This is a genomic window from Rhodoferax sp. P2_H8_2, assembly GCF_056403235.1.
The window spans coordinates 1-115343 of the sequence record NZ_JBFUFW010000005.1; the positions used below are offsets into that span (position 1 = coordinate 1).

A 115343-nucleotide genomic window follows, 5' to 3' on the forward strand; every position below is an offset into this window, starting at 1 on the left:
CCCCACTCCGGCGAGAAGTGAGGCAGTTTTTACACGCTCCAGAATACCAAGGGCTCGTGGAGTGAGGGGGTATGCGCAGGGCCGATTTTGTGTGGCCTTAGGCACACCATGAGGCTCTGTGCATACCCCCTTGCTCCGCGCATCCACCAAGGTAGTTCAGCGTCAATAATGTCCCATGCCTGAAAGCGCCATGACGCAACCAGATACGCAGACCCCTATGCGGTTCGCGCTGTTGCCTTGGGTTTTGTTGGGCTGGGTTGTGGGTACGGCTGTGCAACTGCAGCAAGCGCAACTCTGGAGTGGTTGGGTTTATATGGCTTTTGGGCTGCTGGCACTAGCAGGATGTGCAGCAGCCGCTCGCAAAAGAATAGCAAGTGCAGCGTGGCTTGCTGTGCTGGCGGCGGGTGTTCTGGCATTTGCCTGCACCGGCGGGCGTGCTCTGTGGTTTCTGGAAAGTGCACACGACCCGGCGCTGGAAGGGCGGGATGTGCTGGTCCAGGGCGTGGTCCGCGGCCTGCCGCAGCGCAACGAGTCGGGCTTGCGGTTTCGGCTGGATGTGGAGACGGCGGAGCTGGAAGGGCGGCAGTTGGTTTTGCCTTCGCGTATCGATGCCGCTTGGTATGGCGACCCGGGTGTCTTGCCTCCGGCCACCGTGCGTGCGGGAGAGCGCTGGCGCATGACGCTGCGACTCAAGGCGCCGCATGGTGCGCGAAACCCGAATGGCTTTGATTACGAGCTGTGGCTGTGGGAACAGGGCGTGCAGGCCACCGGCTATGTGCGCACCAGTGCACGCGACGTGCAACCGCAGCGGTTGGCGCAAACGGCTTGGCACCCCGTGGACTGGGCGCGTCAGCAACTGCGAGACCGTATCGTCACTACTGTGGAGCCGCGCCAATTTGCGGGACTGATCGCTGCGTTGGTTGTGGGCGACCAGAACGCGATTGACCGGGTGGACTGGGATGTGTTTCGCGCCACAGGGGTCGCTCATCTCGTCAGCATCTCCGGGTTGCACATCACGATGTTCGCCTGGGGCGCGGCGTGGGTGGTCGGCTGGTTGTGGCGCCGCTCCGGGCGTCTGTGTCTGCTGTTGTCCGCACCCAGCGCGGCCATGGCGGGCGGCGTCTTGCTGGCCACAGCCTATGCGGTGTTTTGCGGCTGGGGCGTGCCCGCGCAACGCACCTGCCTGATGCTGGCGACCGTGGCGCTGTTGCGCCTCTCGGGCCTGCGCTGGCCGTGGCCGCTGGTGTGGATGCTGGCCTGTGCGGTCGTGGTTGCTGTTGATCCTTGGGCCTTGTTGCAGGCAGGCTTCTGGCTCAGCTTCGTCGCAGTCGGTGTTTTGTTTGCTACAGATTCAGGAGCTGCTCACGCACATTCCACGGGCGTTAGAGGCCGATTTGTCAGTGTATTTCGTGAACAATGGGTCGTCACTATTGCTTTAGCGCCTTTGACGCTGCTGCTGTTCGGGCAAGTCTCTTTAGTCGGTCTGATCGCCAACGCGATAGCTATTCCCTGGGTCACGCTGGTGATCACGCCGCTGTCCATGCTGGGTGCGCTGGTGCCTGCGCTTTGGGATGTGGCGGGCTGGGCGATTGCGCTGTGGATGCAGGTGTTGCAGTGGCTGGCCGCCTTGCCCTGGGCCACGGTATCGCTGGCAACGCCGCCCTTGCTGATTGCTATCGCTGGCGTCGCGGGTGGGCTTTTGCTGGTGGTGCCCGCGCCGTGGCATCTGCGAGGGCTGGGCCTGCCGCTGGTGTTGCCGGTACTGCTGTGGCAGGCGCCGCTGCCGCCCGAGGGGCAATTCGAATTGCTGGCGGCCGATGTGGGGCAGGGCAATGCGGTGTTGGTGCGCACGGCGAACCATGCGCTCTTGTACGACACCGGGCCGCGCTACAGCCAGGACAGCGACGCGGGGCACCGCGTGCTGCTGCCTCTGCTGCAGTCCCTGCATACGCGGCTGGACCGCGTGGTACTGAGCCACCGCGATATCGACCATGCGGGCGGCGCGGCAGCGGTGCTGGGCATGCAGACGCAGGCGGATTTTTTCAGCTCGGTGGAAGTCGACCATCCGCTGCGAGCGCTGCGCCCCATCACGCGTTGCGAGGCAGGGCAGCGCTGGACTTGGGACGGCGTGGACTTTGAAATCCTGCATCCCCAGCCGCAAGACTATGCGACACAGGCCAAGCCCAACGCGCTGTCCTGCGTGCTGCGCATCTCCTCCGGCGCACAGACCGCCTTGTTGGTGGGGGACATTGAACAGCCACAGGAAGCAGCGTTGGTGAACAGCGGAACAGCTTTGAAGGCTCAAGTGCTTTTGGTCCCCCACCATGGCAGCAAGACCAGCAGCAGCCCCGCATTCCTGGACGCCGTACAGCCGCAATGGGCGCTAGTGCAATCCGGCTATCGCAACCGCTTTGGGCACCCTGCAGCGCCGGTTCTGCAGCGCTACCAGGAGCGCCAGATTGCGGTTCTGGACTCGCCCCATTGTGGTGCCATGACTTGGCGATCATGGCAAGCCGAACGGGTGGAATGCCAGCGTTCGCAGGCTTTGCGTTACTGGCACCATCATGTGCCATAGTGGTGCACCTACTAATTCGGCGTGAAATGGACTGGGTGGTCCGAAGCTTGCTTGGTGAAGTGTGTGGAGAGGATAGATATGCCCCAATTCGATGAGATGTACACGCAACTGCCGTATGCCTTTTTTTCCAAAGGCGAGCAGATACGTGACCACTACAAGATTTACGACGCATGGCTTGCGCGCCAACCCGGCGACATGATGGCCAAGCGGCGCGAAGAAGCGGAGATGATCTTCCGCCGTGTGGGCATTACGTTCGCGGTCTACGGCGAGAAAGACGAAGACGGCGCGGGCACCGAGCGCCTGATCCCGTTTGACCTGATCCCCCGCATCATCCCGGCGCATGAATGGGCCACGATGGAAAAAGGCCTGGTGCAACGCGTCACTGCGCTGAACCGTTTCATCCACGACATCTACCACGACCAGGAAATCCTGAAGGCTGGCGTCGTGCCGCGCGAGCAGATCGAGAACAACGCGCAGTACCGCCCCGAGATGGTCGGTGTCGATGTGCCGAACAACATCTATTCGCAAATCTCGGGCATCGACATCGTGCGCGCCCGCGACGCCAATGGCGACGGCCAGTACTACGTTTTGGAAGACAACCTGCGTGTGCCCAGCGGGGTTTCCTACATGCTGGAAGACCGCAAGATGATGATGCGGCTGTTTCCGGATTTGTTCAGCATGCACCGCGTGGCGCCCATCGCGCATTATCCCGACCTGTTGCTGGAAACCCTGCGTGCCAGCAGCCCGGCGACGACGGCCGAACCGACGGTGGTGGTGCTCACGCCCGGTATGTACAACAGCGCGTACTTTGAACACGCGTTTCTCGCGCAGCAAATGGGCATTGAGCTGGTCGAAGGGCAAGACCTGTTCGTCAAGGACAACTTTGTGTACATGCGCACGACGCGTGGCCCCAAGCGTGTTGATGTGATCTATCGCCGTGTCGACGATGACTTCCTCGACCCCACCGTGTTCCGCCCCACATCCACGCTGGGCTGCGCCGGTTTGCTGGAGGCCTACAAGGCGGGCCATGTGACCATCTGCAATGCGGTGGGCACCGGCATTGCGGACGACAAGTCCATTTATCCGTATGTGCCCAAGATGATCGAGTTCTATCTGGGTGAGAAGCCAATCCTGAACAACGTGCCGACCTACATGTGCCGCAACAAGGATGAGTTGGCCTACACGCTGGCGAACTTGAAAGACTTGGTGGTCAAGGAAGTGCACGGCGCCGGTGGCTACGGCATGCTGGTGGGGCCGGCCTCCACCAAGGAGGAGATTGAAGACTTCCGCAAGGCACTGATCGCCAACCCGAGTGGTTACATCGCACAGCCCACGCTGAGTCTGTCCAGCTGCCCTACCTTTGTCGAAAGCGGCATCGCGCCACGCCATATCGATTTGCGGCCCTATGTTTTATCGGGCAAGACAGTTCAGATGGTGCCCGGCGGCCTGACGCGTGTGGCGTTGAAAGAAGGCTCTTTGGTCGTCAATTCGTCACAAGGCGGTGGTACCAAGGACACCTGGATTCTGGAAGATGCGCCAGCGACGGCGCAAACCCAGACGCAGTCCCAATCGCAGTCTGTTTGAGAGGCCCACTATGTTGTCAAGAACTGCTGACCATCTCTTCTGGATGTCCCGCTACACCGAGCGGGCGGAGAACACCGCCCGCATGTTGGACGTGAACTACCAGACCACGTTGCTGCCACAGTCCGAGGCGGTCGGCAAAGTAGGCTGGCAGGGGCTGTTGTCCATCAGCGAATTGCTGTCGTCTTACGAAAAAAAGCATGGCGCAATTGAGGCGCGCGAGGTAATGGACTTCATGGTCAAGGACGAGAGCAATCCGTCCTCCATCGTGTCCTGCCTGAACGCTGCGCGTGAAAACGCGCGTGCGGTGCGCGGCACACTGACCACTGAAGTCTGGGAGACGCAAAACCAGACCTGGCTGGAGGTCAAACGCATGATCAAGACCGGCGAGTTTGAGGCCGACCCCGCACAGTTTTTCGAATGGGTGAAATTCCGCTCGCATTTGTCGCGTGGCGTGACTGTGGGCACGATGCTGATGGACGAGGCGCTGCACTTCATGCGCCTGGGCACTTTTCTGGAACGGGCCGACAACACGGCGCGTCTGGTGGATGTGAAGTTCCACGCGGTAGAGAGCGACTTCTTTGGCGTTGCCAACGAGAAAGACCAAGAGTACGACTTCTACCACTGGAGCGCGATCCTGCGCAGCGTGTCGGGCTTTGAGATTTACCGCAAGGTGTACCGTGACGTGATCAAGCCCGAGCGCGTGGCCGACCTGTTGATCCTGCGCCCCGATATGCCGCGCAGCCTGCATGCCAGCCTGAACGAAGTGGTTAACAACCTGGCGCTGGTGGCCAGCGATCCGGACAGCGAAACCCTGCGCCGCGCGGGCAAGCTGCGGGCCGAAATGAAATACGGTCGCATTGACGAAATCCTTGCCACAGGACTGCATGCCTACTTGGTGCAGTTCCTGGATCGCGTTAACGATCTGGGTGGTCGAATCAGCCGGGAGTTTTTGGTCGCGTCTGCTTAGTAAGTCACTTGAGCGTGCCTCATTTGCCCATCCATTACTGAGTTGCAAAACTACTAGCCGCTGCGCGCGTTTTCTGGATAATGGCTTCTCAACCAGGAGCGCGCATGCAAGTGGCAGAGATTGACCGTGAGTTGGAGCTTGCAAGAACGCAAGGCCCGGTTCGCGACATCATCATTCCGCCATGCCCTGAGCTCTTGGAGGCCTTGCAGGTTGAAGTGCGCAAGGGTGATCCTGATCCAAGTGTTATCGCCCGCATTGCCAACGCCGACGTCGCGATGGCCGCTGCGCTCTTGCGTATTGCCAACAGCCCGCTCTATTCCCGTTCGCGCCCAGCCTCTACGGTCGGGGAGGCGGTGTCAATGTTGGGCGTTGGTCAGACCGTTGGAATCCTCACCGGCTTTTTGACACGCAACGCGATCCCGATCAACTCGCTGTTGATTGAACACTTCTGGGAAACCTCGACGCGCCGCGCATTGGCGATGGGCTATATCGCGCGCCAGTTATACGGCGTGAACCCCGACGTTGCCCACACCTGCGGCCTGTTTTGCCATGTGGGCATTCCCATCATGTTGCAGGGCGTCAAAGGCTACGCAGGCACGCTGGTAGAAGCCATGGCGCGCCAGGACCGCACCTTCACCGAGACCGAAAATATCGCGCACCGTACTTCCCATTCAGTGGTGGGTGCCATCGTCGCCAAGACCTGGCACTTGCCGCCCATCGTTGTGATTGCGGTGCGGTTGCACCATGATTTGACGGTGTTGCGCGATGAGAAGATACCGGTCGAAGCCCGCACGTTGGTGGCGATGACGCTGGTGGCGGACCATCTGGTCGCCAAACACGAAGGCGTGGAGGACAACAAGGAATGGACCAACTACGGCGTCGAAGGTCTGCGTTATCTGAATGTGGATGAGGTGGAAATCGAGGCCTGGCTGGACGCATTGCATCCGGGGTTTGATGCGGTGGCTGCGGGCAGTTTTTAGTTCTCTTTTTAATTACCCGGCGATCGTGTAGTTGGTTACCGCGGCGAATGCCCGCCTGTTTATCTCGCCGGTGTGGGAAATGTCGGGAGCCGATTTGTGTGGCCTTAGGCACACCATGAGGCCCCCGGCATTTCCCACACCGGTAGGCCAACACATTCCGTCCAACTACAAATTATTTACGGACGCACCAGCAAAGCGTCCAAGCCCAGAGCACGGATCTTCACAACAGCAGCTTCGGCATCTGCCTGCGTGCTAAACGGCCCCACGCGTACCCGTATCAGCTTGCCTTTGGTAGGGCTGCGAATCTCTTCGGTGTAGACAGGAAGACTGGCTTCCTTGAGCTTTGCCACGGCGTTGTTGGCATTGGCTTCTTGCGCGAACAATCCCACGTTGACCAGATGCTTGCTGTCTGCTTTAGCGGCACTGCCGGCAGCCTGCGGTTTGGCTGCTGCTGGGGGTGTTGCCGATTTGCCGGCAACTGCTACCAGGGGTTTGGCTGCGACAGGCGCCATGACAGCCGGGGGCTCCGAGCGGTAGACCTTGCCGGCTTCCTGGGGGCTGGAAACGGCGGGCTGTGCTGGCACAGCAGGGCGCGCTGGCGCGGGTACTTTGCGAGGTGGCTCTGCCTGGACGACGCCGATCGCGACCCTGCCAGCCGGTGCGCTGGCGGCCTTGGCGGGCGCGCTGGCAGGTGCAGCGGCTTTTGCGGCCGGGACGCCGGCAGAAGAGGCCGCGGACTTGGGGGCGGAAGCTGCGGCCTTCGGTCCCGATGCGGTAATGGCGGCGGGCTTGGCTGCCGATGCGGGGTTTGCCGGGGCGCTGGCAGCAATGGCCGGCGCTGAATTGGGAGCAGGCGCAGACACTTGCGCAGAAGCTGGCGAACTTGCGGCCACTGCTGGCGGGTTGGCGGGTGCTGAAGCGGCAGGTGCAACTGCGACTGCAGATGCCGCCGGTGTTGGCGGCGCGGCGCGCGTGCCCAGCGGGTCCATCGTGGACAGGCTGCTCATCGTGTCTTTGGGCAAACTGCCAGCGGCCGGAAAGTTCAAATACGCGCCTATGACAGCCCCCAAAAACAACAGGTTGGCCACAGCCAGCGCGATCAGGCGGTTGCGCGAGGGCGCTTGGCGCGCGAGCATGGTGCAGGCTTCGGGCAGCGTGGTGTTGGCGGCCAGCGCGCGGGCCATGCGTTTGCGGCAGTCGGCATGCAGCAGTGCGTTGGCAAACAAGCCGGGCACGATGAACATCACGGCCAGGTACGCCACCAGCAGGGCCATCTCCACGGGCTCGGAAAAACGGAACACCAGGCGGCCAATGCCGAAGATCAGCAGGGCCAGTCCAACGCCCGCGCCTGCATAGGCGAGCGCCGCGCCCCACAACTTGCGAAAGGCCAGCCAGTTCAGCGTGGCCAGGCTTGCGGCCCAGTTCCAGCTGATGCCGCCGCGGTCCGCCGCTTCAAAGCGGTTGAAGACGGGCAGATAAAAAGAGGTGCCGATGGGGCCGATCGCAGCACGGTACAGCGAGGTCGTCGAACTCTCCTCCGAACGGTCCAGTTCGGTGGCGTTGCTTACGGGGTTGCGCAAGGCATCCAGCGTGGGTTCTAACGTAGGTTCGCGCAGTGGGGGTGTAGCCATGGCTTATTTTGGCATGGCCGAAGCGGCTGGCATAGCCTGCAACGTGGCCTGTGGCATGGCTTGCGTGATGGCCTGGCCCAGTTCGATGACGGCCAGTGCGTAGTAACTGCTCCAGTTGTAGCGGGTGACGGCGAAAAAGTTTTCGGTGCCGATCACGTAGACCGGCTCGCGCCCGCCATCCTGTAATTCCACCAGCGCCAGCGGCCCAATGTGTTGTAGCGCCTGCGCATCCAGCAGCACACCCTTGGCAACCATGTCGGCGGCGCTGAAGGTGGGGCGGATATCCGGTGCCAGCAGCGTGGCCTTGTCGAGCGTCGCGGCATCGAACTGCGCTGGGTAGTGCGTGGGCATGCCGGGCTTCCACTGGAAAGCCTTGAAGTAGTTGGCCACTGAGCCGATCACATCGGTAGGACTGTGAAACAGATCAGTATGGCCATCGCCATCAAAGTCCACTGCATATTTGTCCCAGCTCGAGGGCATGAACTGCGGCAAGCCCATCGCGCCAGCGTAGCTACCGCGCAGCGCCATGGGGTCAGTGCCCGTGCGTTGCGTTAACGCAAGGAAGGCTTCCAGCTCAGACAGGAACAGCGCGGTGCGTTCCTTGGCCCGTGGATGTTCTTTGGGGAAATCGAACGCAAGCGTGCACAGCGCGTCCATCACGCGGTAGTTGCCGGTGTGCTGGCCGTAGAGTGTCTCGACGCCAACGATGCCTACGATGATGGCCGCAGGTACGCCGGTTTGCTCCTCGGCACGGGCGAGCGCATCTGCGTTGGCTTGCCAGAAGCGCACACCGGCCTGAATGCGGATCGGTTCCACGAAGCGGTCGTGGTAGGCGGTCCAGTTTTTGGGCGTGCCCACGGGTGGCGGCAATACGGCCTTGGCGATGCCGGGCATGTAATGCGCCTGACCAATGCGGGAGCGCACCCACGCGGTATCGAGCCCGCGGCGCTGCGCTATCGCGTCGGCCTGTTCCATCACGTCAGGGCGGCTGCGGTACAGCGGGCCCGTACTGACTTTCGGCGCAGTCTTGGCATGGTGTGCCGCTTTGCCCTTTTGCTTGTGAGATTTGGAATCAGAAGCGGCTGAAACGCCCGCAGAATGTGCGTAAGCAGCTATAAAAAAGAGAGCAATTGTGAGATGGCGAAAGGTCACGTGTCGGGATGTCGGCTAGGGTTTTGTTCGGGCTGGCCAGCTCAGTTGGCGAAATGCTTGTTGCAGCGAGCGCAGTGTAGCCTTCGTGGCAGGACCAGAGTTGGGGCTGTAACGCCAGGCTTCGAGTTGCAGCAGCCATTGTCGAATGGGTGCCCAGCGCAGCGCTTCTTCGACAGAGTCTGCGGGCAGGGCCGACGCCATTTGGCGCGGTGGCGTGGTCGCGGGGAGTTCAATGCCGGCTTTGCCCAGCTTGCGCTGTGCTGCATGGAGCAGCCGCAGCCACGGATCCTGCCGGTGCCGCTCCAGTTGGGTCCAGATCGCTCCGACCGTACCGGCCAGTACGATCAAAGCGCTGAGCACGTATCCAAGATCTTCCCAGCTCGGTGATTCGAAGCCAATGTTGCGCAGCAAATCCAGCTGTTTGGACTGCGAGTAGTTCAGCACCCACTGGTTCCAGCGGTTGTTCATCGCCTCCCATGTGGCGCGCAGGTTTACCGCGAAGCGCGGGTTTACCGCGACCAGCGCCTGCTGGAACACGTTCACCGGCGCAGCGAGCGGCTGGAAGCTGCCAGTACGCCCCGGCGCTACCGCCGACGTTGGGTCTACGCGTACCCAGCCTCGTTGCGGCATCCACACTTCGGTCCACGCATGGGCATCACTTTGGCGCACGGTCCAGTAACCATCGACGTTGTTGACATCGCCGCCTTGGTAGCCCGTAACCACCCGCGCCGGGATGTCCATCGCGCGCATCAGCAGCACGAAGGCGGAGGCGATGTGCTCGCAAAAACCCTCCTTGCGGTCAAACCAGAATTCGTCGGCGGTATGTGTGCCATACACACCGGGCTCCAGCGTGTAGCGGTAGCCCTCGGAGGACAGGCGTTGCATCACCGCATCAACCAGGGCCTGTGTATCGGCGCGGTTGTTGCGGGGATCATTGCGAATTTCTGCGGCCAGCGCGCGCGTGCGCGGGTTGAAGCCGTCCGGCAATGCCAGGTAGTCCTGCAAACCGGTCGTGCGTTGGCGCGGGCCATGCTGGAACTGGCTGTAGCTTTGCGCGCTGTAGCGCACCAGGTCGGCAATCGGGCGGTCGGCACTCCAGTGAAGATCGGTGCTCATCTCCGGCGTGTAGCCAAACAGTTTGGGCGCATCAGGCGTCGCGTCCAGCACCAGGATCCACGGGCGCTGGTTGGCTTCCAGCGTGACCTGGTATTTGACCGGCTCGCCACTGACTGCGAGTTCGGCCCCAAGCTGTGCCCTGGAAGGCAGGAACGAGCGCAAGGGTTTCCATTCGCGGCCGTCGAAGCTGGACAGCACCGGTCCGCGGAAATACATCGAGGACTGCGGCGGCGGCCTGCCCTCGAAGCGGATGCGCATCGCCACGCTGTCATCCAGCGCCAAGCTGGCGATGGTGCCGACCTTCATGGTGCTGGACAGGCCGCTGCGGCCGCTCATCGCATCGCCGGGAATGCCCCACAGCGGCGCAACGCGCGGAAACAAAACGAACAGCACTGCCATGATGGGTGCGCCTAGCAAGGCCATCCACGATGCCGTCTTGGCGGCCTGTAATAGCGGTGGGCGGCCCACCGGCATGTGGCTGTTGACCAGTGCGGTCAGCAGGCCCAGCAGCGCGATCAGCATACTGGCGGCAGTGAGCAGGCTTTGCGAGAAGAAGAAGTTGGACAGCAGCGTAAAAAAGCCAAGAAAGAAAATCACAAACGCGTCGCGCCGGGCCCGCATCTCCAGCGTCTTCAACGCCAGCAGCACGACAATGAAGGTGACGCCCGCATCGCGGCCAAGGATCGTCTTGTGCGTAAATAATGTGGCGCCTATCGCCAGCGCCAGCAGCCCCATCAACCACCAACGCGAGGGCAGCGCTGCGCCCAGTAGCGCTATGCGCCCACGCCACACCAGGATCAGCGCAGTCATCGCGGTGCACCACAGCGGCAGGTTGGCGGTTTGCGGCGCCACCGTCCACGCGATCACGACCAGCAAAAACAGCGTGTCGCGCGCCTCTCGGGGCAGGTGTTTCAGACGATCAAACATGGTCAAAATAGCGCCAACGCCTGTAGGCACTGGCGTTTGTGAACTTCGTCGCTATTCGGCGTAATGTCCCTGCCACCCAGCCGCAAGCCATATTGCAGGCCCATCTTGTCGGCCAGTAGCACCCACGCGCACAGGCGGGACAGACGTGCTTCCAAATTCGCATTGGCGGCGCCCGGCAGGCCCGTTTGATGCAGGTCCAGCCACAGCTCATATTGCTGCACCTGGCTGGCGTCGCGGCTGACGAGTTCATCTGCCTTGGCGGCTTTTTTCCAGACCACCAGCTTGAGCGGATCACCGCGCCGGTAGGCGCGCACGCCGTCGTACTCGCCGGTGTGGTGGATCCGGCTGCTTGCGGCGCCGCCACTGCGCGGCTCACCTGGAGGCAGTGGCGGCGGGTGGGCCTCGGGTAGGGGGTAGACCAACACCTGTGCCGCCGGGCGCCAGACGGTCCAGACCCGGAAGGTACCTAACGGAAAACGCGTCTCGGCCGTCAACGTGGGCAGCGGGTGTAAGCCACGCCGCTCAGGTGTGAAGCTGACGTGCACTTTGGTCGTGCCCTGCGCCGGTACATCGGTCCAGCTCCAGTGTTCCGTGCCAAGCTGTGCCAGGCCGATGCCATAGTGCGTGGTCTTCCGTTTACTTGTCAGATTGATGGTGATGGGTACGTTGGCACCGGCAAATTGCGGGTCAGGCGCTACCAGATTCATCGTGATTCCGCGCAGCGTGCCGTGGCAGACGTGCATGCCAACGATGGCACTGCCCGCCAGCAAAAAGGTCAGCAGATAACCCAGGTTGAGCTGGTAGTTGATGCTGGCGATCAGCAGCACCAGCAACGTGATGGCCAGCATGAAACCGGCGCGGGTCGGCAGGATGTAGACGTTGTGCTGTGTCAGCGTCGTGCTGTCCTTGGGCTTGAGCCGGCTCATCCAGAAGCGCTGAAAGCGCGCCCTGACGTAGCCCAGTGGATGAAGCACCGGGTTAGGCAATGTGGCCCCCACGCTTGTCACTGCGTGTACTGCGCTGCCCCCCGAGGGGACCTTCGCGCCTTGGGGCGGCCCGGCGGCGCTCATCATTGCACTTGAACCTTGTTCATGGCAGCGGAACAGCCTGCACCATCGCGCGCACCTGCTCTTCGGGCCCGCGGCCGGATTCGCCGACCGGCACCATTCGGTGCGCAATCGTCTGCGGCAGTACCGCCTGCACATCGTCGGGCGCCACATAGTCGCGCCCACTGAGCAGCGCCTGTGCCTTGGCCGCGCGCACGACGGCGATACCGGCCCGTGGGGACAGGCCCTGCAAAAACCACTGACCTGAGCGCGTTGCGGCGATCAGGTCTTGCACATAGTCCAGCAAAGGACCGGCTGCGTGCACGGCCAATACCTTGGCTTGCAATTGCTCCAGTTCACCGGGCGCCAACAGGCTGGGCAGGTTGTCGACTAGGCCGCGCCGGTCTGCACCCATCAGCAGTTCACGCTCGGCAGCGCGGTCCGGGTAGCCCAGCGAGATGCGCATCAGGAAACGGTCGAGCTGCGACTCGGGCAGCGCGTAGGTGCCAACCTGGTCCAGCGGGTTCTGCGTGGCGATCACGAAAAAAGGCGAGGGGAGCGGGCGGGTTTCACCTTCGACCGAGACCTGCTTTTCCTCCATGGCTTCGAGCAGGGCGCTTTGCGTCTTGGGGCTGGCGCGGTTGATTTCATCGGCCAACAACACCTGCGCGAAGATGGGGCCGGGGTGGAACACAAAGGCCTCTTTGCCACGCTCATAGATGGATACACCGGACAGGTCGCTGGGCATCAGATCGGAAGTGAACTGCACCCGCGAGAACTGCAAACCGAAGGTGCGCGCCAGTGCGTGTGCCAGCGTGGTCTTGCCGACTCCCGGGACGTCGTCAATCAGCAGGTGACCACCAGCCAGCAGGCAGGCTACACAATCCTGGATTTGTGCCGATTTGCCGACAATCACCGTGTTAAGCTGATCCAGAAGAGACTTGAGTTTGAGTTGTGCATCCATGGCTGAGACGTTACCCGAAAAATCTGAAACCTGAACGCCGTAGTGAACAAGACCGGATACTTTTCGCACCCCGACTGCCGCAAACACGAGATGGGCTCTGGCCATCCGGAGTGCCCGGAGCGGTTGGACGCCATTGAAGATCGCTTGCTGGCAAGCGGTGTGGGCGATGCGCTGGACCGCCGCGAGGCACCTACGGCATCGATTGCCGACCTGGAGCTGGCCCATGGACGCATGCATGTGGCATCACTGCGGGGCCTGACCGACGGGCTGCGCGAAGATATTTCTGCCGGTGGCCCGAAGTACGCACAGATTGACCCCGACACTTCGCTAAATGTCCATACGTGGGATGCCGCCTTGCGCGCGGCTGGCGCGGCCATTGCGGCCACCGACGCGGTGATGGCTGGGGAAATCGAAAACGCGTTTTGCTCTGTGCGCCCGCCAGGCCACCATGCCTGCCACGACAAGGCCATGGGTTTTTGCTTTTTCAACAATGTGGCGATTGCCGCGCGCCATGCGCTGGAGCGACATGGTTTGAAGCGCGTCGCCATTGTGGATTTTGATGTGCACCACGGCAACGGTACAGAAGACATCGTCGCGGGTGACCAGCGCATCCTGATGGTGAGCTTTTTTCAGCACCCGTTCTATCCGGACGGTGGCTCCACATCACACGCCAGCAACCTGGTCAATCTGCCGGTGCCAGCTTACACACGCGGAGATGTCGTGCGTGCGCTGGTGCAAGAGCATTGGCTGCCGCGGCTGGAAGCGTTCAAGCCGGAGATGATCTTCATCAGTGCTGGTTTCGACGCGCACCGCGAAGATGATTTGGGCCAGATGGGGCTGGTCGAGCAGGACTACAGCTGGATGACTGAACAGATTAGAGACGTTGCGCGCAGGCATGCCAAGGGCAGGGTGGTGTCCGCTCTGGAAGGTGGGTACAACCTGGATGCGCTGGCGCGCAGTGTGGAAGCCCATATCCGGGCATTGGCGGACTTGTGATGACATTGATACCCAAACCTGCGGCACCTTTGCCGATTGATGATTTCGACGGCTGGCTGGCCGCATTTACGCAGACCTCCGCGCTCCTTGAGCTGCTGATGCTGGCCGTGTGTGTGGTGATTGCGTGGGGCCTGGTCGCCGGGTTACGGCGCAGCCTGCCGACGCAGCCCCCTCGCTCGATCTGGTTTGGCCGCAACATGGTTGACGGCGTGCTGTTTCCGTTGGTACTGCTGTGTCTGGGGTACGGCGCGCGTGCGATTGCAGCCAACTACATGCCCATTGCATTTTTCAGGATTGCAATACCGGTATTGGTCTCGCTGGTGGTGATTCGCGTCGGTGTCAAGGTGTTGCAGGCCGCGTTCGCAGAGGCCCGTTGGGTGCGTCTGCTGGAACACACCATCTCCTGGGCGGCCTGGGGGGGCGTGGTGTTGTGGGTCAGTGGCTTGTTGCCGGTGGTCCTGAACGAACTCGATCAGATCACCTGGAAGGTGGGCACAAGCACCATCTCCGTACGCAGCATGATTGAAGGCGCGCTGACGGCGGGCGCGGTGATGATCTTCACCCTGTGGGTCTCGGCAGGCATTGAGTCGCGCCTGCTGCGCACCGCGACGGGTAGCGAGCTGTCGCTGCGTAAAGCGGTCAGCAATGCCACCCGCGCTGCGCTGATGTTCCTCGGCCTGATCCTGGCGCTGTCGGCGGTGGGCATTGACCTGACGGCTTTAAGCGTACTGGGCGGCGCCATTGGCGTGGGCATTGGTTTTGGCTTGCAAAAGCTCGCGGCCAACTATGTATCGGGATTTGTGATCCTGGCCGAGCGCAGCCTGCGTATCGGCGATACGGTACGGGTCGACGGCTTCGAGGGCGTGATCACGCAAATCAATGCGCGCTACACCGTCGTGCGCTCGCTGGGTGGACGTGAGTCCATCGTGCCCAACGAGATGCTGATCACCAACCGGGTGGAAAACCTGTCGCTGCAGGACTCCATGGTCAACCACAACACGGCGGTCTCGGTGTCGTATGACGCTGACGTGGCGCTGGTGCAGCAACTGCTGCGCGATGCAGCGCTGGCCCAGGAGCGCGTGCTGCGCGAGCCATCGCCGTCGGCCCAACTGTCGTCCTTCGGTGCCGACGGGCTAGAGTTCACGCTGAACTACTGGATCAAGGATCCTGAGGGCGGGCAGGGCAATTTGCGCTCGGAGGTCAATATTGCGATCTTGGCCGCGCTGCGCGCCAACGGTATTGATATTCCGTACCCGCAGCGGGTAGTTCACATGAAAACTTCAGGTGCAACGCCTGTGGCGGACCAGACATAGGCAGGCGCGCAATAGGGAAAAGGAGGCTGGCTTGGAAAAGCCAATGAGAATTGTTATCATTGAGATCTGGATAACAAGGACCCTCCATGAAACGCCACCTGTTCCTCGCCTCTTTGATCGCTTCCCTTTCGCTGGCCACCGGCCTGGCCCAGGCCCAAACCGATGAAATCGTTCTGACCATCAAGAACCACACCTTCAGCCCCAGGGAAATCAAGATCCCAGCCGGCAAAAAGGTCAAGCTGATCGTTGTGAACGAAGACCCAACACCGGCAGAGTTCGAAAGCAAGTCACTGGGTCGCGAAAAAATCATTCCTGGCAAGGCCAAGACTTCGGTCAATGTTGGGCCGCTGAAGCCCGGACGCTATGACTTCTTTGAAGAATTCCATGAAAACGAGCCAGGCGCCAAGGGCGTCATCATCGTTGAATAAACCCAGCCGCTGAACGAGACCATCACCCTATGTTTGCAGCAGCCATTGTTGTTTTTCGCGAGTCGCTGGAAGCGGCGCTCATCATCGGCATCATGGCCGCAGCCACGCGTGGGATTCCCATGCGCAACCGCTGGATTGCGGCGGGCGTCATCGCCGGCGTGCTCGGTGCCGGACTGGTTGCCGCCAGTATGGAAGCTCTGTCAGAAATGGCCAGCGGCATGGGCCAGGAGCTGTTCAACGCAGGCATCCTCGCAGTAGCGGTCGGCATGCTGGCCTGGCACAACATCTGGATGGCCTCGCATGGCCGCGAGATGGCCAACCAGGCCAAGAGTACGGCCAAGGCTATCCACGACGGTGTGGCCACGCATTCGGTGATCTTTGTCGTCGTGGGGCTGGCGGTGCTGCGTGAAGGCGCAGAAACAGTGTTGTTCCTGTATGGCTTGGCCACCAGCAGTGCGGATGGCTGGAACGCCACCCTGATGGGCGGATCGGCCGGTTTGCTGGGTGGGGCGGTAGTCGGTGGTCTGCTGTACGCCGGCCTGCTTCGCATTCCGCTGAAATGGTTCTTCTCGTTCACCAGCGCGCTGGTGCTGTTGCTGACGGCGGGCATGGCCTCGCAAGCAGCGCGCTTTTTGATGCAGGCCGATGTGCTGCCTGCACTGGGTGCGCCGGTGTGGGACACCTCGGGTGTGCTGGACCAGAACTCTGCGGCGGGAACGCTGTTGCACGGAATGATCGGCTATGACGCGCAACCCGCAGGCATACAGCTGGTGTTTTATGTCACCGCGTTGGTACTGACCCTGGCCGGAATGTACTGGGCATCGCCCAAAAAGCAACAGCCGCACAAGGCTTGAGACAAGCCCCAACGTAAAAAAGGCCCTGATAGGGCCTTTTTTTCATTCCGCCTCATGGCGGGGCGAGAACACCAATTACTTGGTGTGGCGCTTGCCAGGGTTCTTCTTGCTGCGGGTGGCGACGCCACGCTCCAGGCTGATGCGCTGGCCGCGGCCACCGGTGGCCAAGTAGAAGCCGTTTGGCGGCACGGGACGGGGAGAGGCCTTGCGGTCTGCTTCGGTAACGATCTTGTTGCCCATTTGAGTTTTCCTGAAAGATTGGAGAATTGACCCGTTATTTTAAACGATGGCCGAAAGCCCTATTTATCGGGCCAATAACACCAGCATCCAGACCATCAGTGCGAGCTGCACGCTCCAGAAGCTGGCCCGCACAAAAACATTCAGTTTGCCCACTCCAGACAGATGCGCCAGGACCTGGCCGACACGGGCGTACAGCACCCATACCGCGAAGGGTGCCAGCAGTTCCAGCTTTTGCAGCACTGCCGCGGCGAGCACGATAGTGGCAAATACGGGCAGGTTTTCCACGCAATTGGCGTGTGCGTCCTCCAGGCGCTTGACCAGCGACGCGTCATCGGTGGGCTTGTTGCCGCGGGGCCAGTGGTTGATGGGCGTCCCACGCAGGAAGCGGTAGCCGCGGTAGAGAAAAACGCCTGCGACCAGCAAAAGGGTCAAGGTAACAAATCCCAGCAAGGCCTGGATGGCGGTCATGGTGTCTCCTTCGTTTTATGAATAGAGAAAAGCATACACGTCCGCCGCTATAATCTTAAAAAAGCACGATCGTTCTATTTTCTGCAAACCATGGCGCAAGTCGCCGATTTGCAGGCTCCGTGAGAGCGGCAACATAGAATGACCGGCTTACGTGCACGTCAAGTCACGAGATCGATTTATTACTCTATTGGAGCGACAGCATGAAAGTCCTGGTACCCGTCAAACGCGTGGTGGACTACAACGTCAAAGTCCGAGTCAAGTCGGATGGCACCGGTGTAGATATCGCCAACGTCAAAATGAGCATGAACCCCTTTGACGAGATCGCCATCGAAGAAGCCGTGCGCCTGAAGGAAAAAGGAGTGGTCACCGAGGTGATCGCCGTCTCCTGCGGAGTGGCCCAGTGCCAGGAAACCCTGCGTACCGCAATGGCCATCGGCGCCGACCGCGCGATCCTGGTCGAGACCACCGAAGAACTGCAGCCGCTGGCCGTCGCCAAGCTGCTTAAGGCGCTGTTCGACAAGGAACAGCCCGGCCTGGTGATCCTGGGCAAGCAAGCGATTGACGACGACTGTAACCAGACCGGCCAGATGCTGGCCGCATTGACCGATCTGCCGCAAGCTACGTTCGCCTCCAAGGTGGAAGTCGCTGACGGCAAAGCCAACGTGACCCGTGAAGTGGACGGCGGCCTGGAAACTTTGTCGGTGACATTGCCCGCCATCATCACGACCGATCTGCGGCTGAACGAGCCACGCTATGTGACCTTGCCCAACATCATGAAGGCCAAGAAGAAGCAGCTCGACATCTTCAAGCCCGAAGACCTCGGCATCGATGTTGCTCCGCGCATCAAGACCCTCAAGGTGTCTGAACCTCCAAAACGCAGCGCCGGTATCAAGGTGCCCGATGTGGCCACGCTGGTCGCCAAACTCAAGACCGAAGCGAAGGTGATCTAAATGACCGCACTGGTAATTGCCGAACACGACAACGCATCCATCAAGGGTGCCACCCTCAACACTGTGACCGCCGCTGCACAAGCCGGTGGTGATGTGCACGTGCTGGTCGCTGGCCACAACGCGGGCGCCGCTGCCGCCGCTGCCGCGCAAATCGCCGGTGTGTCCAAGGTCATCCACATTGACGAAGCAGGCCTGGCCCATGGCCTGGCAGAGAACGTGGCCGCCCAAGTGCTGGCCATCGCTTCCAACTACAGCCACCTGGTTTTCCCCGCCACCGCTTCCGGCAAGAACATCGCTCCGCGCGTGGCTGCCAAGCTGGATGTGGGCCAGCTGTCTGATGTGACCAAGGTCATCAGCGCCGACACATTTGAGCGCCCGATTTACGCGGGCAACGCGATTGCTACTGTGCAAAGCGCCTGCGCCACCAAGGTGCTGACCGTGCGTACGACTGGCTTTGACCCGGCTGCTGCCACTGGCGGCTCTGCTGCTATTGAAACTGCTGCGGCCGTGGCTGCCAACACCAAGGTGAGCTTCGTTGGCTCCGAGATCGCCAAGAACGATCGTCCCGAATTGACCGCTGCCAAGATCATCGTGTCCGGTGGCCGTGCATTGGGTTCCAGCGAGAAGTTCATGGAAGTCATGTCCCCGCTGGCCGACAAGCTGGGTGCGGCCCTGGGCGCATCGCGCGCTGCGGTGGACGCGGGCTACGCGCCCAACGACTGGCAAGTGGGCCAGACCGGCAAGATCGTCGCGCCCCAGTTGTATGTCGCTTGCGGTATCAGCGGCGCGATCCAGCATTTGGCCGGTATGAAGGACAGCAAGGTCATTGTGGCGATCAACAAGGACGAAGAAGCACCGATCTTCTCGGTGGCCGATTACGGCCTGGTGGCTGACCTGTTCGTGGCAGTGCCCGAACTGATCGCGGCTCTCTAAGCCGCCATCGACAAGGGGCACCCGTGGGTGCCCTTTTTTTTGCACTTTCTGGAGTTACTTATGAGTTACGTCGCCCCCGTCAAAGACATGCTGTTCAACATCGAGCACCTGGCCAACATTGCAGAAATCGCCAAGATCCCTGGTTTTGAAGATGCAGGTCTGGATACTGCGCAAGCGGTGCTGGAAGAAGCGGCCAAGTTCAACGAAGGCGTGCTCGATCCTTTGAACCGCGAAGGCGACATCAATCCCTCCAGTTGGAAAGATGGCGTGGTGACGGCGACCAAGGGTTTCAAGGAAGCCTTCAAGCAGTTCGCAGAAGGCGGCTGGCAAGGGCTGCAACACCCGGTCGACTTTGGCGGCCAGGGTTTGCCCAAGACCATAGGCGCGGCCTGTGGCGAGATGCAGAACTCGGCCAACATGAGCTTCGCGCTGTGCCCCTTGCTCTCTGACGGCGCGATTGAAGCGCTGCTGACGGCAGGCTCTGACGAACTCAAAGCCACGTACCTGGAAAACCTGGTCAGCGGCAAGTGGACCGGCACGATGAACCTGACTGAGCCGCAGGCCGGCAGTGACTTGGCCGCCGTGCGCAGCCGCGCAGAGCCGCAGCCTGATGGCACCTACAAGGTGTTTGGCACCAAGATCTTCATCACCTGGGGTGAGCACGATATGGCCGAGAACATCGTCCATCTGGTGCTGGCCCGCGTCACTGGCGCGCCTGAGGGCGTCAAGGGCATCAGCCTGTTTGTCGTGCCCAAGTTCATGGTGAACAAGGACGGATCACTTGGCGCGCGCAACGACGTGCACTGCGTTTCCATCGAACACAAGATGGGCATCAAGGCCAGCCCGACGGCCGTGCTGCAGTACGGCGACCACGGTGGCGCTGTTGGTTACATCGTCGGCCAGGAAAACCGCGGCCTGGAGTACATGTTCATCATGATGAACGCAGCACGCTACGGCGTGGGCGTGCAGGGCATTGCGATTGCCGAACGCGCCTACCAAAAGGCCGTGACCTTTTCGCGCGAGCGCGTGCAGAGTCGCCCGGTCGATGGCTCCATGTCGCAGGCTGCGCCCATCATTCACCATCCCGATGTGCGCCGCATGCTGATGACCATGCGCGCCTATGTCGAAGGCTGCCGCGCGCTGTCTAGCGTCGCTGCATCCGCGTACGACGCTGCACACAACCACCCGGACGCGCAGGTGCGCAAAGACAACCAGACGTTCTACGAATTCATGGTTCCTTTGGTCAAGGGCTTTAGCACAGAGATGAGCCTGGAAGTCACCTCGCTGGCAGTGCAGGTGCACGGCGGTATGGGCTTTATCGAAGAAACCGGCGTGGCGCAGTATTACCGCGACGCCAAGATTCTGACGATCTACGAAGGCACGACGGCCATTCAAGCGAACGACCTGGTGGGCCGCAAGACCTCGCGTGACGGTGGCGCTACTGGCAAAGCTTTGGCGGCACAAATCGAAGCCACGGAAGCGGAGTTGACCAAGAACGGCAGCGCCGACGCGTTGGCGATGGCGAAGCGCCTGAAGGCCGCACGCGAAGCGTTTGTCGACGTGGTGAACTTCGTCGCTGGCAATACGAAGGCCAGCCCGAACGCCGTGTTTGCAGGCAGCGTGCCGTACTTGATGTTGGCGGGCAATGTGATGGCAGGCTGGCAGATGGCGCGCTCGCTGTTGGTGGCGCAGGAGCAATTGGCCGCTGGCAATGACGCAGCGTTCATGCAGGCGAAGATCACGACTGCGCGCTTCTACGCAGACCACATCCTGAGCAAAGCCGCTGGCATTCGCGACAGCATTGTGGATGGCGCAGACAGCGTGACGGCGATGGCGCTGGAGTCGTTCTGATCTCCCGCCTCTCTCCAGTTCGCTATTGAATTCGTAGCTGCTTACGCACATTCTGCGGGCGCTACAGGCCTTTTTATTAAAAATTTTCCTCTCAGGAGACCGCATGTCCAGACTCCCCGGTGCACTCGCCCATCTGCCCTTCCCTGTGATCGGTTCGCCGCTGTTCATCATCAGCAACCCCAAGCTTGTGATCGCGCAGTGCATCGCTGGTGTGGTCGGCTCCATGCCGGCGCTCAACGCGCGCCCAGCCGAGCAACTGGAAGAGTGGTTGATTGAAATCACCGAGACCCTGGCCGCATACAACAAAGCCAACCCCGACAAGCCCGCCGCGCCGTTTGCGATCAACCAGATCGTGCACAAGAGCAATGACCGGCTGGAACACGACATGGCCATGTGCGTGAAGTACAAGGTGCCAATCATCATTACCAGCTTGGGCGCGCGCGAAGAGATCAATGCCGCAGCCCACAGCTACGGTGGCGTGGTGCTGCACGACGTCATCAACAACAAGCACGCGCACAAGGCGATAGAAAAGGGCGCCGACGGCCTGATCGCAGTGGCTGCAGGCGCCGGTGGTCATGCGGGTACCAAGAGCCCATTTGCGCTAATCCAGGAAATCCGCCAGTGGTTTGATGGCCCCATCGCTTTGAGCGGTGCCATTTCCACCGGTGACGCAGTGTTGTCGGCCTTGGCAATGGGCGCCGACTTCGCCTACATCGGCTCCGCCTTCATCGCCACCGAAGAAGCGCGCGCTGTGGACGGCTACAAGCAGGCGATTGTGGACAGCGACTCCGACGAGATTGTCTACAGCAACCTGTTCACTGGCGTCCACGGCAACTACCTGGCCCCCAGCATCCGCGCCGCGGGCCTGGACCCGGCAGCCCTGCCCGAGAGCGACCCCAGCAAGATGAACTTCGGCGGCAGCTCCGCCAAGGCCTGGAAAGAAATCTGGGGCTGCGGCCAAGGCATCGGTGCGATCACCAAGGTGCAGCCGACGGCAGACTATGTGGCGCAGTTGAAGCGCGAATACGCGGCGGCAAGGGCGCGCTTGCAATTGGCGTAGTCCTCCGTTGGAGAGTGTGGCCAGCCACAACACGTCGGGCTGCGTGATCAGACTTGTCCTCCTGTTGGTTTTTCTGCCTCTCATTGCGTCATGCACAGAGGAGGTGCCGGAAGCACGTCCGCCTGCGGATGTCGGATTGCTGGCAACGGATATCCACCTCTCGGTCGCGCAACACACTTTGGTTTTTCCATTCATTGCGCTGGACGACTACGCCTCCCGCAGGCAGTCGTTTTCCCTGGATCGAAAACGCGACACAGAAAACGCGCAGGTCGCGTTGAATCAGTTGCTGCAAGATTCGGCGGACCCTGAAAAGCCATTGGTGCAGGAGAGTATCTCTGTAGCTATACGGACGTACGGCTGGAATGACGGAAGTGCGGGCCAACGACAGCTTTGCCCCCTGCTAACCCGCGAGTGGGCGCGATCTGTATGCGACAACCCTTGGGCCGCTATCCAGCAAGCGTTTCCTAGCAATCGATTGCGGCTGGTGGACCTGAGCCGCTTGCGGGTCGATGATCCGCGCAGCCCTGCCAATTGCCGCGACGATGGCACACCACGCCAACCCTTGCCGACAAGAGCAGGCGAGGCGGTGATGGTCTGTACCGCGATGGTCTTTGGGGGCCGCGACGATCAGTACCACAGCGCCGTCGTCAAGATCGACGGGGATCTCGGTGCCTTGTGGACGGTCTGGCGATATGGGCAAAACGAGGAGACCGCCGAAGCGATGACTGAGCGCGAAGGAAAGGCGATCGTTGCTTTTGTGCGCTACGCGCTGGGAGCGCGCGAGAATTTTGCACAACTCCATGCGGACGTGTGTCGGCTACGTCGGCCGGGCTCTTCTGACCATCCGCACGGTGCAGACTGTGGGCGCGCTGCGCATTCTTCCCAGTCCAATCAATCACTGAAATGATGGTTATGAAAACGCTTCAATGATCCCGTGTCCGCCAATGCGGAAAAAACGGATCCCGTAAAGCCAAGTTTTCTCGGGGCTCAGGCTATATTGCAAGCAGTGAATGTGTTCACGAACCTGATTCATCAGGAAGCCCGTGTGCTGCGGTGCATTGCGCTCCAATCTGCAAGCCATCTTCAGGAGGATTTCATGCCCAGCTTCTCTCAGCAAGCTGTAAGACTCAGCGTGCTCGCAGCCCTGGGGTACGCCATCGTGATGTTGCTCATGGTCGTTGTAGCAGGGGCGCTCACGCCCGGTTACAGCCATATATCCCAGTTCATCAGCGAATTGGGTGCGCGCGGTTCGCCACAGGAGTGGTGGGTTCGCCTGGCCGGGTTCCTGCCCTCGGGCATTCTGCTGCTGGCCTTCTGCTGGTTTGCCTATGCCGCGCTCCCGCGATCTTCTGCCACCGCATGGGGTCTGGTCGGCCTTGCCGTGTATGCGGCCGGTTACCTCGTCGCCGTCGCGTTTCCCTGCGACCTCGGTTGCCGTCCGGATACGCCCAGTATTTCACAGCGCATCCACAACGCCGGTGGAATGCTCGGCTACCTTCTTGCGCCAGCATTCCTGCTGGCACTCGCGCGGGAAGCCCGCACATGGCCCGGCGCCGGTCGCTTGCCCGCAGTCGGGTATACGGCCGCGGGGCTCGCCCTGGTCGGCCTGCTCACTCTCTCGCCGGCTTCAGCTGCCGCCGGTCTGAGCCAACGCTTGCTGGAGTTTGCGGTACTCGCTTGGGTGGTGTGCTGCGGCAAGTACCTGGCCACGCAGGGTGCGCGTGGGCCCGTTAATGCCAACATTTGACCTGACCAAAAGCACCTTATGACCATGCTTACGCTGATGAATCCCAATGCCTTCGCTGCTTATCGCGAGGCACTGGCCAGGGCTTACGCTGACGACAACGTCGCATCAGGGCGCTGGCCGGAGGAGGGCGCGCTTCAGCGCTCGTACCAAGACTTGGATGAATCCCTCCCCCAAGGACTCGCCACGCCAGATCACTATGTCTATGAAATTAGAGACGACACCTCGGGAGCTGTCGTTGGAGTTATCTGGTTTGCTGTCGTGGTCAAGAACGGGCTCAAGTCCGCATTCGTCTACGACATCGAGATCAAAGCAGAATTTCGGCGGCAAGGCCATGCGCGTGCGGCGTTCATCGCGTTAGAGCCGCTGGTCAGGAAACTCGGGCTGTCGAGCATAGGGCTCCATGTCTTTGGGCACAATCCTGGCGCACAAGCCCTGTACAACTCTCTGGGGTACGGAGTAACCGGCGTCAACATGCGCAAGTCGCTCGACAACGCCTGAACCTTTCACTGAGAGGGGCAGGCATCCATTGAAAGAAAGGCACGACATGACACGAGTTCGCGTTGAGAGCTTCACCATCTCGCTCGATGGATACGCAGCGGGTCCGAATCAAGACTTCAGCAATCCGCTTGACATCGGCGGGACGGATCTGCACCAGTGGTTACTCCCGACACACACGTTCCAGCGAACCTTGTTCGGGAACGATGGTGGTACGAGCGGGGTGGACGATGACTTCGCCGCGCGGGGCTTCCAGAATGTCGGCGCCTGGATTCTCGGCAGAAACATGTTCAGCCCCGATCGTGGGCCTTGGCCCGACATGAATTGGAAGGGCTGGTGGGGGGAGAACCCGCCGTACCACGTTCCCACTTTCATCCTGACGCACCACGCGCGGGAGCCCATTGAGATGGAAGGCGGAACGACATTCCACTTCGTCACCGGCGGGATTCACGAGGCGCTGCAGCGGGCTCGCGACGCGGCCCAGGGCAAGGACGTGCGCATCGGCGGTGGGGCCTACACGATTCAGCAATACCTTCGCGCAGGCCTGATCGATGAGATGCACTTCGCCATCTCGCCGGTCCTGCTTGGCTCTGGTGAGCGGCTGTTCGAGGGGGTTGATGTGCGCGCTCTGGGATACGAATGCGTGCAGTCCGTAGCATCCGAGAAGGCCACCCATGTCGTTCTTCGGCGCCAAGGGAGCTGAACCACTATGTACTCTACGACACTACCTCTGAGAACTGCGCGCCAGACAGCGTTGGCCTTGGCCCTCCTGCTCGCTTCTTCGCTGGCGAGCGCGGATCGGTTTGCAAAGATCGTCGAAGAAGGCGGTGAGCCAACGACCACTGCGGGCGGCTATCTCGTCAACCAGAAACGGGTTGCGGTGCAAAAGGAACTGGCGCAGCGGCCGCCAACGGCCGATGAGCTTGGCGTGAAGCTTCCTCCGGGGGCCAAGCTGCAACTGGAGCAAACCGCACGGCAGATTGCCCAGTACCACCCCGTGTGGCGTATCTATGATTACCGCGTTGAGATGCCACGCGCAGACTTCATCGCGTTCTTTGAGAAGCAGGGTTTGACCTTCGACAAATCGGCCAACAACCTCAAGTTCGGAAATGCGGGCGAAGACTTTGTTGATGGACTCTTCGGGGACTCTATCAAGAGTTTCCGAATCTGGCGTAAACCGCAATAAACCGCAGCGCGCCGCACAGTGACGACAATCCCGACCAACAAGCTGCACTACGCACTGCTATCGCCCGTCCTGCTCGTCGCAGTCTGCGCGCTGATGCAAGTGCTTGCAGGGCAGGTGATTGGCGTATGGGCGTGGGTGCCGACCATGCTGTGCTTCTGGTTCATGATCGCCTGGCTGCTGCGCAAGTTTTCCGGACTTGCCGCCGCGCTGGACAGATTCCGGCCCGCCACTGGCGCGTTCTTCTGGTCTGCGCTTGCGGTGCTTGCTGGGCTTCTTTCACTGCATGGTTTTCTAAACCATTGGACCTTACTGACCAGCCCGACGCTGATCATCGCCTGGCTGGCGTTTGCGTTGATCAACCCCTGGTTTGAGGAGTCGTATTGGCGTGGCCTGCTGATGGACGCCAGCGCATCTTGGGGCACGCTGGCCAGCCTGCTCTATTCATCCGTCTGGTTTGCCGCGAGCCATCCGCTGATTTGGGGAATCCATTCTGTGCCCCTGCGCAAGATAGAGGCGGTTGGCGCTCTGTTTTTCGTAGGGCTGATCTGGGGGCTGGCCTACCAACGCACGCGCAGTTTGCGCTGGTGCGTTGCGGGGCATTTGCTGGCGAATCTGTTTGGCCTGGCGGCCCTGGTGCTTCTCAATCTGTATGACCCCACGGTCCGCTAGTTAAGAAACCTGCTTCCCCACTTGGAAACGCTGCTGATTCCAGGAAAATAGGGCTGGGATGCCCGTAGAACGTGCGTAAGCAGCTATAAAAATAGTAGCGACCGACTTACACCGCGAGTTCGATGTCGACTTCGTTGCTGCCGCCCAGCAGCTTGTCGATGGCGCGCGACACAATAGGTGCCTGATCCAGCCCGCGCAGTGTGCCCAGGCGCAGCATGTTGGCGACTTCGCGCTCTGATCGGACAAAGGCTTCAAAGCCATCACGGTTGGTGAACAGAAAACGGGTGCGCATAGGGCTGACCCAACTGAGCTTGCAGCGGTATTGCACGCCACCGGACTCCGAGAATTCAAACCAGGTTCCGCGCGCCAGTTCATGGGCCGCGTCGTCGTAGCCATCGATCTGCCCCGCAAGCTTGTTGGCAATACGCTGGTCCAGCGCCTGCATGGCTTCTGCGCTGGCCGTGTCTTCGAGTGCAGCAGCCTTGGAGTCCTGTGGTTCGGCTTGGGCCTTCATGCGGATCGCCAGCATGTGCGTGCCGATGAGGCGGCGTGTGAAGACAGCGCGGTCGTTGCCATCCCATTTGATCTCGTCCAGGCCACTGTTGAGCGTGCGGATCAGATCCGGCAACACCGCTACCAGTTGGCGCCGGTCATCCGAGCTGGTCTTGGGCTGCGTGCTCCAGATCAGACGGTCCATGGTTTCCACCGCGGCGGTCCAGCCTTCCGGCTTGGCGTCGTGCTCCAGCCAGGCGTTGGCCACGACTTCGCGCCACTGGGCGGTCAAAAACGGTGCGAGAAATGGTGCCAGCTTGTGTTCGGTCGAATGCACCTTGATGCGCTCATGGACGATGTCATCCGCATGGGCGCGCGCTGCGGCGAGTGCCTCCTGGTCGCGTTCCTTCTCGGCGACCGGCTCCACATTCTTGTCTGCCTGCTGTTCCGACTCGAACAGGAATTCGGTGAACTCCAGCAGCAGGTCTGAAAACAGCGCCAGGTCTTCTTCAAACTCGTTGAGCACGCGTTGTACGGTGCGCTCAATGCGGACGTATAGCGGATCGTTCTCGCCCTTCTCGGGTACCCAGCCGACCGAAGCGGACGCCAGCGTATCCACCAGCTTGCGCGCTGGGTGGTCGCCGGACTGGAAGAAGTCGCGGTCCATCATGGCCGCTTTGAGCACCGGGATTTGCAGGCGCCCGATGACCACTTTCATTTGCGGGGGGATGGAACGGTCAGAGAACACGAAGTCAAACACTTCGGCCAGCGCGTCGACGGTCCCGCGGTCCAGCTCGGGCGCGCTCTTGATCGCATCCTGCTCGCGCATATGGCGCAGCACGTTGTGCTCGGTCGGGTCCCGGCCTTCGACGTAGTGGTAATGCGGTGCGTCCTGACCATCTGACTGCATGTTGTGCAGATAGGCCATCAGCTGCGGATCGGCGGGAGCTTGTGGCGCCTCGTACAGCGCGGCCTGCATGCCATCGCCCTGGTCTGCCGAGGCGTCGCCACTGCCTCCTGCGCCTTCGCCTCCACGGCTTTGCTGTCCTATGCCCAACTTCTGTAAAAACGCGCGTGCCTGGGACGCAATGCTGCGGCCCATGGGCGCTATCGAGGCCCAGGCGGACGAAGTACCGCCTTGTTCCTGCCCCTGGGAGGGGTGCCCGCCTGATCTGCCGCCCTGTGGAGAGCCCGAACCTTGTGCAGGCCCTTGCCCTCCACCGGTTCCCGCGCCATTTCCTGCTGCAGGTCCGTCGCCGTCAGCCGATAGACCGGCAAAGCCGGAGGCTGCGCCATTCGGCGTCTTCTTGATGCGCAAGGTGTTGTCTACCTGCACACCGGCCTGGTCAAGCATGCTGATCAGGTCGGCATACAACGGCTTGAGGTCTATGGTTTGTTCGGGCACCAGGGTTTGCACCAGATCTTCGGTTGCCTGGTCATCAAACTTGCCGTCATCCCATGCGTTCATGATCGCCTTCAGGAAGACGATAGGGCGAAACGGATTGATCGATAGCGAACTGGAGTGCACACCCAGCAGCGCCGCCAGCCGTTGCGACAGGGGCGTGAGGCTGGGTTCGTACACGGTATTGAACGGCATCGCCACACGGTCGAGCAGCAGGATGCGGTGCACTTCATCCACATCGATCAGGCTCAGCGACATGCCATCGAGTTCGTCCAGACTGGCGGGCCGCGTATGGGTTTCCGGCGCCATGGCAGCCATGGTCGCAGAGATCTCCTCGTCCATGCACTTCTGCAGGGCTTTTGCGAAGCAGGCCAGGAACGGGCCGACCTGGCGATCCAACAGAATGGCAGCAGAACGCAGGTTCTGGCCTTGCGCGAGCGTGACTTTGCTATCGGCTACATCCAACAGATGCTCACGCACGCGCTTGACCATCGCAGTCGCGTTGTCGCCGAAATAGCGGTTGGTTTTTGCGACCATGGCCTGAATCAGGCGCTGGGTGAGAGCGCCTGAATGGCGGCTACTGGCCGCAGAGGTCATGGGTGATGGTTCGTACATGAATGGCGAATACAGCGGGGCGCAGTTGGGGGCACATGCAAATCGTGCATTCTTGCGAGACGAGAAATGTCAATGATCGCATAGCTCCCCTCTGCATTTGAGACAAAAAAGTCACATCCCGCCGTGAAATTGGTAACCGTGTCACAGAATCTCACAAATTGTTACCAGTTCCCGCCGGGTAGTGCTCCTTTGATGAATCGGGTACCCAAGGTCTGTACTTGTGCATGGCTGTGGCGAACAGGTCGGAAGCTTCAAATGCGGCGAGCCACATTTGAAGATGGCGCCACGGTTGGGCTGCAAACCATGTGGAGTCCGTGTGTGCGAATTGCCGCACAAACGGCGCAATCGCTGCATCGGCCATACCGAAAGACGCGCCGTGCAAAAACGGCTGGTGGCTGAGCGTTGTGTCCAGTTGCATCAGAAACGCAGCGGCTTGATCGCGGCTTTCCGGGCCATCAACCAGTTGGTAGCGGTTGGGGTATTTGTAACGGTCCAGGTGGCGTTTGAACGGCCCATCACATTCGGCAATACGGTCTATCGTGTTGTCGCTACCCGATAGCCAACCGTGAGGATCATGGCGTTGCAGTGCCCAGCGCATGATGTCTAGGCTTTCGTCAATGACGGTGCCATCCGGCAATGCCAGCACTGGCACTGTTGCTTTGGCGGAGGCGTGCAGCAGTGCGGCAGGTTTGTCGCGCAGCACCACCTCCCGAAGTTCGCAAACCTGATCGCTAACCGCTATGGCCAGCCGTGCTCGCATCGCATACGGGCAACGCCGAAACGAATAGAGGATGGGCAATGGCGCGGGAGGAGCCGACACGGGCTTCAGGTCTTGGCGGGTTTGGGCAACACCGCACCGATGTGTGTCTGGCGGCGCGCTTTGGCCAATTCCCACTGGCGCTGCCGTTCGCGAGCGCTGTTCTTTTGCGTCTCTGACGTGGTGGCGTGGCAGCGCGGGCAACTGACGCCTGCTTCAAACAGTGGTGATTCGGTGGCACCGTCTTCCAGGGGCTGGCGGCAGGCGCGGCACAGGCCGTGAGCGCCTGGCACCAGGCCGTGCCCGACCGACACGCGCTCATCAAACACAAAGCACTCGCCTTGCCACAGACTTTGTTCCCGGGGCACGGTCTCCAAGTATTTCAGAATGCCGCCTTCCAGGTGATAGACCTCGTCAAAGCCCAGCGTGCGCATATACGCAGTAGATTTTTCGCAACGAATACCGCCAGTGCAAAACATCGCGACCTTGGGTTTCTTCTGCGGTTCGGCACCTGCGTTCAGCGGCTCGTACTGCGCTACCCACTGGGGCAATTCGGAAAAACTCTTGATGTGTGGATCGACCGCGTTCTTGAACGTGCCAATTTCTACCTCGTAATCATTGCGCGTGTCGACCACCACCACATCCGGATCGCTGATCAGCGCGTTCCAGTCTTGCGGTTTCACATACGTGCCAGCCATATGCGTCGGGCTGATGCCATCGACTTGCATCGTGACAATTTCCTTTTTGAGTCGCACCTTCATCCGATAGAAGGGCGCCTTGTCGGACCAGGATTCCTTGTGCTGCAGATCGGCAAACAATGGGTCAGCGCGCAAGTACGCCAGCACTGCATGGATGCCCTCGGCCGGTCCCGCAATGGTGCTGTTGATGCCCTCGCGGGCCAACAGGATCAGGCCCTTGACGTTGTGTTGCTCGCAAAAGGCGAGTAGCGCTGGCTTGCGTGTTTCGTAGTCAGGGAGGTCGACGAATTTGTAAAAAGCAGCAGTCAGAAAGCGGGGCGTGGGCATACCCCTATTTTGCCTCCCCAGCCGCCGGTCTGAGGCGGGAGTTTTGCGCTTACTTAACGTCGCAATTGCCGCTGACCGAATTGATCCAGGACTTCAACAGTTGCACTCCCTCTTTGTCGATCAGGTTACGCCCCAACCGCGGCATCATTGCCTGGCCGGTGGTGGCTTCCATGCGCGTGACCAACAGGGATTGATCGGGTTTGCCGGGAACGATGTCAAACGTCAGGTTGTTGCCACCCGAACCTGCAGCGACGTGCTGCTTGCAGACACCCAAATGGCTGCCCGTAGCTTCCAGCGTCAGGAAAAGGCCCGACTGGCGGGCATCTCCCAGTTTGTTGTGGCAATGGGCGCAGTTGATGTCGACATAGGCCCGTGACCGCTCTTCAACAGTGCCAGCCTTGGGATCGGAGTAGGCCACCATGCGTGGGATCGTTGCGGGATCTGTGGGCAGCCCCTCCCAATGGGCGAGCTGCCCCAGCTTGGTGAGCTGGTTCATCTTTCCGCTGGTGTAGCCGTAGTCCATGTTCATATGCCGCGCCTTGGGGCCAATCGGCTCGATGCCAGACTGACCCACGGTGGCGTTCACCGCATGGCAGTTCTGGCACTGCCGCGCATTGGGCACGTCGTAGTTGAACGCGGAAACCTGGCCAGTCGCTGCATCGCGCAGGCTGCCTTTGACCGTCAGTCCAATGCGGCGCAGGCTGGCCGCAGTTTGCTCGGCATTCCACACATAGGTGTTGGCCAGCCAGTTGCCATCGGCCTCACGCTGCAGGATGCGGGTCTCGACCATCTGGTACTTCTGCAGGTCGATGGATTCACCAGCATTGATCGCACTCGTCTTAAGCCAGCCGCCCGCGTTCTGCGGGTCGCGGGCGTAATAAAAGGTCTTGCTGATGATGGTGCCGACTGGAAAGTCCAGCACGCCATCGGCCTTGTAGCCCACTTTGGAACCAGCGGGCAACGTGACCGTGCGGAACTTGAGCGCGTAGTCGCTGAACAGCGTGGAAGTCAGGCTATAGACCATGCTGTTGCCATGCACGGTCAGTGTCTTTCCGTCGCTTTTGACTACGCCATAGCTATCCAGTTGGTCGGGCAGCGCAGCGTTTGCACCCCCTGCCACCATGCCCAACACCAGCAGACAACGTGGCATCCAAGTTCGCACCATAGACATCAGGAGCCTTTGACAGCAGTGACCGCGGGCAGGGCTGGCAACGTGCAATCCTGGTCAGCCGGAACTGCGTTGTACGCACGTGGCTTCCAGACGCGGAACAGGGCTTTCCACAGGCCTGCGTTTTCCAGATCCAGATTGGCAAAGGCGATGTTGGGGTTCTCCATCGTGTTGTTCTTGATGCACAACTTCAGTTCTGCGATGTCCTTGATCTTGCCGGCCTTGATGCCGTCATGCAGCACCTGGGGCATGGGTTCCAGCTTCACGCCAGCCCAGCCTGCGCCGTCCTTGATTTCGGCCAGCATGCCGGAGGGTTTGCTGCCGGAGTTGCGCATCACGTTGTCGTGGATGTAGGTGTTGCGCGCTTGGGCTTCGTAGTTCGGGTCTTTGATCGGGCGCTCGGACGCGTAGAAGCTGGTCACGATCACGCTGGCGGTTTGGTTGTTCTCAATCGTGTTGTTGAAAATTTCCACATCGCGATTCGCAAGAATCATGATGCCGGTGCCGGCTGGCACCATGCCCACGATGTTGCCCTTGGGCGCGAAGTTGGCGGTGTTGTTGTCATGCACCTTGTTGCGGAAAATGCGTGTGCCCTTGCCGTTCTGGATCACCGGGAGGTCAGGCATCGAGAACACCAGAATGCCACCGGTGTTGCCATACGCTTCGTTGTCGTACACGTCAGCGCGCAGGCAGTTTTCGATTTCGATACCGGCCACGTTCTCGGTAATGCGGTTGTTGCGCAGCACCACGTCTTCGGTCTGGCCCACATACAAACCAGAGTCGGAAGCGCCGCGGATGTAAGAGTGCTCAACCAGGATGCGTTTGCAGGCCACCGGGTACACGCCGTAGCCGCCATTGGTTTCTTTCACCGGGCCAGTCCAGTCGACCGACAGGCGGCGGATCACCAGGTCTTCGCAGTTCTGCACCTTCAGGCCGTCGGCCTTGGAGTCGAGGATCGCGAAGTCCTCAAACGTCAGGCCTTTGCCGGTGGCATCAATGCCGTTGCCGGTGTTTTGTCCCTTGAAGGACAGCACGGTCTTGCCCATGCCGGCACCGCGCACGGTCACGTTGTTGGCAGAGATCGATAAGGTTTGCGTAAATTCAAACCGGCCTTCGGGCAGCTTGATCACACTGCCATCTTTCGCATCGATGAACTGCTCCATGATGGTTTCGGTGGGCGAGAGCGCTTGGGCGCCAAAGGCGGCCAGCATCAGGGCAGCGCCTGCGAGATACGCGAAACGGGGCATGGATGTCTCCGGTGTAGTTATGGTGAAAAAATTATAGGATCAATAATTTGTCTTTAAAGGACATGTGCCCGCGTAAAAAATGCCGCCGGGTCCTGTCAGACCGGGCGGCATCGTGGGGCAGGGCAGTCGCGATTAGCTGAAGAAACTCTTCAAGCGATCTGTCCAGGAGTCACCCGAAGGCGAATGCTTGCTGCCGCCCTTTTTGAAGGACTCATCGAGTTCCTTGAGCAGCTTGCGCTGGTGTTCACTGAGCTTGACCGGCGTTTCCACCGCAATGTGGCAGTACAGATCGCCGGGATAGCTTGCGCGCACGCCCTTGATGCCCTTGCCGCGCAGGCGGAACTGCTTGCCGGTTTGCGTGCCTTCAGGGATATCAATCGCCGCTTTGCCTGCCAGCGTGGGTACATCGATCTCGCCACCCAATGCAGCCGTCACCATGCTGATCGGCACCGAGCAATGCAAGTCATCGCCATCGCGCTCGAAGATGTCGTGCTTCTTCAGGCGAATCTCGATGTACAGGTCGCCCGGAGGGCCGCCATTGGTGCCGGGTTCGCCATTGCCCGCGCTGCGAATGCGCATACCGCCGTCGATACCCGCTGGGATTTTGACTTCCAGGGTTTTCTGGCGTTTGATCTTGCCTTGGCCTTGGCAGGCCACGCAGGGCTCGGGAATGACTTTGCCTGCGCCACGGCAGGTGGGGCAGGTTTGCTGCACGCTGAAGAAGCCCTGGCGCATTTGCACGGTGCCATTGCCATTGCAGGTGCCGCAGGTCTTGACCTGGGTACCGGGCTTTGCGCCCGTGCCTTTGCAGGTGTCGCAGTTGTCCCAGCTCGGAATGCGGATCTGCGCATCCTTGCCTTTGGCGGCTTCTTCCAGCGTCACTTCCATCGCGTAGCTGAGGTCCGAGCCGCGGTAGACCTGACGGCCACCCGCGCCGGCACGGCCACCACGTTGCTGGCCGAACATGTCGCCAAAAATATCGCCAAAGGCTTCTGCGAAACCGCCAAAGCCTTCTGCACCGGGGCCGCCGCCACGATTCGGGTCGACGCCGGCGTGGCCGTACTGGTCGTAGGCGCCACGCTTTTGGGCGTCCGACAGCATCTCGTAGGCCTCTTTGGCCTCTTTGAATTTCTCTTCGGCCACCTTGGATGTATCCCCCTGATTGCGGTCAGGGTGGTGCTTCATCGCCAGCTTGCGATAGGCCTTCTTGATGTCTTCTTCCGAGGCGTTTTTGGGGACGCCCAGAATTTCGTAATAGTCTCGTTTGGCCATGTTTTATCTGCGCCTACTTGCAACCCATATATCAACACAAAAGCCGCGTTGAGCCACCAGAGTGTTCAACGCGGCGACTGGGCATGAATGCCGCAGGGCTTAGCCCTTCTTGACTTCCTTGACTTCAGCGTCGACGACATTGTCGTCATCGGCGGGCTTGGAGGACGACTGTGCGTGCGATGCATGTTCCGCGCCAGCATCGCCAGCAGGTGCGCCTTCCGCAGCCTGCTTGGCCTGCATGTCGGCATACATCTTTTCGCCCAGCTTCTGGCTGGCCGTCATCAATGCTTCGTTCTTGGCCTTGATGGTGTCCTTGTCGTCGCTCTTCAATGCGTCTTCCAGGTCCTTGATCGCAGCTTCGATTTTTTCCTTCTCGCCGGCTTCGAGCTTGTCACCGTATTCGGACAGACTCTTCTTGACGCTGTGCACATTGGCATCGGCTTCATTCTTGGCCTGCACCAGTTCCAGCTTCTTCTTGTCGTCCGCAGCGTTCAGCTCTGCGTCCTTGACCATCTGCTGGATTTCGGCTTCGGACAAACCGGAGTTGGCCTTGATCGTGATCTTGTTTTCCTTGCCAGTGCCCTTGTCCTTGGCGCCTACGTGCAAGATGCCGTTGGCGTCTATGTCAAACGACACTTCGATTTGCGGTGTGCCGCGGGCTGCCGGTGGAATGCCTTCGAGGTTGAACTCGCCCAGCATCTTGTTGACGGCCGCGATTTCGCGTTCGCCCTGGAACACCTTGATGGTCACCGCAGGCTGATTGTCGTCAGCTGTCGAGAAAGTTTGTGCAAACTTGGTCGGGATCGTGGTGTTCTTGGTGATCATCTTGGTCATCACACCGCCCAGGGTTTCAATACCCAGCGACAGAGGTGTCACGTCCAGCAGCAGCACGTCCTTGCGGTCACCGGACAACACCTGGCCTTGAATGGCGGCGCCCACAGCGACGGCTTCATCGGGGTTCACGTCCTTGCGCGGCTCTTTGCCAAACAGTTCCTTGACCTTCTCTTGCACCTTGGGCATGCGGGTCATACCGCCGACCAAAATCACGTCATGGATGTCGGCAACGTTGACGCCAGCGTCCTTGATGGCCATGCGGCAAGGCGCAATCGTGCGCTCGATCAGTTCCTCGACCAGGCTTTCCAGCTTGGCGCGGGTCAGCTTGATATTCAGGTGCTTGGGGCCGGAAGCATCGGCTGTCACGTAGGGCAGGTTGATGTCGGTCTGCGCGCTGGAAGACAGTTCGATCTTGGCCTTTTCAGCCGCTTCCTTCAGGCGTTGCAGTGCCAGCACGTCCTTGCCCAGATCCACGCCTTGTTCTTTCTTGAACTCGGTGATGATGAAGTCAATGATCTTCTGGTCGAAGTCTTCGCCGCCCAGGAAGGTGTCGCCGTTGGTGGACAGCACTTCGAATTGCTTTTCGCCATCGACGTCAGCGATTTCGATGATGGACACGTCAAACGTACCGCCACCCAAGTCGTACACGGCGATCTTGCGGTCGCCCTTTTCGTTCTTGTCCATACCGAAAGCCAGTGCGGCTGCGGTGGGCTCGTTGATGATGCGCTTGACATCCAAGCCGGCGATACGGCCTGCGTCCTTGGTGGCTTGGCGCTGTGCGTCGTTGAAGTACGCAGGCACGGTAATCACCGCTTCGGTGACGGCTTCGCCGAGGTAGTCTTCGGCCGTCTTCTTCATCTTGCGCAGAATGTCAGCGCTGACCTGTTGTGGCGCCATGCGGTTGCCGCGCACTTCCACCCATGCGTCGCCGTTGTCGGCGGCGGCAATGGTGTAAGGCATCAGGTCGATGTCCTTCTGCACTTCCTTCTCGGAGAACTTGCGGCCGATCAGGCGCTTCACCGCGTACAGCGTGTTCTTGGGGTTGGTCACCGACTGGCGCTTGGCGGATGCGCCAACCAGCACTTCGCCGTCTTCCTGGTACGCAATGATGGAGGGCGTAGTGCGAGCGCCTTCCGAGTTCTCGATCACTTTGGGCACATTGCCTTCCATGATGGCCACGCAACTGTTGGTGGTGCCCAAGTCAATGCCGATGATTCTTCCCATGGTGTACTCCTGCTTAATCGGTTGGAGACAGAGCTAAAGGTCTGTCCCGTAAAGTTGTTGAAAATCAGATGTGGATAACGTGTGGGCTGTTTCGTCTGTTTCAAGACCCCAAAATCAAAATGGGTTCTTGCCAGCCCCGCTGCAAAGCTTTTGGCCCCTTACTTGGGCGCCGATACGGTGACCAGGGCGGGCCGCAAGATGCGGTCGGCGATGGAATAACCCTTTTGCAGCACGCTGACCACGGTATTCGCTTCGTGTTCAGACGGCACCACGCTGATGGCCTGGTGCTGGTGCGGGTCAAATTTCGTGCCGGCGGCCGGGTTGATGGCCAACACCTTGTTGCGCTCCAGCGCGGCGACCAACTGGCGCAGCGTGGCCTGAGCGCCTTCGCGGATCTGCTCAGGCGTAGCGTCCTTGATGATCAGTCCCGCTTCCAGGCTGTCAGCCACGGGCAGCAAGCTTTCCGCAAAACCTTCCACGGCGAATTTACGGGCCTTGGAGATTTCGTCCTCAGCGCGACGGCGGGCGTTTTCAGCCTCAGCCTTGGCGCGCAGGAACTGGTCCGCCAGGTCGGCGCTTTTGGCTTGCAGATTGGCCAACTCGGCCTTCGCTTCGGACAGCGGGTCAAACGTAGGGTCGCTATGGGCGGCCATGTCTTCCGTGCTTTGGTAGTTGGCCGCAGATGCGGTGCCAGGGATGGTGGGGTTCTGTTCAGACATGGGAAAGGTTCGGGTTACAGATACTGCTACCCGATATGGGGATATTTTCGGGAAATTTCAAGGGCCAGGGCGTAGCCCCGCATCAGCCGGCAGTGCCCAGCAGCTCAACGTCAAATTTGAGGGTCGCGTTAGGCGGAATCACACCGCCCGCGCCGCGCGCGCCGTAGCCCAAGGCCGCGGGGATGATCAGGGTGCGGGCACCGCCGACCTTCATGCCAGCCACGCCTTCGTCCCAGCCACGGATCACCATGCCAGCACCCAGGCTGAACACGAACGGGTCGTTGCGGTCCTTGCTGGAGTCGAACTTGGCGCCTTGCACGCCATCGTTGTACAGCCAGCCGGTGTAATGCACGGTGACCGATTGGCCTTTGGTGGCTTCCGGGCCTTCTCCGACGGTGGTGTCTTCAAACTGCAGTCCGCTGGCAGTAGTGGGCATGGCAAATCCTTGGAATGTAAAAAAGCAGGTAAGCAGGCGCTGTGCTGGGGGCACAGGCTTGGCGTCAATGGAGGCGGAATTATGCCGCAGTCAACGAATGTCCCCCAAGGGCCCGATTCGTCACGAGGCGTTACCGGTAGCAAACAAAAAAAGACAGGCCATGCCTGTCTTTTCTTTTGGACCAAGCCGGTAGTTGCTGGATCAGCGGGATTTCTTGGCCAGGCCAGTGGACCACTTGTTGGCAAATGCCTGCAGTTCGCCCATGCGTTTGAGCAAATCTGCGCCTGCAGCAGTCAGGGCGTAGCCATCGCCACCATGGGTCAACAAGTTCGCTTCGCGCAATTCCTTGATGCGGGTATTGAGGGTGTTGGGGGTGATGGTGCCCACGCTGTCCTGCAACAGGCGGAAGGTCTGCGCATGGCCGTCGCGCAGTGCCCATAGCACCCGCATGGCGTAACGTGATTCCAGTAAACCCAGCAATTGGCCAATAGCAGCCGTTTCCTTAGAACTCATTAATTATCCTCTCCACAATACCGCGATGACCAATTTGGTTGAAGCGAAACTATATCGTAGATTCCGGACTGCTACAAGTTTCATAGCTATACGCATTTACCCGGGGTTGGCCGCCACTTGTCAGTGCACAGCAGTGGTGCTAAGGTAGCCGCATTGCGCCCCAAAACCAGAGTCTGGAGAGTTTCATGGTGTTTAATTTCGAGCAAGTTCACAACTACTACGAACGACTCGTTTTTGAAGATGTGGCCCGTTTGGCGAGCGCTCACCCGACTTTCACGTCCGATATGCTGGCTGACGTGGCCTGCGTAGCACTGAACCGACTGCCCGTGCGCTATGTGCGCCACGACGTGGATCTGATGTTTTACCTGACCGAGGGCGAGCGCCACACCATTGAGCAGTCGATGGAGGAGACCCTGACTTTCGCCTTCAACTTCGTCGGCAGCCGCGCTGCCAAGACTGCCGCCTAGAAAGTCGCCAGTAACTTGCTGCGCAACTCGTCCGAGTTGGTCGGCAGCACCCCGGTCCAGGCTTCAAACGCCAGCCGGGCCTGATTGATCAACATTCCCAGACCGTTCACCGTTGCGTTACCGCGTTGCGCCGCTGCCGTCAGCAAAGGCGTTTGTAGAGGCGCATAAACAATGTCGGCGACCAGGGCGCTGGCTGGCAAATATTGCAGTGAGAGATCCAGTGGCGGCTGACCCTGCATGCCCTGGTTGGTCGTGTTGACCAGCAGGCCGCACTCGAACAGTGCGTCGCCGCGCTCATCCCACGCTACCGCGCGCACCGCGTCGCCGAACTCGTGCTGCAGAGCCAGCGCAGTGTCCCAAGTCCGATTGCAGACCCTGATCTCGGTGGCGCCATGGTGCAACAGCCCGGTGATCACCGCACGTGCGGCGCCACCGGCGCCAATCACAACGGCCGAGGCGTGGTCGGCGCGCCAGTCCGGCTGCGCATCTTGCAGACTTTGCATGAAGCCTTCGGCGTCTGTGTTGTGTCCGGTCAGGCTGCCGTCCTTTTCTACTACTACGGTGTTCACGGCTCCGATGCGCTGGGCCAGTGGCTCCACCCGGTCTACCAGCGACAGCGCAGCGATCTTGTGCGGAATGGTCAGGTTGCAACCGGCAAAGCCCAGCGCAGGCAAACCGCGCAATGCCGCTGCGAGGTGTTCAGGCTGCACAGGCAGCAAGACATAGTCGCCGCGCAGGCCATGCTCGGCAAACCAGTGTTTGTGAATCACGGGCGAACGCGAGTGGGTAACGGGCCAGCCCATGACGCCCGCCAGTGTGTAGATGTGTTCTGTGCTCATGTGCGATCTAGGTCCAAGGAGCACATGCTATCAAAAAAATAGCTGCTCACGCCCGTTGTGCGGGCGTGAGCAGCCAGTTTTTACAATCGATTACAGCGTGTCGGTGAAGCTGCGCAGCTTGTCCGAACGGCTTGGGTGCTTGAGCTTGCGCAGCGCCTTGGCTTCTATCTGGCGAATACGCTCACGGGTCACGTCAAACTGCTTGCCCACTTCTTCCAAGGTGTGGTCGGAGGTCATCTCGATACCGAAGCGCATGCGCAGCACCTTGGCTTCGCGTGGCGTCAGGCTGTCCAGGATGTCCTTGACCACATCGCGCAGGCCAGCCTGCATCGCAGCTTCCATAGGCGCAGTGTTGGCGCTGTCTTCGATGAAGTCGCCCAGGTGGCTGTCGTCATCGTCACCGATCGGCGTTTCCATGGAGATCGGCTCTTTGGCGATCTTCATGATCTTGCGGATCTTGTCCTCAGGAATTTCCATCTTCGCAGCCAACACGGACGCATCTGGCTCGAAACCGAACTCCTGCAAATGCTGGCGGCTGATACGGTTCATCTTGTTGATGGTTTCGATCATGTGCACCGGAATACGGATGGTGCGCGCCTGGTCCGCAATGGAGCGGGTGATGGCCTGGCGAATCCACCAGGTGGCGTAGGTCGAGAACTTGTAGCCGCGGCGGTATTCAAACTTGTCCACGGCCTTCATCAAACCGATGTTGCCTTCCTGGATCAGATCCAGGAACTGCAGACCGCGGTTGGTGTACTTCTTGGCGATGGAGATCACCAGGCGCAAGTTGGCCTCGATCATTTCCTTCTTGGCCGCGCGCGACGAGTACTCGCCTTCGTTCATGCGCTTGTTGATGTCCTTCAACTGGTCCAGTGGCACAACGACTTTGGCTTGCAAGTCCATCAGCTTTTGCTGCAGGTCCTGCACCGGTGGCACATTGCGCGCCATGATCGTGCTCCACGGCTTGCCGGCAGCGGCCTGCTTCTCGATCCACTTCAGGTTCAGCAGATTGGAGGCAATCTTGTTGCCGTTCTTGTCGCGGCCGCTGAAGTCAGCGATGAAGTGTTCTTGCGGGTAGCCGCATTTGTCCACAATGATGCGGCGAAGCTCGCGCTCTTTCTTGCGAACATCGTCGACCTGCGCGCGCACCATGTCGCACAGCTTTTCAATCGCCTTGGCGGTGAAACGGATCGACATCAGCTCTTCGCTCAGCGCGTGTTGCGCCTTGACGTAATGCGGCGTGCCGTAGCCTTCCTTGTCGTAGATCTTGTGGACCTTTTCGAAGAGCTCGCGCATCTTGTCGAAGCGTTCCAGCGCCTGCTTCTTCAGCTCTTCAAGCTTCTTGGTCAGCGCCTTGGAGCCGCCCTTGCCGTCGTCATCGTCGGCTTCGTCGAACTCGTCAAAGTCTTCTTCGGCCACATAGTCGTCGGCCTCGTTGGGGTTGGAGAAGCCGTCCACGATGGTGGTGATAACGACTTTGCCTTCGCGGATGTCTTCGCCCAGGCGCAGGATTTCGGCAATCGTGGCAGGGGATGCGGAGATCGCTTCCATCATCGCCATCAGGCCGCCTTCGATGCGCTTGGCAATTTCAATTTCGCCTTCGCGGGTCAGCAGTTCAACCGTGCCCATTTCGCGCATGTACATGCGAACCGGGTCGGTTGTGCGGCCGAATTCGCTGTCCACCGTCGACAAAGCCGCTTCGGCTTCTTCTTCAGCTTCTTCGACCGTGGCGGAGGTGGATACGTTGTTGTTCAGCAGCAGGGTTTCTGCGTCTGGGGTCTGCTCGTAAACGGCGACGCCCATGTCGTTCAACATGGAGATCACGACTTCCAGCGTTTCGGCATCAACCAGCTTGTCGGGCAAGTGATCGGAGATTTCGCCGTGCGTCAGGTAGCCGCGGGTCTTTCCCAGTGTGATCAGGGCCTTGAGGCGTGCGCGGCGCTTGGCCATGTCTTCTTCAGACAGCACGGTCTCGTCCAGACCAAATTCCTTCATCAAGGCGCGTTCTTTCGCCTTGCTGATCTTCATCCGCAGGGGTTTGACTTTTTCCCCGGTCGTGGCAACCGGCTCACCAACCAAGTCAGCTTCAATGTCCGACATGTCCATGTCGTCCGAAGAGCTTTCCGCGCCGGCCTTGGGCTTGCGGCCGCGCTTGGCGCCGGTCGTGGCCTTGGGCGGTGCGCTGGATTCAGCGGCAGCGGCCTTGGGAGGGCGACCCGGTTTCTTCTTGGCAATTGCTTCCACGGGCGCTGGGGCCACTTTTGCAGCAGGCTTGGCAACGGGTTTTGCAGCCGCTTTGGCGACGGCTTTAGGTTCTACTTTGGCTTTGGATGCGGGCACTGCGGGGGCTTTCTTGGGCGTCGTTTTTTGCGTCGTTTTAGGCGCAGACTTGACTGACTTGGCGGACTTTTGAGCTGGCATGCAAAAACCTCAGGACATCAATGACAACGGGACTGAACAGGCACCAGCTCAGCGTTGTGGCAACGCGGCACTGGAGTGGAAAGAGGGAACTCAATGACGAGTGAACCCCGGTTGGCAAGATGGGAGGGCGAACATTTGGAGTGCAGTCCTTGCGGTAAGGTGGCCGGTCGTGATCAGTGTCATCGTTTGGCCTGGCCCGGAGGTGCTGCTGTCGCTCTTGCCGAATCAACCTTGGATTATACCGTCGATTTGGGATTTTTCCAGTTGGCGGGTCAGTTGCAGGCGCCGGTCTTTGAGTTCCTGGTAGCGCTGCAAGGCGCTCGGATCAGCCTTGGATGCCTCAATCGCCTCGGTTTCCTGCTCCTTGATCCGCTCCACCAGCAGGCGGTTCAGCAGGTCGCGCAGCTCCAGCGCGGTCTCATCCGGATGCGCGCCGGTCGTGCCGTGTTCGGCCATCAGCCGCATCGCCAGATCTTCCACGGGCAGCCCGGCCAGGGCCTGGCGCAAGCCCTCCCAAGGCATCGCCCCATATTCGTGCAACTGGCTCTCCAGCCAGGAAAACAGCTCACCGTGCGGCGCGGGTAGTTCGCACAGCATTGCGTGCTCTTCGCTGGAGAGCGATTCCCACAGGCCAGGTTGTCCCAGCATGAGCCGTGTCACATGGTCCGCGCGGCTGGCGGGCATCGCGCGGCCGAAGGTCCGGCTGCGGACTGGCGGCTTTTGCCCTTGCGTCGCGGGATGGCGCTTCCAGGCATTGCTACTGGGGGCGGCACTTTGCGCTGGCGCCCACATCGCAGAGAGAGCCCCCGCGTCCAGTTGCGCTAGCTTCGCCAGTTCCGCCAACAGTTGCAGCTTCAGGGCACCCTCGGGTAACTGAAGCCACAGCGGCTTGGCGTTGCTTGCCATATGGGCGCGGCCCTCGGCGGTATTCAGGTCGCAGCCTTCGCGCGCCGCTTCAATCAGAAAGCGGGACAGCGGCGTGGCCTCCGAGACATAGCGGGCAAAGGCTTCCTTGCCGTGCTCGCGGATAAAGCTGTCCGGGTCATGCTCAGAAGGCAGAAACAGGAACTTGATGCTGCGCACATCGGTCGCATAGGGCAGGGCGCCGTCCAGCGCCTTGCGCGCAGCGCGACGGCCAGCACCGTCGCCGTCAAAGCTGAACACCACTGCGTCGGTAAAGCGAAACAGCTTTTGCACGTGATCCGGCGTGCAGGCCGTACCCAGCGTAGCCACCGCATTGGGAAAGCCCAATTGCGCCAGCGCCACCACGTCCATATAGCCCTCGGTCACCAGCGCGTAACCCATGTCGCGCAGCGAAGAGCGCGCCTCGAACAAGCCATACAGCTCGCGGCCCTTGCTGAACACTGGCGTTTCTGGCGAATTCAAATACTTGGGCTTTTCGTCGCCCAGCACGCGGCCACCAAAGCCGATGCACTCGCCTTTGATATTGCGGATCGGGAACATCACGCGGTCGCGGAAGCGGTCGTAGCGTTTTTCGTCGCTGCTGCCTTCTTCGGTGTTCGAGATCACTAGTCCGCTTTCCACCAAGAGTGGATCGTCGTACTGCGGGAACACGCTGGCCAGCGAGCGCCAGCCTTCGGGCGCGTAGCCCAGGCCAAACTGCTTTGCCACTTCGCCCGAGAGACCGCGGCCCTTCAGGTAGTCAATCGCTTTGGGCGAATCCTTCAGTTGTTTGCGGTAGGCCTCGCCTGCTTTTTCCAGCACGTCGGTCAGCGTGTTCTGCTTTTGGCGCTGGGCCAGCGCACGGGCGCGGTCCTCGGGGGAACCTTCCTCTTCCGGCACCACCATGCCGTACTGGCCTGCCAAGTCCTTTACCGCTTCGATGAAGGTCATGCCCGCGTGGTCCATCAAAAAACTGATCGCGTTGCCGTTTTTGCCGCAGCCAAAGCAGTGGTAAAACTGTTTGGCCGGGCTCACTGAAAACGAGGGCGACTTCTCCCCGTGGAACGGACACAGGCCCATGAAATTCGCGCCCCCCTTTTTCAGTTGCACATAGCGGCCCACGATGTCGACGACATCGGCGCGCGCGATCAGCTCCTGAATAAAGGTTTGGGGGATGGCCATAGGAGAATTGTAGGAAGTCCAGAGGTGCTATTGATTTGGTAGCTGCTCACGCACGTTCTACGGGCGCTGGAGGCCAATTCGATGCCTAATCGCCCAGTACCACGCCTTCGCGCCGTGGATCGGCCGCACCGCCGATGCGACCGTCAGAAAGACGCTCCAGCACATGCAGTCCACTGGTCAGTTCATATTCCTGCACCTTGTGGCCGCGGCGGTTCAGCGTGTCTATCGTGTCTTTTCCAAAGCGGCCGGCTTCTAGAAACGTCGGGCCATTGAGGCTGCCAAAACTGGGCAGGTTCACAGCCTCCTGCAAAGGCAGCTGCCAGTGCAGGCGCGCATAAAGCGTCTTGGCAACAAAGTGCGCAATCAGCGGGCCGCCGGGGCTGCCCAGCGCCATCACCGGTTTGCCCGCACCGTCAAACACCAGCGTGGGCGCCATCGTGGAGCGCGGGCGCTTGCCTGGCTGTATGCGGTTGGCGACAGGCTTGCCGTCTGCGCCCTTGGGCAGCATGCTGAAGTCGGTCAACTGGCTGTTCAACAGAAAGCCACCCGTGAGGCCCAAGCCCCGGTTCACCAGAATGCGCGCGCCCCAGGCGTCTTCAACGCTGGTGGTCAACGCCAGCACGTTGCCGTAGCGGTCCATCACCGACAGATGCGACGTGCCGGACTCTGGCTGGTCTGGCATGGGCGCGTAGGCCAATACCTCCTTGCCCGGCGTTCCCGCTTGTGCGGTGCCCATGCTGATGCCATCGGGCTTTGTATCGATGAGTCGTGCACGGCTGCGCAGATAACCTGGTTCCCACAAAGACTCCCACGCGCCTGCAGGTGGTTGCACAAAGTCCGGATCGGCCACGTACTGTGCGCGGTCCGCGAATGCGAGCCGCGCGGTCTCGGTATAGAGATGCAGCCATTGGGCCGAAGGCAATCCGCCTTCGGGCGGAAGACCTACGGCTGGCGTGTTGTCCAGCAAGCCAAGCATTTGCGCCAGTGCAATCTGCCCTGAACTCGGCGCGCCCATGCCGCAGATGCGCAAGGTCTTCGCTGCAACGGAATGCGCAAAGCAGGATGGCTCTCGCACCTTGGCCTGGTAGCCGCGCAGGTCGTCCATCGATAGGCTGCCGGGGTTAGTGTGGCCTTGCACCTTGCGCACCATGGCTTGTGCCAATACGCCGGTCATCATTGCGTCCGGCCCTTGCTTGGCGATCAACTGCAGCATGGCCGCAAGCTCTGGGTTGCGCAGCCGATAGCCCGCAGCGCGGGGCTGGCCCTTGTCATCGTAAAAGTAAGCAGCAGCATCTGCGTCATTGCGCAGTTGTGTTTCGCCACTCAGCAATTTCGCCATGCGCGGGCTCACGGCAAACCCGTCGCGCGCCAGCGCAATCGCGGGCCCGAACAAATCGGCCCAGGGCAAGCGCCCATGCTGCTGGTGTGCCAGATGGAGCATGCGCAGCACCCCGGGCACGCCGACCGAGCGCCCGCCCACCACGGCCATTACCCGCGATACCGGTTTGCCTTGCGCGTCCAGAAACAAATCTTCTTTGGCGCCTGCAGGTGCCGTTTCGCGTCCGTCAAAGGCCTGCGTGGTTTTGCCATCAAAGTGCAACAGGAATGCGCCACCGCCCAGCCCGCTGGATTGCGGCTCCACTAGCGTCAGCACCATTTGCGCGGCAATCGCCGCGTCTATCGCGCTGCCACCACGCGCCAGCATCTGCTTGCCCGCATCAGCGGCCAACGGATTGGCTGCCGCGATGGCATACGTCTTATGCGCTGCGCCCGCCTTTGCATTCCAGCCGCTGCTGCCTTCAGGCTGCACCAGTGGCGCTTGCGCCCACGCGGTGCCTATGGCAGCAGCGAGCGCGAAACAGCAAATTGATTTCACTTCTGTTTGGGCACGCGGCCCAGCAAATAAAACTCGGGGTTGGGCATCATGCTGGTCACATTCGCCATACGGTTCGAGAGGCCGAAGAACGCGGTGATGCCGGCAATGTCCCAGATGTCTTCGTCGTCAAAGCCGTGTGCATGCAGCACGTCAAAGTCGGCGTCTTCCACGGTGGCGCTGTGCAGGCACACCTTCATCGCAAAGTCCAGCATCGCGCGTTGGCGCGGTGTGATATCGGCCTTGCGGTAGTTCACCGCCACCTGGTCAGCCACCAGGGGCTTCTTCTCGTAGATGCGCAAGATCGCACCATGCGCCACCACGCAGTAAAGGCAGTTGTTGGCCGCGCTGGTGGTCGTGATGATCATCTCGCGCTCGCCCTTGGTCAGACTACTCTCGGCGCGCAGCATCAGCGCATCGTGGTACGCGAAGAACGCGCGCCACTCGGCCGGGCGGCGTGCGAAGGCCAGAAACACATTGGGCACAAAGCCAGACTTTTCCTGCACCTCCAATATCTTGGCGCGAATGTCTTCGGGCAGCGTGTTGAGGTCGGGCAAGGGATAGCGTGTCGTTGCGTTTGTCATGGTGTTTGTTGTCTTGTGTACTGGTGACATCGTAAGGCCGCATTAGGTTTGGCCTTGGGTATTGGCTTTGCCTATAGATTTCATTAATAAAACTATCTTGATCGATAGAGGCTGAAAATCTACACTGGCCCGGTCAGTCCAAGTAGTAACCACTCAAGGAGAGAGACCCATGTCAAGCGAAGCCAAATGCCCGTTCCACCATGCAGCCGGTGGCGGCACCACAAACAAAGACTGGTGGCCGAACCAGTTGCGCGTCGATCTGTTGAACCAACACGGCAATAAATCCAACCCCTTGGGCGAAAAATTCAACTACGCTGAAGAATTCAAGAAGCTCGACTACGCTGCATTGAAGGCCGACCTCGTCAAACTGATGACCGACTCGCAAGACTGGTGGCCCGCTGACTTCGGACACTATGGCCCGCAGATGGTCCGTATGGCCTGGCACAGCGCCGGCACCTACCGCACGCTCGATGGTCGCGGCGGCGGCGGGCGCGGGCAGCAGCGCTTTGCGCCGCTAAATTCCTGGCCTGACAACGTCAACATCGACAAATCGCGCCGCCTGCTGTGGCCCATCAAGCAGAAATATGGCCAGAAGATTTCCTGGGCCGATCTGTTCATCCTGGCTGGCAACGTGGCGCTGGAATCCATGGGCTTTCGCACCTTCGGCTTTGCCGGTGGCCGTGAAGACGTGTGGGAACCCGACATGGATGTGAGCTGGGGCACGGAAACACAATGGCTGGCCGCCGACAAGCGCTTCAGCGGTGCCAACGGCGCTGCATTTGATCGCAACAAGGGCGAGGGCGAGCTGGACAAAACCCTGGGCGCCACCCACATGGGCCTGATCTACGTCAACCCCGAAGGACCCAACGCTAGCGGCGACTACATGGCCGCGGCCAAAGACATCCGCGCCACCTTCTACCGCATGGCGATGGACGACGAAGAAATCGTCGCGCTGATCGCCGGCGGCCACACCTTCGGCAAGGCCCACGGCGCCGCGCCTGAATCGCACAAGGGCGCGGAACCGGAAGGCGCCGACATCGCAGCACAAGGCTTGGGCTGGAACAGCAGCTTTGGCCAAGGCCACGGCAAAGACACGGTATCGAGCGGCCTGGAAGTCACCTGGACCACAACCCCCGCGCAATGGGGCAACAACTTCTTCGAGAACCTGTTCAAGTTCGAGTGGGAGCTGACCCATTCGCCCGCTGGCGCCAAGCAGTGGGTGGCCAAGAATGGGCCGGACATCATCCCCGACGCGCACATCCCCGGCAAGTTCAACAAGCCGACCATGTTGACCACCGACCTGACGCTGCGCTTCGATCCCGAGTTCGGCAAGATCTCCAAGAAGTTCCACGACGACCCGCAATCCTTCGCCGAAGCCTTTGCCCGCGCCTGGTTCAAGCTGACCCACCGCGACATGGGCCCCAAGGCCCGCTACCTTGGCCCCGAAGTGCCGAAGGAAGAATTGATCTGGCAAGACCCGTTGCCTGCGGCCACGCTCAATCCAAGCGCTGCCGACATTGCGGACCTGAAAGCCAAGATCGCTGCATCGGGCCTGTCAGTGAGCGAATTGGTCTCCGTGGCCTGGGCCTCGGCCTCCACTTTCCGTGGCGGCGACAAGCGCGGCGGTGCCAATGGCGCGCGCCTGGCGCTGGCGCCTCAAAAAGATTGGGACGTCAACAAGATCGCCGTCAAGGCGCTGGCCAAGTTGCAAGAGATCCAGAAGGCATCCGGCAAAGCGTCGCTGGCCGACGTGATCGTGTTGGCTGGCAGCGTGGGCGTAGAGCAGGCGGCCAAGGCGGCGGGCGTTGCGGTCGAAGTACCGTTCGCAGCAGGCCGCGTGGACGCTACGCAAGCGCAGACCGATGTCGAATCTTTTGCAGCACTCGAACCTGTGGCCGACGGTTTCCGCAACTACAAGAAGGGCCCCATTGGCGCAGCGACCGAAGCGCTGTTGCTCGACCGCGCCCAGTTGTTGACGCTGACCGCGCCCGAGCTGACCGCATTGGTCGGCGGCCTGCGCGTGTTGGGTGCGAATGCCGACGGCGGCAAGCACGGTGTGTTCACCGACAAGGTCGGCGTACTCAGCAATGTGTTCTTCGTCAACCTGCTCGACATGGGCACGGTGTGGAAGGCTGTCGATGGCACAGGCGAAGTGTTCGAAGGCCGCGATCGCAAGTCCGGCGCGGTGAAGTACACCGGCACCCGCGCCGATCTGGTCTTCGGCTCCAACTCGGTGCTGCGGGCGTATGCGGAGGTGTATGCCAGCGCAGACGGCCAGCAGAAGTTCGTCGCGGACTTCGTGGCAGCGTGGACCAAGGTGATGAACCTGGACCGTTTTGATATCTAGGACGTAACGCTATGCTCGGGGTCTTCCTTTTGGAGACCCCGACATGGATTCGCAATACCAGGCCGGCATGGCCACCCGTAAGCAAGTGATGGGCGAAGAGTTTGTTGCAGCCGCACAAGCCAACACAACACCCTTCACCCAGCCGATTCAAGACCATATCAACCGCGCCGCCTGGGGCGACACCTGGCAGCGCCCGGGACTGGACCTCAAGACCCGTAGCCTGATCACCGTAGCCATGCTCACGGCACTGGGCAAACAAAATGAACTGAAGGGCCACGTGCGCGGCGCGCTGAACAATGGCGCAACGGCGGTGGAGATTCAGGAAGTGTTGTTACACGCGGCCATCTATTGCGGCGTGCCTGCGTCAGTGGAGGCGTTTCGGACGGCGAATGAGGTGGTGGGCGAGAAGGTTTAGGTCGGCTTCAGGCTGATAGCGGTCTTGAGCCTCTCTCCAAAGCGGTCGTGAATGCTGCCACTCAAGTCTCTTTGAAGATAAAGCATGGCCTCATGTTGCAGGCTTATAAAAGTCGAGCGTCAACTTGTATCCTGGCTCGTACCTTGCACGTAGGAATTCGCTATAGATTCTTCGACGTACGGGCTCGTTGTCCCTGACCAATAGTAGCCAATACGCCTTTATCGCCGTAGTCGATCGGGAGTCAGCCGTGGCGATCAGCGTAACGTTCTGCCAAAACTCCGCACCGCCGCGAAGTCGAACATATTTGGCCATGTTCCAGAACTCCCAACGCACACGCTTGCCGAGGTAGCTTATCGCGACGGATTCAAGGCGTTGTTTCTCACTCGCGGATAGGACGATCTGCTTGAAGCGGTTCCAAATTATCTGCTTGTGATATCCAGATCGGAAGGCAAATGGGTCTGCCTCTAGAAAGGCAATCGCCGATTCGGCATCTGGACTTTCGCCCTTCGTAAAGTCTAGCCAAGCCTTGCTACCGCCAGGAAAGAAGAGTTCATCAAACTGACTGTGAAAATCGGCGCAGGCTGCCTGCCACTCGGCCTTATGAGCTGCGGAAGTTGCTCGATATTTAACGGTCTCGTTAATCCGATCATTCAGCGCTCGCATTCTTTCGGCGTTGGCAGTGATTTGAGTGACTAAATCACTCATGAGGTCTGAAGAACAATAGATGGAACTGTCATCAAAATCAAATCAGTCGAAGAATGACGCTCGGGGTCTGCTTCCGCTGCAAAGCAGCTGGCCGATTTTAAGAGCCCGGAGTGCATAGCTGTCCGCTTTATAAAGACACTTCAATGCTTCGTGTATCGTCGGCCGGAGGACCATAGCGAAGAGTCGCGACCACATTTCGGATGGACGTTGCTTTTACGAGCGCGGTCTTTATCGCACTAAACAGTGCATCCGCGTCTGGGCCATACATGTACAACAAACCATCACTTCCATCGGATGCAATCTCATTTCCGTCAAATTCGCCGACGCCTGCAGCCACAATCGCATTTTCCAATTCGTCTTCGAGCGCAAAAAGCGCGGAAAGATCTGTACTCCCATAGTCGAAACGTACGATAACTGCATGCTCTGACATTGCTATATCCATTTCTATGTGTTGCCTAACCCGGGGCAATATTTCATGGGTGTTGAATCGGCGAGGTTAAAAAACTGTGCGGCTTCGTCGCAAGTCTGCTTTCGCTGCACAGCTGTCTAACCAGGCGGTGCCGAAAACACAACTTTGTAGACACGATCATTCTTGAAATATAGCGTGAAGAATATTTCCAGTTCGCACGCACACTTCGAATCAAATCTCCAGCTATTGGCATTACTACCGTCGACGACAGGTGAGCCGAGATTCGCTCGCACTTCAGCTTTAGTGGAGCCAAGATGAAGCGCATGCCAATTGCCAAAGCCTTGCTTCGGATTGAACCACTTTGATTTAGCTGCTTTCTCTTCGTGCGCGCCAACAAGGACGCCTTCTTCAATCGTTAACTCGCCGATCACGTCGTCCGTAAAACTTAATGTGTGCAGGGTGGCGGTTCTCTTCAAATCGACAAAGTATCTCCCGCCAGTATCGCCTTCGTCCTTCCGGAATATGCCCGTGCCTAGCAAGCGCTTCACTTCTGAGTCGGTGGTGACCCCGAGAGTGATTCCGGCGAGATTCAATGGCCAGCATACGGGCGATAAGGGAACGTCCTCGGCAGAAACCGTACTTGCCAGAAGCAACAAGAACAACGTGCGAAGTATCTTGGTCATGAATATGTGATGCTTTATGAGCATTTTGATATCAGAGCAATTCCAGCCCATATGCAATTCAATCGGAAACTCCGAAATAGGGTAGGCCTGAACAAGTCTGCTTTCGCTGCAATCCGGAATTGCTTAAACAATGGATATTGCGTCGATTTTCATTCGACGCCAGAAGTCGGCAACTGCAAGACATTTTGGTGCTCTCGCCAACGCCATACGGAATAGAAGACGAGTGCGCCTACCAATCCATGAAGTGAAGAAAACAATAGGTTTTCACCATAGCTAAGCCATGCATAGTTAGTTGGAATTCCATTTACATAAGTCTCAACATACTTACCATGCCAACTCTGACCGGCAGAAAAACCATTGAGTTGGCTTGGCCAAAAAAATGCAAACGGTAAGGCACCGATCAAAAAACCAGCAATTCCAAGTGAAGTCCAACTCTCTCGATGAAGTCTGCGAAGTAACAGGAAAGTAGGAATGCCAAGAATTAGCACGACTGCGCCAGCAACGGCCATCACGGCGAGCAGAAAAAACCCCAGTCCATAGAACTGCTGTGGCGAATCAATGAAGTCGACAGCCAAGCGCGCGATGAACACAACAGGCTGCACCGCCACTGCAGCCAAAGCTGCAATCCAGATGTTCATTGTTTGTGGCTCTTTTGGGGCATCCATATTCTCAAATCAATATCAACTTTAGATTATTGGAAGCGAAATAGCGGGTCTCTGGGGATGTCCGCTTCCGCTGCAACGCAGACTTGCTGAAAAAAAGAGTCGCTTAATTCCAGACCCAAGTTAACAAGGGCTTTTGCGCCAAAACATCCACCAAAACTGTTGATTGCACGTTCTTTGCCTGTTGGATATTGTGTCCACTTCGTTCCGAAAATCCACTCCAGCGTCTTCCTGGGCTTTTGAGTTGGCGTCGCTGGTTGCCTTTGAAAGAAAGCGCGTGAAGTTTTCTTGTGCAGATGCCAACGCACGACCTGATGGACTCTGTTGGAATCTGATGATGGCATCTAGATCTTCTTCGGTGATGTTCTTGTCATACCACTCGATGTAGACTTTTTTCGTTCGCTCTACTCCGACGCCGGAGCACGACTTTTCAGCGAATCGACGAAAAGCCGCTTGAACCTGCGGCCAATCTGCAGACTTTGGAGTCATGCCTTTGTAGTCGCCGCTCTTTGCTACTACCTTTTCCGGCGCATAGTAAGCGTCAAGCGTGCTATCGATGCACTCCGCAATTCCTGACTCAATGATTCGATCAAATTTCAGGGATGCAAGCATTTGCTCGATCTTCTGCTGTTTTGACAGGGCCGTATTTGCCGCCGACACGATTCCAACGCAAGAGAGCAAAACTACAAACAAGATACTGCGAATTGTTGTTGTCATTGAGGATGTGCGGGTGAGCAGATTTCTTGCGAATGGGCGAATTCTCGATCTAACGGACTATCTTGAATATCCCCCATTTGGGGGATATTGCTTGATGTCGGCTTCCGCCGCGAAGCAGAACGGCAAGATTACTTTCCGGCAAGGCGAACCTCTGAAAACCGCATGGCCATTGCATTGCCTTGCACCTCAAGCGCGCCGCTGTTTTCCATTGCAATGATGCGAATGGGCATGTAGACATATGGCAGGTGAGGAAACTTTGCGTCAAATTCTTTCAACGAAGTTCCTACGACCATAGCCACCTTGCGCCAATGATCAGTACAGCTTTGCAAAATAAGTGCATCCACGGCGGCAGCGTCAGCGGGTGTTGCTCTCCGAATCTGAGCTAGCTCCTCCGGGGTCGGGTCGTCTTCGTTCTCGTCGTCTTCCGCTTCAGTTGGGTCTAGATGATCGGACATGATTTTCGTGATTGGTGGAGAGCATCAGTTTAGGTCTGCTATCGCTGCATAGCGGCATCTGAGTTTGACAACTGCTCATGCCTGTATAGCTTCTTCCAATTTCTGTGTTTGCCCTTCGGCCGGCTCGCGGTAGTGATACCAGCTCTCATGCGGCGAGAGCTTGCCACAAGGAAGGCATTGCGTGTCGCGCCAATGGTAAGTGCAGCCGGGGCAGACGCCGCGGGTCCAGAACGTATTCCAAATAGTTCCGCAACTTGGCATGCATTCCCAACGGTCTTCGGCACTCGGGCGCCATTTGCATTTCGGGCAATAGATTTCAGCTTCGTTCTTCACAGCTTTGCGCTTGGGTTGACTGCTCGTTGGTCTATCTGATCTTTGTAGATCAGAATTTTGATCGAACAGGCACTCTGCGACCATCCCCCATTTGGGGGATATTGGCACCTGTCTTCATTGGAGAATCTATGCCAAATATGCCTACAGAGCGCATAGAACGTGCGTAAGAAGCTCCTATTTCAATAGCGGTTTCAAACTACAGAGGAAGCGCCTGTAAGAACCGCAAGCCGATGGGCTTGGCTCCGTGTCGCTCAAGGCCGTGTTGTCATTGGTAGCCAATACCCATCACATAGTTGCGCAGCATCGCCTCTTCGTGGTTGCCCGCCGCCAGCAGCGCCCGCAAGCCGTCGCGGGCGTTCAGCACGCCGATGGGTTTGTTGTTTTCGTCAACCAGCAGCACGTGGATGAGGCCCCGCGCGTGCATCATCGCCAATACATCGGACAACAATTCCTGCTGCACGCAGGTGATGAACTCCCGCGTCATGACATCGCCCGCATGGGTGGTGAAGAAGTCGGCCTCGCCCAGCCCTAAGCGCCTGATTAGCATGGTCTCGGTGATGACGCCCAGCGCAGTGCCCGCTTCATCGCACACGATGACAACGCTGATTTGCGAATCGGACAATCGCGCCGCCACTTCAACGAGCGTTGCGTCCTGGGACACGGTGAACAGCCGGGAGCGGGCCACGGGTTCGATACCGCTAACGACCAGAGGTGCAGCGGCGCGGGCCTCTGCGGCTGCTACCAGTGGGCTCTCGGGACTATCGCCCGGTAGTAGGGTGGCTTTGCCAATCACGATGGTGTCTCTCAAACTGGTTTCGCCTTGGCGCCTGCAGCTTCGCCACCCAACGCGCCAGCAACGGCACCTACTGTGGACCCCACCACCACACCCACCGGGCCCGCCACCGCGGCGCCGATGGCGGCGCCCGTGGCCAGACCTGCGACCAAGCCGCCACCCACCAATACCGACTGGGCCTCGCGCTTCGCCTCTTCGGGGTTCAGCGCGACTTGCGCGGCAGGGTCTGTGTCCTGCGATGGAATGCCGTGGCCGGCGCGGGCCTGCTCGGCCAAGTCTTTGTCTACAAGTGGGGGGTTGGGCTTTCGGATGGTCAACGTGCTCATGTGCTTCTCCTGGAAGGTTGAAGATAGAACGCGCTCCGAACTCGGGCCGTTCAACATGTATCACGTTAATCCGCCCTAGCCAGCCTGTATGTACTGCACCGCACCGTTTAAAAAAATGAGGAAATATGCCTCTAACGACCGCAGAACGTGCGTAAGCAGCTCCTATTTCGATAGCGAATTAGTTTTGATCGAATCTACGGCTGACGGAGCGGCCTCGCGCAGCAGCGCGGGCTCAATCAGGCGCAGGGGGTTGGGCAGCTCCGCGTCTGCCTTGGCGTGACCCTCGCGCACAGCCCAGCGCAACTGGCTGCTCAAGGTGCTGACCAGGGGCTGGTCCAGCCGCAGGCGGTAGTCCTGCTCTTTCATCTGCGCCAGAGCGGATGCGGCGCTAACGCCCTGCCGCCGCGCTAGCAACTGCGTGGCTGCGTTCGGCTGCTCGCGGATGAATTGCTGGGCCCGGGCCAGTGCACGTAGCACCTTGACCATTTCTGCGCGGCGCGCTGCGCTGGCGCCCCGGGTGCTCACCAGGTTGAAGTGCTGGGTGTAGACCCGCGGGTTGGGCAGCGCCAGCGCGTCGTCGCCCAGCACAGTCATGGCGTTGGAAGCCAGGGGCTCCCAGATCGCGATGGCATCCGCGTCCTTTCGCTGCAGCATGGGCCCTAGCGCGTCGGGTGGCGAAAAGATGTGCCGCACTGCGCGGCCTTCAATGCCATGGAATAGCAACCAGCTGTCCAGAAAATACTGGGCCGAAGTGCCTCGCACAGTCGCCAGGCGCTTGCCGCGCACCTGCTCGGGGCTGGCGATGCCGGCGCTACGCCGTGCGATCAGCTTGATCTGGTGGGACGATGCACTCAGGGTTCCGAGGATGACCACATCGGGTCGCGCAAAGCTGTTGATCGCCACCACCACGTCCGCAGCGGTCGCCATGTCGACCGCGCCATCGGTCAGCAGCTTCAGGCAATTGCGCCCGCTGCTGCATTCCACCAGGTTCAGTTCCACACCCTCGCTTTTGAGATAGCCATTGCCTTCGGCCGCGTAAACCAGCAGCGACACCGGCCCACTGGAGACGGCCAGGTTCAGCGGGGCGGTCTGTGCACCGCCAAATGCCAATGCCATCACCAAAGCGATCAGGTGGCGAATACAGAGAGTAGAAAAGCCGCTCATGCCATATGGAAGGTATTGCGCCCTGCGGCTTTGGCCGCGTAGAGGGCTTCGTCGGCACGTGCCAGCAATTCCGGCACCGTGGTGATGGGGCAGGCGTTGTCCTGAAAGGCAATGCCGATGCTGGTGGTGACTTGCAGAGGCCGGCCTTCCACTTCCATGGGCTTGGCTGCCGCCTCCACAATCTTGCGCGCTACGGCCGTCGCTTCGGCGCTGCTGGGCAGGCTCTCTAGAATCACCACAAACTCGTCGCCAGCCAGACGCGCCACCAGATCGACGTGGCGCACGCTGGCTTGCAGCCGTTTGGAGAATTCGCGCAGCACAGCATCGCCAGCCGCATGGCCCAGCGTGTCGTTGATGGACTTGAACTTGTCCACATCGAGGAACATCAGCGCCAGTCCGCCCCCCGTGCGCTCGGATCGTTCCAGCGCCTCGGCCATCTTCTCGTTGAATTGCAGTCGGTTGGGCAGACCGGTCAGGGTGTCAAAACGCGCCAGCGCCTGCAGCTGCCGCTCGTAGGCCTTCAGGGCAGAGACGTCCGAGCTCAGCGTGTAGATGCCCATCACCTTGCCATCGCTGTCCATATCCGGGATGTAGCTGGTGCTCAGGTTGCGCGTTACACCCAGGGCGGTGATCTCGGCCTCATAGTCCACCCGCTCACCGCGCAGGGCGCGTTCCATAAACGGGCGGCGCGCCTCGAACAGCTCGCGGCCCACTATGTCGCCGATGGTGCGGCCCAGCATGGTCTCCGGGTCCGCACCCAGCCAGGTGCGGTAGGTTTCATTGGCAAAGTGCACCACAGTCTGCGGGTCCATGTAGGAGATCAGAACCGGCAGGTTGTCGGTAATCTGGCGCAGGCGTTGCTCACTGTGCTTGCGCGCCTGCTCCGCACGGCGCACTCGGGTCACGTCAAACGACATCAGGTAGAAGCCCTGAACTTGGCCTTGTGCGTCGCGGTCTGGCACCAGGTGGGCCTGAAAGTACAGGTCTTGCCCGTTACGCTGGACATGGCCTTCAAAGCCGCAGATCTCGCCCTGCAGCACGCGGCGCACATAGGGCGCATGTTGTTCGTAGCTGTCCCGCAGGCCTGTGCGCAGGGTGTGCTTGGAGGTGTCGCTGACATTGAGGCCTTGCGCGGCCAACGCGGCATCGTTGGCAAACAGGCAGCGTTCCTCGGTATCAAAGTGGCCCACCATCGCAGGGATGTTGTTGGTGATGGCACGCAGGCGCCGCTCGCCCTCGCCAAGGGCGCTTTGAATGGCTTTCAATTCAGTGATGTCTTTGGCGGTGGCGAAGATGCCAACGACTTCCCCGGCTTCATTGAAATCGGGGATGTAGTCGGTCAGCAGGCACACCGCTTTGCCACGCACCATGTTCACACGTTCAAAGTGCTGGCGCTCTCCTGCCAGGGCCGCTTCAAGATGGGGCTGCAGAGCGGCGTAAGTGACAGGGTCCAGTGCGTCCACGACCCGCTTGCCCACCGGGTTTCCTGCCTCGACATCCAGCAACTGCAGAAAGTAGGCGTTGATGAATTGGTAGCGCAGATCGCTGTCGATGTAGGCGATCAGGCTGGGCATGTTGTCGGTGATCAGGCGCAGGCGTTTCTCGGAGTCTTGCACCCGCTGGCGGTTCTGGGCCAGCGTCTCTGTCATGGCATCAAAGCGGCGCGACAGGTCGCCCAGCTCGTCGCTGGCCGTGCTGGCTATGCGCGCAGACATGTCGCCGCGGCTCACGGCGGCGGTGGCTTCGTCCAGGTCGCGCAAAGGCTGCAGCACACGTCGGTACACCAGAAACACCATGGACAACAGAATCAGCAGCATGGCGACCAGCGTCACAAAGGCCAGCAATTGGAAACGCTGGTCTGCGTCACGCCGCGTCTGGGTGGCGTTCTGGTACCACTGGTAGGCGTAGTCGCTCATCGCCTGCGTGCTGGTGAGCAACTGGTCGAGCAGCACTTCTTTGCGCCGCAGGTTGAAGGGCTTGTTGTCTTGCGGAATTCTTTCCAGTGCTTCAAACAGCTCGGGCAGGGACTGGCTCACTTCGCGCAGTTCGGCCAGCGCAGGGTCTTCGTCCAGTGCGATGTCGCCACCGCCCAGCACCTGGGCAATGGTGGCGTGGCGCTGGTGCCATTGCTCGGCAGCGCGTGTCTCGCCGTGGCGTGCGTACTCCTGGGTCAGCACCAGCAGGCCGGATACCTCGTGCGAGGCGACCTGCGCCTGTGTGCGGACGGCGCTGGTGCGGTCTTCTTCGCGCCCGGCGTTCACTACCGCCACCATGGCCGCCAGGCCGACGGCCGCGGACACCAGGCTGGCGCTCAATAGCAGGTTGCGCAGTTTCATGTTCGCTTAGCGCAGTGTGGCGACGGCGTCGGGTTTCACGCTGCGCAGCGGTGCGCTGTGCACCAGTTGAAGGAAATTGGGCTTGAGCGGGCCCGTAGCGTGGCCCTCGCGGCGAGCCCAGCGGGCCTCGCCCTCCATGGTCACCAGCAGGGCCTGGTCCAGTCCCAGCCGGTAGCGCAGGCCGGGCCACACGGCGTCGACAAAATCCTGCTCCAGCGCCAGCTTTTGCATCATGACTCCTTTGGCCTCCGTGGGGCGCTCCTGGATGAAACGCTCGGCCCGCTCCACCGCGCGCAACAGCTTGGCTAGCGTGCTGTCGTGAGCGCCGAGCAGCTTGCGGTGGCTGACCAGATTGAAGCTTTGGGTGTAGGCGTTGCCGCTCGGCAGCACGGTGCCGCCAGTGCCCATCGCCTTGATCGCCATGTAGCCGTAGGGCTGCCAGACCGAGATGACGTCGACCTTGCCCGATTGCAGCGCCTGCACCATGTCTTCGGGCTGCAGGCCCACCACGGTCAGACTCTTCGGGTCTACACCCGCAGTCAGCAGGTACAGCTCCAGAAAATACTCGCTGGATGTTCCTTTGATGGTGCCGATGCGTTTGCCCTCCAGCTGCGCCGGTGTCTTGATGTTGGCGCGTGCATTGGTCACCAGCTTGATGTCGTCGCTGGACTTGGTGAAGGTGCCAATGACGGCGTAGTCGCTGCTGGCAAAGCTGTTCATCACCACGGGCAGATCGCCCACGGTTGCCACGTCGGCCTGGCCGTCGAGCACCTGGCGCAGGCAGCGGTGGCCGCCCAGACATTCGTTGAACTTGATTTCCAGACCTTCGGCGGTGAAGTAGCCATTGTGCTGGGCTATGTACAGCGGCAGCGAGAGGGGAGAGCGCGACACAGCCAGCGTGAGCGGCTCCGCCCATGCGCAGCTCGCGGCTGCCAGCGCAATCCATACGCCCAGTCGCGCTACCTGGAAAAACGTCAGTGAGAGGGCATTCGTTTTCATGGCTTGGCGCCCCAGATGGGGCCTCTTCGTCTGCATTATGCACACTCCAGCATGTGTGAAATGCAAAGCAATAAAGGCCTGCAGACCCCGCGGAATGTGCGTAAGCAGCTCCTATTTCGATAGCGAATTTTTCTTGCCCGAGGTGTACCGGTCACACCACCCGGTGAACTCCGCATACCAAAGCTTGGAGTTTTGCGGCTTCAGGATCCAATGGTTCTCGTCGGGGAAGAAGACCAGGCGCGAAGGGATGGCGCGGGCGCGCAGGGTGTTGTAGTAGGCCAGGCCCTGGTAGTAGGGCACGCGGTAGTCCTGCTCGCCGTGGATGACCAGCGTGGGGGTGTTGAAGTTTTGCGCGTAGTGGTGCGGTGATTGCTTCATCACGCGGGCTTCGTTGTCCCAGTGGAACGCGCCGAGTTCGTGGCCAAACCAGAAGTAGCCGTCCGAGCCCATCATCGAGACCCAGTCGTAGCAGCCCGCGTGGCACACATAGGCCTGGTAGCGTTTGGCGGGCAGGTTGCCGTTCATGTAGGCGACCATGTAACCACCGTAGCTGCCGCCGGTGGCGACGATGCGCTTGGGGTCGATGGTGCCTGTGGCGAGCATGTAGTCCGTGCCGGCTTCCACATCCGCCATCTCGCGGCGGCCCCAGTCGCCGTTGATGCTGGAGAGAAACTTTTGCCCAAAGCCGCTGGAGCCGTGGTAGTTCACGGCGCAAGTGACGTAGCCGCTTGCGGCAAACATCTGCATGTTCCAGCGCCAGTGCCAGGTGTCGTTCCAGCAGGTGTGGGGCCCGCCGTGGATCACCTGCATCAGCGGCCATTTCTTTTTCGTGTCGGCCTTGTAGCCGGGTGGCGAGACAACCCACATCTGAATCTTGTCGCCGCCAAAGCCCTTGACCTCAACCGCTTTGGCCTCGCCCATTTGTAGGCCTGCCATCAGTTTGCTGTTGAACTTCTCGATAGCACGTTCGCCGGTTCCATCGACATCGCAGGCCAGTAGCACTGGCGGGTGTTTTACGCTGGAGCGCGCATAGACCAGTGTCTTGCCGTTGGCGCTGATGCGCAGATCGGCCGCCGTGCCGCCTTCGCCGGGGCCGCGCACTACTTCCGTGGGGGTCTTGGCGTCCACGGCCAAGCGCCAGATCGGCTGCGCTACGCCATGTTCGGCGTTGAAGTACACGGCGTCGTTGGTGGCAGCCCATTGCAGAGGGCCATGCACACCGCGGTCCCAGGTGGTGCTCCATGGGGTCAGTTTCTTGGCCTTGCGCTCCAGCAACCAGGCGCGGCATTGCTCGTTGTGTTGCTTCATGTAGTCGGTAGCGAGCAAGCCGATGTATTTGCCATCCGGCGAATAGCGCGGGCCTTCGAACGCAAAGCGCGCCAGTGACTTGTCGCGCGTGGTCAGTGTCGTGGTCTTGCCGCTCTTTACATCCATCGCGACGATGTCGGTGAACGAGAACTCGCGCGGATCGGGGTTGAAGTCAAACGTGAACGCCAGTTCTTTGCCATCAGGGCTGATGTCAAACAGCGCAGCGTCGGGCTCCTGCGGTGGCAGATGAAATGCAGTGCCCGCAAACAGGTCGCGGACCTTACCGTTGCCCGTCTCTACGACATGGATATGCGGCTTGCGGCCGCGCGCAAACCAGTGGTCCCAGTGGCGGTAGTGGTTGTGCTCCAGCACCGTGGCCTGCACCTTGTCGTCTTTGTCTTCCTTGAGTTTCTTCTCTTGCTGATCTTGCGTCTTCAGCTCAGGCCAGACCCAGGACACAAACGCGAGGCGATTGCTGTCGGGAAACCAGCGCAACGCGCTCACGCCGGTTGCTACTTGCGCCACGCGGCGCGCTTCACCACCGTCCGGGGATATCAGATACACCTGACCGGCCGCATCAGCGTCCTTGCCTTCGCCGCGCTTGGAGACGAACGCGATGGACTTGCCATCGGGCGACCATTGCGGATCGCCGTCTTTTTTTCCACGGGTGAGCTGGCGCTGTGTCTTGCCGTCGGTCGAGAGCAGCCAGAGCTGGCTGGTGCTCTCGTTTTTCTTCATGTCGTAGCTGGTGACGACAGAGCAGGTCCATTGGCCATCGGGTGACAAGCTGCCGGTACCCAAGCGCTTGAGGGACCAGAGGTCGTCGATGGTGATGGGGCGTTTGGAAGAGGGCATGGGGCTCCTGCTGCGTTGGGTTGGACAGATAAGTGCGGCCATTGTGACAGGCGAAATCTGGTAAGTTCACCGTTTTCATCTACACGCCAGCGGCGCCAAGAGTCCAGCATGAAATTCAAACTCGCCTCGTTTTCTGTCGCGCTCTTTGCGCTTCTCGCGCTCAACACAGTTGCCGTTGCAGCCGACGCCTACCTGCGCTTCCCGGCGGTGCGCGGCAACACGGTGGTGTTCACCTCCGAAGGCGATTTGTGGAAATCCACACTGGAGGGCGGCCAGGCCCAGCGGCTGACGACGCACACCAGCCCGGAGACCAACGCCGCCATCTCGCCAGACGGCCAGATGCTGGCGTTCTCGGCGTTTTACGAGGGCACGCAGGAAGCCTATGTGATGCCCATCAGCGGCGGACTGCCCAAGCGCATCAGCTTTGAGAATGGCGTTGTCCGCGTGTTGGGCTGGTCACCGCAGGGCGAAGTGCTGGTGGCAATGCAAAACGCGACCGGCCCCAATACCTACCCGGTAGTCGCGTCCATCCAGTGGCAAAACCTCAAGCAGCGGGTCTTCCCGGTGGCAGAGGCGAATGACGCAGCGCTGGACGATACCGGCCGCTTTCTGTACTTCACACGTTTTGGCCTGCAACTGTCTGGCGACAACGCGCGCCAATACCGCGGCGGCCTGAAGGCGCAGATCTGGCGCTTCGATTTGCAGGGCAAGGCGGAGGCGGTAGCAGTGCTGTCGGCCGCAGACGCCAACTTCCGGCGGCCGATGTGGTCGCAAGGCCGCTTGTATTTCATCAGTGACAAGACCGGCGCCGACAACATCTGGTCGGCCACACCCGAGGGCAAAGACCTGAAAGCGCTGACACGCCACACCGCCTGGGACGTGCGCACCGCCGCGATCGATGGCAAGCAGGTGGTTTACCAATTGGGTGCCGATCTGCGCGTGCTGGATCTGGCAACGGCGTCCGACAAGCGCCTGCCGGTGAGCCTGTTGTCCGACTTTGACCAGCAGCGTGTGCGCCAGATCAAATCGCCGATGGAGCAGTTCAGCGATGTCGATGTGGCCTGGAAAGACGAGCGCATTGCGATCACCGCGCGCGGCCGCGTGACGCTGCCGGGTCTGAACGACAAGCGCCGCATGGACATCGCGATTCCCGCGGGCGTACGCGCCCGCAACGCCGTGTTCGGCCCGGACGACAAATGGATTTACGCGATTGCCGACACCACGGGCGAAAACGAAGTCTGGCGTTATGCCGCCGACGGAAGTGCCCGGGCCGAGCAACTGACCAAAGGCGCGACCACGCTGCGCTGGGCGGTCTATCCGTCGCCTGACGGCAAGTGGATTGCGCATACCGACAAGCGTGGCCGCCTGTGGCTGCTGGACCTGGCGACGCGCAGCGAGAGCCTGATCGATGACGCAGGCGGCGACGGCGTGGAGAAGCACGACTCCGTGGTCTGGGCACCTGACAGCAAGAGCATTGCGCTGGTGCGCGAAGTAACCTGGGATGAGCGCAAACTGATGGCGGTCTACCACCTGGAGAGCAAGAAGCTGGCCTTTGTGAGTGGTCAACGCTTCAGTTCCTACGCGCCGGCGTTTTCGCCAGACGGGCGCTGGTTGTATTTCCTGTCGGAGCGCAATTTTGAAGTCGGCAACCGTGCGCCTTGGGGCGACCGCAACATGGGCCCGATATTTGACCGGCGCACCGCGGTCTTCGCGCTGGCGCTGCAGCCAGGCAACCGCTTCCCGTTCAAGTCGGATGACGAGTTCACCAGCACACCTCCGCTTCCTCCCAAGCCTGCGGCATCAGCGCCTGTGTCCCCACCTGCCACAGCAGCCTCCACACCCAAGAGCGCAGCCAGCGCTCCCACTGCCGATACGGCCAAAAAACCGGACGAGCCCAAGCTGCCCGCCATCGTGATGGACGGCCTGGCGCAGCGGCTGTTCGAGGTGCCGCTGCCTGCCGGCAAGTACACGGACCTGGCGGTCGACGCGAAGCGCCTGTATGTGCTGGAAGCAGACCAGGCGGTTGCCGGCAAGGCCAGCCTGAAGACGCTGGCGACCGAGAAGAACGGCCCCAAGCCGGAGACTTTTGTAGACAACGTCCGCAGCTTCGCGCTGTCGGGCGATGGCAAGCGTGTTTTCTACCGTACCTTTGCGATGCAGGGTTCGGGTGACTTCTATCTGGTCGATGCGGGTGCCAAGCAGCAAGCCGACATCTCCAAGCAGAAGTTCAAACTGGACGACTGGTACATCAGCTTCGACCCGCGCGCCGAGTGGAAGCAGATGGTGCAGGACGTCTGGCGCCTGCAGCGTGACTACCTGTTTGACCACACGATGCGCGGTGTCGACTGGACCGCGATGCGCACCAAATACTTCCCGCTGGTGGACCGCGTCAGTGACCGCGACGAATTAAACGATGTGCTGGCGATGATGACGGCCGAGCTGGGCGCACTGCACTCGCAGATCGTGCCGGGCGATGTGCGCCGCGCGCCACCCGAAGGCGTGCCCTCCAATCTGGGCGCGCTGTTGGAGCGGGTTGCCAATGGCTACCGCATCGAACGTATCTTCCAGGGCGTGCGCGAGCTGCCATCAGACCGCGGCCCGCTGGCGCAGCCGGATGTGGATGTTCGTGTGGGCGACGTGATCACCGCTGTCAATGGCCGCTCGGTCAACGACGTGCGCCATATTTCTGATTTGCTGTTGAACCAGGCCGGACTGCAAACCCGGCTGGACCTGATGCGCGGCGAGAAGACGCTGGCAGTGATTGTCAAACCCGTAGCGCAGGCGCGGCACCAAGTGCTGCGCTATAGCGACTGGGAGCAAGAGCGCGCTGAACGCGTTGACACCGCATCGAAGGGCCGTATCGGCTACCTGCACCTGCGTGCCATGGGCCCGCCCGACATTGCGACGTTTGCGCGTGAGTTCTACAGCAACCTGGCCAAGGACGGCCTGGTGATTGATGTGCGGCGCAACCAGGGCGGCAGCATCGACAGCTGGATCATCGAGAAGCTGCTGCGCAAGAACTGGGCTTACTGGACTGGCACCCACGGCGCGCCAGGAGCGATCAACATGCAGGGTACGTTCCGCGGCCACTTGATCGTGTTGACCGATGAATTGACCTATTCAGACGGCGAGACTTTCGCAGCGGGTATCAAGGAGCTTGGCATTGCGCCGGTGGTCGGCAAGACCACTGCCGGCGCCGGCGTCTGGCTCGGCGACGGCACCAAGCTCTCGGACAATGGCCGTGCCCGCACCGCCGAATCGGCACAGTTCCTGACCAGCACCAACCAGTGGATTGTGGAAGGGGTTGGCGTCACGCCGGATGTCGAAGTCGACAACCCACCGCACGCCACCTTCATGGGCCAGGACCTGCAGCTGGAGACCGCCATCAAGATGCTGCAAAAGAAGATTGCCGACAGCCCGGTGAAGAAGCTGGCGCCTGGGAAGATGACGCCGATGGCGCTGGAACCTAAGTGACCGTTTGTTGACGGGTTTGCTTCTAAGCTTGCGCGCATCCCAACTCGCAATGCTGACAGAGGCAACCGTATGAACGAACTGTTTTCACTCAAAGGCCGCACCGCACTCATCACCGGAGGCTCACGCGGCATCGGTCGCATGATTGCCGAGGGCTTCCTGGCGCAAGGCGCCCGCGTCTACATCAGCGCGCGCAAAGCCGCGGTCTGCGACCAGACTGCGGCTGAGCTGTCATCACTGGGGCACTGCGTTTCCTTGCCCGCCGATGTGTCGACCGTGGATGGCGCCAAAGCGCTGGTAGCGGCCTATTCCAAACACGAAGATGCGCTGGATATTCTGGTCAACAACGCGGGTGCCGCATGGGGCGCGCCGTTCGATGACTTCCCCGAGAGCGGCTGGGACAAGGTGGTCGATCTGAACCTGAAGACGCCGTTTTTCCTGACACAGGCGCTGCATGCGCATTTGCAAAAGGCGGCACAGGCGCGTGTGGCCAAGGTCATCAACATCGCGTCCATCGACGGCGTGTCGGTCAACCCGCAAGAGACTTATTCCTACGCGGCCAGCAAGGCCGGCCTGATCCACCTGACACGCCGCATGGCGCTGCGCTTAGCCAAGGACAACATCGCGGTGTCTGCGATTGCGCCGGGCGCGTTTGCCTCCGAGATGAACCGCGAAGCGCGCGACCATGCGGAGGAAATCTCTGCCCACATCCCCGCGGGCCGCATTGGCACGACGGAGGATATGGCGGGCGCTGCGATTTACCTCGCTTCGCGCGCGGGCGACTACGTGGTGGGCTCTACGTTGGTCGTGGACGGCGGCGTCACCCACGCACGCGGTTGAATGCAGTTTGGCTAGAGAATTCCAATGAAATTGGCCTCCGGACCGCATGGAACGTGCGTAAGCAGCTACTGAATTTGTAGCGTCTTGCGCGCCGTCAGACCCATCCCTCCAGCACCACCTTGCCGCGTGCGGTGCCGGATTCGATCAGCGCGTGCGCGCGCTTCAGGTTCTCGGCGTTGATGCTGCCAAAGCGCTCGGCCAGCGTGGTGCGGACCAGGCCCGCATCCACCATCTGCGCCACTTCATTCAGTAAATGGTGCTGGGCAATCATGTCGGGCGTGTTGAACAGGGAGCGAGTGAACATCGACTCCCAATGCACGGACGCGGCCTTGCGTTTGAAGGGCATCACGTCTAGCGTGGGCATGTCGTCAATCAGCGCGAACTTGCCTTGCGGTGCCAATGCCTCAACGATCTGTGGCAGGCGATCTGCCGTGTGCGTCAGGCTGACGATGTGGTCGACCTGCGGGATGCCGATGCGCGTCAGCTCAGTTTGCAATGGCAAGCTGTGGTCGATCACATGGTGCGCGCCAAGTTCTTTCACCCAGGCTTGGGTCTCGGGCCGCGATGCGGTGGCAATGATGGTCAGCGCAGTGAGCCTGCGCGCCAATTGGACCAGCACGGAGCCGACGCCGCCCGCCGCACCAATGACCAGCAGTGTTTGCGGATTGGGTTTCTTGCCGGGCACCAGCGCCAGGCGGTCAAACAACAACTCCCACGCGGTGATGGTGGTCAGCGGCAGCGCGGCGGCCTGCGCAAAGTCCAGGCTGGCGGGCATATGGCCGACGATGCGCTCGTCCACCAGATGCAGTTCGCTGTTGGTACCCGGGCGCTGGATGGCGCCTGCGTAGTAGACACGATCACCGGCTTTGAACAGGGTTACGTCCGGCCCGACGGCGCGCACGATACCTGCGGCGTCATAGCCCAGCACTTTGTGGCTTTGGCCTTCAGCCGGAGCGGCACTGGCGCGTACTTTGGTGTCCACGGGGTTGACCGAGACAGCACGCACTTCGACCAGCAAATCGTGGCCCAGCGCGACCGGGTCGGGCAGGGTGATGTCTTGCAGCGCGGAGGCTTCGGAGATGGCTTGGGGGCGTTGGTAGCCGATGGCTTTCATGACGATTTCCTTGAAGGTTTGAAGAGATGGCCGAATCATCTCGCCCCTCGTCATAAAGAGAAATAGGTTTCCATTTGAACCTATATTCAAATAAAATTTGAAGATGAAAGCATTGCAAGACCTGGACATTTTTGTGCGCACCGTGGATTCGGGCAGCCTGTCGGCCACCGCGCGGGCGCTGGACATCACGCCTGCCGCAGCTAGCGCGGCGCTCAAACGGCTGGAGGCCGAGCTGGGCGCCAACCTGCTGGTGCGCTCCACGCGCAGCCTGCGCCTGACGCCTGAAGGCGCGGTGTTTCTAGAGCATTGCCGCTCGGCGTTGGCTACCTTGCAGGAAGGCCAGCACGCACTGGCGACTGGGCGCACGGAGGTGCAGGGTGTGCTGCGGCTGGCCGCGTCGTCGGACATGGGGCGCAATGTGCTGCTGCCCTGGCTGGATGCGTTTCAGACGCTGCACCCGCAAGTACGGTTTCGATTGCAGATATCAGACCGCCTGGCGAATATGTACAGCGAACCGGTAGACGCTGCGTTTCGCCACGGCGAGCCGCCCGACAGCAACCTGGTGGCGCTGCCGGTCGCGCCCAATAACCGGCGCGTGCTGTGCGCCTCACCCGCGTATCTGGCGCAGTACGGTGCGCCATTGAAGCCCAGCGATTTGGTCGATCACGATTGCCTGTGCTTCATGCTGGGTGGTGAGGTGAACGACCGCTGGCATTTCTTTCGCGATGGCAAAGAGGAGGCGGTGAGCGTGGGCGGCAGCCATGTTGCCAACGATGGCGACGTGGTACGCCGCTGGGCTGTGGCCGGACGCGGCGTGACTTACAAGGCGTGGCTGGATGTGGCGCAGGATTTGAAGGCGGGGAGGCTGGTGGCGCTGTGTACCGAATGGCAAACCGAACCGGTGCCGCTTTACATGGTGCTGCCGGACCGGAGGCAACTGACGCCTGCTCTGCGCTTACTGCGCGAGTTTGTCAGCCAGGCGTGCCTGGATTTGCAAGCCGCTCAATAGTGCGGCGGTAGCTCGTCGCGCAGATTGCTGGTGCCGGGTGCGGACTCGGGCCGCTGCTCGCGCAGCTTTACCAGTGCTTCGACCAGATGGTCTATCTGTTGTTGCTGGCGGATGATGACCTGGTCGAGTTTGTCGACCAGATCTTCCTGGTAACTGACCTTGATTTCCAGTTCGGTGATGCGGGCGTCGAGGTCTTGAGAGGGGTTCATCCCTCTATTGGACACCAGAAGGACACCAGAAGCGTTTAGCGCAACGCGCTTTGCAGGTGACCGGGCTGTGGCAGGGGTAGCAACAAGTCATCGTTCGATGCCGGGCGCGTCGCTATCGGGCCAAACGACGTCGCCAGCTTGGCATCCTGTTTGCGTTTGCGGCACTCGCGGGCGATTTGGGCTTTGGATTTTTTTGCGCGCGGAGCGTCTTTCTCATTGCCCAGTTTGAAGACACGCAGGCTTTCGCGGCCGGTCGTGTCTCTTTCCCATGCGCATATATGGACTACGCCTTCCTTGCGCAGCGCGCGCATGTACTCGTGCAGGGTGCTGATATTGAGTCCGCTGACCAGCTTCAGTTCGTTGATGCTGCAAGGGCCATCCAATAACGCCCGTGTGATCTTGGCCATGCTCAAGGCACCAAGTCGTACGGGTTTGCTGAGGTCGTCGGTGGCTTGCATGGACAAAGGGAGGAATGGTGTATTCCTCCCTTTATCGGCATTTGTAAAGCTTCCTTAAACCGGCTTGGTTGCCACTGCGTGCGCAGTCTCGGCTGGCGGCTGGCGCAAAACCTTGCGTTTGATGCGCCCGACGAAGTGCTCAATGTCGTCCACGATCGTGAAGAAGCTCGGCGTCACCAGCAGGCTCAGGATGGTGGAGGTAATCAAACCACCAATCACCGCCGCGGCCATCGGCGCGCGGAAGCTGTTGTCGGCATGGCCCAGGCCAATCACCAGTGGCAGCATGCCGGCCACCATCGCAATGGTAGTCATGATGATGGGGCGCGCGCGTTTGTGGCACGCGTCCATCAGCGCTTCAAAGCGATCCAGGCCGTGCTCACGGCGCGCCATGATCGCGTACTCCACCAGCAGAATCGAGTTCTTGGTCGAGACACCGATCAACATCACCAAGCCGATGAACGACGGCATCGACAGCATTTTTCCGGTGACCAGCAAGCCCATGAAGGCGCCGCCGAACGACAGAATGACCGCCGGAATGATGGAGATGGGGTGCAGGAAATCCTTGAACAAAAGTACCAGCACGATGTAGATACACAGCACGCCAGTCAGCATCGCCATACCGAAGCCGGCAACCATTTCGCCTTGTACTTCGGCATCGCCAATCTCCAGTTGCTGCACGCCAGCGGGGAGGTTCACGATGCTGGGCAGCTTGGCCACGGCTTCGGTCACTTCGCCCAATGGCACACCCGACAACTCCACTTCGAAGTTGACGTTGCGCACGCGGTTCAGGCGGCTGACCACCGCAGGCCCACCGGACATTTCAAACGTTGCCACCTGGCTCAGCATCACCGGGCCTTTGACACCAGGCACCATCAGGCGGCCCAGCACTTCGAGGTCCTGGCGCGCATCGGTGTCGAGCTTGACGACGATAGGCACCTGGCGCTGGCTCAGATTGAGCTTGGCGAGCGCCGAGTCGTAGTCGCCCATCGTCGCGATGCGCAACGTCTCGGCAATGGCTGCACTGGTCACGCCCATGTCAGCGGCCTTCGCAAAGTCAGGTCGTATCGCGACTTCGGCGCGCGTCAGGCTGGCGCTGGATGAAATATTGCCCAGGCCTGGGATCTTGCGCAGGTCTTTCTCCACCGCGGCGGCAGCGGCTGCCAGTGCGACCGGATCTTCGCCCTTGAGTGCGAGCTGGTATTTCTCGCCCGAGCCACCCAGGCCCACCTTGAATCGGGCGCCCGGCAGTTCAGAGAGTGCGGTGCGCATCTCGCTTTCGATGATCTGCTTGCGCGGGCGCTCTCCGCGCTCTGCCAGCAACACGGTCAACGTGGCCTTGCGCACTTCGGTGCTGGCACCGCCGGCAAATGGGTCTGAGCCTACGGAACCGCCACCGGCCGTGGTGTAAATGCTCTCCACGTGCTTGACCTTGCCAATCATTTCACGGGCGCGCTCGGCAGCGGCGTGCGTTTGCGCCAGCGTGGTGCCGGGTGGCAGTTCCAGATAGACCTGGGTTTGCGAGTTGTCGTCCGGCGGAATGAAGCCGCTCGGAATCAGAGGCACCAGAAACAGCGAACCGATGAAGAAAGCGACGGCTGCGCTGACGGTGATCCAGCGGTGGTTTAGCGTCCAGCGTGTGATGCGCAAGTACAGCGGCATCCAGGTCGGCTCTTCATGCACATGGGTGGACGGCTTCATGATGTAGGCGGCCATCATCGGCGTCAGCACACGGGCGACGACCAACGACGCAAACACCGCGAACACGGCGGTCCAGCCGAACTGTTTGAAGAACTTGCCAACCACGCCGCTCATAAAGGCGGTGGGCAAAAACACGGCGATCAGTGCGAACGTCGTGGCGATCACGGCCAAACCGATTTCGTCCGCCGCTTCCATTGCGGCTTGGTAGGGCGTCTTGCCCATGCGCAGGTGGCGCTCGATGTTTTCCACTTCCACAATCGCATCGTCCACCAAAATACCGATCACCAGCGATAGCGCCAGCAGCGTCACGATGTTGGTGGTGAAGCCCATGTAGTTCATGCCAATGAACGCAGGAATCGCCGACAGCGGCAGCGCCACCGCAGATACCAGCGTCGCACGCCAGCTGCGCAGGAAGAACCACACCACGATCACCGCCAGCACGGCGCCTTCGTACAACATGGTCATCGACGCGTCGAACTCTTCCTGCACCGGTGTGACAAAGTCAAACGCCTGGGTTAGTTCCAGGTCGGGGTGCTGTACCTTCAGGTCGGCCAATGCCTTGGTGACTGCGGCGCCCACTTCGATTTCGCTCGCGCCTTTGCTGCGGGTGATTTCAAACCCGACCACCGGCTTGCCGTTCAACGACGCAAAGCTGCGCTGTTCAGCGACGGTGTCCTTGACGCTGGCGATCTCATCCAGACGCACGCGCTTGCCGTTGGAAAGGGTCAGCTCCAGTTGCGACAGCTCGGCCACGGTGGCGACGGTTGCCAGTGTGCGCATCGGTTGCTCGGAGCCGCCCAGATCGGCACGGCCACCGGCGCTTTCGGTTTGCACTTGCTTGAGCTGACGCGACACATCGGCCGCGGTTGCACCCAGGCTCTGCAGCTTCAGCGGATCGAGCGCGACCTGCACTTCACGGGTGACGCCACCGACGCGGGCCACGGAGCCTACGCCGCGCACGCCCAACAATGCACGCGAAATCGTATTGTCGACAAACCAGCTCAGCGCTTCGTCATCCATCTGTCCGGAGCGGATCGTGAACGCCAGAATTGGCGCGCCCGACAAGTTGATCTTGCTGACGATAGGGTCACGCAAATCGCTGGGCAGATCGCTGCGCACCTGCTGGATAGCGCTGCGCACATCGTCCACGGCTTCCTGCGTGGGCTTCTCCAAGCGGAACTCGGCGGTTACCGAGACCATGCCGTCGGACACATTGGTGTAGATGTTTTTCAAACCAGACAACGGCGCAATCGCGTTTTCCAGTTTGCGTGCGACTTCGGTTTCCAGTTGCGCGGGCGCGGCGCCCGGCAGTGCGGCAGAGACCGAGACCGTGGGCAGTTCCAGATCGGGGAACTGCTGGATCTTCATCGCGTTGAAGGACATCATCCCTGCCAGCGTCAGCAGCACAAACAGCATGACGGCGGGGATGGGGTTTTTAATCGACCAGGCGGAGACATTCATGAGGAAGGTGCTCCTTATTTAGTAGCTGCTTGCGCCTGCTTGGCGGGCGCTGCGGGCACATTGGGTGTCGATTCCACAACTTTCACCAAGTCGCCTTCGCTCAGGAAGCTGGCGCCGCTGGCAACCAGTTTGTCTTCTGCCTTCACGCCACCGAGCAGCTCGACCTGATCGCCCAGCGTGCGGCCAGTCTGCACCTTGACTTGGGCGACGCGGTTGTCCGCGCCAACGCGGTAGACATAGCTGAAACCATCGCGCACGACGAGGGCGGTGTTCGCCACCGTCAAGCCGCCGGAATTGCCCAGCAAGAATTCACCTCGGGCAAACATGCCGGGTTTGAAGGCGCCCGTTGCGGCATTCGTGCCACTGACCGGGCCGCTCAAATCGACATAGACCAAACCGTTGCGCGTAGCCGCATCCACAGTCGGAGCGACCATGCGCACACGACCCTTCATTTGCGCTCCGCCCGGCGCGGTCACGAGGACGGCCGTGCCATTGGTCACGCGGCCGATTTCGGAGGAGGTGACTTCGCCGCGCCATTCCAAACGGCCATGGCGGATCAGCTTGAACATCTCGGTGCCCGCGCCGACGACCGAGCCAACCGTGGCACTGCGTGCGGAGATCACGCCGTCATCTGGCGATTCCAGCCGCGTGTGCTTCAAGCGCAGCTGCTGGGCATCGAGTTGCGCCTTGGCGGAATCGACACGTGCTTTGGCTGCCAGTTCTGCGGTCAGGTATTGATTGATCTGTTGTGCGCTCAAGGCGCCAGTGCCTTGCACGGCGCGGGCGCGGTCGGCGTTGGCACTGGCCTCTGCACCGTTGGCGGTGGCCTCCGCCACGCTGGCGCGGGCCAATGCGACATCGGCCTGCACGCTCTCGGCGGCAAAGCTGGCCAGCAATTGGCCGCGTTTGACGTGGTCACCAATCGCGGCGTGCAACTCGGCAACGCGCAAGCCGTTGACTTCTGTGCCCACGCTGGCTTCCTGCCACGCCGTCACGCTGCCGTTGGCCGACAGCTTGATCGGCAGCGTGCCAGTCTTGGCTTGCGTGATGGAAACGGTGAGTGCGGGCTTGGCGGTGGTGGCGGGCTTGTCAGCAGCGCGCGACTGGCTGGCGACCAGACCGAGGCTGGCCACGGCGAGTACGCCAGCAGCCATCATCGCCAGGGTGAGGGGAGGGAGTTGCTTCAGACGCTGTGTGAAGTTGTTCATGGTGCGTGCTCTTTAAGAAATGAGATTCGATGAATGGTTTGGAAATCAGGATTGGGACGCTTGCCAGCCACCACCGAGGGCGCGGTACAGCGTCACCCAGGCGCGGTTGCGTTCCAGTTGCAGGTTCAGTTGTGCGGTTTGCGCGGCAAGCGCATTGCGGCGCGCATCTTCCAGTTCGACCAAACTGGCAAGGCCCTGGCCATAGCGGGTTTGTGTCGCGGCGAGCGACTCGGTGTAGCCCTTGGTGGCCACTTCAGAATCCGCACGGCGAGCTTCAGTGCTTTGCAGCGTCACCAGCGCTTCTTCCACTTCGCGCACCGCGTTGCGCACCTTGCCCTGGTAGGCCAGCACAGCGGTGTCGTAGTTGGCGCGGGCGTAATCGACGGCAGCTGCACGCTGGCCTGCGTCAAAGATTGGCAGGCTCAAAGCCAGCGGGCCGAACGACCAGGTCGAGCCATTGGTTTCCACACCGTCCGTGTTCAGCCGCATCGCGCCGATCGAGCCGGACAGCGAAAGGCGTGGCAGACGCTGTGCGATTGCACTGCCCACTTGCGCACTGGCCACCACCACATCGCGCTCGGCGGTGAACACATCGGGGCGCTGGGAGATCACTTGGGCTGGCACGCTTGCTACAGAAAAAGGAGCTGCTTGCGCACTATTGACGGGCGCTGCAGCCAGTTTTTCTTTCAATGCTGGCTCTGGGATGGCGGTCAGCGCGACCAGGCCTTTGATGACGATCTGGCACTGCGCGGACTGCATGGTCACACGGCTGTTGGCGTCTGCGGCGCTAGCGCGCGCTAGTGCGGCGATGGATGGTGCAAAGAAACCGGCGCGGGCAGAGATCTCGCTCAGGCGGGCGGTTTCCTGGCGCGAGGTGCTGTCGCGTTGTGCCACATCGAGCAATTGCTGGCAGGTGGAGAGGCTGTAGTACAGGTTGGCCACTTCGGCGGCGACCATTACGCGGGCGTCATGCCACTGTGCCTGGCTGCTCTCGACCTGCGCCCGGGCTGCGCTGCTGACGGCGCGATTGGCGCCCACCAGGTCCAGCTCCCACGCGGCTTGCAAGCCCAAGGTCTGCGTGGTGATCACGGGCAGGTCGGGCTGCTGCACGCCGCGGCTGGCTGCCAACTGGGCATTCACCTGCGGCAGCAGTGCCGAGCGGGCTGTGGCCTGGTTGGCGCGAGCCTGCGCGATGCGTGACAGCGATTGAGAGACGGAAGGGCTCTGCGCTTGGGCGGCGGTAATCAGTTCGACGAGCAACGGATCGCCTTGCTGTTGCCACCACTGGGCGAGCGCCACGACCTTGCCGTCGTGCGGCAGCGGGGCGTACCACTGTGCAGCAGCGGGTGCGTCTACGTGGGTAGGGGGCATCAGCGAGGAGCAGGCCGCAAGCGCCAACGCGGCGGCCAGGGCAGAGGCGGTTCGTAGAGAAGTCTTCATTTTTTGGTCTTGGGTTTTGAAGGGGAAGAGGGTGTGGTCTTGGCTGGCACGCGGCGGCGGCCTTCAGCCTCGACCAGTGCCATCGCGCTGTCCACCATGCGCGCGTGGTAGCGGTCCAGCGCGGCGCCAGAGCCAATCAGGCCGGGGCGAATCGCCTGGATCACGTCAATACCCACATGCAGCATCACGCCCAGGCCGGCAATCTCGAATGCCAGGTGGTGGATGCCATCGTCAGGTTTCTTGAGACCCAGATGGCGACACAGCGCCAGCGCCAGCGCTTCGTGGGAGGGTTTGATGTTGTCGTCGATCTCGGCCTGCCACATGCCGGTGGGCTCAATCATTTCGCGAAAGTGCAGTTTCATGCACTGGCGGATTTGCTGTCCGGTCTTCAGCGGCTCGACGAAGGTGCTTAGCATCAGCGAAAGCGTGCTGCGCATATCCAGCGGCGGCGCGTTTTCGTCGGGTGGGGCAAACGGCGGGTTGTAGCGCGGGTCGGCAAATACGGCGCGGTACAGGCCATTCTTGTCACCAAAGTAATAGCTGATGGAGGCGATATTGGCCTGGGCCGCCTGTGCGATCTCGCGGGTGGAAGTCTTGGCGAAGCCTTTGTCGGCGAACAGGGTCAGCGCCGCGTCCAGCAGGCGGTTGCGCGCTTCCTGGCCGTCGCTGCGCAGGGGTTTGGTGACGGGAGGGGTATTTGCGGTTTTTGCCATGGAGCGCGGATTGTACGACTTAAATCAATCGTTTGATTACATTCGAAAAACAAGGATTGAACTATTCGGAATAGGCGGTTGATTGAGGGCGCGCTGCGTCGGTGCGGTTGTCCATTAGTCCAGCCCTGTCTTGCCGGGCGCCCAATAGGCTTTGTTCTGTAAGCGGTTCGAGCCCATGCCAAGCGGCTTAAGCCATTTGCGCATGTTTTGGATAGAACCCGCCTTGCCCGAAAGCACGATGTGTGCCGTCGGCAGCGCCTGCAGCGCCGACTGCATCTTTGCCTCCAGTTCGGTCCACTGCGCATCGCTTTCATACCGTACCCCCAGATACGCGTTGTTAAGCCCCAGGCGGCGGATGGCCGGTTGCGATTCGGTGAGCGAGGACACTTCCAGGAACAGGTGTTCCTTTTGTGGCCGCACAGCCTTGGCCAGCGCGTATGCCAGGCCGAAAGATGTTTCATCGCCGAACAGCAGCGCCGAGTCGGTGGCGCTGGTCAAGTCCATGGACTTGCGCGGACCCAACATGGCGCATTCGTCACCCTTGCAAAGGGTACGCGCCCAATGCGTGCCTGGGGCGTCGCCATGCAGATACACCAGAATGCGTGTGCGCCCATGCTTGGCATCCCAGTCCATGGGCGTGTAGGTGCGTTGCACCCAGCCACCCAGCTGGATTTGAACTTTGTCGCCCGGCGTCCAGGCGACGTTGCGCAGAGCCTCACCGCCCAAAGTCACGATGCGAAAAGCGGTACCGACATCTTCAACCTCGAGCACCTGCGCGTGGCGCATGAACAATCGGACCATTGCCGATTCGAGCAAGCCAGCGCGTCTGGTTGTCGTCGTGGTTTCGCTCATTGCTCCTGCGTCCCCGCATTTTTGGTGGAGCCGGAATCCACGCTGCAATCCGCGCCAAAGCCAGCACCAAAGCGCCCGCCCCAACGGCCTTTGAACTGCTGTCGCATCTGCTCGCGCTCTTCCGGACTCATGCGCGCCCACATTTCGCGGCGTCCGCGCCAGCCATGGCCGCCCAGTCCGCCGAACAATATCTTGCAAAGCACCAAGAGGCCCAGGCCATGCCAATAGTCAATTTGTTGTGCACCGGTGAACAACGCGGGCATCAACCAGTTCCATAGCAACATGACCAGCCAGCCCACGGCGGCAACGCCAGCGAGTATGAATAACGCCATCATCAAAAACCCCGCCTTGCGGCCAAACTTTCGCTCCAGGGGATGCTCCGGACGATCCGCAAAAAACTTTTTGTGCATTTCATTTACCTCTCAAAAAAGATGGCCCGTGCAAAGCGCACCATCAAACCTATTCAAATCAATTCGTCGTACAAGGGTTGCAATCGCTCTCGCAAATGCAGGATGGCGCGCCGTTTCCAGCCAAGCAGGGTGTTGACCTTGATGCCGCTTTGCGCCGCCAGCTCCTTGAAGCTCCACCCATCCAGTTCATGGGCGATGAACACCTCGCGCAGCTGGACAGGCAATTCATCCAGTGCCGCCGAAATCGCCTCCAGCAAGGCGGCACGCGCAAACGCAGCTTCCGGCCCGCCGTCAACGGCCGGCAAAGCCTGCTCTAACCAGTAGTTGCCGTCCTCATCCTCAACATCGGACAGTGATTCCTCACGCTTCTTGCGAAACCTGTCGATGATGCGGTTGCGTGCAACGCGAAACAGCCAGGCGCCGACCTGCTCGATCGGCTGCGGCAAACGCCAGGCCTCCACCAGCTCGAAAAAGACATCCTGCAGGATGTCTTCCGCCTCGCCCAGATCCGGAACGCGCCGACGGATGAACCCGCCCAGACGGCCGCGCTCGCGCGCGATGATTTCCGTCAAGTCATGGTTTTGCTCGTCCATCAGGGCGTAGGGAAGTTGTTGATTCAGCGTCGCGTCCACACCATTGAAGACGGATCAGCGGCAGGAATATTGTGGGATGCGCAACTTTTTTTCAAGGCTGCGCAGGAGTCCGGTTGCAAAAGGAGCCTGCGCCCTTTACGGCCTTTGGGGTTTTGCGGGCTCAGCCCAGCGTATCGGCCGCTGCCGGACGTCCAAAGAAGTAGCCTTGGAAGGCATCGCAGCCCGCTTCCGCCAGAAATGCGTGCTGCCCCTCAGTCTCGACGCCCTCGGCGATCACGGTCAGGCCAAGGCTGTGGCCCAGCGCCAATATGGTGCGGGCGATGACCGCATCGCTGGGGTCGGTCAGCACATCGCGCACAAACGACTGGTCGATCTTGAGCTGGTCCAGCGGCAGGCGCTTCAGGTACGACAGCGAGGAATAGCCGGTGCCAAAGTCATCCAGCGAGAAACCCACGCCAAAGGCCTTGATGGCGGTCATCTTGACGATGACGTCCTCCACATCGTGTACCAGGATGCTCTCGGTCAGTTCCAGCTTCAGCAGGCGCGGATTGGCGCCAGTGAGCTGCAGGGCATGGGCCACGTTGGGTACAAAGTCGGCTTGGGCGAACTGCGACGCACTGACGTTGACAGCAATGGTCCAGGCAGCCTTGTCTGGTTGTGTGGTCCAGGCGACAAGTTGTTTGCAAGCTGTCTCAAGAACCCACTGACCCAGCGGCAGGATCAGACCGGTTTGCTCGGCCAATGTGATGAAGTGGAAGGGCGTGACCACGCCTCTGTCAGGGTGGTTCCAGCGCACCAGTGCTTCAACGCCTATGGGGGCGCCTTGGTCGTTGACCTGCATTTGGTAATGCAGCACAAACTCTTCGGCCGAGAGACCGCGGCGCAAGTCCTTTTCCAGCGCGTCATGGGCGGCTACAGCCGCCTGCATTGCCGGGTCGAAAAAGCGCGCCGTATTGCGCCCGGCGGACTTGCTCTGGTACATCGCCAGATCGGCCTTCTTCAGCAGATCGTCCATGCTCTCCTGGTCGCCCAGAAACACCACGATGCCGATGCTCGGCGTGCCGTCGTAGCGTTGGCCGTTCAGGTTGAATGTCGGACGGAACACGTCCAGCAATTTCATCGCAATGACTTCGGCCTGCGTGGCTGCCTCATGGGCTTGCGGGCTTAGTGCCTCAAGCAACACGACAAATTCATCACCACCCAGCCGGGCTACGCTGTCGCCGTCACGCACACAGGCTTGCAGCCTTAGCGCAACCTGGCGCAGCAGCAGGTCGCCCACATCGTGGCCTTGCGTGTCATTGAGCTGTTTGAAATGGTCCAGATCCAGAAACATCAGCGCGCCATGCTTGCTGGAGCGCGTTGACGTGACCATGGCCTGCTTGAGCCGGTCCATCAACAGGCGGCGGTTGGGCAGACCTGTGAGCGGGTCGTAAAAAGCCAGGCGGCGGATTTCCTCTTCGTCCTGGCGCTGCTGCGTGATGTCGCGCACGATGGCAATCAGCGTGGTTTGCCCTTCGCGGGAAATACGCGACATCGACAGGTGGATGGGGAACAGGCTGCCATCCTTGCGCCAGACTTCCATCTGGCGCGACATGCGATTGATTCTTCCCTGCCTGATTTCGTCGAACTGGTAGGGCAGATAGTTGGCGTCATGGTCCTGGTCGGGGCCAGTCAGGAAAATGGTGGCAGAGCAGCCAAGAACCTCAGCGGCGGCATAGCCAAATACATTGCTGGCGGCCTTGTTGAAGGACTCGACCAGGCCTTGTTCGTTGACGGTGATGACACCGTCCACCATGTTGTCCAGAACGGTCTGTGTATGCAGTGCGGATTCGCGCAGCGCATCTTCGGCCTGCTTGCGCTCGGTGACGTCCCGGATCATGCCCATCAGGTTGCCATCGGGCATTGCGGTGGCAATCACCTCGGCGGGGAAGGTCGTTCCATCTTTACGGCGGAAGTGCCACTCGCGGTGGTAGTCGGGACTGGTTTTGATGGTGTCCAGCGCCTCTCCGATATGCGGCACTTCGGTCGATACCACGATGTCGGAGGCATGCAGTCCTATCAACTCTTCACGGGTGTAGCCCAGCATGCGGCATATGCTTTCATTGGCGTCCAGGTAGTAGCTTTGGCTGTCGGCAATCACGATGCCGTCGGGCGCGTATTCAAACAGTGTGCGGTAGCGGGTTTCGCTTTGGCGCACCGCCATCTGCGCCAGCCGCCGATCGGTGATGTCATGGAATACGCCCACCAGTTTGACGGTGCGCCCCTCTTCCACGACCGGAAATCCTTGGGTACGCACCCAGATGTGCCGTCCCTTGGCGGTGACAACGGGCAGTTCCAGATCCCAAGGCGTGCCCTGGGCAACGGCGGCCTGCACAGCTGCGGTGATGCTTGCGCGGGCCTCCGGCGCATAAAAGGCGATGGCTTCTTCTTGGCTTGGTGTCGTTGAGGTTTCCAGATCATGGATGCGGCATGTCTCAGCCGACCAGAACGAACGCATGGTGCGCAGATCACGCTCCCATCCACCCACTTTGGCCAGCTCGCCAATGCGCTCCAGCAGTTCTACATTGACGGCCAGTGCCTCGCGCACGCGGTATTGGTCGGTGACGTCACTGAAGACCAGCACCACGCCTACGATCTGTCCTGCCGTATCGCGAATCGGCGCGGCACTGTCGAAGATCTGGTATTCCGAACCATCGCGCGACAGCAGGGCCGTGTGGTTGGCCAATCCCACCACCTGGCCGCTCTCCATCACCAATTGCACGGGGTTGATCGACGGCGTGCGCGTCTGCGCATTGATGATGCGAAACACATCTGTCAGCGGTTTCCCGGAGGCTTCGGACAATGTCCATCCGGTCAGGCGCTCAGCAGTCGGGTTCATACGGACGATGCGGCCAGCCGTGTCGGTGCTCATCACGGCGTCACCGATGGACTGCAGCGTAGTGGACAGGTCTTCTTCGTTACGACGCAGGCGTTCTTCAGATTGCTTTTGCGCGGTGATGTCCAGCCGTACGCCCATCAGGCGGTTGGGCCTGCCGCCCGCCTCGCGTGTCAGCACGCGGCCAATCACCTGAATCCAGCGGTACTCCCCATCGGCATTGCGCATCCGCGCCTCGTATTGGTAGGGAATGTCTTCGCCGGACAGCACGGCCTGTATGTGTTGACTGACCGCGGCCCGATCGTCCGGATGCAGCCGCTCGACCCACTGCTGGCGATTGGCAAGCCCTTCTTCGGGGTCGTAACCCAGCATCGTGTAATAGGTTGGACTGGCGTACCACTGGTCGTCTCCGGCGATATCCCAGTCCCAGATGCCCACAGCCGCCGCATCGGTGGCCAACTGCAGGCGCTGTGCGGTTTGGACCGCCTCCATTTGGGCTGCGGTCCGTTGCTTCCAGGCACGGTTGAGGAACAGGCAAAACAGCACGCCAGCGACGGCCGCCGCCAGCCAGATCGACAGCGCCAGCACTGCAAGGTTCTGCCAGGGCTTGAGCATCAGCGCATAAGAGTGGCCCACCACTACGATCAGATCAGGCTGCGCCGACAGCGATCTATAGGCCGATACACGGCGCACGCCGTCTATGGGGCTCACGCTCTGGTATCCGTAGGCCGGGTATTGCGCCAGGTATTCTTTGAACAGCGGAACATCCTTGAAGACTTTGCCCATACTGCGTTCGTCAAACGGGCTGCGCATCATCAGCACTGCATCGCGGCGAAACAGCACGATGGAGCCACCTGGCCCCAGGTCAATGGTTCGCCACAAGCTGTCAAAGTAATGGGGATCGACCGCCGCACTGATGGTGCCGATAAATGCGCCGTCGGCAGACCGCAGGGCCCGTGCGGCTGGTATCAGCCACTGGTCCATGCCCCGGATCGGCGGGCTGACCAGGAAGCGGGTTTGGGGTTGGGTCTGCAAGGTCTTGAAATAGTCCATACCCGACAGATCCGCACCGATGCTTCCGATTTCGGTATCAAAGATCAAGCGACCCTGCGCATCGGTGACCCACAAGGATCGCGCGAAGGGCAGGGACTTCAGTTCCTCCTGCAGCAGTTTGCGGGCGGTGTCTTCGGTTAGCACGCCTGCCGCGCGCTGCAGAGCCAGCTTGTCGGTGGCAATTTCCAGGCTCTGGTCTACGGATTGGAGGGTGCGGGTGGTTTGCTCTTCAATGACCTGCGCAAACGACTCAGTCAGGCGCTGGCCGGACTCGATAGCCTGCGTGCGCAAATGGATCAGGGCCAGAGCGACCAGACAGCCGGACACTACCGTGACACCCACTGCGAACCAAAGCAGTTGGTGGCGGGCGATAGCTGGCGCCTGCATTGCTGGCATGTACGGACCCCCTTTTGGTGCAGTCTAAAGGAGTTGCCCGGAATCAACAATGTTGTGGGAATTACCCCGCCATCAGCTTGTGCACCAGATCTGCGGCAGTAGATGCCTTGTATTTGCGCATCAGGCGTGCGCGGTAAATCTCTACGGTGCGGTGGCTGATGGACAACGCTTTGCCAATCTGCTTGGACGTCAGTCCCTGCATCAGATGGGCTGCGACTTCGCGCTCGCGTGCAGTCAGCTCGGCGCGCACCGGGCGTTGCGCGCTCAGGTCTTCAAAGCCCCAGATACCGGCTTCGTGTGGGGCCAGCCGGTTCAGTGCGCGACCCGTTACATGGCACCAGAACGGTTCGCCCTTGAGGCGACCGTCCAGCCGTTTCATGATGCGGTCGTCGGCATAGCTGCCGTTGCGGTTCAGAATGGGCGCGATGCGTTCGCCCGTGCGTTCGTATTCGGAGGCACTGGGGTACAGGATCTGGAACGTCTGGCCAATCAGTTGTTCGCGCGTGGCGCCAAACATTTCGCACAGGCGTTCGTTGCAATCCACGATGGTGCGGTTGCGAGACAGGGCCAGCCCGACGGGGGCGAGCTGGAAGGCCTGTAGGTAATCGATATTCATGAAAGCGAGGGTTTGCGCGAGTAGGCAAAACTACGTATGCGGATAAGTAGTATCGTACGCCCATCATTCCTTTTCTGGAGACACGGCAGTGAACAAGATCTACCCCAGCGCAGCCAAGGCGCTTGAAGGCATTGTGAAAGATGGCCAGTTGCTGGCGGTTGGCGGCTTTGGCTTGTGCGGCATTCCCGAAGCACTGATCGAAGCGCTGCGCGATAGTGGTGCGCAAAACCTCACCGCGATTTCCAATAATGCGGGCGTCGATGGCTTTGGCCTGGGCAAGCTGCTGGAAACACGACAGATCAAGAAGATGATTTCTTCTTACGTAGGCGAAAACAAGGAATTTGAGCGCCAGTATCTGGCGGGCGAATTGCAACTTGAGTTCACGCCCCAAGGTACGCTGGCCGAGAAGCTGCGCGCCGGTGGCGCTGGAATCCCTGCGTTCTTCACCAAGACCGGCGTGGGCACTATCGTGGCCGATGGCAAGGAGCTGCGCGAGTTCGATGGCGAGACCTATGTGATGGAACGCGCGCTGGTGCCGGACGTCTCGCTGGTCAAGGCGCACCGTGCTGACAAGTCCGGCAACCTGCAGTTCCGCTTCACCGCACGCAATTTCAACCCCGCCGTGGCGATGGCGGGAAAAATATGCGTCGTCGAAGTGGAAGAGATTGTGGAGACCGGTGACATTCCTCCAGACCAGGTGCATCTGCCTGGCATTTATGTCCACCGCATCGTGCTCAATGCAACGCCCGAGAAGCGCATTGAGAAGAGAACCATTACTGAAACCGCAGGAGCATAAGCATGGCCTGGACACAAGACCAAATGGCAGCACGCGCTGCGCATGAACTCGAAGACGGGTTCTATGTGAACCTGGGCATCGGCATCCCCACGCTGGTGGCAAACCACACGGGTGACAAGGAAGTCTGGCTGCAGTCAGAGAACGGCATGCTGGGCATTGGCCCTTTCCCGACCGAAGACCAAGTCGACGCCGACCTGATCAACGCCGGCAAGCAGACCGTGACCACGATCAAGGGCTCCAGCATTTTCGGCAGCCACGACAGCTTCGCGATGATCCGCGGCGGCAAGATCAACCTCTCTATCCTGGGTGCAATGCAGGTCAGCGAAAAGGGTGACCTCGCGAACTGGATGATCCCCGGCAAGATGGTCAAGGGCATGGGTGGCGCAATGGACCTGGTCGCAGGCGTCAAGCGTGTGATCGTGCTGATGGAACACGTGGCCAAGAAGAAGGACGGCACGACCGACCTGAAGATTTTGCCGAAGTGCACTTTGCCGCTGACCGGTGTGGGCGTGGTGGATCGCATCATTACCGACCTGGCAGTGATGGATGTGACACCCGAAGGCCTGAAGCTCATTGAGCTGGCGCCCGATGTGACCCGCGAAGAGCTGCAAGCCAAGACAGGCGTGACGCTGATCTAAAGGGTTGAAGACATGGACGCCAGCACCGCACTCGATGGACTGTGGCGGCTGGCGGGTCTGCCGCATGCGGCGCTGGCCCATGCGCATCTCACCGGGGCAGACCCCGTACTCCCTTCTTCTTTTCATGTAGGTACCGCGGCGCAATCCAGCATTGCCGCTGCTGCGCTCGCGGCCTGCGAGCTGGGCTATCAGCGTGGCGCTGCGCGGCAAGAGGTCGGTGTCGATATGAAGCATGCGGCGCTGGAGTGCGTGGAGTGGTTCAGCCTCGATGGCCGCGTGCCCGATCTGTGGGACCCTTTTTCCGGGCTGTACGCCTGCAGCGACGGCTGGGTGCGCATTCATGCCAATTTCCTGCACCACCGCCAGGGTGCCTTGCGTTTGATGGGCCTGAATCCAGAGACTGCACAGCGCGCAGATGCGGAAGCTGCGATGCGCCACTGGCGCGCGGTGGATTTTGAAGCTGCCGCAGCCAACGCGGGGTTGGTTGCCACGGCCGTACGTACCTTCGACGAATGGGATGTCACACCGCAGGCAAAGGCAATAGGCTGTCAACCGCTGTTCACCATTACCCGCATCGGCGACGCCGCGCCACGTCCATTGCCACCGTTGCCTGACGACGCGTTGCCGCTGCAAGGTGTGCGCGTGGTTGACCTGACGCGCATCCTGGCTGGCCCGGTAGGCGGTCGTGCGTTGGCGGCCTACGGCGCAGATGTGCTGATGATCAACTCCCCCCATCTGCCAAACATAGAAGCCATTGCAGTCACCAGTCGCGGAAAATTGTCGGCGCACGTCGATTTGCGCGATACCCACGGGCGTGAGGCGATGAACGCGTTGTTGGCAGACGCGCACGTAATGGTGCAGGGCTACCGACCCGGAGGCTTGTCCGACCTGGGCTTCGGGCCGCACGACGCCGCAGCGAATTGCCCTGGCATCGTCTATGTGTCGCTCTCAGCCTATGGCGCACAAGGTCCTTGGGCTGGGCGCCGCGGTTTTGACTCATTGCTGCAATCCGCGATGGGCTTCAATATGGCCGAAGGGGACGGCAAGCCGCGCGCGTTGCCCATGCAGATCCTCGACCAAGCTACGGGTTACCTGATTGCCTTGGGCGCAGCAGCAGCCCTCGTGCGCCAGCAGCAAGAGGGCGGAAGCTGGCATGTCGAGGTGTCACTCGCACAAACCGCGCATTGGCTGCGCAGCATGGGCCGGGTTGCAAACGGTTTGGCAGTAGCCAAGCCCGATGACACGCCGTACCGGGAGACATCAACCTCCGGCTTTGGCATGCTGCAGTCGCTGCGCCACAGCGCGCAACTAAGTCGCACCCCAGCGCACTGGGCGCGGCCATCGATGCCACCCGGCAGCCATTTACCACGGTGGCCCTGAGTTGTTGTTTTGCAGGGTAAAACCGGGGCCTGTTTGAGTGGAAGCATGTGTTTCGACGGTTAAGATAGCGCGCAGTTGCATAGCGCGGTCCAACATCCCGGGGGAAACATGTCCAGAGCTCTCAAATTTTTGATGTTCATCTACCTCGTGGTGTTTTTGACCACGGGAACCTTCATGGTGTTGATCGTCAACGCGGACGAAGCGTCACAACCCTGGGTCACGCTGCTGGTGCGCAACCACACCATCGTCTTCGCCTGGCACCTGGCGTGCTGGATGGTGCTGGGGATGTTCACCAATTACTACTGGGATCTGTTCAACCAGGGCAAGGGTCTGGATGCCATGCAGGTCCCGCGTATCTTGATCCCGCTGCTGGTGTCGCCCTTCGTGTTTTTGCCCACCTACAACCTGTGGCTGGGCTCCAGTTCGCCGAGCTATCTGCTGTTTGTCGTGTTGTCCATCCAGGCCGGTTTCTTCTGGCACGCCTTGTTCACCAAGGCCGATCAGACGCTTTCCAAAACGGCCAACATCCCATGGACGGTGAACAACGGCACCGCAGCCCGCGTCAGCGTCAAGACCGGAACTACGCCGCCACCGCAAGCCTAAATCAGGCTTGGCCCAACGCTTTCAATAGATTGTGGGTGGCCATCTCGGCCATCGCGCGCCGGGTTTCATGGGTTGCCGAACCAATATGTGGCAGCGCCGTCACCTTGGGATGATTTCTCAGGGGTGACGACATGGGCAAAGGCTCGGTCGCAAATACATCCAGCCCAGCGGCCAACAGATGGCCGGAGTCCAGCGCTGCCAGCAAGGCATCTTCCTGCACCAGTTGGCCACGCCCTCCATTGACGAAGATTGCACCGGCCTTCATGCGTTGAAACTGGGTTGCGCCCATCAGGCCTTGGGTATCCGCCTTTAGCGGCAAAGTCAGCGCGACAAAGTCAGCCACTGCAAGCGCCTCATCCAACGACACCTGCCGACTACTTTGTGCAAGCGAGGGCACGTCCACTTTGGAGCGGTTCACATAGACCACCTGCATTCCGAAGCCCAGCGCAGCGCGGCGGGCCACGGCCTGCCCTATGCGACCGAATCCGATGATGGCCAGCGTTTTTCCGTGAACGTCTGTTCCGTACAGATCGGGCCCAATACTCTTTTGCCATTTGCCGTCACGGACAAAGTTGGACAGCTCGACCAGCCTGCGGCTGCTGGCCAGTAAGAGGGCGAAGATCGTGTCCGCGGTGGTTTCCGTCAGTACGTCTGGTGTGTTGTACAACGCAATGCCGCGTGCGCGCAGATAGTCTTGGTCGTAGTTGTCGATTCCTACCGAAACACTGGAAATAACTTTCAACGCTGTCGCTTGTGCAAGCTCGGGCTCACCCAGCCTGACGCCTGCGCCTATCAGGCCATGGGCCGTCTTCAATTCTTCGCGAAAGCGCTCTGCCTGATCGGGCAATCGTGGGTCGGCGATAACGACCTGACACTTGGATCGGATGCGTTGCAACAGGTCTTCTGGCAGCAGTCCAAAGACAATGACTTTGTGCGATTGCATCTCAGGTGATGGGCGCGGGGTTGAACAGTACCAGCGCGTTTTCCAGCTTCCATTTTTCGGCCCAGGTCTTGCGGCCACTGGCGGTGTCCAGTAGCAGGCGGAACAATTCCCAGCCAGCCTCTTCGATAGATATCTCTCCATCCGCTATGCGGCCGGCATTCATGTCCATCAGATCGTGCCAGCGCCGCGCCAGCTCGGAGCGCGTTGCCACCTTGACTACAGGGCAGGCCGCCAGGCCATAGGGCGTGCCGCGGCCGGTCGTAAACACATGCACATTCATGCCAGCGGCAAGCTGCAAGGTGCCGCAAATGAAATCGCTGGCCGGGGTCGCCGCAAACACCAAGCCCTTCTGATCGGGCCGCAGTTTTTCACCGGGTGGCAATACGCTGCTGATCGCTGCGGTACCGCTCTTGATGATGGAGCCCATCGCCTTCTCGGCAATGTTTGACAAACCACCAGCCTTGTTGCCGGGCGTCGTATTTGCCACCCGATCAGCGCGACCGCGCTCCAGGTATTGGTCGTACCAAGCCAGTTCGCGCACTACGTCTTCGGCCACCGCGTGGGTTGCAGCGCGTGAGGTCAATTGCTCGACTGCGTCGCGGACTTCGGTGTTCTCCGAGAACATCACCGTAGCGCCGGCGCGCACCAGCAAGTCGCTCATGAAGCCGACAGCCGGATTGGCAGTCACGCCAGAGAAGGCATCGCTGCCCCCGCATTGCACACCGACCACCAACGCGCTTGCGGGCACCGTCTGGCGCTTACGGGCATTCAGCCGTTCGAGATGGGGGCGGGCCCGCGCAACGATGTCGTCGATCATTGACACAAAGCCGATGTGCGCCGCATCTTGCAGGCAGACCACATCCAGCGCATTGCCATGGCTGCGCACAGGAATACTGCCCGGCGGCAACAGGCGCTCTGGCTGTAGCTTCTCGCAGCCCAGGCTAACCACTAACACCTCGCCGCCAAAATTCGGGTTCAGGCTGATATTGCGCAGCGTGCGTATCGGTATCTCGGCGCCTGGAGCGTCGATCGCCACGCCGCAGCCATAGCTGTGCTCCAGCGCAACGACGCCATCCACATTCGGAAACAGCGGCAGCAGTTCCTGGCGTATGCGCTGCGCAGCGATGCCTACGACTCCGGCCACGCATTGCACCGTCGTGGTGATCGCCAGCAAATTGCGTGTGCCCACACTGCCATCGGCATTGACATAGCCCTCAAACGTATAACCATCGAGCGGCTTCGCTGCAGGGGCAGGGATGGTTGCCATTGGCAGGCCCTGCAACGCGCGGGCTTGTGGGACTTCCAGTAGTCGTTCATGCACCCAACTGCCAGCCGCAATCGCTTGCTTGGCGAAGCCCACGGGCACGTTGTAGCGGATGACCGCATCGCCCGCGGCGAGGTCCTGCAACGCAACCTTATGGCCTTGCGGCACCTTGTCGCGCAGCACCAGTCCGTCCATCAGCACCGTGCCCGCGGCCAGACCACCGTCATTGGCAACGATGGCGACGTTGTCGCCCGGGTGCATGCGTATGGTCAGCGGTTGCATGGCAATCAATTTAGCAGGGCTGGCCTTGGCGCGCTACCAGCCAGGCCGGTGCATCCTGCAAGGAAACTGGCCGCAAGAAGCGGTCCAGTGCGGCCCAACCGACTGAGGTCGTGAACGGCTCGGTCGATGAAGGGAAGGGGCCGCCATGCTGCTGACCAGCGCTGACCGCTACGCCAGTGGGAAAGCCCGAGAACAAGACGCGACCAGCCACCTGCGATGCCACATGTACCAGGGCCAGGTTGTCTTCGGTGGCCTCGTCCGCTCCCCAGATCGTTGCGGTCAACGAGCCGCCGATGGCTTGCAATACGCTGCCCGCCTGCGCGACCGAATCGGTGCGTACGATCAAAGCCGCCGGGCCAAAGACTTCCTCATGCAGCCTGTCGTCGGCAATGAAGTCGTTTGCATGTACCTGTGCCAAAAACGGGCGAGGGGGCTGGTTTGTATCGCCGTTTTCGGCCAGCAATTTCTCCAGCTTGGGGTGCGTGGCCCACAGTGCTCTGCCTGCATCAAAACCTTTGCGAATGGCCGGTGTCAGCATTGCATGGGGGCTGCTGGCTTTCAGGGCAGTTGCCAATGCGCTGACAAAACCATCACCGACTTCCCCATGCGGCACCACGATGATTCCGGGGCTGGTGCAGAACTGCCCGCAGCCCAGCGTGATCGAGCCTGCCAATCCTTGCGCCAACTCTGCGCCCTTGGCCTGCAATGCGGCGGGCAGTGCAATGATGGGATTGACGGAGCCCAGCTCGCCATAAAAGGGGATGGGCCGTGTACGCGCCTTGGCTACTTTTTGCAGTGCCAACCCGCCGCGCACCGAGCCGGTGAAAGCCACGGCGCAAATGCCGGGGTGTTCGACCAGCGCGACGCCGATCTCCACGCCGTCTCCCTCCACCATACCAAACACGCCACTGGGCAAGCCCTGTGATGCAACTACATCCTTCGCTAGCGCTGCGAGCTTGCGTGACAGCGCCGGATGTCCGGGGTGCGCCTTGACGACCACGGTGCAACCCGCAGCCAATGCCGAGGCGGTATCTCCACCCAGTACCGAAAACGCAAATGGAAAATTGCTGGCGCTGAACATCGCGACCGGCCCTAGGGGCACGCGCATGCGCAATAGGTGTCCATGGCCCGCAGGCGGTGGTCCGGCAACGAAGGGGTCATCGGTGTAGGAAAAGGCCACGCCGCTTTCTACTTGCGTCGCAAAACCGCGGAGCTGAAATGCGGTGCGGTCCAGTTCGCCATTCAGGCGCCCACTGCCCAGATGGGTCTCTGTGTCTGCCAATGGCACCAGGGTTTCGCGTTGCGCTTCCAGCGCGTCTGCCAGGCCGCGCAACAGCGCGGCGCGTGTGGCGGCGGTGGAGCGGGCGTATTGCACAAAGGCCGCACTGGAGGCGGCTACAAGCGTGTTCAGTTCAGCAGGAGTTGTGTTGTTTGTCGTCATAAGTGTTTAGCGAACCATGCAGGGCCGCTTGGGGTCGAACTTCCATCCGGGTATCAGGAACTGCATGGCGATCGCATCGTCGCGCGCACCGAGACCGTGCTGTTGGTACAGCGCATGCGCCTTCTCGACTTCGGCCATGTCCAGTTCTATACCCAGGCCGGGCTTGTCAGGGACTTTCACATAGCCGCCCTGGATTTGCAGCGGCTCCTTGGTCAGGCGCTGGCCGTCTTGCCAAATCCAGTGCGTGTCTATTGCGGTGACCTTGCCAGGCGCCGCCGCGCCGACGTGAGTGAACATCGCCAGAGACACATCGAAATGGTTGTTGGAATGGGAACCCCAGGTCAGGCCCCAATCGCGGCAGGTTTGGGCCACACGCACCGAGCCTGCGAGGGTCCAGAAATGCGGATCGGCCAACGGAATGTCTACCGCTTGCAGCGACAGTGCGTGCGTCATCTGGCGCCAATCGGTGGCGACCATGTTTGTGGCAGTCGGCAGGCCAGTGGCGCGTTTGAACTCGGCCATCACTTCGCGGCCCGAGAAGCCCCCTTCGGCGCCACAAGGGTCTTCGGCATAGGCCATCACACCATGCATGTCGCGCAGCAGCCGTACCGCATCCTTCAGCAACCAGCCGCCATTGGGGTCCAGTGTGATGCGTGCATCCGGAAATCTGTGGTGCAAGGCTTGCACCGCTTCGACTTCCTGCTCGCCGCGCAGCACGCCGCCCTTGAGCTTGAAGTCCTGAAAGCCATAGCGCTCCTGCGCGGCCTCGGCCAAGCGAACAATGGCTTCGGTCGTCATTGCTTTTTCGTGGCGCAGGCGTTTCCAGTTGGAATCGCTGTCTGGCTCGTTGGCGTAGTCCAACGTGGTCTGTTGGCGATCACCCAGATAGAACAGGTAGCCCAGCATCTGCACTTGCGTGCGTTGCTGCCCTTCACCTAGCAAGGCCGCGACCGGCACGCCGAAGTGCTGACCTTGCAGGTCCAGCAGCGCGGATTCCACTGCAGCCACTGCGTGTATGGTGGTGCGCAGATCGAAGGTCTGCAGGCCACGGCCACCCGCATCGCGGTCGGCAAAGCGCGTTTGCATGGCTTGCAATATGGCGTGCATATCGCCAATGGGCCGGCCTTCGACCAGCGGGCGCGCATCTTCCAGCGTCTGCCGAATCTTCTCGCCGCCCGGTACCTCGCCCACACCGGTATGGCCGGAGTTGTCGGTGAGGATCAGCAGATTGCGGGTGAAAAAAGGCGCATGCGCGCCGGACAGATTCAACAGCATGCCATCGCGCCCGGCCACGGGCACGACCTGCATCTTCAGGACGGTGGGTGTTTGCATGAATCGGCGAAGATCAGTCGGCAGTGATTTTCCGGGAGGCGATCAGCTTTTGCCAGCGTGCATATTCAGCGGCTTGGTAGGCAGCAAATTGCTCGGGCGTGTTCAGCACCATCTCAAAGCCCAACTCTTGCAGCCTGGTCTTGGTCTGAGGTTCGTTCATGACGGAAACGATGGCGTCATGAATCTTGGCTTTCAGATCTGCGGGCAGGCCCTTGGGCGCAGCCACAGCTTGCCACGATTGCACATTCGCATCCCTGACGCCGCTTTCTTCCAGCGTCGGCACATTGGGCAGCAGCGGGGAACGCTTGGCACTGGTGATGGCCAGGGCACGCAGCTTGCCGGCCAGGATTTGCGGCATCGCAGTATTGATGTTCATGAAGGACGAGTCGACCTGCGCGCCCAGCAGATCGGTCATCACGGCGCTGCCACCTTTGTAGGGCACGTGGATGCCCGAGGTACCGGTTTGTTGCCAAAACAGTTCAGCGGTCAAGTGGTCGCTGCTTCCGTTGCCGGATGATCCAAAGGTCATCTTGTCCGGGTTCGCCTTGGTGAAAGCGATGACTTCGGCGATGGATTTGTAGTTGGATGCCGCAGGTACCACCAGCACATTGGGCGCCTGCACGACCACGGTGATCGGGTCCAGATCTTTCAGCGCGTCATAGGGCACCTTGATCAGGTGCGGCGCGATCACAAAGGGGCCGAGCGAAGACACGAACAGCGTATGCCCATCAGCCGGGCTGCGCACGACTTGTGTGGCACCAATGGTGCCGGTCGCGCCAGGTCTGTTTTCGACAACGACCGGGCCGCCCAGTTTTTCCGGCAGCTTGAGCGACAGTGTGCGTGCAATCTGGTCCGAAGAGCCGCCTGGTGGGAACGGCACCACGAGGGTGATCGGCTTGGTGGGCCAGGCATGGGCGCTCGCGCAGGCGATGGCACCGAAAGCTATTGCAGTTATCAGTTTCTTGAACATTTTTTGTCTCCTCGGGGGTAACGGGAATTACTGGGGGCCCAGACGCTGGATCAGTGCGCTGAGTTGCTCAACCTCTTCGGGTTTCAGATTTGAAATGGGGGGGCGCACCGAGCCGGCGCCGTGGCCGACGATGGTGGCGCCGGCCTTCACGATGCTGACTGCGTAGCCCTCACCCTTGTTGCGTATGTCCAGGTAGGGCAGGAAGAAGTCATTGATCAGGCGGCTGACGGTGGCCTGGTCGCCGCTGGCGTAGGCGTTGTAGAAATCGATCGCGGTCTTGGGGATGAAGTTGAATACCGCTGACGAATAGGTTGGCACGCCCAAGGCTTTGTAGGCGTTGGCGTAGACCTCGTGCGTGGGCATACCGCCGATGTAAACGAAGCGGTCGCCCAAGCGCTGGCGGATCTGAACGATGCGTTCGATATCGCCCAGGCCGTCCTTGAAGCCAATCAGATTCGGGCAACGGCTGGCAAGAATCTCCAGCGATGGTGCTGTCAGTTTGCAGGCGCCTCGGTTATAGACGATGACCCCGATCCTGACGCTCTTGCAGACCGCCTCGACATGCGCAATCAGGCCCTCCTGGGTGGCCTCGATCAGGTAGTGGGGCAGCAGCAATACGCCGGCTGCGCCATTGCGTTCGGCAGCCTGTGCGTATTGAATCGCCACCCGCGTGCCGCCACCAGCGCCGCCGACGATCGGCGTGCGGCTGCCGCAGGTATCACAGGCCACCTTGATGATCCGGGCGTACTCCTGTGTTTCCAGCGAGAAGAACTCGCCGGTGCCGCCAGCTGCAAACAAGACCGTCGCGCCATAGGGCATCAGCCATTCCAGCCGCGCCGCATAGGAGCGTGGGTCGAAGTTCAGGTCACCGTCAAAGTCTGTGATCGGGAAAGACAGCAGTCCCGAGGAGAGGGCGTGTTTGAGTTCGTTGGGTGTCATGGCGGCGTGCGTCTGGTTTAGAGATAAGACATCGTACCTCTTGGCGTTTTACTGAAATATAGGGAAAACCCTTGATTCAGCTCGCCAGCAATTTGCGCCGCCGCTCGCGGCTATTGGTCAGATGGGTGCGCATCGCCGCGCGCGCTGCGTCGGCGTCCTGCCGTGTGATGGCATCGAAGATGCCTTCATGTTCCAGATTAACGCGCCGCAGGTAGCTACGCAGTTCCTCGGTGACGGGTTGCGCAGCCTCCAGGCGTGCACGTGGAATCATCGTTCCACCGAGTGTGCCCATCAGTTCGGCGAAATGGTGGTTCTGGGTCGCACGGGCTATTTCCAGATGAAACTGGAAATCTGGTCCGACGGCATCGCGTCCCGCGTCCACCGCAGCGGCAAAGGTGTCCAAGGCCGAGCGCATGGCATTCAGGTTGGGTTCGGTGCGTCGTGCAGCTGCAAGGCCTGCACTTTCTATCTCCACTGCAATGCGCAACTCCAGCACCTGGATCACGTCCTGCAGTGTGGCAACCTGGTCGGGCCCGATGCGGAAGGTGCCCGGGCTGCCCATGCCGACCGCGAAGGTCCCTATGCCGTGGCGCGTCTCCACCATGTCGGCGGCTTGCAGACGGGAGATGGCTTCGCGAACCACGGTGCGGCTGATGCCGTATTCGGTCATCAAGTCGGTTTCACGGGGCAGCTTGTCGCCGGCGGCGAAGCTGCCATCGCGAATGCGGTCGCCCAAGGCCTTCACCAAATCCGTGGTCAGTGATCTGGGTTTGCTTCGATTCATCGGGCTTTCATCCTGGGCCGATTATGCATCGCGTGGAGAGGAGATCGTACAACCGACTCGGTATGCCGGCGAAGAACTGCGGTGCCTCAGCTGAGGTCTTCTGGCCCAAAACTTTGCGGCAGCAATTGCTCCAGTCTGTAGCTGGGGCCCATCGCCGTTTCGCTCGCGGTCAGGATGGGCGTATCCAGCGCGCAGAACTCGCGCAGCTTTTGGCGGCAGCCACCGCATGGGGTAATCCATGTGCCGCCGGTTCCTACCACCAACACGGCTTTAGCGCGCGTGCTGCCCGCCAACACCATCGCGCTCAGTGCGCCGCCCTCGGCACAAACACCTTCCGGGTAGGCCGCGTTTTCCACATTGCAACCTGCATGGATGCGGCCCTGGTCGTCCAGTATTGCGGCGCCGACACGAAATTTGGAATAGGGCGCGTAGGCTTGGGAAAGAGCTGCGCGTGCAGCTTGCAAAAGCTTGGCTTGCAGCTCTTCGCTGAGATGAGAAGGGGTCATGGCGTCGATGATAGCGCCATGACCATCGCTTGATTAGTGCGCTCCTGCTGCTGCGTCCGCAGCGGCGGCTGCACCACCCGGCGCACCCGCGCGCGCAGGGCGTGCTAGCCACACCAACGGAATCAATCCGAGGAAGATCAGTGACGAACCCCAGAACACATCGTTGGCCGCGAGCATGTAAGCCTGCTGATCCACCATGCGGTTGATGTTGGCCAAGCCTTGCTCCACGCTCATGCCAGCGGCGTTGAAGCCTGCCATCGCACTGTTGGTGGCAATGCTGCCTCGGTTGACCAGCTCCGCCAGTTGTGCGTGGTGCAGCGCTGCACGGTCTTGCCAGATCGTGATCGCAATTGAGGTGCCGAACGAGCCGCCCACCATCCGCGCGAAACTAGACAAGCCCGATGCAGACGGAATCTTCTCCGGCGGCAAGCCACCCAGAATGATGCTGGTCAGCGGGATGAAGAAGAACGCCACAGCCACGCCCTGGATGATCGTCGGAATCATGATGGTGCCGAAGTCGGCCTGGGTGTTGAAGTTCGAGCGCATGTACAGCACAAGCGCAAACACCACGAAGGCAAACGTCGTCAGCGAACGCGGGTCGAACTTGGAAATGTTCTTGCCCACTAACGGCGACAGGATGATCGCGAACAGCCCCACCGGTGCCATCAGCATCCCGGCCTGCGTGGAGGTGTAGCCCATGAACTGTTGCAGCCACAGCGGTAGCAGCACGAGGTTGCCCATGAACAAGCTGTAGGCCACCGCCATCGCCACCGTGCCTGTCCAGAAGTTGCGTTTGGCCAGCAGCTTCAGGTCCACCACCGGGTGGTCGTCGGTCAACTCCCATGCTATGAAGAACGCAAAGCCGATCAGCGACGCGATACCCAGTGCCATCACTTCCGGCGAATGGAACCAATCCTGCTCGTGGCCCTTGTCCAGCATGATCTGCAGGGACGCCACGGCAACCACCAGCAACGCCAGGCCTACCTTGTCGATAGGCAGCTGTTTGGTGGGTGTTTCACGCTTGTGGAAGATCGTCCACGTGATGAACGCGGCCATGATGCCCACGGGGATGTTGATATAGAAGATCCAGCCCCAGTGGGTGTGGTCGGTAATCCAGCCACCCAATAGTGGCCCCATCACCGGCGCGACCAGCGTGGTCATTGCCCACAAGGCCATCGCCATGCCCGCCATCGCCGGCGGATAACTCGACAACAGCAGCGTCTGCGCCAGCGGCATCATTGGCCCGGCGACAAAGCCCTGCAGTGCGCGAAAGGCAATCAGCGTGGTCATGTTGGGCGCGAGGCCGCACATCCATGAACTCAACACGAACAACAGCACGCTCATCGTGAACAGGCGTACCTGACCGAAGCGCTGTGACAGCCATCCGGTGAGCGGCAGCGAAATCGCATTGGCCACGCCAAAGCTGGTAATGACCCAAGTGCCCTGGTTGGGACTGACGCCCAGGTCGCCGGCAATTGCCGGTAGTGACACGTTCGCGATGGACGAGTCCAGCACGTTCATGAAGGTAGCCGCCGACAGGGCTATCGTGCCCCACATGCGGGCCGACCCTTGCAGCGGAGCCGGCGGAATATAAGCGGTAGTGCTCATGTTGGAGGCCGGTGATCAGCCGCCAGCTTTGACGGCTGTATCAGCGCGCACCATGCGCGGAGCATTGGCGATGATGATCTTGCGCACTTCGGCGTTCGCATCCTTGTCGATGGCACCAAACACTTGTGTCTGCACGCTGGAGGAGGCTTGAGGCGCATCCGACAGCGCGTGTCCGCTCTGGTCGGTAATGTCTACCGTAGCTTCCATCGACAGACCCACACGCAACGGGTTCTTGGCGAGTTCAGCGGGGTCGAGCGCTACGCGCACGGGTACGCGCTGCACCACCTTGATCCAGTTGCCAGTGGCGTTTTGCGCTGGCAGCAGTGCGAACGCAGCGCCAGTGCCAGCGCCCAGACCGGCGACCGTACCTTTGTATTCGACCTTCTTGCCGTACAGGTCGGCAGTCAGCATCACGGGCTGGCCGATGCGGATATTGCGCAGTTGCACTTCCTTGAAGTTGGCATCGACCCACAACTGATTCAGCGCAATCAGCGACATCAACGGTGTGCCCGCGGCCACACGTTGGCCCAGTTGCACTGTGCGCTTGGCAATGTAGCCGTCCACCGGCGCCAGCAGCGCGGCGCGGTGTGCGGCCAGATATGCCTCGCGCACTTTGGCGGCGGCAGCGAGAACGCTGGGGTGCCCCTCAATGGAAGTGCCATCGGTCAGCGCCTGGTTGCTGGCAAGCTGTTCACGGGCGGCTGCAACACCGGCCTTGGCAGCGGACAGCGCGTTTTGCGCGACGGCCAGTTGGGATTGGGTGTGGTTCAGTTCTTCCTTGGACACAGCGCCGTTGCCAACCAGCGACTGGCGGCGGTTCAGGTCGTCCGTTGCGCGGGCGATGTCGGTCTGCGCGCGGGCCATGTCGGCTTCACGCAAAGTGATTTGCGCGGTCAGGCTGCCGTTGTTGGCGTACAGCGTGCGAACCTGGCGGACGGTTTGCGCGAGATTGGCTTCTGCCTGATCGAGTGCGACTTTGGCATCGGCTGGGTCCAGTTGCACCAGTGGAGAACCGGCTTTCACAAAGTCGGTGTCGTCCGCCAGGATGCCGGTTACAGTGCCGCCGATTTGCGGTGTGATCTGGATCACGTTGCCTTGCACGTAGGCGTTGTCGGTCTCTTCGTGGTGGCGGTTAATGAACCATTCAAAACCGCCATAGGCCAGACCCAGCAGCACAACGATGCTGATGACGGTCAAGGCCTTCTTGCGGGCGGGGTTAGGAGCGGAAGCGGCTGGGGTGTTGTTCACTGGAGTGTTCATGGTGGTTACTCGGCTTGAATGTTTGGTGAATTCGGTAAAAAAGCGGATCAGGAGTGGCTGGCGGTGTAGCCACCACCGAGCGCACGAATTAGCTGCACTTGGGTGTCCAGCGCGCGGGCTGCAAGGTCAACGCCCTGGCGGCGTTGCGCCAGCACGCTGGTTTCAGCGGACAGCACGTTCAGGTAAGTCCCCAGGCCTGCCTTGTAGCGTTGCAAAGCAATGGAGTAGGCCGTTTCAGCCGACGCTTGTGCGCTGGCTTGCTCGGCCTGTTGGCGGGCGATGGCCTGGCTGGACGTGAGTTGGTCTGCCACATCGCGTACAGCGTCAACCACTGTCGCGTTGTAAGTCTCAATGGCAGCGCTCAGGTCGGCTGATTTGCTGCGCAGGTTGGCGCGCAATTTTCCGCCTTCAAAAATAGGCAGGCGAATCGCAGGGCCCACGCCCCATTGCTGGCTGCCGCTCTGGATCAGCTTGTCAAAGCCAATGCTCTGAAAGCCGGCAAAGGCGGTGAGGTTGATGTTCGGATAGAACAGGGTTTTGGCATTGCCAACATCCTGTGTGGCCGCCTCTACACGCCAGCGCGCAGCAACGATATCGGCACGTCGACCGAGCAAGTCGATTGGGATGTTCGTGGCATTTGCTACGTTTTTGATAGTGCCTTGTGCAGGTGGGGCGAGCGCCAGCGGCACTTTTTGCTGTCCTGTCAGAGCGGCGAGTGCATTCAGCGTCAGCGTCTGCTGTTCCTTCAATTGCTCGATTTGCAGGCGCGCATCGGGCAGGGAGCCTTCGCTTTGTTGCAGTTCCAGTTGCGTATCCAGGCCCGCGGTCAGGCGGTCCTGCACCAACTTCTTGGATTGTTCACGCTGGTCCAGCGTGCGCTGCGCCACGTCCAGTTGGGCGTTGATACGCGCCCACTGGAAATAGCTGCGTGCCACGTTGCTGGCCAGCAGCATGCGGGCGGCTTGCGCATCCGCCTCTGCCGCGCGCACCTGGCCAATCGCGGATTCCAGCGCGGTGCGGTTTTTGCCAAACAGGTCCAGCTCCCAACTGGCATTGGCCTGCACGGTACCGGTGTCCAGAATCGCGCCGCCCAGAGGAGGCGGGTAAATGAAGTTGCTGGAGAACTTCTGGTGCGTCAGATCGGCACCAACGCCCAGCGTGGGCGAATCATTGCCGCGCACGTTGTCGTAGCCAGCTTGCACGCGGGCCAAGCGGGCTTGTGCGACTTTGATGGTGGGGTTATTGGCTAGGGCTTGGGTGACCAGCGTGTCGAGCTGCGCGTCGCCAAAGCCGTGCCACCATTCGGCGTCAATCTTGGCGGCCGAGCCGGACAGGCCGACAGCGGCCTCGTCCAGCATCTGGCCCTTGGTCGCTTCATTGGTATAGCTGGCGCAGGCGGCCAGTGTGGCCAGCGCGAGTGCGCTGAGGGTGAGCCGCAGGGCGTGGGGGGTGGTTGCGTTAGCTGGCATTGGATTTTCCAGTAGTGGGTGTTGGGGTGGCTTCTTTGCTGTTGTCCTTGGCGTTCACCAGAATCCGCTGCAAAAAGCCTTTCAGGGTTTCAAATTCCTCGACACTGAAGCCGCGCAGATTCGCGTTTTGCACGCTGCTCAGCACATGCGGAATCTCGGCGGCAGCGATGCGGCCAGCATCGGTCAGCGCAATGTTGACGACACGGCGGTCTTGCTCGGAGCGCACGCGGCGGCACAGGTCTTTGGCTTCCAGCCGGTCCAGCGTGCGCGTCATCGCTCCGCCGTCCAGCAGACATTCGCGCGCCAGCTCGGCCACGGTGGAGGCGTTGCCCATATAGAGCTTGTATAGCGGCTTCCACTGCGCGTCAGTCAGGTCGGTGTGGGAGAGTTGCTGCTCAACCTGTTGCGTGACGTGGCTCAGGATCTGGCGCATCAGATAGCCCAGGCTTTCCTCGGGGTTGTAGGTCTCCGCGCGATAGAAGGCCTTTGGTTCTGTGCTGGCCTCGGCGCTAGTTTTGGGTGCTGGTTTTGACATAGTTGCCGCAATTATATATTGCCTAGGCAATTATTGCTTGAACATGCAAATAGTTGAAAAAAATGGCCTCTGTGGGAGGCCAAAGGGTGCGTGGAGAGCTGCCGCTACTTAACGGGCTGGGGTTGCGCGCTTGCAGCCGCACCGATATTGCGATCCAAGAAGGTCTCAACCCGGCTCCAGAAATCGACGCGGTTGCTGACCAATGACCAGCCGTGGCCTTCATTGGGATAGCTGATCCACTCGACCCGCTTGTTATGGCCCTGCAACGCATCTCGCAAACTGGTTCCGTGGATGATGGGCACGCGCCGGTCGGACTCGCCATAGGCCATTAGCAGTGGCTGGGTGATGCGCGCGGCTTGGGCGATAGGGGAAGTTTCCTGCAATTGCTTGGCATCGCGCTCGCGGTCCCCCACCAGCTTGGGCAGGAAGTAGAGCCGGGTCTCGTCGCTGGCGTCGCTCCAGGACACCGTGTACAGCATTTCGATGTCGGTTACGCCCGCCCACTCTACGCCGCAGCGGTACAGCGCTGGTTCGCGTATCAGCCCCATCAGCGTTGCATAACCGCCGTAGCTGGCGCCCATGATGCAGATGCGTTTGGGGTCGGCGATGCCTTGATCGATCAGCCAGCGTGTACCGTCAGTGACATCGTCCTGCATGGACAGTCCCCACTGTTTCCAGCCGGCGGTGAAGTGCTTGGCGCCATAACCGGTGCTGCCACGGAACTCGGGTTGCAGCACGGCATAGCCGCGTGAGGCCAGGAACTGGCTTTGCGGTTCCCACATCCAGTTGGCACCACGCGTATACGGGCCACCGTGCACCAGCACCACCAGAGGAAGATTTTTGGCCGGGACACCTTGCGGCAGTGTCAAGTAGGCCGGAATCTCCAGACCGTCGCGCGCCTTGTAGCGCACCTGCTCGGTTTCTGCCATTCGGTCGGGGTCGATGTTGGGTAGTGCCTTGCCGATGAGTGCCAGCGTGCGTTTGCTGATGTCGTACAGATAAAACGTAGGCGGTTGCACGTCAGAGCCAGAATGCACGACCAAGTATTTGGCCTGCGGGTCAGGCGATATGACCAGTTGGTTGACAGTGGATGGCAGCAGCGCATTGATGGATGCCTGAATGTCTTTCCAGCCCGCATCGAACCAATGCGTGCCTGGCGCCTTCCCGAGATAGCGTACACCGACGATGCGCTGGTCTGTATAGACAAACTGGGGATTGAGGTCGTAGTTCTGCAGCGAAGCCAGCGGTGCGGGATCGATTCGGTTGTTGGCCAAGTCGAATTTATACAAAGTCTTTTTGTCGACACCCAGGCGAGCGCTGACATACAGCGTGCCATCGGTGTCGTAGGCCACTATGTCGAAGGCTTCTGGCGCGTAGCTATTGAAATGTGCGATCTGGCGCCATTCCTTGGTCGCCGGATCATGGAAGTACACAGTCTCTGTGTCCTTGACCACTGTTACCGAGATGCGGGGAACCCCATCTCGCCCAACCAACCATCCACGCTCATTGGCGTCTTCGCGACTCACTTTTTCGTAGGCGCCAGTCAGCGTATTCAGGCGCAGCAGCGCCCGTGCGTGGTGCGGTGGTTTGGGATCGAACCGGGTGACAAAGACTTCATTGGGAAATAACAGTGGGCGCACCGTATGCAGTTGGTGATTCCAGGTCAGCGAGGGGGTGCGGTTAAGCGTGCGTTGCACACTGTTAATCAGCACACGAGGGAGACTGCCGTCGCGGTTGACCGCATACAAGCCAGGCAAAAGGAGTTTTTCTCCGTAGGCTAGTTGCAGATCAGTGGTGCTCATGACCAGGCGGTCACTGCTGACCCACATGAAGGACACGACGTCTGCATCCGGAAAGGCGCCAATGATCTTGGACGTGCTGCCGCCAATCTCCATGACCGCCAGTTGCATTCGGCCGCCTTTGATGGCGACCAGCATACCCAGATATTTTCCGTCCGGCGACAGCTGGACTGCGCCGACACCGGGATTCTGAAAGAAGTTTTCCAGTGGCACCGGCGCAGCAATCGCAGTGCTTGGCAGGGCTTGCGTTGTCTGCGCAGAGCCCGGCAGGGCCATGCCCAGCAGCAGCGCAGCCGCTAGCGCCAGTTGAAACTGTAATGAGTGCCGCGTACGCGGCCAAGTGGTGTGTAGGCCCATGAAATCCCCTCCCCGAGGAATGGCAGATTAATTCTGCCGGACGCGCCTTGTCGGTCTTGCGCCCAGCTGGGCCTATCTTATTTCAGGATATCCCCAATGCAGAGATACTTGATCTCCACATAGTCGTCCATGCCAAAGTGTGAGCCTTCGCGGCCCAGACCCGATTGCTTCATGCCGCCAAACGGCACATGCTCTGTCGCCAGAATGCCGACGTTGACGCCCACCATGCCGTATTCCAGCGCTTCGCCGACGCGGTAGATGCGGCCGATGTCGCGACTGTAGAAATAGCTGGCCAAGCCAAACTCGGTGTCATTCGCCGCGTCAATCGCTTCCTGCTCGGTCTTGAACTTGAAGACCGGGGCGAACGGGCCAAAGGTTTCTTCCTTAGCGCACAGCATGTCGGCGGTTGCTTCGGCCACGACGGTGGGCTCGAAGAACTGTTTGCCGACGGACGTCAGACGATGGCCGCCGACCAGCACGCGGCCGCCCTTGGCAATGGCGTCCTTGACATGGCGCTCAACCTTGTCGACGGCAGCGTCTTCAATCAAAGGGCCCTGGTTCACGCCATCTTCAAAACCGTTGCCAACTTTGGCAGTCTTGACCTTGGCGGCAAACTTTTCCACGAACTGGTCGTAAACACCTTCCTGCACATAGAAGCGATTGGTGCAGACGCAGGTCTGGCCGGCGTTGCGGTATTTGCTGGCGAACGCGCCTTCGACGGCGCTGTCGATGTCGGCGTCGTCAAACACGATGAAGGGCGCGTTGCCGCCCAGTTCCAGCGACATTTTCTTGATGGTGGGTGCACTTTGCGCCATCAGGATGCGGCCGACTTCGGTGGAGCCAGTGAAGCTGATGTGGCGCACCACGTCGCTGGCGCAGATGACCTTGCCAATCGCAATCGAGTTGGCGCTGTCGGCGCTCAGAACGTTGAGCACGCCCGCCGGAATGCCCGCGCGCAGCGCCAGCTCGGCAGCGGCCAAGGCGGTCAGCGGTGTCAGCTCCGCGGGCTTGATGACGACCGGGCAGCCAGCGGCCAGCGCGGGCGCGACCTTGCGGGTGATCATCGCCAGCGGGAAGTTCCAGGGCGTAATGGCTGCGCAGACGCCGATCGGCTGCTTGATCACCATCAGGCGGCGGTTGTTGTCGAACTGCGGAAGGGTCTCGCCGTTAACGCGCTTGGCTTCTTCGGCAAACCACTCCACAAAGCTGGCCCCGTAGGCGACTTCGCCCTTGGCTTCTGAAAACGGTTTGCCTTGCTCGGCGGTCATCAAGCGGCCCAGGTCTTCCTGGTTGGCCATCAACAGGTCGAACCACTTGCGCAGAATGGTGCTGCGCTCTTTGCCGGTTTTGGCGCGCCAGGCGGGCCAGGCTTTGTTGGCGGCGGCAATCGCGGCTTCAGCGTCCTGCGGCCCCAGGTTGGCCACGTCGGCCAGCTTGATGCCGCTGGCAGGGTCATTGACGTCAAAGCGAGATGCACCTTTGAACCATTGGCCGTTGATGAAACCATCGGTCTTCAGCAGGCTGGGGTCATTCAAAAGCGCGAGGGGGGATGTCTTCATGTCCATGGGGTCACCTGAATTTCGAGTTGTACGGGCTAATTGCAGCAGCGTAATGGATTTTCGCAGTGCGAACGGCGCCGCTCCCGAATAGGCTTGTAGCTCCACTTGGAATGGTAGCGCTCACGCGACTTCTGCATGGCGTAGGATGTGCCTTATGCGGGCCGTCTCCATCGCCATCATTTTGTGCTGTGCACCAATGGCCACTGTAACTTGGGCGCAAAGCCTTCGGGCTTGCGGCGGCGACAACAACTGGCCCCCCATGTCGTACATCGCGGGCGATTCCGACCAACCACAGGGCATATCCGTCGACATTCTCCGAATGGCATTTGCGGACCGACCAGACTTTGCCGTTTCGCTCAGGCCGTGGGGACGGTGCCTGCTCGAAGCCCAGGAAAACCGCGGTTTCGACATCGTGATGTCGCTGCTGCGCAACCCGGAGCGCGAGCAGCAGTTCCTGTTCACCAGACCGTATTTGAGTCTGAACCCGGCCTATTTGTATGACCAGCGCCGGTTCACAGCACCGCCCATCAAGCGGCTTGCCGACCTTTCGCGCTACAAAGTCTGCGCATTGGCCAATGCCTCCACCAATTACACGAAGCTCCCCGCAGGAAGTATCGACACCGGAACTCCGTCCTATACCGGTCTGCTGGGCAAAGTGGACCGCGGGTATTGCGATGTGGTCGTGGACATGCGGGAAGTGTTGATGGGCTTTGTCGCCTTGCGCATGTTGCCCATGGAAACCGGGCTGTACCGTATTGAGGCGTTGCCGGAGACCGAGCGGTATCCGCTGCAGTTCGGTGTGAGTCGCAAGCATCCGCACGCGGCAGAACTGATCACTGCCATGGATTCAACCATTCAAAAACTGCAATCCAATGGCAGATTGGCGGGAATCCTCGCGAAGTACCAGATCACCAAGTAAAGGGTAGCCCAGGCCGCCGCGCTGGGCCTGGGTCCTCAGGCGATAATATGAGGCTTGTTTGAACCCTGCCAGAGTAGCCCTGACATGACCCAGTCTGTAATGAGTGTCGCTGACATTCGCAAATCGTTCCTCGACTTCTTCGCCTCCAAGGGCCACACCGTGGTCGCCAGCAGCCCGCTGGTGCCGGGCAACGACCCGACGCTGATGTTCACCAACTCCGGCATGGTGCAGTTCAAGGACGTGTTTCTCGGTACCGACAAACGTTCCTACGTTCGCGCCGCATCCGTGCAAGCCTGTCTGCGCGCTGGCGGCAAACACAACGATCTGGAAAACGTGGGCTACACCGCGCGCCACCACACCTTCTTCGAGATGCTGGGCAACTGGAGCTTTGGCGACTACTTCAAGCGCGATTCGCTGAAGTGGGGCTGGGAACTGCTGACCACGGTCTACAAGCTGCCGCCCGAGAAGCTGACCGCCACCGTCTATATCGACGACCAGGAAGCCTATGACATCTGGACGAAAGAGATTGGCCTGCCGCCTGAGCGCGTGATCCGCATTGGCGACAACAAGGGCAAGAAATACGCGTCCGACAACTTCTGGATGATGGCGGATACGGGTCCGTGCGGCCCGTGCTCCGAGATCTTCTACGACCACGGTGACCACATCCCCGGAGGCCCCCCAGGCAGCCCGGGCGAAGACGGTGACCGTTTCATCGAAATCTGGAACCACGTGTTCATGCAGTTTGACATGCAGCCCGACGGCAGCCTGAATAAACTGCCCGCGCCCTGCGTGGACACCGGCATGGGCCTGGAGCGCCTGGCTGCGATCCTGCAGCATGTGCACAGCAATTACGAGATCGACCTGTTCGATGTGCTGATCAAGGCAGCTGCCCGTGAAACCGGTTGCACCGATCTGAACAACAAGAGCCTGCGCGTGATCGCTGACCACATTCGCGCCACCGCCTTCCTGGTCAGCGACGGCGTGATCCCGAGCAACGAAGGCCGCGGCTACGTGCAGCGTCGCATCATCCGCCGCGCAATCCGCCACGGTTACAAGCTGGGCAAGAAGACGCCGTTCTTTCACAAGCTGGTGAAAGACTTGGTCAAGGTGATGGGTGCGGCCTATCCCAATTTGGCGAACCAGGAAGCACGCATCACCGAAGTGCTGCGCGTGGAAGAAGAGCGCTTCTTTGAAACGCTGGCGACCGGCATGCAGATTCTGGACGAAGCACTGGCTGGCGGCGTGAAGACACTGCCCGGCGACGTGGCATTCAAGCTGCACGACACCTATGGTTTCCCGCTGGACCTGACCAACGACGTGGCCCGTGAAAACGATGTGACCGTCGACGAAGCCGGTTTCCAGGCCGCGATGGACAAGCAGAAGGCCGCGGGCCGTGCTGCCGGCAAGTTCAAGATGGACAAGGCGCTGGAGTACACCGGCGCGGGCAACACTTTTGTTGGCTACGACCACCTGACGCAAGCTACCAAAATCGTAGCGCTCTACGCAGACGGGACGCCAGTTGCCGCCCTAAATGCGGGTCAGCAAGGCGTTGTGGTGCTGGAAACCACGCCGTTTTATTCCGAGAGCGGCGGGCAGGTGGGTGACGAAGGTGAGATTTCCGCGGGTGCCAATCTGTTCGAAGTGGGCGACACGCAAAAGATCAAGGCCGATGTGTTTGGACACCACGGCACGGTGAAGACCGGCACGCTGAAAGTCGGCGACGCGGTGACCGCCCAGGTAGACACCGCCAAGCGCACTGCCACCATCCGCAACCACTCGGCCACCCATCTGATGCACAAAGCCTTGCGCGAAGTGCTGGGCGACCATGTGCAGCAAAAGGGCTCGCTGGTGAACGCTGATCGCACGCGTTTTGACTTCATGCACAACGCACCGGTCACCGATGCGCAGATCCGCGAGATTGAAAACCGTGTCAATGCCGAAATCCTGAGCAACGTCGCAGCGCTAGCGCGCGTGATGGACATTGAGTCGGCCCAGAAGACCGGCGCGATGATGCTGTTCGGCGAGAAGTACGGTGAGACCGTGCGCGTGTTGGATATTGGCACGAGCCGCGAGCTGTGCGGCGGTACCCACGTGGGCCGCACCGGTGATATCGGCGTTTTCAAGATCGTGGCTGAAGGCGGTGTGGCCGCTGGCGTGCGTCGCGTGGAAGCCGTGACCGGTGCCAACGCACTGGCCTATTTGCAGGACCTGGAAGCCACCGTGGCTTCCGGTGCTGCTGCGATGAAGGCGCCCGTGGCGGAATTCAGCAACAAGCTGCACGGCGTGCTGGACCAGGTCAAGGCGCTGGAGAAGGAGGTCTCCGCGCTCAAGGGCAAGCTGGCTTCGGCGCAAGGCGACGAACTCGCTGCGCAGGCGCTGGACGTCAAGGGCGTCAAGCTGGTCGTTGCGGCGCTGGACGGTGCCGATGCGAATACGCTGCGCGAAACCGCCACCAAGCTCAAAGACAAACTCAAGACCGCGGTGGTCGTGCTGGCCAGCGTGGATGGGGGCAAGGTGCAGATCGCCGTGGGCGTGACCGCGGACACTTTTGCGCGCGTCAAGGCCGGCGAACTCGTGAACCATGTCGCGGCGCAAGTCGGCGGCAAGGGCGGCGGCAAGCCTGACATGGCGATGGCCGGTGGTACCGAGCCTGCCAAACTGCCCGCGGCACTGGCCAGCGTGCAGGCCTGGGTCACTGAAAAGCTGTGATCGGCTGGCGTGGATTGCTACTGAATCAGTAGCTGCTCACGCACGTTCAATGCGGCTTAGACGCTGATTTAGTGCCTGAATGTGAGGGTCGGGCAGCGCAGCCTGACCACCATCCGATTGCGCCTGCAGCAGCCGACGCAAAGTTTCCAGATGCGGCGTTACGGTGCCGAAGAAGCGGGCTTGTCCGCCGTGTGCGATCAGCAGCGTAGGAAAGTTTTCTACCTCTATCGGGTCGACCAGGTCAGCCTCGTCTTCAATGTCTACCCAGTGGAAAACGGCTTGGGGAAATTCCTTTTGCAGTGAGTCAAACAGCGGCTGGTACTCGCGGCAGGCGCCACACCACTGCGCGCATAGACAGGCCACCAGCAGGGGGGCAGCGGAAGAAGCGTTTGACATGTCTCAATGATCGCAGAAATAGGCAGAACTGATTTCTCGAAATAACCAGCAGCCATATCCTTATGCCCGCAAGACACAGTGCCAGGTTTTAAACTATGGGTCTGCGTCGATAGATCCCAACCAAGGCCCCCATGAGTGCATTTCTGGAAGAAACCGTTTTAAGCGTTCACCACTGGACAGACCGCCTGTTCAGCTTCACCACGACGCGTGACACCGCGCTGCGCTTCTCCAACGGGCATTTCACGATGATTGGCCTGCGCCAGGAAAACGGCAAACCGCTGCTGCGCGCCTACAGCATCGTCAGCGCGAACTACGAAGAACATCTGGAATTTTTCAGCATCAAAGTGCCGGATGGCCCGCTGACGTCCAAGCTGCAACACATCAAAGTGGGCGACAAGATCGTCGTGGGAAAGAAGCCCACCGGCACGTTGCTGATCGACTACCTGCTGCCAGGCAAGAACCTGTACCTCATTGGCACCGGCACTGGCCTGGCTCCCTTCCTGTGTCTGATCCGCGACCCCGCAACCTACGAGAAGTACGAAAAGGTCATCCTGTTCCATGGCGTGCGCGAGGTCAATGAGTTGGCCTATGCGGATTTCATCAACATCGACCTGCCCGCGCATGAGTACCTGGGTGATGTGGTCAAGGAGCAGTTGCTGTATTACCCCAGCGTTACACGCGAGCCTTTCAAGAACCGCGGCCGTGCCACCGATCTGATCGCCAGCGGCAAGCTGGAAGCCGATCTGGGCCTGCCCAAGCTCGACCCCGAACGCGACCGCATCATGATCTGCGGCAGCCCGGCGCTGAACAAGGACATGCGCGAATTGCTCAATGCCCGTGGTTTCAAAGAAGGCAGTACCACAACGCCCGGCGATTACGTCGTTGAGCGTGCGTTTGTGGAATCCTGATACATGGGGTCAGACCACTCGCGTGAGCGATGTGCTCTGACCCCAACCGTTTAGATTGCGTCGCCCGACGCGATTAAACTCTCGGGGTCATGAAAAAATACGACCTCTACGCCATTGGCAACGCCCTGGTGGACTCCGAATACGAAGTCACCGACGCACAACTACAAGCCATGGGCGTGGAGAAGCGCCATATGACGCTGATCGATGCCGAGCGCAAAGCCTATTTGCTCAATGCCGTAGAGGGCAAGCACTCCCGCCGCACCGGTGGCGGCTCCGCTGGCAACACCGTCGTCGCGCTGGCCCAGCTGGGCGGCAAGGGCTTTTATTCCTGCCGTGTGGCCGAAGACGAGCTGGGCCATTTCTACCGCGACGATTTGAAAGCCAATGGCGTGGACAGCAATCTGGTCGGCAAGCAGACCGCGGCAGGCCACACGGGTAGTTGCATGGTGATGGTCACGCCCGACGCTGAGCGCAGCATGAGCACCTACCTCGGGGCTACCGCCGACATTGACCACACCGCGCTGAACCCCGACGCGATTGCCGCGTCCAAGGTCTATTACATGGAAGGCTACCTAGCCGCTTCGCCGACCGGTACAGACGCTGCCATCAAGGGCCGTGTGATCGCACGCAACGCGGGCGTGAAGCTGGCAGCAACCTTATCCGACATGAGCATGATCAACTTCTGCCGCCCTGGCCTGGAAGCCATGGTGGGCAACGCGGAAACGGGCAAGCTGGATTACCTGTTTTGCAACGAAGAAGAAGCGCAGGTCTGGTGCGGCAGCAAAGACCTGAACGAAATCTGCGGGAAGGTGAGCCAACTGGCGGCCACGGTCTGTTTGACCCGCAGCGCCAAAGGCTGCATCGTGCTGGAAAACGGCACGCAAACCGAAGTGCCTGCCGCCAAGGTCACCGCGGTGGACACCAATGGCGCGGGCGACATGTTTGCCGGCGCCTTCCTGTACGCCGTCACACAAGGCCACAACCACACGCAAGCGGCGTGGCTGGCCAATCAGGCTGCTGGTGATGTAGTGAGCCAGTTTGGCAACCGGCTGAGCAACGACTCGATGGCGGCGATCAAGCAGCGTTACGCTGCCTATCTGAACTAAGCCTTCAGGTCCGAGAAGACATCGCGCAGGTCAAACTGCCGGTCTTTCTTCTCGGTCGATACAGCCTTGCCAGCGACGCTGGACAACTTGCGGGCCTCCAGCTTTTGCGCCCACTCTTCGGGTGCAGGCATGTTCGGAAACGGGCAGTCACACTGGGGTGCATATTTCCACAGCCACTCCAGCCCTGTGTGATCGACCATGGGTTCGTAGCGATCCATGCATTGCTCAAACTGTTTCTGAAAGGCCAAGCTGTAGCGCAGCAAATGGCCGCTCCACTGCTTCATGATCAGGTGGACTTCCACCTGCTCGGTACCTGCTGGGCCAGGCTTCGTACGTATTTCACAGTCCAGCCACTCCGGCGGTACGCCCGTGCTGCGCATCGTGTCCTTGAAGGCTACGCGCAACAACTCACGCTGAATATCTGGCGCGCCCTGGCTGGAGTTGGCTGCGTGCATCACGCTCTCACCGGCATCGGTGTGGGTGGCAGCGGCTGTGCGTTTGGAGAATTTGAACATGGCGATATCCTGAAAAAGTGGGATTCGCACTGCAAATCCGGCCATCAAAGGTACTGCGCCCCCATCGCCGCGTCTATCCCCCAAATGGGGGATATTGCAAAGTTTTGAGCTGGAGCTTCGTGAAAGAATGCCGCTCAATAGCTCGCGCCCATAATGCGCACACCCCAAACTTATTTGGATGGATACCGTTGAAGCCTCTGAAAAAGCTGAACCAATTGACCGAGTCGCACGGGGCGTTGCGCGCAGGCACTGGCATGGTCAGCGGCGTCATTGCGCTGTCGCTGGGGATTCTGTGTCTGCTGGGCGTACTGGCTTTCCATTTCCCGCAATACCTAACCACGCCTGAGTTGCGTCGCTCCTACGATGTGGAGCTGATCCGTACGCTGATGTTCTGGGGCATGGTGGTGGGCGGCGGCATTGCGCTGGCCAATATGATTTGGAACCGGGCGCGCTGGTTATCGGTGACCGCGTTTGCGTTTGTGACGCTGGCAGCCTTGCTCGGCGGGCACAAGGTGCCGGTTCACGATTTTGCGGACAACACACCCTATATCGGCTTGGACTGGTTTGCGCTGGATTTGCTGGGCTCCACGCTGATCTTCGTCTTTATCGAAAAGCTGTTTCCTCTCAAGAAAGAGCAGCCGGTTTTTCGCAAAGAATGGCAAACCGATTTCCAGCACTTCATCGTGAATCACCTGGCGGTGGGTTTTGTGCTGTTGGCCACCAACCTGATGGTGCACAAGTTCTTTGGCTGGGCAGTGCGCGATGGCGTGCAAAGCTGGGTCAAGGATCTGCCGTTTGTGGTCGAGCTTTTCCTGATCGTGTTGGTGGCGGATCTCATCCAGTACTGGGTGCATCGCGCGTTCCACGAGATTCCATGGCTGTGGCGTTTCCACGCGGTGCACCACAGCATCAAGAGCATGGACTGGCTGGCCGGCTCGCGCCTTCATGTGGGCGAGGTGTTGATTACTCGCACGCTGATTCTGGCGCCCATTTACGTGCTGGGTTTCTCCAAGGAAGTGATTGATGTCTACATCGTGCTGGTGGGCTTTCAGGCGGTGTTCAACCATGCCAATGTCAGCGCACGGCTCGGGCCCTTGCGCCATGTTGTGGTGACGCCCAATTTCCACCACTGGCACCACTCGCAGGACCAGGAGGCGCTGGACCGCAACTATGCAGGGCAACTGGCATTTCTGGACACTTTGTTTGGCACTGCCGTGAAGTCAGACCGGCCCTGGCCCAGCGAATACGGCGTGTTGGGCGACTATGTGCCCAATGGTTTCTGGAAACAGTTCAAATTTCCCTTCACTGCCAAACGCAGCTAGGGCCGCAATCCGTTTTCAATCGAAGTTCGTTGGAATGCCAACGGTTGCCAATACCGATTCCACCCGTTGCCACGGCACGCGGTTGCTCAGGGGATTCGCCCAACCGCTCAGGATGCAGTAGTTCACCCGGTAGGGTTTGCGGTGGTGCACCAGGTGTTCGTGTGTGTTCAATAGCAAACGCCGCTTTTGCAGTATCTGCATCCAGCGGGGCTTACGCGCAACCGGCATGTGCGACCAGCGGTGGAACAGGTTGGAGACCACGGCAAAGACGAGCAACCACAGCCAGAAGTGCAGCAGCATCAAATAGCCTGCACCTAAATCGCCAGGCTGGGCCGGAAAGAAAAGCCACAGCGCCAGCAAACCCGCAATGGCCGACGCGCCCAGGTTTTCTGCCAGCGAAATGCGGGTGATCTCCAGTGGATCGCGGTGATGGCGCCGAAACGGCCCGACGAGCATGGGGCCCCACACTGGCGTGTCCGCATCTCCGAAAGAGTCGCACACCCAGTGAATCAAGCCGGTCAAAAAGTCGGCGCAAAAATAGGCCAGCGGGATTGACAGGCTACTCAGCAGCGCGGCCTGCGTAGGGGCATGTTGGCCAATGGTGTAAAACGCACGAACTGTCGCTGCGCAGAACAGCACAATCCCGGCGCTCTCCATCATACGAATCCATTGGAACTTGCGATGCAAACCTACCATTCACCGTCCTTAGCCCCTGAGCGGGCACGATCTATCTGGAGTGCCATGCAACAGGAGATGCAAACGCAGCGGATTGCCGATGCGGCGCAAATCCATGCCTGGCTCAAGCTGGTTGCATTATCCCTAGTGCTGGCGCTGTGTCTGGCATTTGCGTGGTTGCAGCCGGGCTGGCCTGGGCTACTACTGGGCTCTGTGGCGATTTGCTTTGTGCTGGCACAGTTTGCTTTTCTGGGGCACGACGCGGGGCATGGCAGCATCCACCAAAACGCGTTTTGGAATGGCGCGCTAGGCCACTTTTGTATGACCGTGGTAACCGGACTCGCCTTTACCGAGTGGTACAACCGCCACCAGGCGCACCATCGGCATTGCCAGGATGAGGCACTGGACCCCGACATGGATGTGAGTCTGCTGGTGTCATTGACCGAGCAATCGCGCGAGTCCAAGAGCGGACTGGGCCGCTTTCTGACACGGCATCAGCACTTGCATGTCTGGTTCCTGTCGCTGTTTTTCGCCCACAGCCAGCGACATTTGTCGCAGTGGGGCGTTTTGAAAGAGCCCATTCGCTTCTGGAAAGACCTGGTTCCGTTGGCATTGCACGTCGCCCTCTGGTTTGGGCTGCCAGTGTTCGTTCTCCATGTGGAATTTTCTCGGGCGGCCGCGGTGTATGTGCTGCCGCTTTTCTTCCTCGGCCCGTATCTGGCAGCGCTGTTCTGGCTGAACCACATCGGCATGCCGCTGGTGCGCAGCGATGCATCCTGGTCGTTTCTGGAGCACCAGTCGCTGACATCGCGCACAGTCCTCAACCCGAAGTCCATGGACTGGTTCTTTGGTGGCCTGAATTACCAGATTGAGCACCACCTGTATCCCAAGGTGCCGTCGTTCCGTTTGCGCCGCGTGCAACCCATCGTGCAACAGCAGTTTGCACGTGAAGCCTTGGCCTACAACGGCGTGGGCTTCATCGATGCGGCGCGCCACGTGGCCGCGCACTTTCGTCGCATTGCAAAGACCACGGCTTAAAGGCTGCGAATTTCCAGCTTGTAGGGCGGCAGTCCAGCCAGCATGCGTTTGCCATAGGCCGTCTGGGTCAGCCGTTTGTCGTAGCAAATGACCCGTGCGTGGTCTTCTTCCGTGCGGATCGCGCGGCCGGTCCACTGCAATAGCTTGATGCCGGTAGCGGGGATCACCAGTTCGTTGAACGGGTCACGACCCACGCTCTTGAGCCATTCAGCGCGCGCTTCGTCAACCGGGTCGCTGGGCGGCGCGAACGGCAGCTTGGCGATGAACACGGTTTCGCACAAGGCGCCCGGCAAATCCAGACCTTCGCCAAACGACTGCAGGCCGAACAGCACCGAAGGCATGCCACTTTCAACACGCGCGGTGTGGGCCTCCAGCAGCCGCGTGCGCGATTGCGTGCCCTGCACCAGCACCATGTCGCTCAGATGCAGCGGAAGCGCTTCGGTCGCTGCACGCATTTGCGCGCGCGAGGTGAACAGCACCAGTGCACCCCGTTTGACCTGCTCAATGTCCTCCATCAGCGCAGCAACCAATTCGCGTGTGTAGGCCTCTACCTGTTTGGGTTCTGCCTTGGTTTGCACGACGGTCAGTGTGCCCTGGCGGGTGTAGTTGAACGGGCTGCTGACTTCCTGCGCTGTAACGTAAGGCTTGTTCGATAGGCCCGCTTCTTCCAGAAAGTAGTCAAAGCTGCCGCAGCTGGTCAGCGACGCGCTGGTAACGATGGCGCCGCGCACCTGGCTCCATAGGAACTGGCGCAGCAAATCGCCCGGCACGATGGGGCAGGCGTGCGCGGTCATCGTGAGATACCCGTTGTTCGTTTCGGCCTGCAGCCATTTGGCCAACGGCTGGTCACCGTGCTCCTGCAGTAACTGGCTGGTGGAGGCCAGGCTACCCAGCCTTGGCGCCAGACCACCCAGCTTGGCGTAAAGCTGCGCGCACAGCACGGCTTGCGATGGATCCTCCTTGGCCAGCGCTTTAACATCCACGCCCAGCGTTTCCAATACCTTGGAAAGACCGCTGGCTTGCAAATGAATTTGCGCAGCGGGCTCGTGTAACGCTTCGGGCAACACGCCATTCGCAAAGCGCAGTGTGCCGTCATTGCCACCGCCTACTGCGTTCTTGCCGGTGCTGGCCCACACCAGATCCATCGCCATGCGCGCCAGTTGCGTCAGCGTGCCCTTGAGCTGGCTGGTGATGGTTTGTACGTCTTCGGCGATATGCAGGTTCAGTTTGCTGGCGACTTCCTGCAGCGTCTTGGGCAGTTTGTCCAGCCAGCGCAGGTTGCTCAAATCCATCGCGCTCGAAAACTGGTCCAGCGCGACTGCAGGCAAATGGTGGCCTTCGTCAAAGATCACCAGACAGTTGTCCAAGTCGGGCAGCGTCTTCATACCCAGTGAGGCCAGCACCAGATCGTGGTTGGCGACAATCACATTTGCCTCTGCAAGCCGGTTGCGTGCCTGGTAGTAGCTGCATTCCCGAAAGCGCGGACAATGGCGCGCGGTGCAGGTATGGCGTTCGGCGGCTACGGTTTGCCAGTCGGCAGGATCGGGCGCTTGCGCCAGCGTGTCACGGTCGCCATCCCATTGGCCCACTGCGAGCTGGTGCGCCATGGTTTCCAGCATGCGGGTGCGGCGCTCCTCGAGCGCTTCCTGTGTGGCCGAGCTTAGAACGGCAACACCCGTTTCCTCTTCAAAAAAGTCATCCTCTGCTGCGCCTGTCCCTACCAGGCGTTCCAGTTTGACCTTGCAGACATAGCGCCCGCGCCCTTTGGCCAGCGCGAACGCGAAGGGCTTGTCCATGCTCTGCAACAGCGCGGGCAAGTCCTTGGTCATCAACTGCTCTTGTAGCGCGACAGTGGCAGTGGAAATCAGCACCCGGGTCTTGCGCTCCAGTGCCAGCGCAATCGCCGTGGACGCATAGGCGGCGCTTTTGCCCACGCCGGTACCAGCCTGTATCACGGCGATGGCTTTGGCGGGTTTGGTGTGCTCACCCAGATCGGCTTGCGCCAGCGTCTGCGCCACGGCTTCTGCCATGGCGTGCTGGCCAGCGCGGATGCGAAAGCCTGTGGTCGTGCCGACCACGCGCTCGAAGGCGTCAACGGCGTGTTGGGAGAGGGCGGTTGCAGCGGGGGAAAGGGAGGGCAAAGCGGGCACAGAGAAACCGGGGAAGGCGCCGAATATACAGGGCCATGCAAACCCATGTATAAAAACGTCTTCTATCTATTCGCCGTATTCATTCACGACATGTACGACCCCGATTACAAACCCGATGATCTTTCCGTCAAAGTGTCCGAGCTTTTGGTGGCAACGGCAGATGACGCTGATGAGCTGATTGACGATTCTGTGCAGCAAGTGCTGGGTTTGCTGCGTGACCATATGAAGATGGACGTGGTGTTCGTTTCAGAATTCACAGGAGCCCGCCGTTTGTTCAAGCGCGTGGCGATGAGCCCCGGTCATGCGGTGATTGCCGCAGGCCAGTCGGATCCGCTTGAGACAAGCTGGTGTCAACGTGTGGTCGATGGCCGTTTGCCCGAATACATTGCCAACACCGCCAAATTGCCCGCGGCCGCAGCGCTGACCAAAGATTTGCCCTTTCCGATTGGCACGCACATCAGTACGCCCATCGTGCTGCAGGATGGAGAGGTTTACGGCACGTTGTGCTGCTTCAGTTTCAGCCCACAGGACAACCCCAATCCGGAAGACCTGAAACGCCTGAAATTCAGCGCGAAGCTCACCGCTGGCAGGATCGACAAGGGCCGTGCAGCCAAGCCTCCACCGCCGCCGCCGGAGCCGGGTGACTGGACATTGGAGCCGCTGCCAGAGCAGCCGCTGAAGCGCCGGTAGCGGCGGGCAGCGCATAATTTGCCATCGCGCCACATCGGGGTCTCCTTTCGACGCCGTACGCGCTTGTTTTTACCCAATCGGAGTTCCCTTCATGAAAACCGTTCACGCCAGCGGGCAGTCGCGCCCAGGTAAGGCTTCGCGCCGCACATTTCTGTCAAATACGGCTGTAGCGCTCGCCAGTAGTGCGTGGCCAGCTATCAATTTTGCAGCAACCGGCGATACGGCGGAACGCAAGTTTGCGCCCATCCCCGGCGACTGGCGCACGTTTGAGGTCACCACCCGGGTCGATATCACCAAGCCGGTGGGCGTCACCAAGGTTTGGCTCCCCATTCCCAGCGTTAACACCGACTGGCAGATTTCCTCGATCAACGGCTTCTCCAGCAATGGCGCCACCAAACTGGCGGTCGAGCCAAGTTCCGGCGCGCGCATGCTGTACGCAGAATTTGCCGAAGGCCTGGCCCAGCCCTTTGTGGAGCTGACCAGCCGTATCCAGACGAAGAGCCGCGCACAAAACTGGTCGCAAAAAGTTGCAGCAGCGGAAGACGCTGAATCGCTCAAGGTTTGGACTCAGCCCACCCATTTGCTGCCAACCGATGGCATCGTGCTGGACACAGCGAAGGATGCGACCCGCGGCGCCAAGACCGATGTTGAAAAGGCCCAGCGCATCTACGACTGGATTGTTACCAATACCTACCGCAACCCGCTGGTGCGCGGTTGCGGCGAAGGCGATATCAAGAGCATGCTGGAAACGCAGAATCTGGGTGGCAAGTGCGCTGACCTGAACGCGTTGTACGTCGGCATGTGCCGCGCTGTAGGCGTGCCAGCACGCGACGTGTATGGCATCCGCGTGGCGCCCAGTGCGTTTGGCTACAAGGAACTGGGCGGCAACTCCGCCAGCCTGAAGGGTGCGCAGCACTGCCGTGCCGAGGTTTATCTGAAGGGCTACGGCTGGGTGGGTATGGATCCGGCGGACGTGGCCAAAGTAATGCGCCAGGAAACTTCGGAGTGGATCAAGAACGCGGCCAACCCTATCGTTGCTCCCGTCAAGAAGAGTCTGTTTGGCGGCTGGGAAGGCAACTGGATGGCCTACAACACGGCGCACGATGTGAACCTGCCTGGAGCCAAGGGGCCGCAGTTGGGCTTCCTGATGTATCCCGTTGCTGAGAATGCATTGGGGCGGATTGATTCTTATGCGCCGGATGATTTCAAGTACCAGATCACGGCTAAGGAAATCAAGGCCTGATTTCGGTTTCCGAGGGGGGGGCTTGCTCTCGCCCGCTGACGGCGCGGGGTAAGCCTCAAAGCGAATGTCCCCCGCCCTGCGGGCTCCTCCTTGATTTCGCAATGAGGCCTACCCCGCACCGTCAGCTTGAGGAGCAGCAGGCGGAGGTCCGCACCGGCGTGCCAATATCGTTTCAGATC

The 115343-nt window shown here is 60.4% G+C and carries 100 protein-coding genes; 36 read left to right on the plus strand and 64 right to left on the minus strand.

What is annotated here, in order from left to right; translation table 11 throughout:
• The first annotated feature begins 190 nt into the window (after window positions 1-190).
• The 4 genes from AC1DV6_RS10455 (at window position 191) to AC1DV6_RS10470 (ending at window position 6106) form a co-directional block, all read left to right on the plus strand.
• The gene (locus AC1DV6_RS10455) at window positions 191-2575 is read left to right on the plus strand and encodes a DNA internalization-related competence protein ComEC/Rec2 (protein WP_477977404.1); all 2385 of its coding nucleotides are present in this window, start codon (window positions 191-193) and stop codon (window positions 2573-2575) included.
• 78 nt (window positions 2576-2653) lie between these two features.
• Window positions 2654-4159: a circularly permuted type 2 ATP-grasp protein gene (locus AC1DV6_RS10460; protein WP_477977405.1), complete on the plus strand. Its 1506-nt coding sequence runs from the start codon at window positions 2654-2656 to the stop codon at window positions 4157-4159.
• Between the two features lie 10 nt (window positions 4160-4169).
• Window positions 4170-5126, plus strand: a complete 957-nt coding sequence (locus tag AC1DV6_RS10465; protein ID WP_477977406.1) for an alpha-E domain-containing protein — start codon at window positions 4170-4172, stop codon at window positions 5124-5126.
• A 104-nt stretch (window positions 5127-5230) separates the two neighbouring features.
• Window positions 5231-6106, plus strand: coding sequence for an HDOD domain-containing protein (locus AC1DV6_RS10470; protein WP_477977407.1), 876 nt, complete (start codon window positions 5231-5233; stop codon window positions 6104-6106).
• Window positions 6107-6282: 176 nt separating this feature from the next.
• Here AC1DV6_RS10470 and AC1DV6_RS10475 read toward each other — a convergent pair whose 3' ends face one another.
• From AC1DV6_RS10475 to AC1DV6_RS10495, 5 genes are all read right to left on the minus strand, one after another.
• Window positions 6283-7737, minus strand: coding sequence for an SPOR domain-containing protein (locus AC1DV6_RS10475; protein WP_477977408.1), 1455 nt, complete (start codon window positions 7735-7737; stop codon window positions 6283-6285).
• A 3-nt stretch (window positions 7738-7740) separates the two neighbouring features.
• Window positions 7741-8889 (minus strand): lytic murein transglycosylase B, encoded by a 1149-nt coding sequence (gene mltB / locus AC1DV6_RS10480; RefSeq protein ID WP_477977409.1) that lies wholly within the window; start codon window positions 8887-8889, stop codon window positions 7741-7743.
• Between the two features lie 15 nt (window positions 8890-8904).
• The gene (locus tag AC1DV6_RS10485; protein WP_477977410.1) at window positions 8905-10932 is read right to left on the minus strand and encodes a transglutaminase TgpA family protein; all 2028 of its coding nucleotides are present in this window, start codon (window positions 10930-10932) and stop codon (window positions 8905-8907) included.
• A gap of 2 nt (window positions 10933-10934) precedes the next feature.
• Window positions 10935-11858: a DUF58 domain-containing protein gene (locus tag AC1DV6_RS10490; protein WP_477977681.1), complete on the minus strand. Its 924-nt coding sequence runs from the start codon at window positions 11856-11858 to the stop codon at window positions 10935-10937.
• A 163-nt stretch (window positions 11859-12021) separates the two neighbouring features.
• Window positions 12022-12942 (minus strand): AAA family ATPase, encoded by a 921-nt coding sequence (locus tag AC1DV6_RS10495; protein WP_477977411.1) that lies wholly within the window; start codon window positions 12940-12942, stop codon window positions 12022-12024.
• A 42-nt stretch (window positions 12943-12984) separates the two neighbouring features.
• Here AC1DV6_RS10495 and AC1DV6_RS10500 point away from each other — a divergent pair, with 42 nt between their 5' ends.
• The 4 genes from AC1DV6_RS10500 to AC1DV6_RS10515 all read left to right on the plus strand — a co-directional run bounded on the left by AC1DV6_RS10500 (window position 12985) and on the right by AC1DV6_RS10515 (window position 16533).
• On the plus strand, window positions 12985-13938 hold the full coding sequence (locus tag AC1DV6_RS10500; RefSeq protein ID WP_477977412.1) for a histone deacetylase family protein: 954 nt from the start codon (window positions 12985-12987) through the stop codon (window positions 13936-13938).
• Window positions 13938-15251 (plus strand): mechanosensitive ion channel family protein, encoded by a 1314-nt coding sequence (locus tag AC1DV6_RS10505; protein ID WP_477977413.1) that lies wholly within the window; start codon window positions 13938-13940, stop codon window positions 15249-15251. Before AC1DV6_RS10500 ends, AC1DV6_RS10505 begins: the two co-directional genes overlap by 1 nt.
• A gap of 86 nt (window positions 15252-15337) precedes the next feature.
• Window positions 15338-15679, plus strand: a complete 342-nt coding sequence (locus AC1DV6_RS10510; RefSeq protein WP_477977414.1) for a cupredoxin domain-containing protein — start codon at window positions 15338-15340, stop codon at window positions 15677-15679.
• 29 nt (window positions 15680-15708) lie between these two features.
• Window positions 15709-16533, plus strand: coding sequence for an FTR1 family iron permease (locus AC1DV6_RS10515; protein ID WP_477977415.1), 825 nt, complete (start codon window positions 15709-15711; stop codon window positions 16531-16533).
• Between the two features lie 75 nt (window positions 16534-16608).
• Here the strand turns inward: AC1DV6_RS10515 and AC1DV6_RS10520 are convergent, their stop codons facing one another.
• Together AC1DV6_RS10520 and AC1DV6_RS10525 are read right to left on the minus strand one after the other, a co-directional pair.
• On the minus strand, window positions 16609-16773 hold the full coding sequence (locus AC1DV6_RS10520; protein ID WP_477977416.1) for a hypothetical protein: 165 nt from the start codon (window positions 16771-16773) through the stop codon (window positions 16609-16611).
• A gap of 63 nt (window positions 16774-16836) precedes the next feature.
• Complete coding sequence (locus AC1DV6_RS10525) at window positions 16837-17241, minus strand: MAPEG family protein (protein WP_477977417.1); 405 nt, start codon at window positions 17239-17241, stop codon at window positions 16837-16839.
• Between the two features lie 200 nt (window positions 17242-17441).
• Between AC1DV6_RS10525 and AC1DV6_RS10530 the strand changes: the two genes are divergently transcribed.
• From AC1DV6_RS10530 to AC1DV6_RS10575, 10 genes are all read left to right on the plus strand, one after another.
• Window positions 17442-18191, plus strand: a complete 750-nt coding sequence (locus tag AC1DV6_RS10530; protein ID WP_477977418.1) for an electron transfer flavoprotein subunit beta/FixA family protein — start codon at window positions 17442-17444, stop codon at window positions 18189-18191.
• Window positions 18192-19124 carry an electron transfer flavoprotein subunit alpha/FixB family protein gene (locus tag AC1DV6_RS10535; RefSeq protein WP_477977419.1) on the plus strand — a complete coding sequence of 311 codons (933 nt, stop codon included), beginning with the start codon at window positions 18192-18194 and terminating at the stop codon, window positions 19122-19124.
• Window positions 19125-19184: 60 nt separating this feature from the next.
• On the plus strand, window positions 19185-20975 hold the full coding sequence (locus AC1DV6_RS10540; protein WP_477977420.1) for an acyl-CoA dehydrogenase: 1791 nt from the start codon (window positions 19185-19187) through the stop codon (window positions 20973-20975).
• Between the two features lie 103 nt (window positions 20976-21078).
• Window positions 21079-22035 carry an NAD(P)H-dependent flavin oxidoreductase gene (locus AC1DV6_RS10545; RefSeq protein WP_477977421.1) on the plus strand — a complete coding sequence of 319 codons (957 nt, stop codon included), beginning with the start codon at window positions 21079-21081 and terminating at the stop codon, window positions 22033-22035.
• Between the two features lie 43 nt (window positions 22036-22078).
• A complete protein-coding gene (locus tag AC1DV6_RS10550; RefSeq protein ID WP_477977422.1) occupies window positions 22079-22942 on the plus strand; it encodes a hypothetical protein in 864 nt (287 codons plus the stop codon).
• Window positions 22943-23131: 189 nt separating this feature from the next.
• Complete coding sequence (locus AC1DV6_RS10555; protein ID WP_477977423.1) at window positions 23132-23782, plus strand: DUF998 domain-containing protein; 651 nt, start codon at window positions 23132-23134, stop codon at window positions 23780-23782.
• 18 nt (window positions 23783-23800) lie between these two features.
• Complete coding sequence (locus AC1DV6_RS10560; RefSeq protein ID WP_477977424.1) at window positions 23801-24280, plus strand: GNAT family N-acetyltransferase; 480 nt, start codon at window positions 23801-23803, stop codon at window positions 24278-24280.
• A gap of 46 nt (window positions 24281-24326) precedes the next feature.
• On the plus strand, window positions 24327-24980 hold the full coding sequence (locus tag AC1DV6_RS10565) for a dihydrofolate reductase family protein (protein WP_477977425.1): 654 nt from the start codon (window positions 24327-24329) through the stop codon (window positions 24978-24980).
• A gap of 57 nt (window positions 24981-25037) precedes the next feature.
• The gene (locus tag AC1DV6_RS10570) at window positions 25038-25463 is read left to right on the plus strand and encodes a hypothetical protein (protein ID WP_477977426.1); all 426 of its coding nucleotides are present in this window, start codon (window positions 25038-25040) and stop codon (window positions 25461-25463) included.
• A gap of 18 nt (window positions 25464-25481) precedes the next feature.
• Window positions 25482-26132: a lysostaphin resistance A-like protein gene (locus AC1DV6_RS10575; protein ID WP_477977427.1), complete on the plus strand. Its 651-nt coding sequence runs from the start codon at window positions 25482-25484 to the stop codon at window positions 26130-26132.
• A 106-nt stretch (window positions 26133-26238) separates the two neighbouring features.
• On the opposite strand, the gene AC1DV6_RS10580 is transcribed toward AC1DV6_RS10575, so the two are convergent.
• The 10 genes from AC1DV6_RS10580 to AC1DV6_RS10625 form a co-directional block, all read right to left on the minus strand.
• Window positions 26239-28623: a DUF1631 family protein gene (locus AC1DV6_RS10580; protein ID WP_477977428.1), complete on the minus strand. Its 2385-nt coding sequence runs from the start codon at window positions 28621-28623 to the stop codon at window positions 26239-26241.
• 169 nt (window positions 28624-28792) lie between these two features.
• Window positions 28793-29461: a glutathione S-transferase gene (locus AC1DV6_RS10585; protein WP_477977429.1), complete on the minus strand. Its 669-nt coding sequence runs from the start codon at window positions 29459-29461 to the stop codon at window positions 28793-28795.
• A gap of 5 nt (window positions 29462-29466) precedes the next feature.
• Window positions 29467-30423, minus strand: coding sequence for an oxygen-dependent tRNA uridine(34) hydroxylase TrhO (trhO, locus tag AC1DV6_RS10590; RefSeq protein ID WP_477977430.1), 957 nt, complete (start codon window positions 30421-30423; stop codon window positions 29467-29469).
• 49 nt (window positions 30424-30472) lie between these two features.
• Window positions 30473-31573 carry an SO2930 family diheme c-type cytochrome gene (locus AC1DV6_RS10595; protein ID WP_477977431.1) on the minus strand — a complete coding sequence of 367 codons (1101 nt, stop codon included), beginning with the start codon at window positions 31571-31573 and terminating at the stop codon, window positions 30473-30475.
• 20 nt (window positions 31574-31593) lie between these two features.
• Window positions 31594-32838 (minus strand): parallel beta-helix domain-containing protein, encoded by a 1245-nt coding sequence (locus AC1DV6_RS10600; protein ID WP_477977432.1) that lies wholly within the window; start codon window positions 32836-32838, stop codon window positions 31594-31596.
• A gap of 132 nt (window positions 32839-32970) precedes the next feature.
• On the minus strand, window positions 32971-34110 hold the full coding sequence (gene dnaJ, locus AC1DV6_RS10605; RefSeq protein ID WP_477977433.1) for a molecular chaperone DnaJ: 1140 nt from the start codon (window positions 34108-34110) through the stop codon (window positions 32971-32973).
• A gap of 99 nt (window positions 34111-34209) precedes the next feature.
• Window positions 34210-36168 carry a molecular chaperone DnaK gene (dnaK, locus tag AC1DV6_RS10610; protein ID WP_477977434.1) on the minus strand — a complete coding sequence of 653 codons (1959 nt, stop codon included), beginning with the start codon at window positions 36166-36168 and terminating at the stop codon, window positions 34210-34212.
• Between the two features lie 158 nt (window positions 36169-36326).
• On the minus strand, window positions 36327-36887 hold the full coding sequence (grpE, locus tag AC1DV6_RS10615; RefSeq protein WP_477977435.1) for a nucleotide exchange factor GrpE: 561 nt from the start codon (window positions 36885-36887) through the stop codon (window positions 36327-36329).
• Between the two features lie 82 nt (window positions 36888-36969).
• Window positions 36970-37323: an FKBP-type peptidyl-prolyl cis-trans isomerase gene (locus AC1DV6_RS10620; RefSeq protein ID WP_477977436.1), complete on the minus strand. Its 354-nt coding sequence runs from the start codon at window positions 37321-37323 to the stop codon at window positions 36970-36972.
• A gap of 201 nt (window positions 37324-37524) precedes the next feature.
• Window positions 37525-37836 carry a winged helix-turn-helix transcriptional regulator gene (locus tag AC1DV6_RS10625; RefSeq protein WP_477977437.1) on the minus strand — a complete coding sequence of 104 codons (312 nt, stop codon included), beginning with the start codon at window positions 37834-37836 and terminating at the stop codon, window positions 37525-37527.
• Between the two features lie 185 nt (window positions 37837-38021).
• Here AC1DV6_RS10625 and AC1DV6_RS10630 point away from each other — a divergent pair, with 185 nt between their 5' ends.
• Window positions 38022-38303 (plus strand): late competence development ComFB family protein, encoded by a 282-nt coding sequence (locus AC1DV6_RS10630; protein ID WP_477977438.1) that lies wholly within the window; start codon window positions 38022-38024, stop codon window positions 38301-38303.
• Here AC1DV6_RS10630 and AC1DV6_RS10635 read toward each other — a convergent pair.
• From AC1DV6_RS10635 to AC1DV6_RS10655, 5 genes are all read right to left on the minus strand, one after another.
• Window positions 38300-39142, minus strand: a complete 843-nt coding sequence (locus AC1DV6_RS10635; RefSeq protein WP_477977439.1) for a shikimate dehydrogenase — start codon at window positions 39140-39142, stop codon at window positions 38300-38302. The genes AC1DV6_RS10630 and AC1DV6_RS10635 overlap by 4 nt on opposite strands.
• Window positions 39143-39232: 90 nt before the next feature.
• Window positions 39233-41563: an RNA polymerase sigma factor RpoD gene (gene rpoD, locus AC1DV6_RS10640; protein WP_477977440.1), complete on the minus strand. Its 2331-nt coding sequence runs from the start codon at window positions 41561-41563 to the stop codon at window positions 39233-39235.
• Window positions 41564-41788: 225 nt separating this feature from the next.
• Window positions 41789-43648: a DNA primase gene (gene dnaG, locus AC1DV6_RS10645; RefSeq protein WP_477977441.1), complete on the minus strand. Its 1860-nt coding sequence runs from the start codon at window positions 43646-43648 to the stop codon at window positions 41789-41791.
• An 85-nt stretch (window positions 43649-43733) separates the two neighbouring features.
• Window positions 43734-45524, minus strand: a complete 1791-nt coding sequence (locus AC1DV6_RS10650) for a gamma-glutamyltransferase family protein (RefSeq protein ID WP_477977442.1) — start codon at window positions 45522-45524, stop codon at window positions 43734-43736.
• Complete coding sequence (locus AC1DV6_RS10655) at window positions 45521-46105, minus strand: peroxidase-related enzyme (protein ID WP_477977443.1); 585 nt, start codon at window positions 46103-46105, stop codon at window positions 45521-45523. Before AC1DV6_RS10655 ends, AC1DV6_RS10650 begins: the two co-directional genes overlap by 4 nt.
• Window positions 46106-46274: 169 nt before the next feature.
• Here AC1DV6_RS10655 and katG point away from each other — a divergent pair, with 169 nt between their 5' ends.
• On the plus strand, window positions 46275-48452 hold the full coding sequence (gene katG, locus AC1DV6_RS10660) for a catalase/peroxidase HPI (RefSeq protein WP_477977444.1): 2178 nt from the start codon (window positions 46275-46277) through the stop codon (window positions 48450-48452).
• Between the two features lie 43 nt (window positions 48453-48495).
• Window positions 48496-48867: a carboxymuconolactone decarboxylase family protein gene (locus AC1DV6_RS10665; RefSeq protein WP_477977445.1), complete on the plus strand. Its 372-nt coding sequence runs from the start codon at window positions 48496-48498 to the stop codon at window positions 48865-48867.
• A 90-nt stretch (window positions 48868-48957) separates the two neighbouring features.
• Here the strand turns inward: AC1DV6_RS10665 and AC1DV6_RS10670 are convergent, their stop codons facing one another.
• The 12 genes from AC1DV6_RS10670 to AC1DV6_RS10725 all read right to left on the minus strand — a co-directional run bounded on the left by AC1DV6_RS10670 (window position 48958) and on the right by AC1DV6_RS10725 (window position 60612).
• Window positions 48958-49572, minus strand: coding sequence for a hypothetical protein (locus AC1DV6_RS10670; protein ID WP_477977446.1), 615 nt, complete (start codon window positions 49570-49572; stop codon window positions 48958-48960).
• 127 nt (window positions 49573-49699) lie between these two features.
• Window positions 49700-50002 carry a hypothetical protein gene (locus tag AC1DV6_RS10675; RefSeq protein ID WP_477977447.1) on the minus strand — a complete coding sequence of 101 codons (303 nt, stop codon included), beginning with the start codon at window positions 50000-50002 and terminating at the stop codon, window positions 49700-49702.
• Between the two features lie 116 nt (window positions 50003-50118).
• Complete coding sequence (locus AC1DV6_RS10680) at window positions 50119-50664, minus strand: hypothetical protein (protein ID WP_477977448.1); 546 nt, start codon at window positions 50662-50664, stop codon at window positions 50119-50121.
• 149 nt (window positions 50665-50813) lie between these two features.
• Complete coding sequence (locus AC1DV6_RS10685) at window positions 50814-51302, minus strand: hypothetical protein (protein ID WP_477977449.1); 489 nt, start codon at window positions 51300-51302, stop codon at window positions 50814-50816.
• A gap of 147 nt (window positions 51303-51449) precedes the next feature.
• Window positions 51450-52043: a DUF2059 domain-containing protein gene (locus AC1DV6_RS10690; RefSeq protein ID WP_477977450.1), complete on the minus strand. Its 594-nt coding sequence runs from the start codon at window positions 52041-52043 to the stop codon at window positions 51450-51452.
• Between the two features lie 128 nt (window positions 52044-52171).
• The gene (locus tag AC1DV6_RS10695; RefSeq protein ID WP_477977451.1) at window positions 52172-52498 is read right to left on the minus strand and encodes a DUF3658 domain-containing protein; all 327 of its coding nucleotides are present in this window, start codon (window positions 52496-52498) and stop codon (window positions 52172-52174) included.
• Window positions 52499-53096: 598 nt separating this feature from the next.
• The gene (locus AC1DV6_RS10700; protein WP_477977452.1) at window positions 53097-53639 is read right to left on the minus strand and encodes a CBS domain-containing protein; all 543 of its coding nucleotides are present in this window, start codon (window positions 53637-53639) and stop codon (window positions 53097-53099) included.
• A complete protein-coding gene (locus AC1DV6_RS10705; protein ID WP_477977453.1) occupies window positions 53636-53950 on the minus strand; it encodes a hypothetical protein in 315 nt (104 codons plus the stop codon). Before AC1DV6_RS10705 ends, AC1DV6_RS10700 begins: the two co-directional genes overlap by 4 nt.
• A gap of 162 nt (window positions 53951-54112) precedes the next feature.
• Window positions 54113-55114 (minus strand): ABC transporter substrate-binding protein, encoded by a 1002-nt coding sequence (locus AC1DV6_RS10710; RefSeq protein WP_477977454.1) that lies wholly within the window; start codon window positions 55112-55114, stop codon window positions 54113-54115.
• Window positions 55111-57450, minus strand: coding sequence for a PAS domain-containing protein (locus AC1DV6_RS10715; protein ID WP_477977455.1), 2340 nt, complete (start codon window positions 57448-57450; stop codon window positions 55111-55113). The genes AC1DV6_RS10710 and AC1DV6_RS10715 overlap by 4 nt, the downstream gene beginning before the upstream one ends.
• A 6-nt stretch (window positions 57451-57456) precedes the next feature.
• Entirely contained in the window at window positions 57457-58449 is a 993-nt protein-coding gene (locus AC1DV6_RS10720; protein ID WP_477977456.1) for an ABC transporter substrate-binding protein, read from the minus strand.
• A gap of 111 nt (window positions 58450-58560) precedes the next feature.
• Window positions 58561-60612, minus strand: a complete 2052-nt coding sequence (locus AC1DV6_RS10725) for a S9 family peptidase (protein ID WP_477977457.1) — start codon at window positions 60610-60612, stop codon at window positions 58561-58563.
• A 108-nt stretch (window positions 60613-60720) separates the two neighbouring features.
• On the opposite strand from AC1DV6_RS10725, the gene AC1DV6_RS10730 reads away from it, so the two are divergent.
• Both AC1DV6_RS10730 and AC1DV6_RS10735 read left to right on the plus strand, forming a co-directional pair.
• Window positions 60721-64086, plus strand: coding sequence for a S41 family peptidase (locus AC1DV6_RS10730; protein WP_477977458.1), 3366 nt, complete (start codon window positions 60721-60723; stop codon window positions 64084-64086).
• A gap of 69 nt (window positions 64087-64155) precedes the next feature.
• The gene (locus tag AC1DV6_RS10735) at window positions 64156-64923 is read left to right on the plus strand and encodes an SDR family oxidoreductase (protein WP_477977459.1); all 768 of its coding nucleotides are present in this window, start codon (window positions 64156-64158) and stop codon (window positions 64921-64923) included.
• Between the two features lie 94 nt (window positions 64924-65017).
• Here the strand turns inward: AC1DV6_RS10735 and AC1DV6_RS10740 are convergent, their stop codons facing one another.
• Window positions 65018-66037: a zinc-binding alcohol dehydrogenase family protein gene (locus tag AC1DV6_RS10740; RefSeq protein WP_477977460.1), complete on the minus strand. Its 1020-nt coding sequence runs from the start codon at window positions 66035-66037 to the stop codon at window positions 65018-65020.
• A gap of 103 nt (window positions 66038-66140) precedes the next feature.
• On the opposite strand from AC1DV6_RS10740, the gene AC1DV6_RS10745 reads away from it, so the two are divergent.
• Window positions 66141-67046: a LysR family transcriptional regulator gene (locus AC1DV6_RS10745; protein ID WP_477977461.1), complete on the plus strand. Its 906-nt coding sequence runs from the start codon at window positions 66141-66143 to the stop codon at window positions 67044-67046.
• On the opposite strand, the gene AC1DV6_RS10750 is transcribed toward AC1DV6_RS10745, so the two are convergent.
• The 11 genes from AC1DV6_RS10750 to AC1DV6_RS10800 all read right to left on the minus strand — a co-directional run bounded on the left by AC1DV6_RS10750 (window position 67040) and on the right by AC1DV6_RS10800 (window position 81028).
• Entirely contained in the window at window positions 67040-67255 is a 216-nt protein-coding gene (locus AC1DV6_RS10750) for a SlyX family protein (RefSeq protein ID WP_477977462.1), read from the minus strand. The genes AC1DV6_RS10745 and AC1DV6_RS10750 overlap by 7 nt on opposite strands.
• A gap of 35 nt (window positions 67256-67290) precedes the next feature.
• Window positions 67291-67713: a helix-turn-helix domain-containing protein gene (locus tag AC1DV6_RS10755; RefSeq protein WP_477977463.1), complete on the minus strand. Its 423-nt coding sequence runs from the start codon at window positions 67711-67713 to the stop codon at window positions 67291-67293.
• 54 nt (window positions 67714-67767) lie between these two features.
• Window positions 67768-70872, minus strand: coding sequence for an efflux RND transporter permease subunit (locus tag AC1DV6_RS10760; RefSeq protein ID WP_477977464.1), 3105 nt, complete (start codon window positions 70870-70872; stop codon window positions 67768-67770).
• A gap of 14 nt (window positions 70873-70886) precedes the next feature.
• Entirely contained in the window at window positions 70887-72080 is a 1194-nt protein-coding gene (locus AC1DV6_RS10765; protein WP_477977465.1) for an efflux RND transporter periplasmic adaptor subunit, read from the minus strand.
• A gap of 45 nt (window positions 72081-72125) precedes the next feature.
• On the minus strand, window positions 72126-73520 hold the full coding sequence (locus AC1DV6_RS10770; RefSeq protein WP_477977466.1) for an efflux transporter outer membrane subunit: 1395 nt from the start codon (window positions 73518-73520) through the stop codon (window positions 72126-72128).
• Window positions 73517-74233, minus strand: a complete 717-nt coding sequence (locus AC1DV6_RS10775) for a CerR family C-terminal domain-containing protein (RefSeq protein WP_477977467.1) — start codon at window positions 74231-74233, stop codon at window positions 73517-73519. The genes AC1DV6_RS10770 and AC1DV6_RS10775 overlap by 4 nt, the downstream gene beginning before the upstream one ends.
• Window positions 74234-74347: 114 nt before the next feature.
• Complete coding sequence (locus tag AC1DV6_RS10780) at window positions 74348-75085, minus strand: siderophore-interacting protein (RefSeq protein WP_477977468.1); 738 nt, start codon at window positions 75083-75085, stop codon at window positions 74348-74350.
• Window positions 75082-75495, minus strand: coding sequence for a hypothetical protein (locus AC1DV6_RS10785; protein ID WP_477977469.1), 414 nt, complete (start codon window positions 75493-75495; stop codon window positions 75082-75084). The genes AC1DV6_RS10780 and AC1DV6_RS10785 overlap by 4 nt, the downstream gene beginning before the upstream one ends.
• 53 nt (window positions 75496-75548) lie before the next feature.
• On the minus strand, window positions 75549-76088 hold the full coding sequence (locus tag AC1DV6_RS10790) for an RNA polymerase sigma factor (protein WP_477977682.1): 540 nt from the start codon (window positions 76086-76088) through the stop codon (window positions 75549-75551).
• A gap of 160 nt (window positions 76089-76248) precedes the next feature.
• Complete coding sequence (locus AC1DV6_RS10795) at window positions 76249-80412, minus strand: bifunctional diguanylate cyclase/phosphodiesterase (RefSeq protein ID WP_477977470.1); 4164 nt, start codon at window positions 80410-80412, stop codon at window positions 76249-76251.
• Between the two features lie 61 nt (window positions 80413-80473).
• Window positions 80474-81028: a LuxR C-terminal-related transcriptional regulator gene (locus AC1DV6_RS10800; RefSeq protein ID WP_477977471.1), complete on the minus strand. Its 555-nt coding sequence runs from the start codon at window positions 81026-81028 to the stop codon at window positions 80474-80476.
• Window positions 81029-81116: 88 nt separating this feature from the next.
• Here AC1DV6_RS10800 and AC1DV6_RS10805 point away from each other — a divergent pair, with 88 nt between their 5' ends.
• The 4 genes from AC1DV6_RS10805 (at window position 81117) to AC1DV6_RS10820 (ending at window position 84445) form a co-directional block, all read left to right on the plus strand.
• Entirely contained in the window at window positions 81117-81824 is a 708-nt protein-coding gene (locus tag AC1DV6_RS10805) for a CoA transferase subunit A (RefSeq protein ID WP_477977472.1), read from the plus strand.
• Window positions 81825-81826: 2 nt separating this feature from the next.
• Window positions 81827-82462 (plus strand): 3-oxoacid CoA-transferase subunit B, encoded by a 636-nt coding sequence (locus AC1DV6_RS10810; RefSeq protein WP_477977473.1) that lies wholly within the window; start codon window positions 81827-81829, stop codon window positions 82460-82462.
• Window positions 82463-82474: 12 nt separating this feature from the next.
• Window positions 82475-83842, plus strand: coding sequence for a CoA transferase (locus AC1DV6_RS10815; RefSeq protein WP_477977474.1), 1368 nt, complete (start codon window positions 82475-82477; stop codon window positions 83840-83842).
• 132 nt (window positions 83843-83974) lie between these two features.
• Entirely contained in the window at window positions 83975-84445 is a 471-nt protein-coding gene (locus AC1DV6_RS10820) for a hypothetical protein (protein WP_477977475.1), read from the plus strand.
• Window position 84446: 1 nt separating this feature from the next.
• Here the strand turns inward: AC1DV6_RS10820 and AC1DV6_RS10825 are convergent, their stop codons facing one another.
• The 14 genes from AC1DV6_RS10825 to AC1DV6_RS10890 all read right to left on the minus strand — a co-directional run bounded on the left by AC1DV6_RS10825 (window position 84447) and on the right by AC1DV6_RS10890 (window position 101499).
• Complete coding sequence (locus AC1DV6_RS10825) at window positions 84447-85388, minus strand: 2-hydroxyacid dehydrogenase (RefSeq protein ID WP_477977476.1); 942 nt, start codon at window positions 85386-85388, stop codon at window positions 84447-84449.
• A gap of 1 nt (window position 85389) precedes the next feature.
• Complete coding sequence (garD, locus tag AC1DV6_RS10830) at window positions 85390-86934, minus strand: galactarate dehydratase (protein ID WP_477977477.1); 1545 nt, start codon at window positions 86932-86934, stop codon at window positions 85390-85392.
• A 10-nt stretch (window positions 86935-86944) separates the two neighbouring features.
• Window positions 86945-88375 (minus strand): aldehyde dehydrogenase (NADP(+)), encoded by a 1431-nt coding sequence (locus tag AC1DV6_RS10835; RefSeq protein ID WP_477977478.1) that lies wholly within the window; start codon window positions 88373-88375, stop codon window positions 86945-86947.
• A 6-nt stretch (window positions 88376-88381) separates the two neighbouring features.
• Window positions 88382-89707, minus strand: coding sequence for a glucarate dehydratase (gene gudD / locus AC1DV6_RS10840; RefSeq protein WP_477977479.1), 1326 nt, complete (start codon window positions 89705-89707; stop codon window positions 88382-88384).
• A 13-nt stretch (window positions 89708-89720) separates the two neighbouring features.
• Window positions 89721-90677, minus strand: a complete 957-nt coding sequence (locus AC1DV6_RS10845) for a Bug family tripartite tricarboxylate transporter substrate binding protein (protein ID WP_477977480.1) — start codon at window positions 90675-90677, stop codon at window positions 89721-89723.
• A gap of 27 nt (window positions 90678-90704) precedes the next feature.
• Window positions 90705-91616 carry a 5-dehydro-4-deoxyglucarate dehydratase gene (kdgD, locus tag AC1DV6_RS10850; RefSeq protein ID WP_477977481.1) on the minus strand — a complete coding sequence of 304 codons (912 nt, stop codon included), beginning with the start codon at window positions 91614-91616 and terminating at the stop codon, window positions 90705-90707.
• Between the two features lie 76 nt (window positions 91617-91692).
• Complete coding sequence (locus AC1DV6_RS10855; protein ID WP_477977482.1) at window positions 91693-92400, minus strand: FadR/GntR family transcriptional regulator; 708 nt, start codon at window positions 92398-92400, stop codon at window positions 91693-91695.
• Between the two features lie 86 nt (window positions 92401-92486).
• Window positions 92487-92906 carry a cytidine deaminase gene (gene cdd / locus AC1DV6_RS10860; protein ID WP_477977483.1) on the minus strand — a complete coding sequence of 140 codons (420 nt, stop codon included), beginning with the start codon at window positions 92904-92906 and terminating at the stop codon, window positions 92487-92489.
• A 33-nt stretch (window positions 92907-92939) separates the two neighbouring features.
• Entirely contained in the window at window positions 92940-94514 is a 1575-nt protein-coding gene (locus tag AC1DV6_RS10865) for a DHA2 family efflux MFS transporter permease subunit (RefSeq protein WP_477977484.1), read from the minus strand.
• A 15-nt stretch (window positions 94515-94529) separates the two neighbouring features.
• Window positions 94530-95774: an EmrA/EmrK family multidrug efflux transporter periplasmic adaptor subunit gene (locus tag AC1DV6_RS10870; RefSeq protein WP_477977485.1), complete on the minus strand. Its 1245-nt coding sequence runs from the start codon at window positions 95772-95774 to the stop codon at window positions 94530-94532.
• Window positions 95775-95821: 47 nt separating this feature from the next.
• Window positions 95822-97243 carry an efflux transporter outer membrane subunit gene (locus AC1DV6_RS10875; RefSeq protein ID WP_477977486.1) on the minus strand — a complete coding sequence of 474 codons (1422 nt, stop codon included), beginning with the start codon at window positions 97241-97243 and terminating at the stop codon, window positions 95822-95824.
• The gene (locus AC1DV6_RS10880; protein WP_477977487.1) at window positions 97233-97778 is read right to left on the minus strand and encodes a MarR family winged helix-turn-helix transcriptional regulator; all 546 of its coding nucleotides are present in this window, start codon (window positions 97776-97778) and stop codon (window positions 97233-97235) included. Before AC1DV6_RS10880 ends, AC1DV6_RS10875 begins: the two co-directional genes overlap by 11 nt.
• A 104-nt stretch (window positions 97779-97882) precedes the next feature.
• Window positions 97883-99934: a S9 family peptidase gene (locus tag AC1DV6_RS10885; protein ID WP_477977488.1), complete on the minus strand. Its 2052-nt coding sequence runs from the start codon at window positions 99932-99934 to the stop codon at window positions 97883-97885.
• Between the two features lie 77 nt (window positions 99935-100011).
• The gene (locus AC1DV6_RS10890) at window positions 100012-101499 is read right to left on the minus strand and encodes an NAD-dependent succinate-semialdehyde dehydrogenase (protein ID WP_477977489.1); all 1488 of its coding nucleotides are present in this window, start codon (window positions 101497-101499) and stop codon (window positions 100012-100014) included.
• Between the two features lie 148 nt (window positions 101500-101647).
• On the opposite strand from AC1DV6_RS10890, the gene AC1DV6_RS10895 reads away from it, so the two are divergent.
• Window positions 101648-102412, plus strand: coding sequence for a substrate-binding periplasmic protein (locus tag AC1DV6_RS10895; RefSeq protein WP_477977490.1), 765 nt, complete (start codon window positions 101648-101650; stop codon window positions 102410-102412).
• Between the two features lie 84 nt (window positions 102413-102496).
• Window positions 102497-105121 (plus strand): alanine--tRNA ligase, encoded by a 2625-nt coding sequence (gene alaS / locus AC1DV6_RS10900; RefSeq protein WP_477977491.1) that lies wholly within the window; start codon window positions 102497-102499, stop codon window positions 105119-105121.
• Between the two features lie 36 nt (window positions 105122-105157).
• Here alaS and AC1DV6_RS10905 read toward each other — a convergent pair whose 3' ends face one another.
• A complete protein-coding gene (locus AC1DV6_RS10905; protein WP_477977492.1) occupies window positions 105158-105517 on the minus strand; it encodes a thioredoxin family protein in 360 nt (119 codons plus the stop codon).
• Between the two features lie 131 nt (window positions 105518-105648).
• Between AC1DV6_RS10905 and AC1DV6_RS10910 the strand changes: the two genes are divergently transcribed.
• Window positions 105649-106425 (plus strand): ferredoxin--NADP reductase, encoded by a 777-nt coding sequence (locus tag AC1DV6_RS10910; protein WP_477977493.1) that lies wholly within the window; start codon window positions 105649-105651, stop codon window positions 106423-106425.
• 89 nt (window positions 106426-106514) lie between these two features.
• A complete protein-coding gene (locus AC1DV6_RS10915; RefSeq protein ID WP_477977494.1) occupies window positions 106515-107531 on the plus strand; it encodes an adenosine kinase in 1017 nt (338 codons plus the stop codon).
• On the opposite strand, the gene AC1DV6_RS10920 is transcribed toward AC1DV6_RS10915, so the two are convergent.
• Window positions 107528-108046 (minus strand): hypothetical protein, encoded by a 519-nt coding sequence (locus AC1DV6_RS10920; RefSeq protein WP_477977495.1) that lies wholly within the window; start codon window positions 108044-108046, stop codon window positions 107528-107530. The genes AC1DV6_RS10915 and AC1DV6_RS10920 overlap by 4 nt on opposite strands.
• Window positions 108047-108300: 254 nt before the next feature.
• On the opposite strand from AC1DV6_RS10920, the gene AC1DV6_RS10925 reads away from it, so the two are divergent.
• The gene (locus tag AC1DV6_RS10925; RefSeq protein ID WP_477977683.1) at window positions 108301-109368 is read left to right on the plus strand and encodes a sterol desaturase family protein; all 1068 of its coding nucleotides are present in this window, start codon (window positions 108301-108303) and stop codon (window positions 109366-109368) included.
• A gap of 15 nt (window positions 109369-109383) precedes the next feature.
• Here the strand turns inward: AC1DV6_RS10925 and AC1DV6_RS10930 are convergent, their stop codons facing one another.
• Window positions 109384-110064, minus strand: coding sequence for a fatty acid desaturase CarF family protein (locus AC1DV6_RS10930; RefSeq protein WP_477977496.1), 681 nt, complete (start codon window positions 110062-110064; stop codon window positions 109384-109386).
• A gap of 45 nt (window positions 110065-110109) precedes the next feature.
• On the opposite strand from AC1DV6_RS10930, the gene AC1DV6_RS10935 reads away from it, so the two are divergent.
• Window positions 110110-111081 (plus strand): fatty acid desaturase family protein, encoded by a 972-nt coding sequence (locus tag AC1DV6_RS10935; protein ID WP_477977497.1) that lies wholly within the window; start codon window positions 110110-110112, stop codon window positions 111079-111081.
• Here AC1DV6_RS10935 and dinG read toward each other — a convergent pair.
• Complete coding sequence (gene dinG, locus AC1DV6_RS10940; protein ID WP_477977498.1) at window positions 111078-113222, minus strand: ATP-dependent DNA helicase DinG; 2145 nt, start codon at window positions 113220-113222, stop codon at window positions 111078-111080. The genes AC1DV6_RS10935 and dinG overlap by 4 nt on opposite strands.
• Before the next feature lie 54 nt (window positions 113223-113276).
• Here dinG and AC1DV6_RS10945 point away from each other — a divergent pair, with 54 nt between their 5' ends.
• Window positions 113277-113921, plus strand: a complete 645-nt coding sequence (locus AC1DV6_RS10945) for a GAF domain-containing protein (protein ID WP_477977499.1) — start codon at window positions 113277-113279, stop codon at window positions 113919-113921.
• A 91-nt stretch (window positions 113922-114012) separates the two neighbouring features.
• The gene (locus AC1DV6_RS10950) at window positions 114013-115164 is read left to right on the plus strand and encodes a transglutaminase-like domain-containing protein (RefSeq protein ID WP_477977500.1); all 1152 of its coding nucleotides are present in this window, start codon (window positions 114013-114015) and stop codon (window positions 115162-115164) included.
• Window positions 115165-115343 lie beyond the last annotated feature (179 nt).

Excerpts from the sequence above, each read along its gene's own strand:
- AC1DV6_RS10885 (WP_477977488.1), bottom strand. The coding sequence starts at position 99,934 with ATGGGCCTACACACCACTTGGCCGCGTACGCGGCACTCATTACAGTTT.
- AC1DV6_RS10725 (WP_477977457.1), bottom strand. The coding sequence starts at position 60,612 with ATGCCCTCTTCCAAACGCCCCATCACCATCGACGACCTCTGGTCCCTC.
- AC1DV6_RS10560 (WP_477977424.1), top strand. The coding sequence starts at position 23,801 with ATGACCATGCTTACGCTGATGAATCCCAATGCCTTCGCTGCTTATCGC.
- AC1DV6_RS10515 (WP_477977415.1), top strand. The coding sequence starts at position 15,709 with ATGTTTGCAGCAGCCATTGTTGTTTTTCGCGAGTCGCTGGAAGCGGCG.
- AC1DV6_RS10775 (WP_477977467.1), bottom strand. The coding sequence starts at position 74,233 with ATGGCAAAAACCGCAAATACCCCTCCCGTCACCAAACCCCTGCGCAGC.
- AC1DV6_RS10825 (WP_477977476.1), bottom strand. The coding sequence starts at position 85,388 with ATGCAATCGCACAAAGTCATTGTCTTTGGACTGCTGCCAGAAGACCTG.
- AC1DV6_RS10795 (WP_477977470.1), bottom strand. The coding sequence starts at position 80,412 with ATGCCAGCAATGCAGGCGCCAGCTATCGCCCGCCACCAACTGCTTTGG.
- AC1DV6_RS10555 (WP_477977423.1), top strand. The coding sequence starts at position 23,132 with ATGCCCAGCTTCTCTCAGCAAGCTGTAAGACTCAGCGTGCTCGCAGCC.
- AC1DV6_RS10685 (WP_477977449.1), bottom strand. The coding sequence starts at position 51,302 with ATGAACATCTGGATTGCAGCTTTGGCTGCAGTGGCGGTGCAGCCTGTT.
- AC1DV6_RS10915 (WP_477977494.1), top strand. The coding sequence starts at position 106,515 with ATGAAAAAATACGACCTCTACGCCATTGGCAACGCCCTGGTGGACTCC.
- AC1DV6_RS10535 (WP_477977419.1), top strand. The coding sequence starts at position 18,192 with ATGACCGCACTGGTAATTGCCGAACACGACAACGCATCCATCAAGGGT.
- AC1DV6_RS10465 (WP_477977406.1), top strand. The coding sequence starts at position 4,170 with ATGTTGTCAAGAACTGCTGACCATCTCTTCTGGATGTCCCGCTACACC.
- AC1DV6_RS10470 (WP_477977407.1), top strand. The coding sequence starts at position 5,231 with ATGCAAGTGGCAGAGATTGACCGTGAGTTGGAGCTTGCAAGAACGCAA.
- AC1DV6_RS10580 (WP_477977428.1), bottom strand. The coding sequence starts at position 28,623 with ATGACCTCTGCGGCCAGTAGCCGCCATTCAGGCGCTCTCACCCAGCGC.
- AC1DV6_RS10495 (WP_477977411.1), bottom strand. The coding sequence starts at position 12,942 with ATGGATGCACAACTCAAACTCAAGTCTCTTCTGGATCAGCTTAACACG.
- gudD (WP_477977479.1), bottom strand. The coding sequence starts at position 89,707 with ATGCAAACACCCACCGTCCTGAAGATGCAGGTCGTGCCCGTGGCCGGG.
- AC1DV6_RS10695 (WP_477977451.1), bottom strand. The coding sequence starts at position 52,498 with ATGTCCGATCATCTAGACCCAACTGAAGCGGAAGACGACGAGAACGAA.
- AC1DV6_RS10905 (WP_477977492.1), bottom strand. The coding sequence starts at position 105,517 with ATGTCAAACGCTTCTTCCGCTGCCCCCCTGCTGGTGGCCTGTCTATGC.
- AC1DV6_RS10595 (WP_477977431.1), bottom strand. The coding sequence starts at position 31,573 with ATGCCACGTTGTCTGCTGGTGTTGGGCATGGTGGCAGGGGGTGCAAAC.
- AC1DV6_RS10715 (WP_477977455.1), bottom strand. The coding sequence starts at position 57,450 with ATGAAACTGCGCAACCTGCTATTGAGCGCCAGCCTGGTGTCCGCGGCC.
- AC1DV6_RS10720 (WP_477977456.1), bottom strand. The coding sequence starts at position 58,449 with ATGAAAACGAATGCCCTCTCACTGACGTTTTTCCAGGTAGCGCGACTG.
- AC1DV6_RS10845 (WP_477977480.1), bottom strand. The coding sequence starts at position 90,677 with ATGTTCAAGAAACTGATAACTGCAATAGCTTTCGGTGCCATCGCCTGC.
- AC1DV6_RS10455 (WP_477977404.1), top strand. The coding sequence starts at position 191 with ATGACGCAACCAGATACGCAGACCCCTATGCGGTTCGCGCTGTTGCCT.
- AC1DV6_RS10505 (WP_477977413.1), top strand. The coding sequence starts at position 13,938 with ATGACATTGATACCCAAACCTGCGGCACCTTTGCCGATTGATGATTTC.
- AC1DV6_RS10620 (WP_477977436.1), bottom strand. The coding sequence starts at position 37,323 with ATGCCCACTACTGCCAGCGGACTGCAGTTTGAAGACACCACCGTCGGA.
- AC1DV6_RS10800 (WP_477977471.1), bottom strand. The coding sequence starts at position 81,028 with ATGAATATCGATTACCTACAGGCCTTCCAGCTCGCCCCCGTCGGGCTG.
- AC1DV6_RS10680 (WP_477977448.1), bottom strand. The coding sequence starts at position 50,664 with ATGACCAAGATACTTCGCACGTTGTTCTTGTTGCTTCTGGCAAGTACG.
- AC1DV6_RS10815 (WP_477977474.1), top strand. The coding sequence starts at position 82,475 with ATGGACGCCAGCACCGCACTCGATGGACTGTGGCGGCTGGCGGGTCTG.
- AC1DV6_RS10630 (WP_477977438.1), top strand. The coding sequence starts at position 38,022 with ATGGTGTTTAATTTCGAGCAAGTTCACAACTACTACGAACGACTCGTT.
- AC1DV6_RS10510 (WP_477977414.1), top strand. The coding sequence starts at position 15,338 with ATGAAACGCCACCTGTTCCTCGCCTCTTTGATCGCTTCCCTTTCGCTG.
- AC1DV6_RS10730 (WP_477977458.1), top strand. The coding sequence starts at position 60,721 with ATGAAATTCAAACTCGCCTCGTTTTCTGTCGCGCTCTTTGCGCTTCTC.
- AC1DV6_RS10820 (WP_477977475.1), top strand. The coding sequence starts at position 83,975 with ATGTTCATCTACCTCGTGGTGTTTTTGACCACGGGAACCTTCATGGTG.
- dnaG (WP_477977441.1), bottom strand. The coding sequence starts at position 43,648 with ATGGCCATCCCCCAAACCTTTATTCAGGAGCTGATCGCGCGCGCCGAT.
- AC1DV6_RS10600 (WP_477977432.1), bottom strand. The coding sequence starts at position 32,838 with ATGCCCCGTTTCGCGTATCTCGCAGGCGCTGCCCTGATGCTGGCCGCC.
- AC1DV6_RS10870 (WP_477977485.1), bottom strand. The coding sequence starts at position 95,774 with ATGAACACTCCAGTGAACAACACCCCAGCCGCTTCCGCTCCTAACCCC.
- katG (WP_477977444.1), top strand. The coding sequence starts at position 46,275 with ATGTCAAGCGAAGCCAAATGCCCGTTCCACCATGCAGCCGGTGGCGGC.
- AC1DV6_RS10670 (WP_477977446.1), bottom strand. The coding sequence starts at position 49,572 with ATGAGTGATTTAGTCACTCAAATCACTGCCAACGCCGAAAGAATGCGA.
- AC1DV6_RS10490 (WP_477977681.1), bottom strand. The coding sequence starts at position 11,858 with ATGAGCCGGCTCAAGCCCAAGGACAGCACGACGCTGACACAGCACAAC.
- AC1DV6_RS10710 (WP_477977454.1), bottom strand. The coding sequence starts at position 55,114 with ATGAGCGGCTTTTCTACTCTCTGTATTCGCCACCTGATCGCTTTGGTG.
- alaS (WP_477977491.1), top strand. The coding sequence starts at position 102,497 with ATGACCCAGTCTGTAATGAGTGTCGCTGACATTCGCAAATCGTTCCTC.
- AC1DV6_RS10835 (WP_477977478.1), bottom strand. The coding sequence starts at position 88,375 with ATGACGACAAACAACACAACTCCTGCTGAACTGAACACGCTTGTAGCC.
- AC1DV6_RS10690 (WP_477977450.1), bottom strand. The coding sequence starts at position 52,043 with ATGACAACAACAATTCGCAGTATCTTGTTTGTAGTTTTGCTCTCTTGC.
- AC1DV6_RS10790 (WP_477977682.1), bottom strand. The coding sequence starts at position 76,088 with ATGGACGAGCAAAACCATGACTTGACGGAAATCATCGCGCGCGAGCGC.
- AC1DV6_RS10810 (WP_477977473.1), top strand. The coding sequence starts at position 81,827 with ATGGCCTGGACACAAGACCAAATGGCAGCACGCGCTGCGCATGAACTC.
- grpE (WP_477977435.1), bottom strand. The coding sequence starts at position 36,887 with ATGTCTGAACAGAACCCCACCATCCCTGGCACCGCATCTGCGGCCAAC.
- AC1DV6_RS10910 (WP_477977493.1), top strand. The coding sequence starts at position 105,649 with ATGAGTGCATTTCTGGAAGAAACCGTTTTAAGCGTTCACCACTGGACA.
- AC1DV6_RS10675 (WP_477977447.1), bottom strand. The coding sequence starts at position 50,002 with ATGTCAGAGCATGCAGTTATCGTACGTTTCGACTATGGGAGTACAGAT.
- AC1DV6_RS10920 (WP_477977495.1), bottom strand. The coding sequence starts at position 108,046 with ATGTTCAAATTCTCCAAACGCACAGCCGCTGCCACCCACACCGATGCC.
- AC1DV6_RS10540 (WP_477977420.1), top strand. The coding sequence starts at position 19,185 with ATGAGTTACGTCGCCCCCGTCAAAGACATGCTGTTCAACATCGAGCAC.
- AC1DV6_RS10635 (WP_477977439.1), bottom strand. The coding sequence starts at position 39,142 with ATGAGCACAGAACACATCTACACACTGGCGGGCGTCATGGGCTGGCCC.
- AC1DV6_RS10530 (WP_477977418.1), top strand. The coding sequence starts at position 17,442 with ATGAAAGTCCTGGTACCCGTCAAACGCGTGGTGGACTACAACGTCAAA.
- trhO (WP_477977430.1), bottom strand. The coding sequence starts at position 30,423 with ATGCCCACGCCCCGCTTTCTGACTGCTGCTTTTTACAAATTCGTCGAC.
- dnaK (WP_477977434.1), bottom strand. The coding sequence starts at position 36,168 with ATGGGAAGAATCATCGGCATTGACTTGGGCACCACCAACAGTTGCGTG.
- AC1DV6_RS10520 (WP_477977416.1), bottom strand. The coding sequence starts at position 16,773 with ATGGGCAACAAGATCGTTACCGAAGCAGACCGCAAGGCCTCTCCCCGT.
- AC1DV6_RS10765 (WP_477977465.1), bottom strand. The coding sequence starts at position 72,080 with ATGAACAACTTCACACAGCGTCTGAAGCAACTCCCTCCCCTCACCCTG.
- AC1DV6_RS10485 (WP_477977410.1), bottom strand. The coding sequence starts at position 10,932 with ATGTTTGATCGTCTGAAACACCTGCCCCGAGAGGCGCGCGACACGCTG.
- garD (WP_477977477.1), bottom strand. The coding sequence starts at position 86,934 with ATGCAACCGCTGACCATACGCATGCACCCGGGCGACAACGTCGCCATC.
- AC1DV6_RS10865 (WP_477977484.1), bottom strand. The coding sequence starts at position 94,514 with ATGAGCACTACCGCTTATATTCCGCCGGCTCCGCTGCAAGGGTCGGCC.
- cdd (WP_477977483.1), bottom strand. The coding sequence starts at position 92,906 with ATGACCCCTTCTCATCTCAGCGAAGAGCTGCAAGCCAAGCTTTTGCAA.
- AC1DV6_RS10755 (WP_477977463.1), bottom strand. The coding sequence starts at position 67,713 with ATGCAAGCCACCGACGACCTCAGCAAACCCGTACGACTTGGTGCCTTG.
- AC1DV6_RS10460 (WP_477977405.1), top strand. The coding sequence starts at position 2,654 with ATGCCCCAATTCGATGAGATGTACACGCAACTGCCGTATGCCTTTTTT.
- AC1DV6_RS10925 (WP_477977683.1), top strand. The coding sequence starts at position 108,301 with ATGGTCAGCGGCGTCATTGCGCTGTCGCTGGGGATTCTGTGTCTGCTG.
- AC1DV6_RS10935 (WP_477977497.1), top strand. The coding sequence starts at position 110,110 with ATGCAACAGGAGATGCAAACGCAGCGGATTGCCGATGCGGCGCAAATC.
- kdgD (WP_477977481.1), bottom strand. The coding sequence starts at position 91,616 with ATGACACCCAACGAACTCAAACACGCCCTCTCCTCGGGACTGCTGTCT.
- dnaJ (WP_477977433.1), bottom strand. The coding sequence starts at position 34,110 with ATGGCCAAACGAGACTATTACGAAATTCTGGGCGTCCCCAAAAACGCC.
- AC1DV6_RS10740 (WP_477977460.1), bottom strand. The coding sequence starts at position 66,037 with ATGAAAGCCATCGGCTACCAACGCCCCCAAGCCATCTCCGAAGCCTCC.
- AC1DV6_RS10780 (WP_477977468.1), bottom strand. The coding sequence starts at position 75,085 with ATGAGCGAAACCACGACGACAACCAGACGCGCTGGCTTGCTCGAATCG.
- AC1DV6_RS10705 (WP_477977453.1), bottom strand. The coding sequence starts at position 53,950 with ATGAGCACGTTGACCATCCGAAAGCCCAACCCCCCACTTGTAGACAAA.
- AC1DV6_RS10475 (WP_477977408.1), bottom strand. The coding sequence starts at position 7,737 with ATGGCTACACCCCCACTGCGCGAACCTACGTTAGAACCCACGCTGGAT.
- AC1DV6_RS10875 (WP_477977486.1), bottom strand. The coding sequence starts at position 97,243 with ATGCCAGCTAACGCAACCACCCCCCACGCCCTGCGGCTCACCCTCAGC.
- AC1DV6_RS10655 (WP_477977443.1), bottom strand. The coding sequence starts at position 46,105 with ATGACAAACGCAACGACACGCTATCCCTTGCCCGACCTCAACACGCTG.
- AC1DV6_RS10760 (WP_477977464.1), bottom strand. The coding sequence starts at position 70,872 with ATGAATGTCTCCGCCTGGTCGATTAAAAACCCCATCCCCGCCGTCATG.
- AC1DV6_RS10855 (WP_477977482.1), bottom strand. The coding sequence starts at position 92,400 with ATGAATCGAAGCAAACCCAGATCACTGACCACGGATTTGGTGAAGGCC.
- AC1DV6_RS10750 (WP_477977462.1), bottom strand. The coding sequence starts at position 67,255 with ATGAACCCCTCTCAAGACCTCGACGCCCGCATCACCGAACTGGAAATC.
- AC1DV6_RS10665 (WP_477977445.1), top strand. The coding sequence starts at position 48,496 with ATGGATTCGCAATACCAGGCCGGCATGGCCACCCGTAAGCAAGTGATG.
- AC1DV6_RS10945 (WP_477977499.1), top strand. The coding sequence starts at position 113,277 with ATGTATAAAAACGTCTTCTATCTATTCGCCGTATTCATTCACGACATG.
- AC1DV6_RS10545 (WP_477977421.1), top strand. The coding sequence starts at position 21,079 with ATGTCCAGACTCCCCGGTGCACTCGCCCATCTGCCCTTCCCTGTGATC.
- AC1DV6_RS10785 (WP_477977469.1), bottom strand. The coding sequence starts at position 75,495 with ATGCACAAAAAGTTTTTTGCGGATCGTCCGGAGCATCCCCTGGAGCGA.
- AC1DV6_RS10930 (WP_477977496.1), bottom strand. The coding sequence starts at position 110,064 with ATGGTAGGTTTGCATCGCAAGTTCCAATGGATTCGTATGATGGAGAGC.
- AC1DV6_RS10895 (WP_477977490.1), top strand. The coding sequence starts at position 101,648 with ATGCGGGCCGTCTCCATCGCCATCATTTTGTGCTGTGCACCAATGGCC.
- AC1DV6_RS10950 (WP_477977500.1), top strand. The coding sequence starts at position 114,013 with ATGAAAACCGTTCACGCCAGCGGGCAGTCGCGCCCAGGTAAGGCTTCG.
- rpoD (WP_477977440.1), bottom strand. The coding sequence starts at position 41,563 with ATGCCAGCTCAAAAGTCCGCCAAGTCAGTCAAGTCTGCGCCTAAAACG.
- AC1DV6_RS10890 (WP_477977489.1), bottom strand. The coding sequence starts at position 101,499 with ATGGACATGAAGACATCCCCCCTCGCGCTTTTGAATGACCCCAGCCTG.
- AC1DV6_RS10525 (WP_477977417.1), bottom strand. The coding sequence starts at position 17,241 with ATGACCGCCATCCAGGCCTTGCTGGGATTTGTTACCTTGACCCTTTTG.
- AC1DV6_RS10565 (WP_477977425.1), top strand. The coding sequence starts at position 24,327 with ATGACACGAGTTCGCGTTGAGAGCTTCACCATCTCGCTCGATGGATAC.
- AC1DV6_RS10770 (WP_477977466.1), bottom strand. The coding sequence starts at position 73,520 with ATGAAGACTTCTCTACGAACCGCCTCTGCCCTGGCCGCCGCGTTGGCG.
- AC1DV6_RS10880 (WP_477977487.1), bottom strand. The coding sequence starts at position 97,778 with ATGTCAAAACCAGCACCCAAAACTAGCGCCGAGGCCAGCACAGAACCA.
- AC1DV6_RS10625 (WP_477977437.1), bottom strand. The coding sequence starts at position 37,836 with ATGAGTTCTAAGGAAACGGCTGCTATTGGCCAATTGCTGGGTTTACTG.
- AC1DV6_RS10745 (WP_477977461.1), top strand. The coding sequence starts at position 66,141 with ATGAAAGCATTGCAAGACCTGGACATTTTTGTGCGCACCGTGGATTCG.
- AC1DV6_RS10735 (WP_477977459.1), top strand. The coding sequence starts at position 64,156 with ATGAACGAACTGTTTTCACTCAAAGGCCGCACCGCACTCATCACCGGA.